The following is a 115,343-nucleotide window of genomic DNA, read 5'->3' on the forward strand; positions in this document are numbered from 1 at the left end:
CATTACGACCAATTTCCGTATCACAGAAGGTCTTGCGCTTCAGCAAATCTACAGCGGATTTAAAGGAGACGACACAGAAACTCTTTCTATTAAGGGATCAGACCTTTATTTAGGGCCAAATCGCACGTATTACTTTGAGCCAGATCCGACCAATTTAGCTAACGTACAAAATGAATTACGCACGCATTTAAAGCTGCCTGCTGAATCTTCAACTGAAACAGATTCACAAACCAATCCGTCCTCTGGTGAAACGGGGACAAGTGATACACCTAACTCTTCGACCAGCACACCTGGACAATAATAAAAACAGCCCAGTTCCTAGGAACGGGCTGTTTTTTATTGTCTTTTGACCATTCGTTTATAAAATTTCGTAAATGGTTTAAACTCTTCATTCACCAAGCCTGTGACTTCCGCAATCACTTGCATGAACATGACCAGTAAAAAGATAATAATCAGTGATAACCATATGGTGGCACTTGTCAGCAAAATGGCACTTAAGCTAAAGACTAAGCCAATCATATAAATCACGATGACAGCCATGCGATGGGACAAGCCAAAGGCCATCAGTCTATGATGAATATGAGATTTGTCAGGTGCTGAAATCGGCTGTTTGTTTAATATTCGTCTAATGATGGCAAAAGTGGTATCGAAAATAGGGACACCTAAGATGATCACTGGGACAACAACACTAAACAAAGTGACACTTTTGTACAGACCTAATAGTGACAGTACCGAAATCATATAGCCTAAAAAAAGCGAACCGGTGTCACCCATAAAAATCTTCGCTGGATGAAAGTTGTAAAAGAGAAAGCCAATGGTACTGCCAATGACAACAAGTGATAATGAAAGAATCAAAATTTTATCAGCTGAAAATGCCATCACGGCAATGGTTGATAAACCGATGACAGAAATACCGGCAGCCAGTCCATCAAGGCCGTCAATTAAATTAATAGCATTTGTGATTCCGACAATCCATAACACGGTTAGGGGATATGCCATCCAGCCTAACTCAATTCGATCTGTTAAGAAAGGAACAGAGAAAAAGTCCATTTTTAAGCCTGTGCTTACAATCAGACAAGCAACAAGAACTTGTACGAGAAATTTAAATCTTGCACTTAAATTATATTTATCATCAAATATACCTAGAATGACGATAAGTACGGCACCAACTGAAATTGCTGTAATTTTATTATGTAGAAACAGCCCGCCTGCTAATGCTCCAGCCGCTACCCCAATAAAAATTGCCAAACCGCCCATTCGAGGCATTACTTTATCATGAACTTTTCGTTTATTCGGCTGGTCCACTGCACCAATCTTAATTGCAAACTTTTTGACGATTGGTGTCACAATTAAAACTGTAGCCAGAGAGACAAAAAACGCTAATAAGGCGCGTTCGTAATCCATAGGTCAGTCTCCTTCTAAATTGAAATCTGTATTTTGTATATTGGCCGCTCTTTCCATTATACAATTGAATAGAGGATGATCACAAGCTCCCCCTGTGAAGAAGAAACAAATAAAAACGCACAATCCCTGATGAATTATGCGTTTTCTTTAATATTCGTTAGTTCCACCATGTTTGTGAACAGCGCGTGCCAATCTTTTTTCTTCGCACGGCTTTGTCTTAGATGTCTATAGGTCATGTCGTCTTTTTTGCTGATCACTTTTTGGCAGGCTTCTACGAAGAGCGCAGGATCCTCGCCTTCTAAATATTCATACACATCATTCTCTTTTAGCCTTTCCGTTGACGGAAGATTTAAACCAACAACCGGTATTCCTGCGGCTAAAAATTCATATAGCTTGAGCGGAAACACAGCTTGATTGTAAGGAGATTGTTTGTATGGCATCATGCCTACATCAATCAGCTTCATATACGCAGGCACTTCTTCTGGTGCAACAGCACCTGTCCAAATCACATTCGGCAGTTTAAGTGCATGCTGAAAAGATGGGTCACCATTTGTTCCATCCGGACCGACAAATAAAAATGTCCAATCAGGCTGCATGCGGGCAGCTTCTGCTATCATGTCAAAATCCAGCTTCGGCTTGATGCCTCCAATAAAACCAAGAACAGTTCCTTCTCTACCTTGCAGCACATCCTCCTTACATGGAAGATTGCTTTTTGCAAACACATCGTACTCGACGCCATTTTCAACTGTAAAGACATCTTTCGGTTCACCCATGAGACGCCTTTTGATTTGATCGTGTAAGTATTGAGAAGAACATGTAATGCTGTGTGCGTATTTGATGATTCGATTTTCTGCTTTCACAATGACACGCTGCCTCATATAAGAAAGCAAATTATTTTTGCCGCTTATCGGCTCTCCCCACAGGTCACTGCAATCATAGACAATATGTTTCCATTCAAATAAAGAAGATAAGAGCGGAAAACCCGGAAACGTATACCATAAGCAAACAGCGATTCCCTTCTTTTCCTCCTGCCGCAAATGCTCAAGAAGAGGGGACAATTTATGAATATAGAACATGTCTTGATATCGGCCAAAGCGGAAAAATTTGCTCTTGAGCACATCAGGAATGGTCAATTGCTTCATTCGATCGGTTATGGGCTGAAAGGGAGCTGTGTGACGGGATGCAGATGGACATACCCAGATGACCTCTTTCGTTTCTGGATCAGATGCTAGAAATTCCGCCAGTCGATGCCGTCTGTACCTCAGGCCGTCCTGTCCCCATTCTCCCGTCGCTACGATAACATGTATGATCGAGTCTGCTTTCACCTTTATCACCTTTTTTCCCTTCTGTTTATAAGCGCTTCTTCACAGCATTTGTCGCATAGTGCATAAAACACCAAGATGCTTTGACAAAATGAAGCTGCTCAATTTCTCTGTAGACGAACCACGTTTTTTTCGCTGCTTTCCACTTGTTACTAGAGATCGAGTTTCCAACGATGCGGTATTCACTGAGCGGTTCACTCATGCCATAGGCTGTAAATCCTCTTTTTAATATGGACAGCCATGTAGCTAAATCCTGTCTTGTGCGGATGTTCGGCATTTCTACATGTCCTATCTTCTGTACATCAAGCATCACCGTTAAACAGCCGATAATGGTATTTTTCAAAGCTTCATCATAAGTTAATCTTGCTGGTGCAGTGACAGTTTTTTCTAACGGTTCTCCATTTTCTGCAATGATGTCATATGCCGTGAATGTAAAGGCATAATCGTTTGTCAGCATGAAGTCTACCTGCTTTTCGAGTTTCGTCTCTTTCCACTTATCATCACTGTCTAAAAAAGCGATAAAGCGGCCTTTTGCCTGTTTGATGGCTGCGTTTCTGGCGATGGCAGCTCCCCCATTTTGCTCTAAATAAATGACGTTGATTCTGTCGTCTGCTTCACTTAAGTCCCCAAGCAGCTTCCTTGTTCCATCTGTTGAACAATCATCTGCGATGATCAGTTCCCAATTAGAATAGGTTTGGGCAAGGACGGAATGAACTGTATCCGTTAAATAACGTTCCGCATTATAGGCCGGTGTAATGATTGATACTAACGGTTGATTGTTCACCTAAGACTCATCTCCAGTTCATCATTAAGATTCTTTGAACACTTCGGGTAAGACCACAAACATGAGCGAGATGCTAAAGCCAATGACAAGTCCAAGCAGTGCCCGCTTTTTCGCTGACATGCCTTTATTGCCTTCATCAAGAACTTGGGCAGGATCAACAATCTTCGCCTGCTTCATTCCAAGCTTTGTAGACTCCAATTCATATAAAAATCGTTCTTTATCTACTTTGGAATCGTTGCTGACAGATTCGTCTTCTAGAGCAGATAATCTACTTTCAATCACCTGCTGCCTTTTTGTAAATAATGCTTTGTCTTGCTTCAGAAATGTATCCGACACCTGCTTCACGACAGCTAAAGCATGATCCTTATCAGCATCTGTGAAAGACAGCTGTAATTGTGTATCTGATTGATTGGTGAGGATGAGGCGGCTTTTCACATCCTGCCTTTCTTCTTCTTTAACATCACTGAGTGCTTCATTCAAAAATGCATCGCTTTTTAATAGAGATGTCACTTCTGCGATATTGTTATACACTCCGTCATCATATTTACCAAGTGTGAGGGTAACGGCAGCTGTGTAACTAGACTGCTGCGCTGTTCCTTTAGCAAAAAAGAATCCAAAAGCGCCTAATACGACAGGCAGCAGCACGAGCCATACGATATACTTTTTGATTCGCTTCCCTATTCTAGATATGAAACCAGACATGTTCATTCTCCCAACATTGACGTATTTGCTTTTTCATTAGTGTAGCCATACCAGCGCAGCATCACACACGGTTTACCAAGAGCTGTTTGTTTTTCAACATATTCACCGCTACGATTACGAGCCCTAAAAAGACCCAGTGGAAATATAAATTCGAGACCGAACTAGGACTGATACTTGAAACGAGAAAGCTCAGCATGGCAGCAAACAAACCTTCAATGATCATTTTTGCCGATCTTGTGTCAGCCCATTGGTATAGTTTATACAGCGTAAACATGAGATAAGCGTAGACGGAGATATAGCCCAGCATGACCGCAAATCCAAAGTTCGTCATCACTTCCAGCAGCCAATTGTGCACTTCAACGACTTGATCTGTATCAAAGATCGAAAAGTGGGCTAAGTAGTAAGACACATTACCCGCTCCGACACCAAACCCGTATGAATCCGTAAAGAAATGCCATGCATTTTTGATCAAATTCGCTCTCGCAATGTTGGATGGGAGTGGTTCACTAAAAGAATGCGCGACCTGAGAAGCGAGAAACAAGTCATAAAAGACTGAATAAATCTTGGCTGAAAAAACAGCGATACAGATGACACCAAGTCCGCCTGCTGCGATGAGTGACCACTTTTTGAGAAAGCGCGGCATGAGCAGCCACACATAGATGGCCGCTCCTGCAAATATGCCAAGCAGGCTCGCGCGGGATTCTGTTAACAAAATGAGATACAGTGCTGCGATGGCGCCAAATAATCCAAATGCTTTGATATAACCATTTTTCATTTGCCGCATACACGCTAAATACAAGAAAAAGCTAATCGATAAAAACGTCGCAAAGTCATTTTGATTAAAAAAGACAGCTGTAGGATAGTGCTGTTTATACGCCGGCCCAAGATACAGTGAAGTATTCGGTAAATGGTTCAAAGTAAAGTGATTATAAAACCCTATCCCCATGACAAATACAGTCATGACGAGCCAAATGCTGTAAAAGGTGACCACTTGATCCATTCGCTGAATGTACATGACCACAAGAAAGACAAAACCCATCCCCATAGCAAGCAGGGACATATATTTGAGACCGTCTGTCACCGAATGAGCCCACAGCAGTGAGATGAGCCCGTAAAGAAACCATGCAGCGAAAAAACCAAGAATGCCTTTTACACGAATCTGCTGCCACTGCGATATGTACGTTCCCTTATCTCTCATCCGCCATATAAATAAAGCAAAGGCGGCAATGAGCATGATACGGTAGAGAAAAAGACTAAAGAACCCGGCACTAATTGAAAAGAAAGCGTTGTTGAGAAAGGTCAATGCAATTAAAAGATATATGGCTGACATGAACACTTGCTCACCGTTCATGTATAGCTTCATTAACACGAGAAAAGCTGTCAGAACCAAAAGCAGGACCGGAATGGCGACGATCTTTTTTAACCCGGCGGGCTGCGCAGACGCCATTTGTACAAGTCCTAGCCCTGCTGCAAATAATATACAACCGATCATGATTTGCCATGCTGTTTGTTTCACACTCATACCCATTTTCCTCCTAAGCAACCCATCCGATTTGAGGGATTAAGCCTTGACTTCCTGTTTATAGTAGGAAATGGTACGAGCCAAACCTTCCTGTAAACTCACAACAGGCTCCCATGCTAAGACTTGTTTCGTTTCCTCATTTGCCAATGTACTATGCACGATATCTCCTGCACGCTGCGGCTTGTAAATCGGTTCAAGCTGTGATCTCGTTACCCGTTTCATCGTTTGAAACAGTTCATTTACAGTGATGGAATCACCACACGAGATATTTAAACAAACGTTTGATTGGGCTGTTAAAGCCGCAACATTCGCTGCCGCTAGATCACCCACATAGATGAAGTCTCTTGTTTGTTCCCCATCTCCAAAGATAAAAGGGGCTTCATCCTTTGCAAACTTATCAGAGAAAATAGAGACAACACCGCCTTCTCCAAGTGCGTCTTGGCGCGGACCATATACATTGCTGTATCTGAGAATACAATAGTCCACATCATAGAGTGATTTTGCCATTTCTAAATAGCGCTCTACTGTCAGTTTTGCTAAGCCATATGGTGAACCAGGCTTCAGCCGGTGAGCGGTGTCCACTGGCAGATACACCGGGTCTCCATAGACAGCTGCTGATGAGGCAAAGATCACTTTCTCCACTCCTGCTTCAGCCGCGGCTTTCATGACGTGCAGAGATCCTTTTATATTAACTTCTTCGTCATATACGAAATCCTGAACGGAAACGGCTACACTTACTTGTGCTGCAAGGTGAATGATATAATCCGGTGCGATTTGTTTGATCAAATCAATCGTCGCTGGCTTTGTAACATCTGCCTCCATGCATTGCACGGAAAGATGGGCAATATTTTCTCGAGATCCAGTTGAAAAGTTATCAAGAACGATGGGCTCATAGCCTTTTTCTAGTAAAGCCTCGACCGTATGTGATCCAATAAATCCGCTTCCCCCAGTAACCAATACTTTCTTCATCCAAGCTCCCCCTGTTATTGTGCCTTCGATACCAATTCTGCTTCCCATACACTCGGGCGGCCGATAGACTGGTAAATAAATCCTCTCTCTTTCATTTCTGCTGGATCAAACAAATTCCTTCCATCAATTACAATCGGTGAACGAAGCAGCTGCTTGATCTGGTCTTTATCCATCTTCTGTACGTCATCCCATTCTGTTAGGATGAGACAGGCATCCGTATCTTTTACTGTTTCATACAGATCATTGCTGAAGATCGCCTGCGGGCCAAGCTCACGTTCAGCTTCTACATAAGCAATCGGATCATAGGCTTTCACAAAAGCCCCCAGCTCTCTCAGCATTGGGATAATATCTAGTGCAGGCGCTGAACGCATATCATTCGTATTCGGTTTAAAGGCGAGGCCTAAGACAGAAATGGTTTTTCCTTTAATATCACCGAACACACTCATCAATTTGCTGACAAGGTGGGCTCTTTGGTTGTTGTTCGTTTCAATGACAGATTCGATCAGTTTGAACCGGTACCCGGATGTTTCGGCAATTTTGAGAAGAGCCATCGTGTCTTTCGGGAAACAAGAACCTCCAAATCCAATGCCTGCTTTTAAAAATTTATGCCCGATTCGGCTGTCTAATCCAACTCCTTCACTGACTTTTTCAACGTCAGCGCCTACCCTTTCGCAAATATTTGCAATGTCATTAATAAATGAGATTTTTGTGGCAAGCATGGCATTTGCAGCATACTTAATCATTTCAGCACTTTCTAAGTTGGTCTCTACAACCTCTGTTTGAAACGGATCATGCAGTCTTTTGATGATGGTAGAGGCATGAGTGCTGGTCGAACCAATGACCGCCCGCTCCATATTCATCGTGTCTTGAATCGCTGAGCCTTCTCGGAGAAACTCTGGATTGGATACGACGTCAAAAGGATATTTGCTGCGCGATGCCTTTTCCACAATGGCTTGAACGAGACGGCCTGTTCCAACGGGAACTGTGCTTTTATTGACGATGATTTTATATCCATTCATGTGTTCACCGATCGTTTGAGCGACAGCCTTCACATACGTTAAATCTGCTTCCCCCTGTGGTGTCATCGGTGTCCCTACGGCAATATAGATAATCTCTGATTCCCTAATAGCTGCAGGAATATTCGTTGTAAAAAACAGTCTTCCTTCTTCTGTATTCTTTTCAATCAATTCCTTTAAACCTGGTTCATAAATGGGAACGACACCACTTTTTAAGCTGTTGATTTTTGATTCATCAATGTCACAGCAGATGACACGATTTCCGATATCAGCAAAACAAGTACCCGATACTAACCCGACATAACCTGTTCCAATCACAGCAATTTTCTTCAACATTTTTCATCCTCTCAGTAAAAGCATATTGTCCGTTCCAAGCTGTTTATCTATCTATCATTCTTTGCACATTTCATCTTGTTTAAACGATGGATGTTGATTGATTGAGCACCTTCTCATATTGCTGGATGAGATGCTTCGCATTATGTTCTGATGAATATTCTGTATGAACTATTTCATGAAGAACGTTCTTCACTTCTTCATTCCAGCTGTTTTCATAAAGGCAGGCGTGAATCGCCTCTTTCAGCTGACGCGTCGAACGCGGTTCAACGAGCAGGTGTTGATAGGTTGAAAATAAGGATGGGAGACCACCAACCCTTGTTGCAATGACAGGTACCTTTAAAGCGAGCGCTTCTAGAACGACGGTTGGCATTCCTTCACTGTAGGAAGGGAGTGCAAACAGATCAGCTGCCATTAAGTAGTCTCTCACCTGCTCATTCGGCACCTGGCCTGGGAGTATAATAGATGCTCCCGCCCGTTCTGTGAGCTCCATTGCAAGGGGGCCTTTTCCAACAAAGACTGCTTTCACCCCATCCATGCTGCTGACAGCATCAGCTAATTCAAGCAAGCCCTTCTCTTTCACTAAACGCCCGACGAAAACAACGAGCTTATCTTGAAGCGGTAAACCTAAGTGCTTTCTGATGCCTTCTTGACCTTCTTCCGTTCTGGAAAATGATCGGAGCGGAATACCAAGCGGAAGACATTTTGCTTCTACCTTCGTCATCTCATTTGTCTTTTTAGCCAGCTCCTCACTCACTGTCAGAACAGCAGATGCCTGCCTCACCGCCGTTTCAAAGGCTGCCTGTGCCCCTTTGCTATAGTTCGGATATACGTTCACATCACTGCCGTGCAAGGTCAGAAGATAAGGGATTTTCGTTTCTTTCTGAATAACAGCCGCCGCTCCGCCAGACGGCATTGCAAAGTGCGCATGGATAAAATCTGGTGACAGCTGATGACGCTGCATTGCTCTGAGAACGGAAGCCGCTATTCGTTTACTCGGCTGCGCCCATTTCAGCTGTCCTGGGAGCGCTGGATAAGGCGGTCTGTAAACTGTCACTCCGCTTCTCACTTCCTGTTCAGGCAGATCCCTTTTCTGCCGATAGGATGCCTTCAGCATCCGTAAAACCGGTGGATTCACTGGATTTGGGCAAATGACAGTCACTTCTATTCCTTGTTTGAGCAGCTCCTGCACTTGCGTTTCATGAAACACGCCCTCACTCGGATGTTTTTCACTAGGATATACACTTGTCAGCCATAACACCTTCATGACGAACGACCTCTTCTCAATAATTTGCCTGCAGCCTGCGGATACATTTTGATGAGCAGCAAGCCATACAATGCAGCACTGACACAAACAGTCAGTAGTAATTGAAGTGAAATATCTGCTGTCGTCAGCTTCATCCCTTGATGTAAAGCTACCGCACAGACAGCCATGAGCAGCGTCATGACAGCAGGTTTTCCAAGTGATTTTAAATACACCTTCATATCAAGCTGAATGACATATGCCATGAGCCATCTGCCGACAATAAAGTTGAGCAGGCTGACACCTGAGTAGATCCAAGCTACTGTGAGCAGACTGCCTGTAGTCACACCTGCATATAATGCGCAGCCATACACGATGAGCATCCCCGTATCCCAATAAAAGGCTAAGTCCGCTCTCCCTTTTGCAAGAAGTATTGAACCGTTTGGATTCATCAGCACACGCAGCAGGCCGACAATACACAATATATTTAAAACCGGGACCGCTACTAGCCATTTCTCTCCAAACACGACTTCTATAAAACTGTCTGATACGGCAGCAAGGCCGATTAATAATGGAAAACTAACCAATGCGAGCATATTCGTCATACTTAGGAAGCCCTCTCGCAGCATGGAGTGATCCTGCTGACTTTTTGCGAAAACTGGGAAAGCCACTCTCGTCACAATCGGATTTATCTTCAGCACGGGTATTGTCACAATTTGATACGCCAAGCTGTAAATACCTAACGCTTCCGCTCCAAGAAACCGGCCGATTAAAATCATGTCGATGTTTGATCCTGCTCGGTTGACCAGTCTGGATGCGAGCTGGAATGCACCGAATGAGAAAAATCCCTTTACTTCTCCTAATGCAAAAACAGGTGATGGACGCCACTTCTTCCAATAAGCTGCTGCATACATGAGACCTTTTCCTGATTGCAGCAGCACTTGAGAGATGACATAGGCGACAATCGGATTCATGAAGAAGGCGAAAACGAGTAAAACGAGCAGCGATATGATGGTCGCAATCGCTTCAATGATGCTTAATGTTTTAAAGGCTAAGTCTTTTTGCATCATATACTGGTACTGCTGGCCAATCGGTGCAATTAGAAACATGATCGATAATAGCTTGAGCAGACCCTCTAGCTCTGGCCGGTTATAAAAAGCGGCTATCATTGGGCTTAGCAGAATGAGCAGACAAAACAAGATAATCCCTGTGAGCAAGTTGATCCAATATAATGTAGATAATTGACGTTCTGTCGTTTGTTCCTTTTGAATGATCGCTGCCCCAATTCCTAGATCAAGCAAAATCTGCGTAAATATTGTGACAGTTGTGATCATGCCAACAAGTCCAAACTCCTTGAGTGACATCACGTTCCCTAAAAAGGCGAACTGTGCGATTTGGATAATGGTGATGATCAATGCGGACAAGCTTGTCCATTTTGCCCCGCCTAGCATGCGTTTTTTCATACTTGCCATTTCTCTTCCCTACTTTACTTATCTGGCTCCGTCACCAGTCATGATGACTTTTAACGTTTTTACCATAATCTTCGTGTCGAGAGAAAATGTCAAGTTTTGAATATACTGTAAGTCGTGTGTTAATTTTTCACTTGGACTCATTTCATATCCGCCATTTACTTGAGCAAGACCTGTCAGCCCCGGCTTTACTGCCAATCTTTTTGTGAAGCCTGGAATCGTCCGATTAAATTCTGCGGTAAACATCGGTCTTTCTGGACGAGGGCCTACGATACTCATTTCTCCTTTTAACACGTTGATAAATTGCGGAAGTTCATCAATTCTTGTTTTACGGATGAATGCCCCCACTTTGGTGATACGCGGGTCATTTTTTTGCGCCCATTTCGCTCCTCCGCTTTCTGCGTCAATTCTCATCGATCTGAGCTTCCATAATTTAAAGTAAACACCGTCTTTCCCGACCCTTTCCTGCATATAAAAGGCTGGTCCTGGTGTTTCCAGCTTAATCAAAAGAGCAAACAGCAAAATGATTGGCGTACTCAACATCAATCCGATGAACGAGAACATTAAATCTATGAAACGTTTTGCAAATAAATAACGAACCATATGTTCTGTTAAGGCAAAAGAGTGATTTCGTCTCACTTCATATTCTCTGTAAAGATTCATCGCTTTCTCTGCACTCACTGACCTGCACCTCACCATTCAAAGTAGTTGTTGTGTAAAGAGATGTTCTATGAAAGTCAGTTTAGCAGAGCAACATTAAGCAAATGTAAATGCGCTGTTAAGTCTTGTAAAACTGTGTTAAGAATATGCACTTATATCAAGTTATGCCCTTTTGAACGTAAAAAAGACCCGCAATTCTGCGGGTCTCCGGGTCTTTTCTTTATTTTGCTTTTACAGATTCGATCGTTTTTAATCGAAGTGTTCCGTTTGCATCTTTTGTATAGGTTACTTTCACTTTTGATTCTTCTTTTAAGCTGTTCACTTGTTTAGAAAATGTATTTCCGAATTGAATAGCTACTTCTTTGCCGTCAATGTTGACAGCAATTGTATGTCCATCAGCCAAACCGACATATGTGCCTTCTTTGGTGATTTCATTTTTCTTACTAGTCGTTGATTCTTTCTTTGTTTTAGAGTCACCTTTTGAGTCAGCTTTTGAGTCAGCTTTTGATTGGTCTTTAGCAGGTTCTTCTTTTGTAATTTCTTTGCTTGAGCTGTCTTTTGCCTCTTCATCAGATTGACTTGCCGGCTCTTCTTTTTGAGCAGCTGTTTCTTTACTTTGATCATCTGCTTTTTCATTTGATGATTGATCTTCTGATTTTTCGTCCGCAGCCTTATCTTTGTTTTGATCGGCTGCTTCAGTTGTTTCTTTTTTGCTGTCATCCTTTTTGTTATCGCTTGATTGATTTGTTGTGCCGCACGCTGTGAGCAATACTCCTAGAAGCAATACTAGAAACGGCATTGTGATTAATTTTTTCAAGATCGTCACCTCTTCATGATTTGTCGGTTTGCTGTCGTTTGAAGATTTATGTGTAAACCATTCACCTTCTATGTTTCAATTATAACAAACATAACCAAAAATGAAATGTATTTTTAACTTGACACATCATTCATGATTCATTTTACGTCAAAGTAGTTGGACACACCCGTTGCAATTCCAGAAGCCAGCCGATCCTTTGCAGCGGTAGATTTTAAAATACTCGCATCGATTGGACTTGTTACAAAGCCGGTTTCTAGCAAAATACTCGGCATTCTAGAATATTTGATGACGTAGAACCCTGCTGTTTTCACTCCGCGATCTTTTGTTCCAAGGGCACTGACCATCCGGGGCTGCACCTGTTGTGCCAGCTTGACACTATGAGCAGCCGCATATGTTGTATCATAATACGTCTCTGTTCCATTCGCACCGCTGTTATCATTTGCGTTGGCGTGGATACTGATGAATATATCAGCACTTGCCTGGGCTCCTTTACTGACACGTGTCTGCAAGGAGTCAAATGTATCAGAAGTTCTTGACATGACAGTAAGGGCACCCGCTTGGTGAAGTCTCGACCGCAGCTTTAATGCTACTTCTAAATTGATGTTCTTTTCAAGCAGCCCATTCCCTATCGCTCCAGCATCCTGCGCACCATGACCTGGATCAATAAAAATTGTTTCGCCTAACACCGCATTTTTCAACTGTGTGATGACATTTGATTGAATGGTTGATGTTCCGCCTACCACAGAAAATGCTGACATCTGTTTGGCCCCAATGACTTTTCTGATAGCATCCGGCACCGTTTGAGCATCTGTGAGAAGAAGGGTTTGTCCCTGTTTCGCTGCTATACTTGCCGCAGCGGCTGCATCTGCATAGGCATACCCATGACTCATAAATGTGTGGCTTGTCTTCATTGGATACGTTTTAGCAATTTGGGCAGCCACCTCATACCGATTGGCTCCGCTTATTCTGACTGGTGAGGGAAGCTTTTGAAAAGCAGTTTTATTGATACTTGCTTCTCCGCCGATCACAATGGTCCGCTTGACTGCTTTGTTTTTTAATAGATTGGCTGTTTCCTCGCGCAGTCCTTTCGCATCTGTTAATAAAATGGGATAGCCTTGTTTGGCAGCGTACGGAGCAATCGCGACAGCATCAGCATAAGCAGAACCATTCACGACGACAGCCGCACTAGCACTCTTCATGTGCTTAGCCACATTTGCCGCCAATTCATAGCGGTTCTTTCCTTGAATACGGAAAACGGATAGATTCATCGCTTTTAGCTGCTTCACGACTTTTTCAGAAATACTCGCAGTCCCGCCAAGAATCGTTACACGCTTCGTTTTCAGCTGCTGCAACCCTGTCTTTACTGCACCTGAAAGACTGCCAGCATTCGTTAACAGGACTGGGGCCCCTTGCTGATAGGCATAAGGCACAGCACTCAGGGCATCTGCATAAGCATCACCGCCCACAAGAACAACGGCAGGCGCTTCCTGCCAGCCCCTTTTCGCGGTATTTACAGCCACCTCATATCGATTGCTTCCTTCTATCCTCGTTACAGCGTGCTGGGCAAAAACGGATGGTGTATATAAACATAGTGAAACAGCAATCAGTAACATACATTTGATATCAAAACGCATGAAGTCAACCTCCTTGGTTTGAACCCTTCTTCACCCAGGAGCTTCATGAACTTTTGAAAAAAGGCTGCCGAGTACGTTCTCGAGCAGCCTATCTGAGGCACCCCTCAGTTTTGTGTTTTCTTATCTAAAATAACCTGACACACCGCTTGAAATACCTGACGCTAATCGATCTTTATACGTAGCAGATTTCAAGATGTTTGAATCAACTGGACTGGAAACAAAACCAGTTTCTAAAAGAACGCTCGGCATCTTAGAATATTTAATGACGTAGAAGCCAGCTGTTTTCACACCACGGTCTCTTGTACCTAGTGCGCTGACCATTTTAGGCTGGATGTTTTGCGCCAGCTTCAGGCTGTTTGCAGCCGCATAGGTTTTGTCATAATACGTTTCTGTTCCATTTGCACTGCTGTTATCATTTGAGTTCGCATGGACACTGATAAAGATATCTGCATTTGCTGACGCACCTTTGCTCACTCGTGTTTGAAGACTATCAAATGTGTCTGATGTTCTTGACATAGTAGTGAGTGCACCTGCATTTTTCAGTTTAGTGTTGAGTCTCTTCGCTACATCTAAGTTTAAATTTTTCTCATAAAGACCATATCCTACAGCACCAGAATCATGAGCACCGTGTCCTGGATCAATGAATATGTTTTTTCCTACAACCGGGTTCTTTAATTGAGATGCTACAGTATTGGTGACCGTTGTAGAATTTCCTACCACTGTAAACTTCGAAATGTTTTTGCTGCCAATAATGGATCTAGTATGAACTGGTAAGGTTTTCTCATTTGTTAATAAAAGAGCTTTCTTTTCTTTAGCTGCGATTCCAGCAGCTGCAGGGGCAGAGGCATAACCAAAGCCTCTAGCAACATACGTATTGCTCGTACTCAGTTTATACTTATTCACGATTTTTGCAGCAATATCATAGCGGTTGGCACCCTTAATTCTCGTTGGTGACTTTAGCTTGCTGTATGCGGCTTTGGTGACATATGATTCGCCGCCAATCACAATTGTTTGCTTAATATTACTAGATCTTACGAAAGATGAAATTTCAGAACGAAGTCCCTTTTTATCTGTATATAGAATTGGGAAACCTTTCTGTGCCGCATACGGCGCAATCGCAATCCCATGCGCATATGAATGACCTTCTACAACCACTACACCAGCAGGACTTTTCATTTGCTTTGCAATATTCGTAGAAATTTCATATCTGTTTTTTCCGGTAATTCGTTTTGTTGAAATACCTAGTTTTTTCACTTGATTGATTACATTATTTGAAACACTTGCTGTCGTACCAATTGCAATCACATTTTTCGCTTTTAAAGACGTTAATCCTTTCTTCGTTTCTGACGAAAGGTTTTTACTATTTGTAAAAAGAACCGGGGCATTATGTTGATATGCTAATGGGACAGCTGCTGTTGCATCAGCATACGCTTTCTTTCCTATTAACACAACTGTATTAGCTGTTCCCCAACCTTTTTTCGCCACATTGACAGATAAAGAATATCGATTGCCCCCATCTATTCGTGATACAGAATTGTCCGCTGAAGCTGTTGGAACAATAATGAATATGGCGATGAGGCTGAGGATGGCTGTTTTCATCATTGAGCGCATCTTCTATGTCCTCCTTTTACCTTTTAATAGTTTGTTAGTTTTGTACCTGGATAGTAGAACGAGAGTATGGAAGAATACGAGTTTCCAGATTCAGCTCTCGCTTTGGCTCCGTATTGGCTCATACCAATGCCGTGGCCATATCCTTTTCCTGAAATCGTGAAGTCATTTGTGTTGTTTTTGACTGACGCAAACGTGCTTTTCACCTTTGTTGCGCCCATGACTGATCGAAACTCGGTCATCTTCATACTTGCCGTTGTGCTTTTGTTTACCGAATATGTGCCTGTTTTGTTTTTCAGATGGTATGTCAGTTTGATCGATACCGTCTTTGCACGCTGGCCTTTTGTTTTCCCTGAGAACGTCAGGCTTGAAATCGATGCGATTTTCATATCAGATGCAGCGGTTTCTTTGTTTTTGAGCAGCCATGATTTCAGGCCTGCAAGGTCAGCTGCATTTGTCTCTTTTGCTTTAGACCACTCAGATGCTGCTGTGCTGGCAGTCAATGTCGTGCCTAGTTGTTTCTTAGAAAGTTTCAGTGTCCATGGATTGACTGGATCTTTTGGATCCTTTTTGGCCACTAAGTATGGCAGTGCATTTCCCCATACTTCTTCACTTGCCTCTGTATAACCGCCATTGCTAGAGTAATAGGTTGCTGAAATGAGCTGATTGTTGTATTTCAGAACCTTTCCTTTTGTAGCATCGACAGCTTTTGTTGAATTTGTGTACCAGTTATATCCTCCATATACTTGGAAGGCTGTTGTATCAGGGACGACTTTTCCAATACTTTTCACCGAATACGTTCTAGCGGCAACTGCCTGTGCTTTTAACGCTTCAACATTCCAGCTTGCAGGCATTTCATTTGGCACTACACCTTTTAAATAGTCTTCAAATGGAATATTTTCGAGAGTCGGCCTGATATACCCTGATTCAATTGCAAAGTTTACGCTGCCTAAATACGGCTTTCCTGCAATTTGAAGGACATTTTTTGTTGAATATTTCTCAGGAACAACTCTTACTGTGTTATACGTCTTTATGCCTTTTAATGAAATTTTTCCGTTAGAAATATTCAATTGGTAGTTTTGATTTTTTTTCAGATAAACTTGTTTGGCTAATGAATTTTTTAGTGTATCTGAAAGCACACTTGAGCTGCCTGCAATATGATATGTATGTGTGCCGTTATCTTTCAAAAGCTTCTTTAAAGAAGAAGAGATAGAGTCTTTTTTCACATAAATCATAGTACGATTGTTTTTCGCAGCTAAAAGTGACATAGGAATTGCATATTTAAAGCTTGAACCTTTAGCAATGTAAACTTTATCAACATTTAAATTCAATTTTTTAATGATATTTACTGAAAGTTCATAACGATTTTCACCACTGATTCTTGTCACCTGTGATGTCTTTTTTAATTGTTTCTCAACTTTTTCACTAATACTTTTTGTACTTCCTACAACAATGACCTTACTAGGAATCTTATAAGACGGAAGTGAGCTTTTTTTTGTTAATAAGATTGGATATCCTTTTCTAGCTGCATAAGAGATCATGGATGTTCCATTCATAAAAGAAGCCCCACCAGCAACAATTGCCTGCTTATAGCTCCCCATCTCTTTAGCTATTTTTTGGGAAATTTCAAATTTATCTTTCCCACTAATTCTTTTAATCTTTCCGTACTTTTTTAAAGCTTTTTCAGTTGTAGATGAGATACTCTGTGTATTTCCAATGATTAGAATGTTATCGGGTTTCATTTTCTTAATTTGGGTCTCAGTTGCTTTTGTTAGCTTAGCAGCACCAGAGTAAAGAATAGGTGCATTTAGCTTGTAAGCCAATGGAGAAACGGTCATTGCATGGTCAAAAGCATCTTTATTTACAACGACGATAGTTGATGGATTTTTCCACCCTGCAGTTGCAATACTGTTGGCTACTTCGTATCTATTTTTGCCGTCATATCTTTTTGTCACAGCAACATTTGATCCTGATAGCTTGTATTCCCCAGTTGTTGAGATATCCATACTTGTTTTGTTTCCGATATAATTAGACAATTTCACTGAAATTGCCGAGCTTGCCATGGCAGACTGAAAGGGTGCAACTAGTAGAGTCAGTATCATGAGAACGATTAGTGTAACGCCTGTTTTCTTCAATTTTGTTCATCCCGCCCATCTTTTTTACTTCTGTTTTTCAATCTTCTGGATTTCCTTTTGACCACTGTCATTAATAAAGTAAGAGATTTCTACTGTGTCTCCTGGTTTAAATTCATTTAACACATCTTTAAAATTATCCGTAAATTCATAGCTTAGGGTCGTATTCACTTTTTTCACTTCGACTGTATGTGCATCAGCCATTCCAATAAATTCAGCTTTCTCTTCCAGTACCTGAGGAGTTGAACTGCTTGTCTTGTTTTCTCCTGAGGACTGCTCGGCCGTTCCACATGCTGTGAGCACGATACCTAGTAGCAGTATTAAGAACGGTAAAACGACGATTTTCTTCATTTTTTTCACCTCATGTCTTTGTATCGTCTTATAAGTTATTATTTTAAGGTAAATTTAAGGTTTTTTGAAACCTTTTTTTTGTTACAACGTCTATATCTAGGTTCAGAGTAAAAAAATAACTTGTTTATCAAGATTCGTAAACCTATAATCATGGAAGAATCATAGAAAAGGTGAGGGACATTATGAGAGCTGAAAGAAAAAGAAAGAAGAAAAAGGTTCTTTGGATTGTTTTATCGATTATTGGCTTATTCGTATTAGCAACTGGCGGATACGCATATCATCTTTGGAACACAGCAGCATCGACCGTCGCAGGCATTCAGGAGAATTTAAAGAAGTCAGATAAGCGTGACAAAGATGTCGATTTAAGTAAGAAAGACCCGATTTCTATTTTAGTCATGGGTGTCGATGAACGAAAAAATGATCGAGGCCGTGCAGATACATTAATATACATGACAGTAAATCCAAAAACGAAAACGACCGAGATGGTGAGCATCCCGCGTGATACGTATACGAAGATTGTCGGAAAAGGCACAATGGATAAAATCAACCACTCCTATGCATTCGGCGGTACACAAATGGCAGCAGATACTGTAGAGGAACTGCTTGATGTACCTGTTGATTACTTTGTCAAAGTCAACATGGAAAGCTTCAAAGATATTGTTGATACACTTGGCGGCATTACAGTAAATAGCACGTTTGCATTTAGTTATGACGGCCATTCATTTGGTACAGGAGAAATTAACCTGAATGGGGATCAAGCCCTTGCGTATACGAGAATGAGAAAGCAAGATCCAAAAGGTGACTTCGGACGTCAGCAAAGACAGCGTCAGGTCATTGAAGGCATCATTGCAAAAGGTGCCAACATTTCATCTATTACGAAATTCGGCGATATGTTCAAAGTCGTAGAAAATAATATGAAGACAAACATGTCATTTGATGATATGTGGACGATGATGAATGATTATCGTGATGCAAGACAGCATGTGAAGCAGCACGAGTTGAAAGGATCAGGCACACGTATCAATAACATTTATTACTACCAGCTTGATGACAGCAGCCTTGCGAATGTGAAGAAGGAATTGAAGGAAAGTTTGGAAGCCTCTTAATAAAAAAACACCTTTCTCCATGAAAGGTGTTTTTTACTGAATTTCTTTTTTATCATCTTCACTTTGCTCTAATAAGATGGCATCTACTACTCTTTTACTCGAAAGACCATCCAAATCATCAAAGAAATACTGTACAAACGCATCTAATTTTTCAAATTCGTATTGATTATTTTTAACAATTGACACCAGCTCATTACATGTTTTAGCAAGTGGTCCCGGAATAAAGGAGAAATACTCATAATAAAAATCACGAGTCCGAATATACTCGTCCACATCATAGCTAAAGAAAATCATTGGTTTTTGCAAAAGTGCAAATTCGAAACAAACAGATGAATAGTCAGTTACAAGAACGTCCGCAATTAAAAGCAGCTCATTAATCTCTCTAAAATCAGAAAAATCATAGAAAAATTCACTATATTGATAAGGAATATTTATTTGATTCTTAACAAATGGATGTATCTTGAACAAAAAGATATATTCATCACTCAGCTCTTGATAAAGCTGATCATAATTTAATACTTCAAACGGGTAATGAGCGGACTGCTGACCATTTCCCCTAAATGTCGGGGCAAATAAAATCACTTTTTTCCCTCTTAAAAAAGGAAATTCTTCATACAACCTTGATCTGACTTCTTCTTTTTTTGATTCATCGAAAAAGAAGTCTGTTCTAGGTATTCCTGTGGAAATGACATTTTCAATATCTACTCCAAAGCCTTCAGCATAATGCTTCCGGATATGATCAGAACTGACAATGACCTTCGTATAATTCTTATGATTTTTGGATGTTGGTGACGGTCCACCTGGCAGACCAATACGGCTATAACCAAACGTCTTAAATGCGCCCACTGCATGCCACAGCTGGACAAGATCCGCATTTTTACGAATTTTCAATGGATAGATGATCGGATAGAAATCATCAATTAAAATATGCCTACTTGTAGCAAAATGATAGGCCATTCGTACATATTCTGCTATACTTTTTTTCGTATTAATGCTTTCTTTTAAGAAAAATTGAAAATCAAACGTTTCTTCTCTATTTAAAAGCTCTTGATAGACAAATTCAAAATTCCCTGATAAGTCAGTGCGACTATCTGATGCGAAAGTAATTTTTTTCTGTTTTACTGGCAGGAAACAAAATAGTTGATATAAGATTTGAAACATAACACGCTTCATTTTACGTATGATTCGATTTTCATTTTTCATAGTAGTCTCTATTGCACCCTGGTCAATTTCTTGGAGTTTGTGTGATGATACATGTGCAGTTTTTTCCTCTTCATCGTATGTGACAATGAAATTATATTTCACTCTTTTCTTAGCTGAAAAATGTTCCATTTTCGTTGCGTAGATATCCTGCTTCAGGAAATTGTTTATATTGCCCAGCGTATGAGTCTCATGGTACTTGAGATTATTCCCATCTAATACTTCTAATTCTAAATATAAATGAAAGTTTCCTTGTGGTAATGGCTTGCCACCATTTACCTTTGAGAAGTTTATTTCCTGATAAAAACCAGCCCATTCATATTGTTCAGAAAGCCCTAGTTGTTGTCTATTTGTTTCGTTTAACCTTTGATTCTTTAGAGGAATAGATTTTATAATAGCCCCTTTTTGAACGATCAATAACTTTCTTCTTACCGTATCTTCTCTTTGCAAGGGGATACCATCAATGTACATATACCCCTCGATCGTTAAAAATGATTCGTTCCATTGAAATTGTGTTATTTCTCTTTGGGGAATATTTTTATTCACGATGACATCTTCTGCTTTATCGAAAAGTGAGAATAATTTTTCTTCACTTACTTCATCTACATGGTCAAGATTTTTTTGAACACTCCGTTTCCTAAATAGTGTCCCTAGTTTAAATTTCAAAAACTCTCTCTCCTTCATTCATTGTTTCATTTATTAAGCTTAGTATTAGTGAAACAACTCGCTCTGTAGAATTTCCATCACAACGATTCATAAACCGATTTGAAAATGAATGGTAATTGATTTGTTTTTTATTCAACCTTATATTCTTCAAATCCTCAATGAGAGGCTCTATTTTCGTTCTTATAGGTCCTGGCGCAAACTCTGGAAATGAATAATAAAAATCTCTCTCCTGCATATAGTTCTCTAAGTCTGGACAATAGAAAAACATTGGTTTATTCAAAAGACTATATTCAAAAATGACTGAAGAATAATCTGTAATCAATACATCAGAAATAATCATTAGTTCATACAAAGAAAACTTTTTAGATAAATCTATATCTCCAAAAACACTTTTTCGCATATAAGGGTGCACATTAATGAGCAACTCATAATGCTCCCGGCTCAAATGTTTGAAAAGTGTTTCTTGATTCAATAGAAATTGCTCGCCATATTGCTTATTTACTCCTCCTCTATAAGTTGGAGCGTACAATATTTTCACTTTATTCTTCAATTCGGGATATTCCTTGTCAAACCTCTTTTTCACTTCATATATTTGATCTTCAGAATAGAAAAAATCAGTTCTTGGAACACCTGTTGCTAATATTTTTTCCTTGGGCATATCGAACGCTTCAGAAAATGGACCAATTGCTTCTTCAGAGCTCACAATTGCATAATCATAATTTGAATGAACAGGCACTACTTTTAAATATTCTGATGAAGGTCCTCCCTGTTTGTCTTTAATACTGTGCCCAAATTTTTTAAATGCACCACAGGCATGCCAAATTTGAACTACCTTTGTTTCCGGCCGCTTTTTAATTAAATAAAGAGGATAATAGTAATCATCTAATAAGAGCACCTTACAAGTAGAAATGTGATAAAGAGATTTTAATAAATAAATGATATAGAAAAGTTTTCCTAGAAAGCCACTTTCCGATTTTCTAAATAAGAGAATAATCTTCAAATTGGATTGACTTCTTAATTCTTTATAAACATTTTTGAAATTATCGTTTATTTCATTGTCTCTATAAGAAGCGATCACGATTTTTTGCTGGCTCACTTGAAACAATTTAGAAAAAATCTTATAGACTATTCGGAAAAAAATTTTCACCATTTTTGTCATGTGCATCGTTGTTAGATTTCCCATTTCATTATTGTTTTTCCCCAAGAAGAAGTCAGATCTTCTTCAAATGCCTTTCCAATGTCCTCTATACTTCTCACAATATGGACTGTGCCAATCAATGTCTCCAAATAATCTGTAATCTCAGGAAATTCATTTAATAGATTTACTGTATTGGCAAAGTCTTTGCTGCCGCTTCTACTGCTTCCTATGAGAATAATTCCTTTCTCTAGAACCATCCTTGTGGAAACCTTCACGGGATATTCTGAAACACCTAATAATGCCACAGAAGCCTCTGGTTGAGTGAAATCAATGATTTGTTCAATCGCACTTTCACTGCCACGTCCACCGACGCATTCAAATGCATGATCAACACGAACTTCTTTTGGAATGTCATTAATTTGGTAAACTTCATCAACAAAAGAGAAATGCTCTAGTTTATATTGGTTCTTTCCAAAAACGTACACCTTACAAGATGGATAACGTTTTTTTAGTATTAAAGAGGTGATAAATCCTAGATTACCATCACCCCAAACCCCAAAAACATCTCGCTTTTGGTGAGCCACTCTTTCGAATCGACTCATTGCATGAACTGCAATGGTGATCAATTCAATAAAAGCCGCAACATGAAGATTCATTTGCTCTGGTAAAGCTACAAGACGATCCGGATTCATGAACATATAATCCTGCATGAATCCATCAAAACCACTTGATCTAAAATAGCTAGAGCGCAAGTAGTTCTCTGCAATAAATTCGTTTTCTTCATTTGGGATATTTGGAACCATCACTACATGTGTTCCGACTTTGAACGTTCCAGTAGGGTCATACATTACTTTTCCTACACCCTCATGAATCAGCGCCATTGGAAGCTTTTTGTCCATTGCTTCCTTACCTCTTGTTCCTGTAAAATAGCGTTGATCCGCAGCACATATTGACAGATGGGTTGGTCTAATAACGACTTGTCCAGATGTAAACTCCTTATCCTTATAAGTCACTTCAAATTGTCTAGCAGAAACCAATCGATATGTTTGATTAATCATTTTTTATGTTCTCCTGTAAAATAGCATTCGCAACTTTTAAATCGTATGGTGTCGTTACTTTTATATTAAATACCTCGCCTCGGACTAAATTCACTTTCTGCCCTGCTAAAATACAAATTTTACAAGCATCTGAAAGTACCTTTTTCTGTTCTTCTGTCAACTCGCTATAAAGCCTTTTTAAGAGCGATATCTTAAAGCTTTGAGGTGTTTGACCTTGATACATAACATCACGTACTGGAATATCAGTGATATTTGTTCCATCTTCTGAAGTCACAATGGTATCTATAGCAGGTATAACAGTATCAACAGCATCATGTTCTAGAACGGCATTGATATTTTCCTCAATAATTCTATGGGTTAAAAATGGGCGCACTGAATCATGTGTCACAATAACATCGTCGTCATTTAGTCCATACTCTTTTTCAATAAAACGAACCCCACTCATAATCGATTCGTTTCGATCAATTCCGCCCTCTATTACTACTAGTCTATCATCAGCATGTATGTATTTTTCTAGTATATTCTTCGTATGGTTGATCCATTCTTTGGGAGTTACAATGATAATTTTTTCAAAACGATCATTTAATAGGAATTTTTCAACAGTGTGAATTATGATAGGGCGATTATTTAATGGCAAGAACTGTTTTGGCATATTTACATTACCCATTCTAGAGCCTTTCCCACCAGCTAATATTTCTGCATAAATCATACTTAATACCCCTTTCAATCATGTCAAATAAAAAAATGGCAATATTTTAATATGAATGGATTGTAAATTATATTACAAAAAAACCACTCATATCTTAATATATGCCATTATAATACCACATTTTGATTTAGAAAATGTAACACCTGTCGAAAATTGTCCTCTAGCTGGTAGAACGATCAGTTTTTAGAAATGAGAGTGGCTTGACATCCGTTAAGCCATATTGGTAAAGAAGCATCTCAGCAATTCGTTTCGAAGCTCGTCCATCACCATAAGGGTTAGATGCCTTCGACATATTGTCGTACTCTTTTTGATCGACTAGCAACTGTTTTGCCATCTTGTAAATGGTCTCTTCATCAGTACCTGCGAGCTTAAGCGTGCCAGCTTCCACGCCTTCAGGGCGCTCTGTTGTATCGCGAAGCACTAATACTGGCTTCCCTAAAGAAGGCGCCTCCTCTTGTACACCGCCGGAGTCCGTTAATATAAAGTATGAGGCAGCAGCGAAGTTATGGAAATCAACGACTTCGAGCGGCTCAATTAAGTGCACACGGTCAAGATCACTGAATTCTGTCTGAGCCGCATCACGAACAGCAGGGTTTAAATGTACAGGATATACAACCTGAACATCTTCAAACTCTTCTACAATACGCCTAATCGCTCTAAACATGTTCTTCATCGGCTGGCCGAGATTCTCCCTGCGATGGGCCGTTAACAAGATCATTTTATCTGTGCCTATTTTCTCTAAAATAGGGTGTTGATACTGATCTGTAACCGTTGTTTGCAATGCATCAATTGCTGTATTACCTGTTACAAAAATAGATTCTGCTTTTTTATTTTCAACTAAAAGATTCTGCTTAGCCTCATGTGTAGGCGCAAAATGAATATCTGCAATGCTTCCTGTCATTTGACGGTTTAATTCTTCTGGAAACGGTGAGTACTTATTATGTGTTCTTAAACCCGCTTCAACATGACCGACTGAAATTTGGTGATAGAATGCGGCCAAGCTTCCTGCAAAGGTTGTAGTGGTGTCTCCATGAACAAGGACAATATCAGGTTTCTCCTCTTGGAATAATTGATCTAGTTTCAATAGTGCATTTGATGTGATTTCAGATAATGTCTGACGTTCTTTCATAATATTTAAATCATGATCCGGTTGAATGTTAAAGGCTTTCAACACTTGATCAAGCATTTGCCGATGCTGTGCAGTCACAGTGACTGAGGATTTGATTTGCGGATGTTTTTTCAGCTCAAGGACAAGGGGTGCCATTTTAATCGCTTCAGGCCTCGTCCCGAATACAGTCATTACATGTAATGTTTTCAATAGTCGATGCCTCTTTCCTTCTCATTTATAAGTGTATTATACAAAAGAATAGAAACGAATCCTAATCATTCTGTTTTCAATTTTTACATCGCCTTTACTCTTTTCAACATAAAAATTTACACAGACTCATTACAATAGAATTGAATCAGCTCATACATTTATCGTAAATCATTTGTCATTTCTATCATTTGTAAGTTACACTTTATGAAAGATGAAAAATGAAGTCAAATCATTTTTTCTATATGTAAGGAAGGTGCAAAGTTCATTGAAAAAAGTACGTAAAGCCATTATACCAGCTGCAGGTCTCGGAACACGTTTCCTCCCTGCAACAAAAGCAATGCCTAAAGAAATGCTTCCAATCGTTGATAAACCAACCATTCAATATATTATTGAAGAAGCTGTTGAATCAGGAATCGAAGACATTATTATCGTCACTGGAAAAGGGAAAAGAGCCATTGAGGATCATTTTGATTTTGCACCAGAGTTAGAGCGCAATCTTGAGGAAAAGGGAAAGAGCGAGCTTTTAGAAAAAGTGAGAAAGTCCTCTAACATTGCTGACATTCATTACATACGTCAAAAAGAGCCGAAAGGACTTGGACACGCCGTTTGGTGCGCACGCAACTTTATCGGTGATGAGCCTTTTGCTGTTTTATTAGGTGATGACATTGTTCAAGCCGAAACGCCTGGCCTTCGCCAGCTGATGGACGAATACGAAAAAACTCTTTCCTCTGTCATCGGTGTTCAGCAAGTAGCTGACAGCGATACACATCGCTATGGGATCATCGACCCTCTTACACAAGAAGGACGCCGCTACCAAGTCAAAAACTTTGTTGAAAAGCCGCCGCAAGGAACAGCACCATCAAACCTAGCCATCTTAGGGCGCTACATTTTCACACCAGAGATTTTTATGTACCTAGATCAACAAGAGATTGGTGCAGGCGGAGAAATTCAGCTGACAGATGCCATTCAAAAGCTAAATGACATCCAGCGCGTATTCGCCTATGATTTCGAAGGGAAACGATACGATGTCGGCGAGAAGCAAGGCTTCATCGAAACGACGCTTGAGTTTGCTCTTCAGGATGAAGAATTGAAAAAGAAACTCATTCCATTTATGAAACAGCTTCTCGAAAAAGAAGAAGTGAATTAAAAAAAGCTGCCATCATCGGCAGCTTTCAGATTATTGACAAAGGGCTAAAATGATCTTTATTTTAGCCCTTTGTTTTCTTTTCAGCGTGATAGAAAACCTTTGCAGTCTAGGAAGGGTGAGTACCGGAGCGGAGCGAATTGAAACATTCGTGAGCACCGGAGCGCAGACCTGACACCGAATGCGAGGGTTTGTCTACACGCTGAAAGCTGCCGGCATCGGCAGCTTTTTTATTTAATGACTGAAATAGTCAGTGTATGCTGTTCATTATCAATGACAAACAGGTTGTTTTCGCCCTTCACTGCGAACTTTGTTCGTTTCTCATTCATCCAGACATTTTGTTCTGTCAGCCCAAGTGTGGAAGGAGAGATTGGCATAATATCGCGAAACACAATCGTGTTTGCCTGACCATTTTGAATGACATAGTCGGTTTTCTCTGTGGTCAATTGCTCAATCGTATCTCCTTGATCATTTTTCACTGAACTCAGCGTTTGCATTCTCTGTTTCAGCACAGATTCTTCTTTTCCAAGGAAAGACAGTAAATACTCATACGAACCTGCCGATGCAGGTGATACATAGGAATTAAACTGTCCTGGTCCAATGGATAATGACTTTAAATCCTCTGCATTTTGAAGCGCAGCAGGTTTAACAAAATACGTTTCTGACGCAGTTTTAATTTGAACGGTTTGTTTATTTTCAGCCACAGCCTGTACTTCTTGTCCAAATACCAAAGTGATATCGGCCTTTTTTTTCATGGCTTGGTCTTTGTAAACCGTAAGTGGATCTGCCGTGACTATCAGCTGTTGATCCACCTTTTTCATATCGGGCGCTCCCTTGGTCTGCGGATGCTTCGACTGAGGCGCTTCTGTCTTATCTGATGGGATTGCACCAAATGTCGCCAGTGTACGAAGCGGGCGATCTGAAAACATTGATAAGGCTAGCAATATCGTTAAGACCGCTAAAACTGTCACTTGAAATACGGGTCCGAACAATGAGCGGCGTTTTCCGTTCTCTTGATAACGAGACACCTTTTCCGTCTTTTGTACACCTTTTCTACCTTCTTTATGTTCCATTTGGTATTTTTGTTTCTCTTTCTTGGAAAGCTTGTTAAACCAATCAACAAACTCCTTATATTCCTTCACGACCTTTTTCGTATCATCAAACATACGAAGCTCACCATAATGCATCCAAGCCACCCGATCACAGATTTTTTGAATTTGGCTAATGGAGTGACTGACAAAAAAGATCGTCTTTCCTTGTTCCTTGAATTCTGTAATGCGGTCCACACATTTTTGATAGAAGGTTTGGTCTCCAACAGACAGTGCTTCATCAATAATGAGGATATCTGGATCGATATGCGCTGAAATAGCAAAGCCAAGACGTGATTTCATTCCACTTGAATAGCTCTTAACCGGCTGGTCAATAAAGTCGCCAATATCCGCAAACTCTACGATTTTTTCATAAAGCTCATCTATCTCTTTATTCGTCAGCCCCATCATTAAGCACTTTAGGCGAATGTTATCTTTCCCGCTTAATTGGTTGTTCAGCCCTGCAGCAATGGCAATTAACGAAGGCTGGCCGTCCATATCAATTTCACCACTTGTCGGTGGAATGATTTTCGCTAGAAGGTTCGACATTGTCGATTTTCCAGACCCGTTAATTCCTACAAAACCAATCGTCTCGCCTTCATATACATCAAAGGACACATCACGAACAGCAAAAAAACCTTTTTCATTTTTATTAGGTAAAAACAGCCCTTTAATCTTATCCGACTGTTTTTTATATAGGACGTACTGCTTGGATACGTTTCGAAACGAAACCTTTAGTTTCATCGTATAATCTCCTTACTTTTTAAAGAAAATCGACAAATTTATCCCTAAATTTCATATGAAGCAATGAACCGACTGTTAAAAGAAGAAGCGTGATCAGCCAAAAATAAAGTGTGTATTTCACATCATGGAAGAACCATTCTCCCTTTAACAAACTATTTCTGAAACCATCAATAATGTAGAAAAGGGGATTCAGTCTTAAAATATCTCCAATCCACGCCTTATCTCCAGTAAGTTTTTCCGAAATATTCCAAAATATCGGTAGCAAAAAGAAAAGTAATCGTGTCACGGATTGTAAAAGAAATTGATAGTCTCTCACGAGTACGCTAATCGTGGAATTAAACAAACTAAACGAGAACATAAACGCGATCATACAAATAAAATAGTATATATATTGCAGCCAATGCGCGTCAGGGTAGATGCCATAGGAAATCAGCACAATCAGATAGACACCCATCATGACAAAGTAGCTGAACAAGTTGGACATAATCACCACAGACGGCAGCGCACTAATCGGAAAATTCATTTTCGATACCATATTAATGCGTTTAAACACACTGTTTGACCCATCAAGAATTGTCGGACTAATAAAAAACCACGGGATTAACCCGGCAAGCATCCAGATGATAAATGGGATTTCAACGCCGCCAATGACAATTGGCTGCCCACCGCGAATGCCCATACCAAAAACAAACCAGTAAGCCAGCATTTGAATCAATGGATTTAAAAACTGCCATAAAACACCTAAATAATTCATCTGATATTTTGATTTTGTTTCATAAACAGCAAGTCGCATAATCAGCGGAAATGAACTGATTTGCTCCTTTAGTATCGTCAACATTGCGTTCATTCTAATCTTCCTTAGATATAAGTTTTTGGAATTACTATTTTTAAAAAGCACCGCTCATAATTGTAACAGATGTTGAGGAATATTTCACTTTATATCATGATAAAAGGCTTACAAGCCGTTAGCTGTAAGCCTTTATCCTATTATTTTATTTATTCAAATACCACTTCAACCACCCGTTTCGACGACTCCCCGCTCTCTAAGTAACAGAATTTCTCATAAAACGGTGCAAATGATTCTGGTAGTGTAAAGTCTGGCTGTTCTGTTTCTCTCACCCAGTCAATGACACTTGCTGTCTCTTTCACAAGTGGTCCAGGTGCTTCTTGTTCAAAGTCGAAGTAGAAGCCTCTGAGCTTGTCACGATATGTTTCGATGTCTGGCACATAGAACAGCATCGGACGTTTGAGGTTTGCATAATCAAAGAACACAGATGAGTAATCTGTGATGAGCAGATCTGAAATCATATAAAGGTCTCTAATGTCTTCGTAATGAGAGAAGTCATAGGCAAAGCCTTCATACGGCCCTAAATCAAAGTTTTCAGCAACTAGATAGTGCATACGCAGAATGATGATATATTCATCTCCGATTGCAGCTCTCAACTCATGCAGATCAAGGTCTAAATCAAATTTGTACTGCCCTTTTTTATAAAATTGATCGTCTCTCCATGTCGGTGCATATAAGATCAATTTTTTATCGAGCGGCAGGTTCATTTTTTGTTTCAGTGCTCTCATCGTTTCTTCATTGTTTTGATTGTGAAGGAAGTCATTTCTCGGATATCCTGACTCAATCATGGTCTTTTGGAATTGGAACGCACGTGTAAAGATTTCAGTCGAGTAGGCATTTGGAGAAATGAGATAATCCCAATTCGATGCTTCTTTTGTGAAATTTTTTTTGTATTTCTTCGTGTTTGTTCCAGGCATATGCACCTCGTCCATGTCCATTGCCAGCCGTTTTAACGGCGTACCGTGCCAAGTCTGCAAGTATGTTGTGTGATCTGGCTTTGGAACCCATAGCGGCAAACGGCTGTTTACAACCCAATACTCAGCTCTTGCCATCGCAAAGATCCATTTCAATGACAGACGATTGATATAGTAGATGCCTTTTTCCTTAAACGGTGCTTCATGACCCTTTTTAACGCTCCAGATCAGCGTATATTCAGGATGATGTTCCTTCATATACTCATAAATCCCACGCGGGTTACAACTGAATTGTTTTCCGTTAAAACTTTCAAAAACAACCGTTTTTTGATTATGAGGCAGCTTACTGACAAGCCTGAATAAGAACTTAAAAATACTTATATACATAATCGTTAGAATTTTTTTCAATTTAATTTCACATGCTTTCAAAATTCTTCAACCTATCTTCCATGAATAATATCCGTTTTTCGTTTGATATGACCATCCATCGATGGACGATGGTTTATTTGTAAGCAATTCTCCTTCTACTTCTACCCTTTGCAAAACCTCTTGAAGTTCTTCTGTATTAAAACGAATGTAAAAATCCACAAATTTCGTTTGGTTGATTTCAATGTTTTTCTTTGTTTGAAAATGGCCGATTGGGAAGCTGACTTGATGGTTCTCATCGATTGTTTGAGAGATGATTTCAGCTCCATTCACTCGATCATATCCTGCGAAATCAATTTGCACATGATCCGCATGACTCATTTCATCTTTTAACTCAAGTTGAAGGTGAAGAACATGATGCTCAGAGCTTAGATCACGCAAGGCCCATTTCATGCTGTCTACGATCCCTCTCAGTTCATCTTTATGCTCACGATTTTCGAGCATATGATGAATCGCCGTATTCCAAACAGTCTCAACAAGATAAAAATAGGCTTGTTCTCCCAATAATTTTTCGACATCTTCTTTATGTTTAGTATCCCCAAAAAAGACAGCATCCACTTGCTGCTTTCTTATTTGTTTAAATAATTCTCCATATTGAGAATTGACTTGATGCAGATCTTCTTCATAATGTGCGTGATGCACAAATGCAGCGTAATAGGTTGTTTCAGGCTGATCGATTTTAAACAGGTGGCGGTCTTGATCACGGTCCTCTGTGATCATCAGTTTCAAACGGTCATTTTGTGATTGAATGCTGGATAGCCATAATTGTTTAATATCCGTCTTCTTTGTAAATGTTTGAATTCCTGTTTTTTTATACCAATTAATATGCCGAACTGGATTCTTTTTTGCATCACCAGGATAAATGATCTCCATATAGATGCTGCCGTCGTCATTGATTAATTCCTCTAAGTATAGAGCACCTGAATGTGGAACAAAGCTTTGTACTCTGCACAAAATGCCCTGCCAATTGTATTCTTCCCTCTTCACTAATTGCTGCTCTTCATTATATTGATTAATATAACAAATGGGAGAAGAAGGCAATTCATATCTCGTCACTTGAATCGTGGATGCACCTTCTGGAAAAGTAGCTTCATTGATCTGATGTGATGATTCACCGGCAATAAATTCTGAGTAACGTCTTTTACTTCCGCTTTCCGGTAAGATATAGTGTTCAAATACATTCAAGATGTCCACTTGGTTAGGAAATGTCTCCTCCAAGCTATGAATACATTCTTTCACATTTGCATCGTAATTTAAAGTTAAAATTGCAGTACGTTTATGCTGATCAGCCAATGGCTTTATTCTTGCCTTTAAAGATTTCGTTAAGCTCTCATCCTGTTTTGGCACATCACCCATAATAAAGTAATAGTCCATATCAGGCACGTCCATTGATGCCATTGTTTCATGTTGTTCAGATTGATCCAATGTGTCTTCAACTTTTTTCTTCATCCAATTTTGAAACAAAGGAAGCTCTCCTTCATAATATTGATGGCTTACTCATTGTATTTTACATGAAAAAGTACTTCTCACCAAAAGATAAGAAGTACTTTTTTTCGATCTATTAAAGTCCTGCAATTTCTTCCTTAATTTGTGTTGTCGAGATGCCTTCTGTTCTTTTCAAGTATACGACTTCGCAATGTTCTTTTAAGAAATCGAATTTACCTTCCCAGTCATCTCCCATGACAAACACATCAATATCGTGCTCTTGCACGTCACGGACTTTTTGATCCCAGCTGTTTTCTGGAATGACTTCGTCTACATAACGAATGGTTTCAAGAATCAGCTTTCTATGCTCGTAGCTGTGATAAGCTTTTTTTGATTTTTGTAAATTAAACTCGTCTGTAGAGATGGCCACCACTAAGTAATCTCCAAGCTGCTTTGCACGTTCTAGCAGCTTAATGTGCCCCCAGTGTAATAAATCAAATGTACCGTAAGTTATAACTTTCTTCATTGCAAACAAACTCCTTTCTTCAATCCTTATTCGACTGCATTCGTGCAGTAATTTATCCGTAATTCTGTGATATTCGATTCGCTCTTCGGAACCTCATTATATCACAGCGCCCACCAAACGTTAAGCGGATGTAAAGACAAACTATTTCCAATTTACTGGGCGCAGGAGGAAAAGTCCGAAGAATCAATGTTTCACAAAGGATCGTCGAGATGAAATGATGAAAATGTCATGAAATTTAAAGGTTTGTAAAGTTATTGTTAATATTTCATGGAGCATCTGTGATAAAATGATGAGTAGGCGAAGAATGAATTTACAATGAACGTTCATAGATAACAAGTTAAAAAGGAGGTCTAAACAATGCAAACAGAAGTGGTCTCTAACCTTTCTTATGTAAACGGCGACTTAGATGAATTTATCAGCTATATGAACCAGCATCATATTTCTCAGAGAAGAGGCGCCATGATTGCGACTGTCAATCCAGAGATAGGCTATGCCGTCATGAAGGATAATGCGTACCATCAAGTCGTCTCATCTGCGGATTATGTACTGCCGGATGGCGTAGGCGTCGTATTGATGTCCCGCATGACCCAAAGTCCGCTTAAGTCAAGAATTGCCGGCTTTGATGTCTTCATGTCTATGCTTGACCTAGCAAACAAGCAGTCTAAAAGAATCTTTTTATATGGTGCGAAAAAAGAAGTGCTTGAGGCTGTGAAACAGCGAATTGATACGGAATATCCAAATGTGGTCCTCGCCGGAAGCTGTGACGGCTATCAAGCCGATAAACGTTTCGTAGCGAAGCAAATCGCGCGCTCGAAACCTGATATGGTGTTCGTTGCATTAGGTTATCCAAACCAAGAGAACTTTATTTACGAATACCGCCATTTATTCCCGCAGGCTGTTTGCATCGGTTTAGGCGGAAGCTTTGATGTATTTAGCGGAACGGTGAAGCGTGCACCACGCTGGATGATTAAGACAAATACAGAATGGCTGTACAGATTGATTGTGAATCCATGGAGATGGAAACGAATGCTCAATATTCCTAAGTACGCTTTTGCCGTATTGAAAGAAAGCAAAGGAAAAAAACGTTACTATCCTGAGCAAGTAAAGGATCAGACGAAGCAGCTGTGAGAGACTGATAAATGATGAATATACGCTCAATGATGATTTCATGTTACGCAGCTTTTATTTCTTTCATTGGATGGCTGATGAGCGGCGTGAAACCTCGTGAAAACCAGGTGACGCTGCTTGTTTCATTCCAAGAGAATGCGGCTGCTCTCATTCATACTTATCAACAACAGGCGAACATGACAATGAAGCTCACTATCCTCTATACGAAGCATGCTTCTGCGATAGAAAAGGACGGGCCTCATCTGTCATTTCGCTATTTTCATGAAAAAAATCCTCTCCATCTCATTCAATGTATATATACGATGTTTAAAAGCAAGGTTGTCGTGACGGATAATTACTTTCTCATGACGAGTGTGCTCAGAAAACGGCCTTCTACCACCTGTATTCAAGTATGGCATGCCAATGGGGCTTTGAAAAAGTTCGGGCTTGAAGATGCTTCAAATTCTGAACGAAGTCCCCGTGACATCGAACGCTTCAAACGTGTCTATGCGTCTTTCGATTACATTGTGACAGGCTCAGATCACATGCGTGAGATTTTCAAGACCTCGTTTGGGGTCAATGATGAACGCTTTTTACCAACTGGTGTACCACTGACGGATGTGTACTATGAACAGCATCAGCCTTCCTTGAAGCTGAATGATGTTCCAAAAGGGAAAAAGATCCTGCTCTATACACCGACCTATCGAGACTTTGCAATGGACGGTCTTGTGCTGCCTTTTTCAAAAGAGCAGCTGCAAACTGAGCTGAATGGCGATTACATTCTGCTCGTCAAGCTTCATCCTGCGGTCAAACATTTAGCGAAAGCAGAAACAGACGGTGAATGGATATTTGATGTGTCCGATCAGCCGCTCTATCCATTGCTTTGTGCTTGTGATGTCCTGGTGACAGATTATTCGTCCATTGTGTTTGAGTATGCACTGCTCGAAAAGCCTGTCTTGTTCTTCACTTATGACTTAGACACTTATCGGGAGAAACGCGGCTTAGTCGACCGTTATGAAGACATCATTCCTGGTAAGGCTTGCGTCACTCAAGACATGCTCTTGCAGGAGCTTTTGCACCTAAACGCATTAAACAATAAAGAACGAATCAAAACCTTTGCTGAGGAATGGAACCAATATTCAAAGGGACAATCAAGTCAGCAGCTCCTCTCATTTATTGAACAGCAGCTGCTCCTACACAAAAAACGTCCGGCTTCTCATTAGGAAGCACGGACGTTTTTTTATTTGTTATACACCGGGATATCGTAATACAGCGTATAGTCATCAAGCAGGTTATACAAACTATACATGCGAGTGACTTGCTTAGAAGCCCAGCCAATATCTGTTGCATATTGATGAGTCGCTGCAGCCGACCAGCGCATTTTATAAATTGTATCTTGCTTGTATGTGGCATTATTGATATAGCTGTTTCCAATGAATTTTGCTCCGCCAATAATGGCAGTCTCTGGCGTGAACCATTGTTGTTCATACGCATACTTTGCACCAAGATAATTCGGATTGCTGTCATATGCGCCAATGCCATACATGTTATATACTTTCTTTCCATTAAACATTGTACCATTCGCTAAAATGGAACTTCCGTTACCCGTTTCAAGCAACGCATGAGAAATAAGATAAATTTCGTTGATATGATACGTTTTTGCTGCTGTAATAAAGGCCTGTCCTTTACCCGCAAGAATCCCTTTTCCTGCTAAAATCTTTGAATTGACCTCTGCTGGATTGAGATTCGCAGCTTCAGAGAGTTTCAGAAATTGAAAATAAGATTGCGTGCCTTCTGCAATATTAGCTGGATCTACATATTTTTGCACCTCTGCTGCACTTGCATTTCTCCAGCCGAGGTTGATCCTGATCCAGTTCCCTTCTTTCCCAAGCTGTTTTACTTTTGCTCCTTTATTGAGCTGTGCCACAATGTTGCTTGCAGAGCTCGAATCAGGTGTAGAACGGACATTTAAGCCATCCGTATTCACTGTCGATGTTGCTTGGTCTACATATGCTGCATAGACATAGGCCGCACCATCTGTCTGTGGCGACACCTTCATTTGTTTGTTGACCATCTCATTGACAGTAAGGTTGTAGTTCGTTTGCATAACCATTGGGCCATTTTTAATTTTTACGGCTGTGGCGGTCCAGCCATATTGGCTTTTCACAAAAGCAATGGCTTCATTTACAGTTGTTAATCCTGTAAATTGCTGCGTAATGTTGATTTTGTAAGTTGGTTTCGTTGCTGTTGTATACGCTGCGGTTTCATTCCGTTTTTTGAAAAATGCCATGCCTTGATCACGCAGTGCAGCGGTTGAGATGGCACCTGTTTTGATCTGATATTGAGCATAATCGGCTGCGCCTGTTTTTTGAGCAGCGGCCTTCATTTTTTGTTTCGTCAAATAGCTGAGTGCTTGATTCAGTTTTGTCTGATTCACTGTCGGCTCTGTCGTGATACGGTATTGCTTGACCGCTTCTGTCAGCGTTTTTGTACTGCTGGCAACGCCATTTTTCTTGATGATCTCTTGAGCCTGTTTCACTTTACTTTGTTCAAATACAGGTGTTGTTTTGAGACTATACGTTTTGCTGACAGCCTGTCCCTTACTTGTGGTTATGCTGCTTGTCAGCTTCTGCGTTTTTAAGTAGGCGGCCCCTTTATTCACTTTCGCTTGGTCCACTGCTTGATTGACCACGAGTCGATACGTGCTGTCTGATACCTTGCCAGTTTTTTTCGTTGTCGCAGATACTTTTTTCTTTTGGAAGAAAGCCGCTGCTTTTTTGACTTGGTCATCTCCTAAAAGGTTTCCCGTCACGACTTGATATGGCTGTGTAGAAGAAATCTTTTTGGACGTGTAGCGCCATTTCTTTTTCTTGAAAAAAGCTACCGTTTTGGCGTAAGCTGTATCGTTTAATTGATTGAGCTTCACGATATAATTTTTTGTTTTTCCCACGCGCTGCACAGTACCTGCAGCACCGGTTTGTTTCTTAATCTGAGCTGCAGCTGAAGCTGCTTGTTTGTTGTCTTTAAAATAGCCTGATTCCAAGCTGTAGACATTTTTTAAAGCACCTGTCTTTTGAATCTTCCCGCTGATCTTTGCTTCCTTTTGCAGTTGAGTAAGAAGCGTCTGTGCTTTCGACTGGTTCGCTTGTGCAGCGGATGTGACGATGTAATACGGCTTACCTGCTGTCACCGTTTGAAGCACTGCTGTTAAGCCGGATGCCTTTTGAAAGCCTTGCAGAATGGTATTCGCCTTACTTTGTCCAACAATACCGCTTGAAATCAGCTGATACACAGTGCCAGCTTTCGTTTCGGTTTGGTATGTACTGGTGACGCCTGCCTGCTTTTGCAGCTCGGTTTGAATATTTTTCACTTTCGTTTCAGAATCAATGGCTCCTGATATGACCTGATAAGAAGGTTTGCTTTGATTGATGACTTCATAGGAGCTATTGAGCCCTGATGTTTTCGTTAGTTCGAGTGAAAGCTTTTTCGCCTGACTTTCATCATTAACTGGATCAGTAACGACCTTTTGTAAAGGAAGGCGGTCACCTACTGGAGACACCGTACCGCTCATGCCTACTTCTTTTTTTAATGCAGCTGCACTTGCATTCGCTGCTGCTTGCGAATCATATCCTGAAGCAGTGAGCTGATAGGTCGACGTATTTCCTGAGGTTTGATAAGTGGCTGTCCACTTTTTGTCTTTCTTCAGTGTTTCCACTGCTTTTTTCACTTCTGCTTCTGTTGTAAATACTTTTGAGGTGTTCATCGTATAAATGGATTGATCGACATAGGAGGCTGCTTGCGCTTCTTTACCCGTGTGTAATGTCATACCAAAGGCAGCTGCGAGTAACATAATCTTGATGGTTTTTTTCACGTTCCCTGTCCCTCTCTTAACTTTGCATAATAGTCTACTAATCTCTTTATCGACAAAAACAAGTACTCTTTCAAGTCATTTATGCAATAGAAAAATAGAGGACCCCCTCGAAGTCCTCTTTTCCTTATATATGCGACACAATCAGTTCACAAGATCCTTCAATTGAGAAGGTTCCTGTTTCAGCCGGCAGAATAAAATGAGCGCCCTTTGGCAGTGGATATGTGTGTCCGTCATGCTCTAAAAACCCTTCTCCATGAATCACACTGCATAGCAAAAACGGATAATCCTGCGAAAGCTCTACTTTTTGATCAATTTCCCATTTATACACAGAGAAATATTCTGCTTCGACAAATGTACGAATGGTCACTCCCCGGCGTGTTTCAACTGATTCATCTGCATACCCGTCTACATGAGGAACCGTTGTGACATCAATCGCTTGCGCAAAATGAAGTTCACGTTCATTGCCATCCTGATCTTTTCGTTCATAATCATATACGCGATAGGTTGTATCTGAGCTTTGCTGCGTTTCAAGGACAAGCGTTCCTTCGCAAAGCGCATGAATGGTACCGCTTGGCACATAATAAAAATCACCAGGCTTAATCTTCACCCGCCGCAAAAGACCTTCCCAATCTCCGCTATTCATCATGGTGACAAGCTCAGTTCTTGTTCTTGCATTGTGCCCATAGATCATTTCTGCTCCTTCTTTGCAGTCAATGATATACCAGCACTCTGTTTTTCCAAGCTCGCCATTTTCATGTCTTTCCGCATAATCATCATCTGGATGTACTTGCACGGACAAGTCTTGGTTTGCATCTAAAATTTTGGTTAACAGCGGGAAGCGGTCGCCTTCTATCCCCCCGAACAATTCTCTATGATTGTCCCAGAGTTCGATCAGCGTTTTCCCTTTATATGGACCGTCTTGCACGACACTTGGCCCGTTTGGATGAGCAGAAATTGCCCAGCATTCTCCCGTTTGATCAGAAGGAATATCATAGCCAAATTGATCCCTTAAGGCTGTACCTCCCCATATTCTCTCCTTCAATTCAGGCAGTAAAAAAATTGGTGACTGCTTCATTCAGGATGACTCCTCCCTTTGCTACCCTTTGATAATCCTTACCTAGCTTGATGAAAACTAGTAAGTCTCAACTTTTATTATGACGCTATCTAAAGAGAAGTCAATCCTTTCAGTACACCGAATGAAAACGATAACACAAAAAATATTTTACCCTTTGACAGAGCCTGCGAGAAGCCCTTTGACAAAGTATTTTCCAAGAAGAATATAGACGAGCAGGGTCGGCAGCGCAGCCAATATCGCCCCTGCCATTTGGACGTTCCATTGCACAATTTGACTGCCTGATAGATTTTGCAAGGCAACCATCACCGGCTGATGCTCCGCAGTGGTCATCGTAACCGCAAATAAGAATTCATTCCACACATTTGTGAACTGCCAAATGGCCACCACAACAAATCCTGTGATCGAAAGCGGCAGAATCATATGTCTGAAAATCCCGATAAACCCTGCGCCATCCATTTTCGCCGATTCAATCATTTCATCTGGGATGCTCACATAGAAATTTCGGAACATGAGTGTTGTGATCGGAAGCCCGTATACGACATGGACAAGCACAAGCCCTGGAATTGAATTATACAATCCGACTTCACGCAAAAATTGAATGAGCGGGATCAGAATACTTTGATATGGAATAAACATCCCAAACAGCATCAGCGTAAAGACGACTTCTGATCCTTTGAAACGCCATTTTGATAATACATAGCCATTCATTGCACCTAATACAGCTGACAATAAAGTAGCAGGAATGACAAGATAAAGAGAATTCATTAAATTGGGCGCCAGCTTTTCAAACGCGATTTGATAGCTTGAAAAATCAATAGTAGATGGCAGCGACCACATTCGCTCAAGGGTGACTTCACCTAATGGCTTCAAGCTTGTGACGAGCATGACATAAACAGGCATCAGAAAAAAGAGACTGCACAAAATCAATAAAGCATAAAGAACTGGACGGACAAACCATCTGGCTGTCATGATGAAGCCCCCTTCCGGCTCGACAGAAGATATGGCACGATAAAGACCGCAACAGAGATCAGCATGACAACCGCAATGGCAGCACCGCCTGCATAATGGTTTCCTCTAAAGGTCATTTCAAACATATACACGCCCGGAACATCCGTGACAAAGTTCGCACCCGGCCCTGTCATCGAGTAAATCAAATCGAAGATCTTTAAAGAAATGTGAGCCATGATGATGACAACACTTGCAGTAATCGGTTTTAAAAGAGGGAAAATGATTTTCCAGTAAATCTGCCACTCCGTTGCACCATCCATTCTAGCAGCCTCTCTTACTTCCTCTGGAATTCCTCGCAGACCCGCCAAATACATCGCCAGAGAGAAGCCTGTCATTTGCCAAACAGCTGCAATCACAACAGCAATCATGGCCGCAGGTACACCAAACTCAATTTTCCCCCAGACAAATCCGGCCAATATATTCGTATCCGTATACCACTTAGGCTGGATACCAAGCGTTTTCAAAAATAAATTTACCCCAGTTGACGGGTTTAAAATCCATTGCCATACGACTCCTGTGACAACGAAGGAAAGGGCCATCGGAAAGAAGAATAAATTCCGAAAAAGAGATTCCCCCTTGATCTTCTGATCTAGTAAAATCGCAAGTGCAAGACCAGAGATAATGACAGCCCCAATAAAAAATAAAGTGAAAAAGACCGTGTTTCGAAGATCTGATTGAAAGCGGAAATCTTGAAACAGCATGACATAATTGCGAAGACCTGCGAAAGAGAAATCAGGAACAAGCGTGGTCCAGTTTGATAATGACACATATCCTGTCCAGCCGATAAAACCGTAAACAAAGATGAATAATAATACCGCTGACGGGGCTAAAAAGAGCAGCGCCAGCAGCTGGTCTCCATTCCATTTTTTCCGCATACGTTTAACTTTGGGCACAGGTGTTTTTGCCATCGGCGATGTGTCTATGCGCATGAAGCTACACTCCTTTTTAAAAAAGAGGCGGTGCCTAGCCGCCGCCTCCTTCGTCTTTATTTCATTGCATCTTTTAAAGATGAAACAAACTGACTGCTGTCTTTTTGTGTCACGAAGATATTGACGGCTTGATTCGCTTTTGTCACAAACCCTTCTTCAGCAGCTGAGCCATGAGCAAGAGACGGCGCCAGTTTTGACTCTTTAAATGCCTTCATCGCCGATTTTCCGTATTCATCATATTTTGATACATCTGCATCCACACGTGCTGGAATCGATCCTTTTAGCGGATTAAACGCATCCTGTCCTTCCACAGATCCTAAAACAGATAAGAATTTCTTCACGTTTTCTGGCTGTTTCACACCCTTTGGCAGTCCAAATGTATCGGTGATCACCATAAAGCTTCCTTCCGTTCCAGGAGTCGCTGTGTATCCAAAGTCTTGATTCACCTTCAAATCAAGATCATTCACAAAGTACCCCTTCGCCCAGTCGCCCATGACATTCATTGCCGCTTCTCCTTTAGCCACGAGCTGCGAGGCATCCTGCCAGTTACGTGAGCTGTGATCATCATTGACGTATTCAAGCATACGTCCAAAGATGTCTGACGCTTCCTTCACTTTTGCGTCATCCATTTTCATATCGCCAGCCCAAAGTTTTTGATAACCATCTGCCCCTAATACACCCAGCAAAACACTTTCAAACAAATGAGTCGCTGCCCAAGGCTCCTTATCTCCAAGTGCAAGTGGTGTGATTCCTTTTTTCTTTAATGCATCTGCTGTTTTGAAAAATTCATCAAATGTCGTTGGCGGCTCTAAGCCTGCATCATCAAATACTTTCTTGTTATACCAAAGCACATTGCCCCTGTGAATGTTCACTGGCACGGAATAGATTTTCCCATCTTTGCTGACAAGATCAATCAGTGATTTTGGAAATTTGTCTTTCCAGCCTTCTTTTTCATATAAATCATCCAGAGGCTCCATTTTGCCTGCCGCGACCCAGCTCTCATTCAGCTCCGCCCCGCCATGCACTTGAAACGTAGCAGGCGGATCATTTCCCTGCATCCGGCTAGTCAGGACAGCCTTTGCATTTGTACCAGCACCACCTGCGACGGCTGCATTTTCAATTGGAATGTCTTTATTCTCCTCTTCAAACAATTGAATGAGTGCCTTCAGCCCGTCTTCCTCACCTGCTCCTGTCCACCAAGAGAAAATTTCGAGCTTCTCCGCTCCGCCTTCTTTTTTTGCCTCTGAGTTCGTCGATGAGCTGCAGGCAGTGACGATAAGCATACAGAGTGCCAGCAGTGTAAAGCCTAATTTGAACTTCATAATTGATCCCCCTATCCCTATTTTGTAAGCGTTATCAAAATAAGTATAATGGCAGATCCTTGCTTATTTTCAGGCAAACTTCTTCACTTTTTTATGAAATTCTTCATTTTTTTACGGCCTGTTTTCGATATTCCTTCGGTGAACAGCCGACCATCTTCTTAAACACACGGCTGACGTAATTAGGATCTGTATATCCTGCCTGATAGGTAATTTCTTTTAAGCTAAGCGTGCTGTCTTTGAGGAGCTTTTTGATTTTATCCAGCCGGCAGGCTGTCACATACTCTTTAAATGTCAGACCCGTCTCGTCTTTAAATCGTTTTGTGAAATAGGTTGGACTTAAATCAACATAAGCGGCCGTTTGCTCAAGTGTGATTTGTTCACAATAATGCGTTTTGATGTAACGTTTTGCCCGCTCGATGTCATTGATGGTCTGTGTTCTCGCTTCATACACGTCAAATAGGTGTTCACAGCACTGGCGGCATTCAGCCGCGGTGCTGATTGTCAATATCGATAGATCTGTTCGGAGGCGTGATTTGAAGAGAATCAGCAGTTCTTTTACCTGCGAAATCGCCGCCCCCTCTAATTCAAAGGCATCAAATAAAGCTAGCGCATCCTCTCTTCTCCCTTCCTCGAGCGCCTGCATCATGCTGTCTGCAAGCTCCGGCAGATGAATCAATGGGCGGGGCTTCACTTCTGTTTGGTAAAAGCCATAACGAACAACGCCGCCACTCTTTTTTCGCTGATAATAGGAAAGCTTCGCCTCTGCTGCACTTTTCTGAAGATGAAGCGGGTTTGAGACTGGATGCCCTATGCCAACGACAGGTGAAGGCTGACCGTTTGTCATGGCAGCTCGAATGGCTTGCAGCACCTCTGCCTTTAGCTGACCTGGTCCCTGCTGACTATAAATGAGACATGTAAACAGTTCTCCCCCCATCTGAATCGGCACCGTATGAAATCGTGCAGATTTCTGTAAATCGATCAACAGCTGATCTCCTTCTGTCCGCTGCACAGCAATGATAAGACCTGCTTCATATTCGGAAAATAGTTGTTGAAACTCCATTTCGGTATAAGATTGACCGTTCATGACATGCGCTTCAAGCCACTTTGACTGCTGATCGGCCGTTGCCTCCTGCCGCAGAGACGCCTCCTGCTGAATCTCTGCTGCTACAAATCGAATGGCTGCGATGGTTTCATCCTTGTCAGCTGGTTTGACGAGGTATTGTTTCACCCCTTCCTGCATCGCTTGCTTGGCGTAATCGAATGTATCGTAGGCTGTCAGCATAATGAATTTTGTATGAGGACTGCTTGCTTTGATCTGTTTGATCGCTGTCAGTCCATCCATGCCAGGCATCTGAATATCCATGAGCACAAGATGAATGGGCTCAGACTGCACGAATTCAACCGCCTTCTTTCCATTTTCCGCTTCTCCTGCTATATGACACTCTGGAAGCCATTCGGTTAAGAACTTCCGCATAGCTAGCCGTTCTATTTTTTCATCATCGACAATCAGCACGTTCAGCATGCCGGTCCCTCCTTTATCGGAATAGCCAATTGTATGGTGGTGCCTTCGTTTGGCTTTGAATCAATTTGAAGGGCATCTTGCACCCCGTAAAACAAGCGCAGTCTTGACATTACATTTCGAAGACCGATTCCTGTCGAGTGGCCTTTACTCAGTATGTTCGGATCTTCCTCTTCTTTTTCTGACAGCAATCTTCTTTTCTCCTGTTCATTGATGCCCATCCCATTGTCCTGAATCTGAATCATCACATAGCCGCCTTCTTGATAGATCGAGAGCTCAACAAGTCCCTCTTCCTCCTTTGGTTCAACGCCATGAATGAAGGCATTTTCGACAAGCGGCTGTAAGGTAAGACTTGGGATATGCACAGATAAACATGATTCATCGATGGACGTTTTGCACGTAATACGATCGGCAAATCTCGTTTCTTGTATATGAAAATATTCTTTCACCACTTTCACTTCTTGTTCCAATGTAACGGATGTACTTAGAGCAGACAGCGAATACCGCATCAGCGTGGAAACGGATTGAATCAACCTCGATGTGGCTTCTGCTGATTCTAAGTAAGCCATCCGTGAAACGATGTTTAATGTGTTAAATAAAAAATGCGGGTTCATTTGGTTTTGCAGCGTTTTTAGCTTCATGTCTTTGATTTTTTGATCTAATGCTGCCTTTTGTTTGATCTCTTCAATCATCATTTTCATCTCTTGCCGCATTCGCTGAAAGGCTTCATTTAAAACAGAGATTTCATCCTTTGTGGTAACATGCAAATTCGCTCCATCAAAATTTCCTTCTGATACTTCTTTTACACTTCGGGACAGATGAACGATGGGTCTTGAGATCCCGCCAGCAATCATATACGCCATCCATAAGGCGACCCCGATTGATAACGTAAACAGGCATAAGGTAAAGAGCGCATAGGTTTGATGTCTTTTTTGAAGAGATTGATAGAGTATCTGATACTCAGACAATTCATCATCAAGCAGGGTCATCGTCTGCTCTTGTATATAGGAGGAGACGGTTCTCACTTCCTTCACACTTGCAGCATATTCTTCGATTTTCCCTTCTTTCACATGTGTCATGGTCGCATCACTTTCATTGATGAGCGTCCGCATCATATATTGATATTTTTCAATAGAAGGAATTGCCGCATGAAGACCGGCATCCTTTCGCAGCGCTTGATCGTATGATTTCATTTTCTGTTTTGACGTAAGATATTCTTTGGCAAACTTCCGATCCTTTTCAATGGCATAGGCATTAACCTTTTCATACATCGTTTTCGCCTCTGTTGATATATCATTGAGCAGGAGAAAAGAACGGAAGCTCCGGCTATATTCTGATGTGATTTTTGAACTGCTCCAGTAGACAAAAAAAGCGGCTACGTTGCCAAGAAGCACAAGGATTAAAAATGCTAATAACAGCTTACTTCGAATCTTTCTCATGGCTGCATCCCCTGCTTTCTGTCTGTTTGCTGAAGAGGCAGATCCCCGCGCCGGATCACACTCGTTCCCGTGTACTGGAGCGGTTCTTCTTTTTCACCTTTCTGCAAACGAACAAGCGATTCAACCGCTTGATAGCCCATTTCATAAGGATGCTGCACGACGACGGCATCAATTGTCCCATCATCAAGCGCCTGAATCGTATCAGGCAATGTGTCAAATGCAAGCACATAAAAATCAGTGGATGATCGATACTGTGCAATTGCTTGGATGATGCCTGCACCATCTAATGCACTTGTGCCATAAAATGAGGTGAGCTTTGCATGATCGTTTAATAGTTTATAAGCGGCACCTGAGGCACCTGACTTCGTAATGGCTGATTCTTCTATTCCAGCAATATGAATGCGTTTTTCAGCAGAGACGGCATCTCGAAAGCCCTTGACGCGCAGCTTTTGATGAATGGCATCCAGCCTGCCTGTGACAATTCCTACATACTGTTCACCTTTTGTATCTGCGATGAGTGCCTGTCCTGCGATAAAACCTGAATAATAATTGTCCGTCCCTACATACACTTGACGCTTGCTCCCCTCTGCATCCGTATCGACGGTGACGACATCAATGCCTTTTTCCCTCGCCTTCTGAAAAAGCGGTTTGTATTTCTTAGCATCAAGTCCCTGCGTCATAATGCCATCAACATGCCCAGCGATCGCCATATCAATAGTTTTCAGATGATCGTCTACATCCGCCTGTTTTGGGCCCAAATATTCTAGATATACGTGATGAACGTCTGCCGCATCCGCAGCTCCCTTTTGTACAAGCTGCCAATATTCGTTATCAAGTTCCTCCGGTACAAGGACAAAATGGTATTGATACGTTGACGCCGTTTCATCGGAAGCGCTTTCAATTTTAAATAAATCTTGACCTAATAACGTTAAGAAGATGACAGATACCACACAAAATGTGAGAAATGCGCTCATTCCGATCCACTTAGATAATTTCACCGTGTCCTCCTCCTTCCCACTATTTCCGCATAAAAAAAAGAGCTGCTTATAAGCATACTCTCTCGACCTCTATAATTCCTTTGTCATAAATAAACTGTTTGGATCTTCTTGATATGTACCAAAAGGCGGACAATACTGAAATCCAGCGCTCTCATATAGTTTTCTTGCTGGTTCAAAGAAAGCCATTGCCCCTGTCTCTAAGCTGACACGTGTATACCCGCGACGTTTTGCCTCTTGGAGAAGATGATTCAGCATATACCTCGCTACACCTTTTCGCATATGGAGGGCTGCGGTTCTCATCGATTTGATTTCCCCATGTTTACTTGACAGCTCCTTTAACGCTCCACAGCCAAGAAGCTCCTCTCCATCTCGCACACTCCACACGGTGACATCCTGTTTTTTTAAATCAGTTAATGGAAGGGCATGAATGCTTTCTGGCGGCGAATGCTCCTTCATCTCTTCTATATGTGCGGTGATCAGCTGGTCAATTCGTCCATCTGTAAGTTCATCTTGTAGAATGTACATTTTCAATCACTCCTTCACGAACATTGTACGTGAAGAGTTGAAATTTCATCTGCTGTTATGTCAGATAAACGAACAAACAACCGGCATCCACGAGCTAATTGTTTGTTCGTTTGACAAGTATTTATGAGGAAAGAACGGCTTGTAATTCCTCTGCTGTACTGCTTTCAAGCTGACTTCCGACACCGACAGCCACCGCGCCTGCTTTGAGCCACTTTGGAACATCAGCTGGATGAATGCCGCCCGTTGGAATAAATTCAATCTCTGGAAATGGACCTTGCAGGTTTTTCATATAGGATAAACCGAAGGAGCCGCTTGGAAATAGCTTGAGCAAGCAGTAGCCATCTGCTTTCGCCTGCATGATTTCACTTGGGGTGAGGACACCTGGTACATAGAGTGTGTCGTAAAATGAGAGATGTTCACCAATCATAGGAAGATATCCTGGACTAACGATAAACTGTGAGCCTGCCTCAATGGCTGATTGTGCCTGCTCCAGCGTCGTAATTGTTCCCGCTCCTACAATGATGTCCTGCTCCTCTTGGAAGGATGCGATGATGCGTTCAGCATTTGGCGTGGTATACGTCACTTCAATGGCACGGACTCCTTTTTTCTTTAAACGATCAATCATTTCAATGCCTTCTGCTTCACTACCCGCTCTCACCACTGCGATCAATTTACAAGACGCTAGCTGCTTTTTAACGCTCAAACTTGCTGACTTTCCCATATCTCTCATCCCCTTTCATATACTCCCGCCTTTGATATCGCTTGGCTTCTTTCATAAAAGCCTGAAGCTCCTCCCGGGTAGGCAGTCCATCCTTATCGCCCGGTGACATCACTGCAAGTGCCCCAACCGCATTGCCTCTTGTCACAGATTTTTCATCTGATAAGCCGTCAAGCAAGCCGCTGATGACCCCCACTGCAAATCCATCACCAGCTCCAACTGTGTCTACGACATCCTGCACATAAAATCCATTCACAATCCCCTGACCGGCTGCACTTTTATAAAAGGCACCTTCTGCCCCTAGCTTAATGACCACTAGCTTGACACCTTTTTGCAAATAAACATCTGCAATCTCTTCTGGCTCGTGACAACCCGTGAGCCTTTGCCCTTCTGCAAGCCCTGGAAAAAACCAATCCACTTGCGAAGCGATATGATTCACCGTATGAATCATATCTTCCTCCTCTTCCCACAGCTGAAGCCGAAGATTTGGATCAAATGAAATGGTTTTGCCCGCTTCTTTCATTTCTTGAAGGACACAAAAAGAAAACGCTCTCATTCCACTCGATAAGGCAGGCGGAATACCAGTCATATGAAGATGGCCTGCCTGTTTGAAATAGGCGGCTGGAAAGTCGCTTGGACTCATTGTGCTCGCAGCAGAGCCTTTCCGATAATACGTGACGTCAGGATCTCCATCCATCACTTTTGATTTAAGTAAGATTCCCGTTTGAGACCCATCATTTGAACGGAGTACTGCACTTGTATCGACCCCTTCTTTTTGAAGCTCTTCTAAAATAAATGTGCCAAGTGAATCTGCTCCGACTTTGCTCATCCATCCCACACGAAAGCCCAGCCTCGCCAAACCGACAGCCACGTTACTCTCTGCACCAGCAAGCGCCTTTTGGAATGTATGCACTTGATGAAGCTCTCCGGCTTCCTTTGCATAAAACATCGCCATTGATTCCCCAAATGTGACCGCATCCAATGCTTTCACTCATTTCTCCCCTTCCTCGGTACCGGTTTCAAATCAGTTGAAAAAGAGAGAGCATGCACGTATGTATACTCTTCTCTGCCTATCGTTTATAAAGATTTCCTCACAATGATTTCTCCATCAAGCTGAATCGTTTGGGGCGCACTTTCATCCCCTTCTAGCCGTGTCTTGATTTTTTGCATGGCTGCTTTCCCCATTTCATGAGATGGCTGGGCAACCGTTGTGATTCCAGGTCCAATCAGCTTATACCATTCTGTATCATCAAACCCTGCAATGCCTATCTCTTTAGGAATTTTCACCCCAAGCTCTACAAGTTCACTAATCAGCTTCAGCATGAGTAATCCATTACCGGCTAAAATCGCTTTTTTCTGTTCGTTTGATTGTAAAAAACGGACAATCTCTTCGCGCATTTGTTCCTTTTGCTTTAAATCAATCTGTGCAATGATCGGCTTCTTCTGTTTACTCAAAGCTGTCTGTTCATATGCTTCCTTTCGTTCTTCACGAGGGCTGATTCCATCGACAGGCTCAGTAAAGAAAGCGATATGATCATAGCCTTTCTCATACATTTGTTGAAGCAGCCGGATGGTGATATCACGGTTATTCGTGGTCACTGTGTCGACTTTCAGTTCAGGCAGCTTCCGGTCCACAAGAACAATCGGCACACCATTTTTCTGAAAATCCTCCAGAATGTCATTGTTCTGTCCTGTCGTATTGATGATGAGCCCTTCAATATAATGTGCATTCAGCTTTAGGAGCATTTCCCGTTCTTTTTCTGGACGATTATCTGTGTTGCACACCATAATGCTGTATCCATATTCATCACAAATCTCTTCGACCCCGCGAAGTGTTGCCACAGAGAATGGATTCGTAATGTCGGCTACAATAAACCCAATGACCTTGCTTTTTCTAACTTTCAATCCTTGAGCAAGCTGACTCGGACGATAATGGAGTTCCTCAATGGCTTTCTTGATTTTTTTTACCTTTTCTGAAGAAATTTCATTTGTTCTGCCATTGATATATCTGGATACAGTTGATTTTGAGACCCCTGCATAAGCTGCAACTTCATTAATGGTGACTTTCGTTTGCTTTTTCTCTTTCATTCAAAAAAACTCCCACAATTGATCTTCTCATTTGGTTCGAAACCGATTTCAAATAAACTTAAAAAAAGCATATCATAATTGAATGCATTTCAGAAGATTTTTTTGCATGATGATGGCAAAAATTTGTCTAACCAGAGAAAAAGAAAGCGATTTCAAATTAACGGTTGACGGCGCTCTCTTTTTCCTCTAGAATTTTCCTTGAAACCGATACCAAATAAATATCAATATTTGTTTCAGATGGAAAGGGAGGCTTATCCAAATGGAAAATCGTTATGCTGTACATCCTGAGCAGGTCAAACGTTTTACAACAGAGGAACTTCGTCGTCATTTTCATATTCCTACACTGTTTGTCAGTGGTGAATTAAAGCTCTATTACTCGCATGAGGACCGCGTGGTGATTGGCGGAGCCATGCCGGCAGCAGAGCCGATCACACTAGATGCCGGAGACTTTTTACGGACGGAGTATTTTCTTGAAAGACGAGAAATCGGGATTGTAAATGTCGGCGGACAAGGAACGGTCACTGTTGATGGTGAGGCCTTTGTGCTGGAGCATAAAGATTTCTTATATATTGGTCTTGGTCACGAAGATGTACAGTTCGCTAGTTCATCAGGCGAGCAGGCCAAGTTCTATTTAGTATCAGCCACGGCTCACAGGGCGTATCCTACGCAAAAAGCAGCCATCGCTGAATTAACACCAAACCACTTAGGGGAAGCAGCTGCTTCCAACGTACGAAATCTGTATCAAGTCATCCATGCAGACGGCATCCAAAGCTGTCAGCTCATGATGGGCATCACTCAGCTTGAAACCAATAACACATGGAACACGATGCCCGCTCACATTCATGATCGCCGGATGGAAGTGTACTTATATCTTGATATCGAAGAGGATGCGCGGGTCTTTCATTTTATGGGAGAGCCATCTGAGACAAGACATCTTGTTGTGGCAAATGAAGAAGCAGTCATTTCACCTGCATGGTCCATTCATTCAGGCTCAGGTACAGCGAATTACTCATTTATTTGGGCAATGGCGGGAGAAAACTATACATTCAAAGATATGGACTTTGTTCCAATGGATCAGCTGAGGTAACGAAAGTGATGACAACTTCATATGCAGCGTCCCTCTTTTCCCTTGAAGGAAAAACAGCCCTTGTGACAGGCCCTGGAACCGGTATTGGGCAAGGCATTGCCGTGGCGCTTGCCAAATCAGGAGCAGATATCATCGGCACATATCACCATACACCGCTTGAAGAAACAAAGGCGCTTGTCGAACAGGCAGGCCGATCATTTCATGCGGTTCAGGTTGACTTTTCTAACCCTCAGTCTGCAAAGCAGGCTGTCGACGCCATATTAAAGAAGCATACGATTGATATTTTAATCAATAATGCTGGAACAATCAAAAGAGAGCAGGCGGCTCACTATTCAGAGGAAGATTGGCATACGGTCATGGATGTGAATATCAACAGTCTCTTTTTCCTCACGCAAAAGGTTGGACAGCAGATGCTGAAAAATGGGCAAGGGAAAATCGTCAATATCGCCTCCCTTCTATCGTTTCAAGGCGGCGTCTTTGTCCCTGCTTATACAGCAAGTAAGCATGCTGTCGCAGGGCTGACGAAAGCTTTTGCCAACGAATGGGCGAGCCAGCATATTCAAGTGAATGCGATTGCGCCTGGGTATATTGCGACCAATAACACACAAGCCATTCGTGACGACGAAAATCGAAATGAAGAGATTCTGAAACGAATTCCAGCCGGGCGCTGGGGAAAGCCTGAGGATCTAGCCGGTGCGGCTGTTTTCCTTAGCTCACCAGCTTCTGATTATATGAACGGCCACATTTTAGCTGTTGATGGCGGCTGGCTTGCAAGATAAATATACGAGAGAATTCCTATTAGGGGATTCTCTTTTTTCTATTTGCATAATTCTCCACCTTCCGAGTCACTCTATAAAAAACATGTGATGAGGGTGAGGTATTATGAAAAGTCGTATTGAACAAGATATAGCGTCCGTCATTAAGCGTGTCAAAAGCTTTGCCGGAAGAAGTGATGATATCGTGTTCCACTCTTTTTCATTTGGTCCTTCCACTATTTCTGCATGTCTCGTGTACGTTGAAGGACTCACAGAATTTGAGATGCTTTCTAAGCAAATCATTTCACCTATGCAAAAGGAACTCGACATCACCGAGGTTGGTTCTGCTACACTTTCCTCCCTTTCAAAAACGTTCTTTGGCATTCAAAGTGATGTGCTGGATGATATGAACCTTGCCATCGAGCAGTTATATAGCGGCAGGGCTATTTTATTTGTAGATGGAGCGGCTCAAGCGCTTGCGCTCCATACGAATCTTTTTCAATTTAGAGAAGTAGAAGAGCCGCAATCTGAAGTTCTTGTAAGAGGACCGCGGATCGGATTTATTGAGAATCTTGAAAAAAACACGGCTTTACTCCGTGAGCGGGCAAACGACCCTCACCTTGTGATTCAAAAGGTGAGTATAGGTACTCGAAATAAAAAATCCGCTGCTCTTGTGTATGTTCGTGATATTGCTGATCCTAAACTAGTAGAAGATGTGCTATCACGCATGACCGAAATCAAAATGGATGATATCCCTGAAACCGGCTATATTGAACAGCTGATTGAGGACAGTCACATCTCCATTTTTCCACAAATACAAAACACAGAACGTCCTGACCGGGTGATTGCATCTGTGCTTGAAGGCAAAGTCTCGATTTTGCTCGATGGGACTCCTTTTGCCCTCATTTTACCTATGACACTTACAGCTTTGATGCAATCTCCGGAGGATTATTATCAGAGGTGGACAAGCGCGACTCTTTTACGTTTACTTCGTTATATTGCCGTGCTGCTCACGATTTTTTTACCCGGCCTTTACATTGCACTTGTCTCTTATCATCCCGGTTTATTACCGACAAGAATGGCACTCACCATCGCAGGCAGCCGGCAGAATGTTCCCTTCCCTCCTGTTGTCGAAGCCATTCTCATGTCTTTTACGATAGAGTTGCTGCGGGAAGCTGGACTACGGCTTCCAAGAGCCATCGGACAGACAATTGGACTCATTGGCGGCGTTATTATTGGTCAGGCGGCTGTCCAAGCCAATATCGTCAGCGCCTTAATGGTGATTATTGTGTCGCTGACCGCACTGGCTGACTTCACAGCACCGTCATATGACTTTAGTTTCCCACTGCGTATTTTGCGGTTTATGGCCATTTTTAGTTCAGCATTGTTTGGGTTATACGGCTTAATCATGTGTTATTTATTTGTACTTTGCCACCTGATGCAGTTAAAGACTTTTGGTTTTGACTATTTCACACCAGTGCTTTCTTCACCGTTTTCAGATTTAAAGGATACGTACGTTCGTTTACCAATCGGGCTATTTAAATCCAGACCAAAAACAGCAAAAATAAAAAATCTCAAAAGACAAGGAGATTAAACGATGTACAGACCTGAAAAGCTATCATTGTTACAAGTCACCATTCTGTGCAGCTCTACAATGATAGGCGCTGGAATTTTAACCATTCCTCGCAGTTCTGCCAATTCAGGAGTCCCTGATGGCTGGATCATTGTATTAATACAGGGAGTCATCTTTGCTTTCGTTGCTTTTTTGTTGGGCTGGATTGCTGAAAAGAATGCACCAGACACCATTTTTGAGTCAAATACAAAAGGAGCAGGGGCATTCTTCGGCACGATCTTTAATTTAATGCTGGTCGCCTATTTACTAGGAATTGTCGGCTTTGAGGCACGTGTTCTCGGCGAAGTGGTCCAGTTTTTCCTGCTGCAATCGACTCCCATGGCAGTGATTGTCATGATTTTTCTACTTGTGGCGATCTATCATTTGAAAAGCGGTATCTTTCCAGTTGTCAAAATGGTGACCTATATTTATCCAATCACCATGGTCATTTACATAGCGCTCATGCTGTTTTGTTTGAAAATATTTGATTTTGATTATTTGCGTCCTGTGATGGCGCATGGTTTTGAAGATTTTAGTAAACTGTTCTCTCAAACCTTTATTCAATTTACAGGCTTTGAAGTGATTTTGTTTGTCGTGCCGCTCATTTATAAAGACAAATGGTCGAAGGCAAAATGGGCAGCTGCCATCGGCGTTGGCATTACGTCTCTCGTGTACTCTCTCACACTCTTTATAGTGATTGGCTCCATGACCGTGGGTGAAACGAAATCTCTCACCTGGCCAACGGTGTCCCTCATTCAAGCGCTTGAACTTGAAGGGGTGTTTATCGAACGATTTGATATTTTCTTACTGACGATCTGGACCTGCCAGCAGTTCATTTGTATGCTGGGCTTTTTCCAATTTGCGATTAAAGGCTGCTTCACCGTTTTTAAAACGACCAATATAACGAGACTGCTCTGGCTGTTATTTTTAATTACATCAGCACTCTCACTTTTTCCAAGAAATATCAATGAAGTCTTTTACTACTCTACTTTACTTGGCTACGCATTGTTCGCGGTTTTAGCCATTCCTTTTATTACAGCTGTCCTGCTGATGATACGCAAAAAATGGGGAGGTCGTTCTGCATGAGAGGAAGACGTGTACTTTTATTCTTTTTGTCCTGCTTTCTTTTCCTTCTATCAGCAGGATGCTGGGACTTAAAGGATATTGAAAAACTATCGTTTGTACGCGGTGTTGGCATTGATGAACAAGATGAGAATGGAGTTAAGCTGACCTATCAAAACCTTGTACCGAAAACAGGCGGAACACAAGAAGCCGATTCTCCCGGCTATGTGAATGTCGTCTCGAAGGGAAAAAATGTGCTGGAGGCTGTCAGTAATGTCGCCTTGAAGGACCCGCCGATCTATAGTGATCACCTGAAAATCTTCTTGTTCGGCAAAACCCAGGCGGAGCATCACGATATTCAAGGAACACTCAATCATTTTATTCGAGATGATGAGGTTCGGCGCAGCAGCTATCTCCTCGTGTCACGAGGTGATGCGTCAAAAGTCCTCAATCAAAAATTGAAATCACAGCAAAAGGTTCCGGTTGAACATATCTTCGAAACATCCAAAAACCGAAGCTTTAACGGGAAGATCGCACTGCCAACACGTATTGGCCGGGCATCTGATTATTTTCAGATGGGCATTAGCTTCCTTGTACAAAGTGTAGATGCGGTAGACGGTGAACTTATTTATGATGGGGCAGGTATCATTCACGGAAAAACAAGAAAGCTGATCGGTTTCATCTCTGCACAGGATGTACAATATTTAAACTGGGTGATGGACCGTATCTCAGGCGGCGTTGTACCTGCCACCTATAAAGGCTTTCCGATTACGTATGAAATTAAGAAAGCCAAAACCAAGATTGAACCCTACCTGAAAGACGGAAAGGTTTCATTTAACGTTAGTGTACAAACAAATGGAAAATTGTCAGAGGATCAATATCCCCCGGAAAACTCATACGATGAACAGTACATTAAACGATTTGAGAAGATTTTTTCTCATAAAATTAAAGAGCGCATACAAAAAACGGTCAGTCATATGCAACATGAAGTAGGTGTTGATCCTATTTTTTTTAGCCGGCAGTTTCGTATTAAGTATCCTGAATATTGGGATCAGCATCGAGATGAATGGGACAAACTATTTCAAGAAGCAGACATAACGTATGACATCAAAGTGAGCATCTTGAACTTTGGTGCAGAAGGTGCAACGAAAAGCTTCAAATGGTAATACAAAAAGGCGGTTATCCCAAAAGAGAGCCGCCTTTTTTACGTACGACAATGAGAAGCTGATACAAAGTCACTTGATCAGACAACGCTTTTGTTTGAAAGCCAAGTGATGCTCCTATTCTTGCCACTTCGTCAAAAAACAATTGGACGTTTTGATCAATCTGCACATTAATCCGCTGCTCGATCACGCGTTCAAATAATTGGTCTGGGAAAAGCGCACGCATGGTGTTTGGTGTGAAAAACCGCATATGGGTTCGGTCTAAGATTCCTACATCTTGATAAGTAAAATCACCTGTCATTAAAGGAAGAAGCACCTCTGCATGCATCATGTTAGGCAGGCAGCAAATGATGACGCCGCCTGACTTTAAAGAGGCGTGCGCTTGCTCAATGATGTGCCAAGGATCTGACACATGCTCTAAAACATCCGAAAAAATGACCGCATCAAAAAAGGCCTCTTTTTCTGACCATGGGTATTCATCTGCATTTGCCTCGAAGACTTCTTCATAATACGCCTTTGAGACCGCTGCTTTTAATGTATCTGCCTCTACCCCGTACATGTCTACCGACTGCCGATTCATCAGTTCAAGCCCGGTAGCCCCTGCGCCGCACCCAACATCCAGCACGCGAGCAGCGTCCTCAGGGAGTAATTCCGCAAAATACGGATGAGGAGTGATCAAATTTAGATCTATGCCCCACTTATCTAAAAATCGAAGTCTATTCTCAGTAAACAGTGTAGAGATGTTCGTTTCTTGATTGGCATTGAAGGTAGCATGACCATGATGATGCACAAAGGAATCATGCACAATTTGCAGCTGATATCCTTTTAGTAATGAACGCAAACATAGATCGTCATCCTCAAATGATCCATATACGAACCGCTCATCAAATAATCCCACATCCTCGATCAGCTTTCTTTTCACGAGCAAGCAAAACCCTACAAGCCGGTGCACATAAGTTCTCTGACCTTTTCTCTTAGACGTATACTCCTTAGCAAAGGCTGGGAGCTCCTTCACATCTGTATACGATGGCTGGACCATCTGAGGGCCGCTTACATAATTAGAGACGGGCCCCACCATCCCAATCTGTTCTGAAGCGAATAGCGCCTCTTTTAATGGAGGGAGCCAATTTTCCGTCACGATCGTGTCATTATTTAAAAAGAGAATGCTGTCTCCTGAAGCTTTTTTTGCCCCTTGATTACATCCCTTTGCAAAACCTTTATTCTCTTCATTATCAATGAAAATCACATCATCCAGCTCTCTTACATATTCCTTCGTGCCATCAGTTGACGCATTATCGACGACGATGAGTTCATATTGGCCGCTGTTCGTATGCTGTTTAATGCTCTCGATACATGTTTTCGTTAAATGCAGTTCGTTGTACGTCAGCATGACAATGCTTGTTTTCCCTTTCATCTCATTTCCACCTTTCACCCGCCTGTTCCATATGTATGTGATAGGCAGCACGTTCAGAAGATGAGGGAATGTCCTTTCTTGATTAAACGTTTGTTTAACATAGAAAAACCAGCTGCACACGGCAGCTGGCCATTGTTCATACCGTTTTCCCTTCGCCACTTGCGACGGCACGATTTCTCTTTTTTAAATCTTCTTCAATTTCTTCAAGACTTTTCCCCTTCGTTTCGGTCACCAAGTATTTCACAAATAAGAAGGCGCCTACGCCAATGCCCGCATAAATGAGGAAGAGATTACTGATGCCAATCGCGCTTAATAAAGCTGGGAATGTCAGCGAGATGATTAAATTTCCTGTATGAAGAAGGAAGGTCGAGACACCTGTACCGATTCCCCTGACATGTACTGGGAACAGCTCTGGAAGCATCACCCAAACGACAGGACCCCAGCTGACAGCAAAGATGACGATAAAGAGACCCAAACAAATAACGGTTGTCCATCCTGCTGCTGGTGATCCTTCAAAAAATCGGTTGACCACTGACAGGACAATTAAACTAAGGACCATTCCTGCATTCCCAAATAGGAGCAGCGCTTTACGCCCTACACGGTCAATGATTTTAATGGCAACAAACGTCATGATGACATTCACTGCACCAATTCCGACAGTTCCTAAAATCGCTGCTGAATTCCCAAAGCCAACACTTGTGAATGTTTTTGGTGCATAGTAAATGATCGTATTTGTACCGATAAACTGCTGCAGAAAGGCAAGGCCGACACCAGCAATCAATGCTGGGCGTACCCATGGCTCAAATAATTCCTTAAAACCGCCTTTCTCTTCACTTTCCGCCTTTTGAATATCTGAAATTTCTTCTTCCACTTCTTGCTTACTTTTTCTGAGTTTAGATAATATCTCCTTCGCACGGTCAGCCTGTCCGTAGACAAACAGCCAGCGGGGACTTTCCGGCATAAACAAAATCCCGAATAATAAAAGAACAGAAGGAACAACCGCAATTCCAAGCATCAAGCGCCATGCCTCTGCATCCGCTAAAGCGTAGTTCACAATATAGGCAAGAAGAATACCAAATGTGATCATGAGCTGGTTTAAAGAGGACAGTGCCCCTCGTGATTCTTTTGGCGCAAGTTCAGATAAATATAATGGAACAATCGTTGTCGAGCACCCGACAGCGAGCCCTAGTACAATTCGGAATAAGATCATCACTTCCGTATTCGGGGCAAGAGCTGTACCAAATCCACCGATAATAAACAAAATAGCTGCGGCGATGATGGCTTTTTTCCGCCCAAATTGGTCTGTCAGCTTTCCAGAAAGAGAGGAACCAAGCATCGCCCCGATTAAAATCGAGCTGACGACAAGCCCCTCTGTAAACGCATTTAAACCTAAATCTTCTTTCATAAATAAGATGGCGCCAGAGATGACACCTGTATCATAGCCATATAAGGCACCGCCAAGGGCGCCGAAGAAATAAAGCCATCCATTCCGATTTTTCATATACATAACCCCACTTTTGTCTCTGTACTCTATGAAAAGTCATTTTCCTCACTTCCTGTCATTTCAAACATTTCGATGTTTTATGACAAATATATTTCATTTGTGTATCTTTGAAACTTTTTACGAGAAGGAAACGTCAATTAAGCGTTAGTGAAAAAAATGTCGCACTATATCCCGTTTTAAGGTATATTTGTTTTAGTTTGTAAGCAGAAAGAAGGACATCTTTACTATAAAATCATAGCGAGGGTTTAAAATATATGGATCAATCACGAAGTAAACGCAAAGGAAAAAAGCGTTTAAAACCATGGGTGAAAGTCACTCTTTTTATCATTAGTATTCTTTTACTGACAACGGCTTCAGTCACAGGCTATGCCTACTATAAAATAACCAATGCTGCTAAAAAGGCTCAAGTATCTCTTGATCGCGGCGCACAATCTGTGAAACGAATTGAAGCATTCGATCCAGGAAAAGACAGTTTTTCTGTCTTGCTGCTTGGAATTGACAGCAGACCGGGCGAAACAGTGAAACAAGCACGAAGTGACGCAATGGTTTTGGCAACCATTAACCGCACAAATAAAACCGTTAAATTATTAAGCATTCCTAGGGACTCATACGTTAATATTCCAGGCCACGGTTTTGATAAAATTACTCACGCACACGCATTTGGCGGTGCAGATTTAACAGTGAGCACAGTTGAAGATTTACTAGATATTCCGGTCGATTTTGTCATCCAAAGTAATTTCGTAGCGTTTAAAGAAATCGTCAACGAATTAAACGGTGTTCCTATTAACATCAAGGATGAGTATCTTGTGAAACAGATTAAAAAGGATACAAAAGGCAAGGTTGTGCTTCAAACTGGAACTCATACGCTAGATGGTGATCAAGCGCTCGCATATGTGAGAACAAGAAAAGCAGATAGTGATTTAATGCGTGGACAGCGTCAAATGGAAGTGTTAAAAGCCATTTTTGATAAATCAAAATCATTAACATCTATTCCGTCATACGACAATATCATTGATACACTCGGCGATAATGTGTCAACCACCCTTTCAATGAAGGAGTTAGTCGGTCTTTTCCCGCTTCTGACTTCATTGAAATCGGTTGATACCATTCAGCTTAAAGGATCTGATTACCAGCCAAACGGTGTTTATTATTTCCAATTGGATCAAAACCAGCTGAACGAAGTGAAAACTGAATTGAAGAAACAGCTTGAATTATCATAAATAGAAGCGTCCCTATGGGGCGCTTTTTCTTATTTCCTTGATCATTCACTCATTTTTGTTTAGCCTTGATAGAGAGGAATCAACCTTCCTTTTTTATGAGAATGAAGGAAATCGTACATACTTTGAAGAGGCTATTGCATGAATGAAGGAGGATTTGACAGCGATGAAAAAAATGATTGCAATTGATTTAGACGGTACACTCTTAAATACAAAAAGTGAAATATCCGCACAAAACCGAGAGGCTTTGATTCGTGCGAAGGATGCTGGCTATATTGTGACCATCTGTACAGGGCGGGCAACTTTTGATGTAAAAGAGCTGCTTGGCGATTTGGACATCCCCATTATTGCGGCAAACGGCGGGACTGTCCATACAGAAGGATACGAGCTCTTCAGCCGTATCACATTGGACCAAGAAGCGGGCAAGCGGGCTGCAAAGGCATTAGTGGAACGAAACATTTACTTTGAAGTCTATACAGATGATGCTCTCCTCTCTCCTTTTGATGGAAAAGAGAAACTGAAAGCAGAATTTGATCTGATCAAAAGCGCAAACCCAAATGAGGATCTCGCTGATCTATGGGAAGGAGCCATGACGCAATTTAAACAATTTGGCATCAAACCAGTGGATGATATCCGTGAGATTTTTGAGTCGAACGAACCGACCTATAAATTACTCTGCTTCTCGTTTGATATGAACAAACTGAATGAAGCACGAAATCTTCTGGCAGACATGCCCGAGCTTTCATTGACCTCGTCTGGTAAACATATTATTGAGGTGCTGCCAAAAGAGTCTGGAAAAGGACATGCCCTGAAAAAGCTCGCAGCCCATTATGGTGTAGACAGCTCACATATTTATGCAATTGGTGACAGCCCAAACGATCTTTCTATGTTTGAAGAAGCAGGCCACCGCATTGCAATGGGAAATGCGGTAGATGTCATTAAAGAAAAGAGCACCTTCATCACAAAAGGAAATCATGAAGATGGTGTCGCTTATTTTATTGATCTTCTTTTACAAAATCAATTCCATGAAAAAAAGACGCTTGTCTGATCAGCGCCTAGAGAGAAGTGCAGAAGTCCGATAGTATTGATCGGGCTTTTTCTTTATTTTTTGATTCTAACAGCCGTTTCATATTTGTCCTTCCAGTACGTACTTGTTTTCATATTGGTTAAGACAACACCGTTTGAGACAGTCACATGAATGACTTGATTGGATCCTGCATATATCGCCGGCATCAATGATGTTCCGCTGAAGAAGACAAGATCTCCCGGCTGAAGCTCAGAACGTTTCACAGGTGTACCTGCTTTAACTTGACCTGATGCATAGCGGGGCAGCTCAATGCCAAGCACTTCTTGATACACGTACTGCGTGAACCCTGCTGTATCAAATCCTTCCTTTGGGTTCGTACCGCCTTTGACATAAGGGACTTCACCAATATACGTAGCGGCTTTTGATACGATAGGGTCCTCTTTCGCAAGCTCCAGATCTGTTAATCGTTTCGCACCTGTCCATTTCTCGCGCCAATACGATTCAGACAAATAAGAAATTGTCACACTTTCAGAACGGCTCGCATGAATAAAGCGGTCGCCTCCAATATACATGCCTACATGAGAAATTCCGGGCTTATATGTGTTACTAAAAAAAACAAAATCCCCAGGGCGGATATCGCCTAATGCCACTTTTTCTCCAACGATCCACTGCTGTTCAGCACTTCGAGGTAAATAGATTCCAAGTGATTTTTCAAATAAATACTGTAAAAATCCTGAGCAGTCGAATCCAGTCTTTGGATCTGCTCCTCCAAACACATAAGGAATTCCCAAGTAGGTCATCGCATCTTTCACAAGAGGGTCATCAGAAATTTCTTGTGTGCCAGGCAGTCGTTTGACCGCATAAAATCGATCAGTCCAATATTTGCTTTTGCTGACATCTGTTTTCACCACACCTTGACTAAGCGTGATGTGGATAACCTGATTGTTCCCAGCGTACAACGCCACATGTGTTGGGATATCCTTCGTTTCTTCAAGGCTTCGGAAATACACAAGGTCACCGGGCTGCGCTTTATTCCATGATACCTTTTTTCCAATCTGATATTGGTCGATGACCTTCCGCGGCAAATCAAATGTTTCGGATGTCTTGTACACATATTGAATAAACCCAGATGCATCAAAGCCCGTTTTTAGATCGGTTCCTCCTTTATGATAAGGTGTTCCAATCAGCTTTTCCGCTTGCTCCAAAAGAGATGGTGTTTGAGCAGAAACCGCTGTTTGAGACATGAACATCAGCCCTACAAGCGCACACCCTCCAATTAACATTCCTTTCCATTTCATGATCCTTTCCCTCCTTTCTTCTATAGTTTCGACATGACACCTTTCATTTTACACCGTATTTCGACAAAAAAAGAGCACGCGATGTGCGTGCCCTTTATCCTTTTTAGGTTATTTACCTGCTTCCGCTTTTGACTGCTTTTGCTGTTCAATTTTCTGCATTTCAACCGAAATCTTTTGTTTTTCGTGATCTGTCAGACTGTCACTAAATTTAAAAGCAGACATAAAGACAAAGACTAAAATTAACGCAACAAACGGCCAGCTTGCTTTTAGGAATTTCATTTCTTCTCTTTCCCTCCGTTTTCTTTTAAGTTTTTAACTTTATCAGCGTGATCTACTTCAAAGAAAATGTGTCCGTCTTTTTCTTTCCAATCCGCATTCGTTCCATTGGTCAGCATACGGATAATGGCTTTTGATTCTAGAGATCCTGCTTTTACTGGTGCAGGTGTTGCTTCTTTGATGTACATTGGGACAACTTCAAATGTCGCTTTTCCATTTTCATTCAGATGATACTGAACAAGTGCAGAATCACGTGTTCTTGACCAGCCTTGATCAAAAATAAAGTTGCCTAGGCTATAGAAAATCGCTGTTCCGTTATAGACTTCCATTGGTTCAAGGACGTGCGGGTGAGCACCGATAATGATATCAGCTCCGGCCTTAGACATCGCTCTTGCCAATTCTCTTTGTCTGTCGTTTACTTCATTGTTGTACTCCTGTCCCCAGTGAGCATGAACAACGACGAGATCTGCCTTTTCAGCAGCCTGCGAAATCATCGGAATAAAGATAGATGGATCGGCTGGCAGAATACCCGCCTGGCGATTTGTCGCTTTGAAATCTTTCCCATATACATCTGTAAAACCAAGTGTAGCAATTTTGACACCATTTACTTCTTTGTACGAAATGTTCTGCTTTGCATCTTGGAGGTTACGGCCTGCACCTGTATAATCCATGCCATCTTGTTCAAAGGCATTGATCGTGTTGTTCAGCCCTTTTTCACCATAGTCTGCCGCATGGTTATTCGCAAAGTTTAAGACAGAGAAATTTAAATCCTTCAACGCTTGGACAGAATCTTCATCTGTTTTTAAATGAATATTCTTTTGGGCTGCCTGCTCCTTATCTGAAGCGACTGGATGCTCAAAGTTGCCTGTCACATAATCTGACACATCAAAATATGGCTTGGCATAACGAAAGAGATGCTCTTTTCCATAACGGTCTGTTACTTTCTCTACGTTTCTTCCAAACATAATGTCACCGACAAACGAAGCGGTCAGGATGTTTTCTGGATTCTTTTGTACAGTTGGCACTTGTGCTTGCCCGATAAACGTAAATAGAAATGTACAAGCAATAACGATCGGTAAAGCAATCAGTACATGTTTATTCGTCTTTTTCTTTTGATTCTTTGTGATTTTCAGCAGCTTTTCCTGAAAGCTCAATTTTTTATTCATCATTGGACACACCTTATCTTAAAATAGATAGTAAACATACATGATGGCAAATGTTGCACCACTTAGAAGTAACGTGCTTCCAAGGGTAATTGTAAGACCTTGCTTTTGAATCGTATTCGCAATCAATCCAGGAACGATGATTCCAATTCCGCGGAATTCTGCTATTTCAAATGGGACCACTGGATAGAAGAAATCAAATATCAGCTTTAAGGCAATCCCTGTAATCAGCATCGCAGCAAACTTTCTGCGTCCGTATAAAATCATAAATTTTGATAGACCAAAGCGAACGATGACATACGTAAGCAAGCTGACAGATAAGACGACTAAAATGAAGACTGGCTGGTTAAATACAAGCGCCAGATAACCTGGTACAACAAGTCCAGCTGGTACGATTCCTGTTTTTTCTGCAAAGATTAAACTAAGTAGAACACCTAAAATTAACGAGATATAAAGATCTGATCCGAACATTTTCTATATTTCCTCCTAGCTGACAAGCTGCTTAATTTTGTATTCTTGAATTTTTTCGATTAACGGTTCAGCGGCACCATGGATATTGCCGACTCCATAAACCACTCGATTATGAAGCTTTTTCTCAAGCATATTCATAATTTCTTCAGTAGATTGATATTCAAGGTTGTGTAAGTGGTCAGCCGGAATTTTCCCTTCCTCATATGCCTTCACAATTGGATCTGTTGTTTCACCAATTAAGACAAGATCACTTGCTTCAATATATGGAAGTACATCCTCCGCAAACTGGATCGTTCTATCTACCCGATCCGCACGGCAGTTCATAATAATAATCGGTTCATCTGTTGGATATCCAATTTCTTTCACACGCTTCCAAATGTTCAATGTAGATGCTGCGTCATTTGCCGCAAATCCATTTACAAAGTGTCCAGGCGTTTTCGCGTCCATTAATGGAAGAATTCTCATCGCTCCTGGATCAGGCGGCGCATTTAACATTCCTCTGAATGCCGTATCTTCATCAATCCCTAATGCTTGGGCAACACCAAGTGCCAGTGAAGCATTATCTGGGAAAACCATGTACTCAAATTTCCTTAAAAACTCATCGGAAATCTTGGAATTATCTGCAACAATGACTTCTGTGTTGCGTTTTTTCGCAATCTCTTTAAAGAAATCCGTATATTCACTATCCGTAATAACCAAGTGTCCATTGTAAGGAATTGTCGCTGTAAAGGCTTCTGCTATTTCATCAAGTGTCGGCCCCATGACGTCCATATGGTCTTCAAGAACGTTTACGATCACGCCAATGTTTGCTTGAAGCAGCTCTTCCTGAAAGATAATTTGGTAATCTGGATTTACCGCCATACATTCACTGACGATGGCATTTGCTCCTCTTTCAACTGTTTCTCTCATTACTTCTTTCTGCTCTCCGATATTCGGTCCTTGCGGTTTCCTTTTAATCGGTTTCTCCTCTGGCGTATCCCAATAAATCATTCTTGCATCCGTTCCCGTTGTTTTGCCGACAGTTTTATAACCTGCCTCCATTAAGATACCGGTTGTCAATCTTGTGACGGTAGACTTTCCGCGAATACCATTAATATTGACGCGCACCGGCAGGGCATCGATATTTTTCTGATGACGCTTCTTTTCAATAAAGCCAATCCCTAACATGATGACACAGGCTATAACGATTAACCACATCGCTTATCTACATCTCCTTTTTTTATGAGTGTGATATGTAAATTCAATCAACAGTATATCTGTTCAGCATAAAATCACAATCGGTATTATGTAACATAATCTTTCACTTCCTCGTATGCCAAATTCCTCTAATCAGAAGGCTTTTTTGCCTACCCATCCTTTAAATGAAAAGGCCAAAAGGCGGACAAAAATCAGTCTGAATTTCCGCTGAATTCATGAGAAAGCGTTACCATCAATGATCCGAAAATCTTTTGTCCTTTTCTCCCTAAATTTTTTGACAATTATTAAGATGTATTTTGAATCAATGTTTTAAAGCCCGCTCTTCTCTATAACAACAGTCATATCAGCGCTTTAAATGAATAGTGCGTGTTTTGGAATGTTTTATATTTTTGAATGAACAGGTTAGAAAGTCATTCTCATTGGTCAGATCGCTGTGTGTTGACCTATGACAAAGGTCACCTCTAAAAAAATCAAGTCATCTGCTTATTTTTAGGTCACGAAAAATTGGGATAAGATGTAAATATTTGATCATTTCGGTGTACCTTCTCTTTACGAGATTCGCATCTTATGACCTAAACAATGAAACATTATTCATTTGTTTTTATCAAGATTCATCATTTCTTAACATTTTTAATGTGAATTTAGTTGAAAGTTGTCAGCTTATGTCATGCTTTCCCCAAAGGAGACGAATAAAATTCGCTTCTCCGCTTACACTATGGGTAAAAAATCGGTGAGAGGAGGCTAAAGATGCCAAACACCAATGAGCAAACACGCCTGCATTTTTTATCAGGCAGCTTCGAGGAAAAAATCCGTATCCTAAAAAAAACATTTCAGCAAAGCGGCGACTTTGAGTACCGAGAGTTGATGGTGAATGAAACGAAATCTGCACTGTTTTTTATTAAAACAAGAATAGATGAAGGAAAACTAAATGATTTCATTATCGGTAACTTGTTAGGCTCTCCTGGAAAGCAGAATTATATAAAATCTCTTAGCACACTTGAAACAGGCGACTTGACACTGATCACAGACAGTATTATTGCGGGAAGTATTGCCTTTCTTGATGAAAACTCCTCGCAAATCAAGCTATTTGCTGTCGGACAGCCTCCGCTGCGTTCTATTTCTGAACCTTCTTCTGAAAGTATTATCGCAGGCGCACATGATGGATTTGTTGAAAGTCTTGATACCAATATCTACTTACTGCGTTCGCATTTAAATGATCGGAAGCTCGCCATTCAATATCATAAGGTCGGTACAAAATCGGAAACAAAGCTTGCAACGGTTTATATATCTGATATTGCCAATCAAGAAAAGGTAGAAGAAGTCAACAGACGGATTTCTTCTATTAAAGTAGACACACTGATAAGTCCTGGCTCTATCGTTGAGGCAATTGAGGAAGATTCATATTCTATTTTCCCGCAGCTGATTGATACAGAACGTCCGGACAAGGTAAGATCTGCGATTCTTGAAGGCAGAATAGTCGTACTCATGGATGGCAGTCCAATGGCCATCATTCTGCCTATCACGTTCTTTAGTTTTTTTCAGTCGCCAGATGATTATAACAGCCGCTGGATTCCTGCTACGTTTATTCGTATTCTTCGTTATCTTGCCTGCATCATCGCAGTCATATTGCCATCTTTTTATATTGCTGTTATTGCGTTTCATTATGAGGTTGTCCCAGATGAACTAGCCATTACGATGAAGAACTCTATTATTGGCATTCCCTTTCCTCCATTGATAGAGGCCATACTGATGGAGATCACAATTGAACTTATACGTGAAGCTGGGGTGCGCCTGCCTAAACCAATCGGGCAGACCATTGGCATCGTAGGAGGTTTGGTTATTGGGGATGCGGTTGTACAAGCAGGACTTATTTCGAATGTCCAAGTCATTGTAGTCGCTGTGACGGCTGTCGCTTCATTTGTACTTCCGTCGTTTGAAATGACGTCCACCATCAGGATGCTCCGTTTCCCGCTCATGTTTATGGCATCGATGTTTGGATTTATTGGCATTTCATTTGGGCTCGCCATTATTCTCATGAATTTATGCCGCCTAGAATCACTAGGGGTGCCATATTTATCACCTGTTGCTCCATTTAACTGGCAGGACTTAAAAGATACGGTAGTTCGACTCCCAATGTGGATGTACAAAAACCGCCCTGTTTATTTAAACCCGCAAAAAGACAAACAAATTGAACAACTGAGAGGGTGGACAAAGAAAAATGAAAAATAAAATATCTCCACCTCAAGCTGTTTTTTTTATCATCCAGTCTCAAATTGGTGTTGGAATTTTAGCGCTCCCCCATTTGCTGATGAAAGACATGGGACACGATGGCTGGATGGCGATAATTGTCGCGTGTTTTTTTATCCAGATTATCAATACCATTTTTCTTTATATCATCTACAAGTATCCAGAAACGTCATTTTTCCAAGCGCTGATTGATGTCTTTGGAAAATGGATTGGACGCGCCTTGGTCGTACTCTATACATTATACTTTGCCTCGGTTTGCATCGTAGTCCTTTCTATATTCACAAGGATTCTTGGCATATGGGTGCTCCCGCTCACACCAAACTGGGTGATTAACCTATTACTGATGATATGCATTATCTATATCGCAAAGGAGCAAATTACAGCCATTGTCAGGTTAAACTTTATTTTAACTCCCTTTTTGCTCATGCTCTCTCTATTGATGTTCTATGCATTGAAAGGAACCAATATTGATTACCTCCTGCCTTTTTTCCAAACAGATATCTCTCAATTTCAGCTTGGATTGAAGGACGTGGTGCTGTCAATGAATGGATTTGAGATGATTTTGATCATCTCTCCACTGATGAAGGGCACCATTAAGGAACGATATAAAGTGATGACCATTTCAAATATATGCACGACGCTTTACTACCTATTTATTACATTGATTTGTTTTATGTTTTTCAGCCCAGCTGAGCTTGATGTGATCCCGAATCCTGTTTTGTATCTATTAAAAACCATTACATTCGGTGTCATTGAGCGCACGGATTTAATTTTTCTGAGCTTTTGGGTCTTTGTCATTTTAGCCACACTGAGTAATTATCTGTACTTTTGTGCAAATGGTGTGTCCAGTATGCTGAAGAAAAAAAATCACAAAAAATATGTCTACTATTTTGCCATTTTGATTTATGCTGCAAGCTGTTTTCTTTCAACTGATAACTTTAGAATTCAGCGCTTTAATGACTTTACCACCGTTGCACAATATTCATTTATTTACACACTTCCGATCATGATGGCCATTATCATCTTTATCAAACACCGCAAAAAGAAGGTGAAATCACATGCATCATAGGTACATGTTGACACTGCTTATGTGTGTTTCCCTCATTTTCATGCCTGGCTGCTGGGATCAAAACCTATTAAAAGACATCTCTCTCGTATTAACTTCAGCTGTTGATCAAGGAGAGGATGACAATGCGAGATATTCGATTACCTATCGAAAGGTGCAGCAGTCTCAAAGTATGCAGCAAGGGAATTCTGGCAGCTATTTAACCACTGTTCTCACAACCGATGCGCCTACTTTAAGAAAAGCAAGAAGCAACTTTAGCCGGAGTGTAGACCAAAAAATTGATATGTCGAAAATGAGGGTGCTGCTGATCGGTGATGAATTTGCCCAAAACCGGCTGCTTCCTTACTTAGATATGTTTTATCGCGATCCCAAAAGCCCTTTGCTCGCAAATTTGGCAGTGGTGCAAGGGGGGAGCTGTGTGGACTTAATCAATTCTCTGCTCAAGGAAAAACTCATTGTGAGCGACTATTTAAACAACCTGATCACTTCCGCATCACGCTCCTCTCAAGTTGCACCTAAGAACATTCAAAATATCCGGTCCAAAATGCTGCAAACCGGCGAGGATTTCACACTGCCGTTACTCTACTACGATAAGTCAAAAAAGTTAACGAGTGTGAGAGGGGTTGCCTTATTTGATAATGAGAAAAAGAAAGGTGAACTGTATGCACAGGATGCCATTCTGCTCACCATTATGGATGGAAAAATGGGCAGTTATGCAAACTTCACGAAAAAAGTAAGAAGTGATATGAAATCAAAGGAAAACAATTACATCACCATTCAAGTAACGGATTCAAAGAGAGACATAAAAATCGTCAATCCTGATCATCGAAACGTAACCTTCTCTCTTGACTATGAATTCACCACCTCTGTTCTTGAATATCCGAAAGACAATTTAGATACAGACAAGAAAATCGAAATGTTAAATAAAAGGCTGTCAGCTATTTTTACAAAAGATGCCGAAAAAGTCATTGCAGCCCTGCAAGAGGCGAATTCTGACGTCCTCAGCCTTGGCAGAAAATATCGGGTCAGACACTATGATGAATATATGAAAATGAACTGGGTCACCGATTATCCGAAGGTGAAAATCATTCCAAAAGTGAAAGTGAACATTACACAAACAGGTATCATTAGTTAAGAAAAGGAAGAAGCCATCTTTCTTTTCTTTTTTTATTTTTTTAGATTGTCATTTCGATGCTTTCGTGATAATCTATGTGTGTAAACGGTTACACATTCATGAAGGGAGGCTCTCCATTGGCTACAATTAAAGATGTTGCAAAAGCTGCACAAGTGTCTGTTGCCACTGTTTCACGCGTGCTCAATGATACTGGATATGTTCATTCAGATACGAAAATCCGCGTGACACAAGCGATGCAGGAGTTGAACTACTTTCCCAATGAAGTGGCTAGATCCCTTTTTAAAAGAGAATCACGCTTAATCGGCTTAATCTTGCCTGATATCACAAATCCCTTCTTTCCTCAGCTTGCTAGAGGCGTTGAGGATGAGATTCATGCGCACGGTTTTCGGTTATTATTCGGGAACAGTGATGAAGATCGAGAGAAGGAAATGGCTTACTTACAAACCTTTAAACAAAATCAAGTAGTCGGTGTCATCGCGGTCACAAATGAACCTGAATCAGATATATACAATGATGATGATCTACCTGTTGTGTTTTTAGATCGAACGGTCCCACATGCGCCTTCTGTTTTTGCAGATGCTGCAGCTGGCGGGAAAATGGCGGCAATGGAATTAATCAGACGCGGCAGCCGGCAGATCACACTGTTAAAAGGACCTGCCCATCTGCAAACAGCGCGGCAGCGATTCAAAGGCGCACTCGATGTTCTCACGGAAACAGGCGTCGACTTTCATGTGATGTCTAATGCTTCATTTTCCTTTCAAGAAGCCCGAAAAAGCGCCAAGGCCCTTTTCCAGCTGTACCCTGAAACAGATGGAATCATTGCCAGCAATGACATCGTCGCAACAGCGGTCATCCATGAAGCGCTTCGGATCGGAAAAGCCCTTCCAGGAGACGTTCAAATCATTGGATTTGATGATATCCCGCAAAGTGAGCTGCTCTTCCCTTCCTTATCGACCATAAGGCAGCCCGCCTATGAGATGGGAAAAGAAGCGGCACAGCTGTTAATCAAAGCGATTCAGAAACAACCGATAGATGAACCAGTTATTCAAATGCCCGTCTCTTTTATTGAACGAGAGACCACAAGAAAGGTGGATTCACAATGAGTCATATTGTTGTAGTAGGAAGCTGTTCAATGGATTTAGTCGTCACATCAGATAAACGGCCAAATGCCGGTGAAACGGTTTTAGGCAAATCGTTTAAAACGGTCCCAGGCGGGAAAGGTGCCAATCAGGCAGTCGCAAGCGCCAGACTCGGTGCAGATGTATACATGGTCGGCCGAGTTGGTGATGACGCTTATGGTCAGGATATTCTCAGCAATTTAGAAACACAAGGTGTCCGCACCTCATATATGAAACCGGTTACTGAAATGGAGAGCGGCACAGCTCATATCATTTTAGCAGAAGGTGATAACAGCATTGTTGTGGTCAAAGGGGCAAATAATGAGGTCACTCCTGACTATGTAAGAGAGGCCTTTTCTACAATTGATAATATCGGGATGGTTCTCATCCAGCAGGAAATACCTGAAGAAACGGTCGAAGCGGTCTGCGCCATTTGCAGTGAAAAAGAAATCCCTGTCATTTTAAACCCTGCACCAGCCCGCAAAGTATCGCAGCAGGTTTTAGAGCAGGCTGCTTACATTACACCGAATGAACATGAAGCTGTTCTGATGTTTGATGGTCTGCCAACCAGTGATGCCTTGCGTCAATACCCTAACAAATTATTGATCACAGAAGGAAAAAATGGGGTTCGATATTTTGATGGAACGAAAGACGTGTTGGTTCCAGGCGTTCCTGTCGAAGCAGTCGATACAACAGGAGCTGGCGATACCTTTAACGGAGCCTTGGCTGTCGCTCTAACAGAAGGCAAATCCCTTTATGACGCACTTGCCTTTGCCAATCTTGCAGCATCAATGTCCGTCACAAAGTTTGGCGCACAAGGCGGCATGCCAACAAGAGAAGAATTGGAGAAAAAGAAATGAAAAAAAACGGCATCCTAAACAGCCATATCGCCAAGGTGCTTGCTGACCTTGGCCACACAGATACAATCGTCATAGCAGACTGTGGTCTCCCTATCCCAGAAGGTCCAGTCAAAATCGACTTGGCGTTATCAATCGGCACACCATCCTTTCAGGAGGTCACCTCCCTCCTTCTTCAGGAAATGGCCGTTGAAAACATCACTGTAGCTAGTGAAATCAAAGAAGCCAATGAACGAGATCATTTATTTCTTAAGAAAGCGCTCTCAAAATCGTTACATGAAGTAGACCACGAGACGTTCAAAGACATGACCAAACAGGCAAAAGCAGTCATTCGAACGGGTGAAGCCACCCCATACGCAAACTGCATTCTTCATGCCGGTGTCATCTTTTAAAAGGAGGAGCCAGATATGAACATAGAGATGCATAACATCCATAAGGCTTTTGGAAAAAACACCGTTCTCTCCGGGGTCTCCTTTGACCTCGTCACAGGTGAAGTCCACGCACTCATGGGTGAAAATGGTGCGGGAAAATCAACTTTAATGAATCTGCTTACAGGTCTTTATTCTTTAGATCAAGGAACGATACAAATCGACGGAAAAGAAACCGCTTTCAAAAATCCGAAGGAAGCGGAACAGCACGGCATCGCCTTCATTCATCAGGAGCTCAACATATGGCCGGATATGACCGTCTTGGAGAATCTATTCATCGGGAAAGAAATCTATACGAAACTCGGACTGCTAGATACTAAGAAAATGAAGACCCTCGCCCAAACGCAGCTGGACCGTTTGTCTGTGAATCTCTCACTTGAACAAGAGGCAGGCAGCTGTTCTGTTGGACAAAAACAGATGATTGAGATTGCAAAAGCATTAATGACCGATGCAAAGGTCATCATCATGGATGAGCCGACAGCAGCTCTTACGGAACGGGAAATCGAGAAGCTCTTCCAGGTCATTGAATCTCTCAAAAAAGAAGGCGTTTCCATTGTCTATATTTCTCACCGTATGGAGGAAATCTTTGCAATCTGTGACCGGATTACGATCATGCGTGATGGGAAAACGGTCGATACGAAAGCCATACCTGAAACGAATTTCCATGAAGTCGTCAAGAAAATGGTCGGCCGTGAATTGACAGATCGATATCCCGAGCGAACGCCTTCTACAGGAGACATTGTCCTTGAGGTGAAACAAGCAACGAGAAAAGGACAATTTCAAGATATCAGCTTCTCAGTTAAAGCTGGAGAAATCGTTGGTGTTGCAGGCTTAATGGGTGCTGGCCGGACCGAAATGATGCGGTCGCTGTTTGGCCTTGATCCTCTTGATCAAGGAGAAATATGGGTTCATGGAAAAAAGGCTGTTATTAAAAAACCAAGTGATGCCATCAAGCTCGGCATCGGCTTTATCACAGAGGATCGCAAGGATGAAGGATTGATGCTTGATGCATCCATCCGAGAAAACATCGGTCTGCCAAACTTAAAAAGCTTCTCTCCAAAGGGATTGATTGATAAGAAAACTGAACAGGATTTTGTCGACCTGCTCATTAAAAGACTGACGATTAAAACGGCTTCCTCTGACATCTCTGCCCGAAGCCTGTCTGGTGGAAATCAGCAAAAAGTCGTCATCGCCAAATGGATCGGCATACAGCCAAAGGTGTTGATTTTAGATGAACCGACACGAGGTGTCGACGTCGGAGCGAAACGAGAAATCTATCAGTTAATGAATGAATTGACCGATCGAGGCGTTGCCATTTTAATGGTCTCCTCTGAACTCCCAGAGATACTCGGGATGAGCGATCGAGTGCTCGTCATTCATGAAGGAACCATCAGCGGAGAATTAGACAAAGCAGAAGCAACGCAGGAACGAATTATGACACTAGCTACAGGAGGGAAGTAACATGAAACCACTTACTTCAAATGGACGATTTGATCACATCATGCAAAAGCTTGGGCCATTCTTAGGACTTATCATCCTTGTCGCCATTGTTTCTATTTTAAACCCGGCCTTTTTAGAGCCATTAAACATCTTAAACTTACTGAGACAAATCTCCATTAATGCCCTCATTGCCTTTGGGATGACGTTTGTTATTTTAACTGGAGGCATTGATTTATCTGTCGGTGCCATTCTTGCACTGTCCAGTGCCCTGACTGCCGGCTTTATCGTTTCTGGCATGGACCCGATTTTAGCCATTATTGTCGGCTGTATCATCGGTGCCGTTCTTGGGATGATCAACGGTCTTTTAATTACAAAAGGAAAAATGGCTCCTTTTATCGCAACACTTGCCACGATGACGATTTTCAGAGGGTTGACACTCGTTTATACAGACGGAAACCCGATTACTGGGCTTGGCTCTAACTATGCCTTTCAGTTATTCGGCCGCGGATATTTCTTAGGCATTCCTGTTCCAGCGATCACGATGCTTCTCACCTTTATCGTACTTTGGGTACTGCTTCATAAAACACCTTTCGGCAGAAGAACATATGCCATCGGCGGGAATGAAAAAGCGGCTCTCATCTCAGGAATCAAAGTACCGCGCGTGAAAATTATGATCTATTCATTAGCAGGCTTCATGTCTGCCTTAGCAGGTGCGATCTTAACGTCTCGCCTAAATTCAGCGCAGCCAACAGCTGGTACGTCCTATGAGCTTGATGCCATTGCTGCCGTCGTACTTGGCGGGACAAGCCTGTCCGGCGGAAGAGGACGAATTGTCGGCACACTCATCGGGGTGCTCATTATCGGTGTCCTGAACAATGGTATGAACTTACTTGGTGTTTCATCATTCTATCAATCTGTTGTGAAAGGGATTGTCATCTTGATTGCAGTCCTGCTAGACAGAAAGAAATCTGCTTAAGGAGGCAGCTGCTATGAAAAAATATCTTATTCTCATCCTGACTCTCTCTTTGTTTCTGCTTTCTGCCTGCTCGCTTGAACCGCCGGAGTGGGCCAAGTCATCTAAGGATGGCAAGAAAAAGGACATCAAAATCGGTCTGTCGATCTCGACATTAAATAACCCATTCTTCGTTTCTCTGAAAAACGGTGTGACAAAAGAAGCAAAAAAGCTTGGCATTGAAGTCGTGATTGCAGATGCACAAAATGATTCTGCTAAACAAACAAGTGATGTAGAAGATTTAATTCAGCAAGGTGTCGACGCATTGCTCATCAACCCAGCGGATTCATCTGCCATATCAACCGCTGTCGAATCAGCAAACGCTTCAGATATACCTGTCATCACATTAGACCGCTCAGCCGAAAGTGGAAAGGTAGAAGCACTTGTCGCCTCAGATAACGTCAAAGGCGGTGAAATGGCAGCTAAATTTATCATTGACAAGGTTGGCAAAGGAGCAAAAGTCGCTGAATTAGAAGGCGTACCAGGCGCTTCCGCTACACGTGAGCGTGGAAAAGGATTCCATCAAATAGCAGATAAAGATCTAAAAGTGACAGCAAAACAAGCTGCTGACTTCGACCGGACAAAAGGACTGAATGTCATGGAAAACCTTCTTCAAGGAAACCCTGACATCAAAGCCGTTTTTGCCCACAATGATGAAATGGCTCTCGGCGCACTAGAAGCGATTCAAAGCTCTGGGAAAGACATTCTTGTCGTTGGCTTTGACGGCAACGAAGATGCACTCAGCTCGATCAAAGCAGGAAAGCTCTCTGCAACGGTTGCGCAGCAGCCAGAGCTGATCGGTCAACTGGCAGTCGGTGCTGCAAACGACGTATTAAAAGGGAAAAAAGTACAAAAGAACATCGCAGCTCCACTCAAACTAGAACAGAAGAAATAAACAGAAAACCCCCGATATCCCTCGGGGGTATTTTTCTATTACTGTGGTCTTTTCAGCACAAATGACGTGCCTAAATGGGCATAATCATTACCTGCTAGGCGAGCGACTGGTTTCAGTTCATTAGTAGAAACATAGCCTTTTTCTGCATCATAAACAGCCTCATCTAAATGTGCACATACAACCCGGCCAATGATATGATCAACTGTGATCTCCCCTTCATCATTTTGAAAGGTCAGATGTTTTTCCAGCTGACATTCAAAACGAATGCGTGCTTCCTTGATCCCCGGCACCGAAATGACATGACTCTCTACTTGATGAAGTCCGGTACGATCCAGCTCACTCTCTTCCCTAGGCAGAGTAGCAGCTGTTTCATTAATATCTTCTATCATGTCTTCATCACTCACATGAACCACAAACTCTTTCTTATCGATGATATGCTGCGCAGTATCTTTCATCTGACCATCACGTCGTCCGATAGAAACCGCAATGAGCGGCGGGTGTCCGCTGATGACATTAAAGAAACTAAATGGTGCGGCATTGACGACATTTTCTTTAGATAGACTTGTAATAAACGCAATCGGCCTTGGAACGATAGATCCAGATAATAATTTATATGCCTCTTTTCGTGACAGCTGATCCAGTAGCAATGTAATCAATTCAGGTACGCCTCCTTTTAATGTAACGACATCATACCATAACCCTTTCTCTCTACCTCTTATTCCAGCTCGGTGCGATGCAGGATATGGTGGACCAGATGAAATAAAGCAGGATTATGATTTTCACGTCTATAGGAAATCGTCCATTCCGCCAGAAGCTGTTCATCCTCAATGGCCCGATATACAACATCCAGATTAAATAAACGCCGGGCTGATTGTGGAATCACTGCAATACCGATCCCTGCTGTAACAAGGCCAATGATCATTTGATATTCCGCTGCTTCCTGCACGATATTTGGAGAAAATCCGTACTTTTCACATAGCAGGACAAAGTGCTGATAAAGAGACGGCCATGATTCCTGTGATAAAGAAATAATCGGTTCATGACGGATATCTTCAATCGCGACCGTCTCTTTTTTAGCCAATCGATGATTTTTTGGAATCGCAAAAATACATTCACTCTGCTTCATCAAACGACTGACTAATTCTTCATGCGGCGATGTAGGGTGTAAAAAACCGATATCAATCTCACCATTTAAAAGTGCCTCTAGCTGCTGCGGAACGGAAAGCTGCTGCAGCTCAATACTGACAGAGGGATACAGCTCTCTGAATTCACGTACAACGGGCGGCAGAATATCATATGTCGCCGTTCCAACAAAGCCTATGATGATTTTCCCCAGCTCTCCTCTTGCTGTATGACGTGCATGATCAACGGCTTTATCAAGCTGCTGCAGCACTCCCCGAACCTCATGTAAAAAGACCTTTCCAGCTGCTGTTAGCTCCACCACCCGCTTCGACCGGTGAAATAAAGGAAAACCTAATTCTTCCTCAAACTGCTTAATTTGCTGACTAAGTGGAGGCTGTGTCATATTCAACCGCGCGGCTGCTCTGCCAAAATGCAGCTCCTCCGCTACTGTGACAAAATACTGCAAATGTCTCAGTTCCATCCTTTCACTCCTCACACACTTATTCGTGAAACATATCAAAACCACGTTAAACATATATTGGAAAATTTATTTTATGAAATGTATAGTAAATCATATCATGAAAATATATTTTCATAAAAAATTTTACTTGCCGAAAGGAGTGCGGGGTAAATGAAATCTCAAGCACAACCCCTAACAAGACGAGGAGCAGAGTTGATTGTTGATACGCTGATTGCTCAAGGTGTGACCCATGTTTTTGCGATTCCAGGTGCAAAAATTGACGCTGTATTTGATGTATTAAAAGACAGAGGTCCAGAGCTTGTCCTATGCAGACACGAACAAAATGCAGCATTTATGGCAGCTGCTGTCGGACGTTTAACTGGCAAACCAGGTGTTTGTCTCGTCACATCAGGTCCTGGTGCATCTAATTTAGCAACAGGTCTATTAACAGCCAATACAGAAGGTGATCCTGTTGTCGCAATCGCTGGAAACGTCATTCGTGCAGATCGTCTGAAACGAACACATCAATCACTCGACAATGCGGCATTATTCAAACCAGTCACAAAATATAGCGTTGAAGTACAAGACGTAAACAATATACCAGAAGCATTAACAAATGCTTTTCGCGCGGCACAAAAAGGGCAGGCTGGAGCAGCATTTATCAGCTTTCCACAAGATGTCGTGACAGAACACACCACACAAACACCAGTGTCTGCTCACCCTTCTCCAGAATTAGGTCCTGCACCAGATGCTCTCATCAGTTCGGCTATCGCCAAAATTCAAAATGCACACTTACCTATTGCGATTGTGGGAATGAAAGCTAGTCGTCCAGCTGCTGCAAATGCCACAAGAGCATTATTAAAAACACTTGGTATCCCATTTGTTGAAACGTACCAAGGAGCCGGCGTTCTCTCAAGAGAGCTCGAGTCTCAATATGTAGGCAGAATCGGCTTATTCCGTAATCAGCCGGGTGATCTTCTCATTGAACATGCAGATGTCCTTTTGACCATTGGCTTTGATCCAATTGAATATGATCCGAAGCATTGGAATCTTCAGCCGCAGCAGCGTCAGATCATCCATGTTGATGATATGCAGGCAGATATTGACCATTTTTATGAGCCAGCGCTTGAGCTTATAGGCAATATTTCTGAAACCGTCAAACATCTCGCGCATGACAGTGTTCCCCTTTCTTTAAGCAAAGAGAACATAGAATTAGTCACTGAATTACAGGAGCTATTAAGCGACATCGAAAAGACACCAGAAAGAGAAAGTCATCGATCTCACCCACTGGATGTCATTCATACATTGAGACGTCTGATTCCTGATGACACGAAGGTCACGTGTGATATCGGATCTCACGCGATTTGGATGTCCCGTCACTTCCGCGTCTATGAACCGAACTCATTCCTGGTGAGTAACGGCATGCAAACATTAGGCGTCGCATTACCATGGGCAATTGCGGCTTCTATCATGAATCCAGATGAAAAGATTATCTCGGTCTCAGGTGATGGCGGTTTTCTCTTCTCCGCAATGGAGTTAGAAACAGCAGTCCGGAAGAAAACAAACCTCGTTCACCTTGTTTGGAACGACAGCACATACGACATGGTCGCGTTCCAGCAGGAAATGAAATATGACCGCACATCCTGCGTTGAATTCGGGCAGATCGATTTAGTGAAATATGCAGAAAGCTTTGGAGCGACTGGACTAAGGGTCAACTCACCTGAGGAGCTTTCAACCGTCCTTCAAAAGGGTATAAACATAGAAGGACCCGTGATTATTGATATTCCGATTGACTATCAAGACAACCCTGACCTCGCCAGTCAAAAATGGCCAGAAGTCTTTCGCAAAAAACATGCAATGAACGTCAGATAAGACTTCGATACATTACATTAAAGGAGTGAACGGTTATGGGTATGATGCACCCAATGAATCAACAGAATGACACAAGACAGCATGACAAACAGCAAGAGGTCTATCAAGTATCGACAATGACCTCCCTGCTGGAAGCCGTATATGATGGAGATTTCTCCCTCGCACATATTCCTGAACACGGTGATTTTGGCATCGGTACATTCAATCAATTAGATGGAGAACTGATCGGCTTTGACGGCGCATTCTACCGGCTGCGCTCGGATGGAACAGCGACACCGGTCACCAATCAAGATTATTCACCATTCTGCTCTCTAGCATTCTTTGAAACAGATATCGTTCATCGAATTGATGCACCTATGACGTCCAAAGAACTTGAAGAAGAAATCGACCGCATTTTACCAAGTAAGAATATCTTTTATGCGGTCCGCATTGATGGATCATTCAAAGAGGTTCAAACACGTACGGTTGAAAAACAGGAAAAGCCTTACGTTCCGATGGTAGAAGCAGTCAAGTCTCAGCCTATTTTCGACTTTGAGGATATTCAAGGTACGATCGCAGGCTTCCGTACACCGCAGTACGCACACGGCATTGCGGTGAGTGGATATCATCTTCATTTTATTGATGAAGATCGAAGTGTTGGCGGACACGTATTTGATTACACCGTTGATCAAGTCACCATCCGCATTTCTCAAAAACGCCATATGAATTTACACCTGCCAAATACGCAGGAATTCTTCCAAGCAGACATTGATCGAGCTGATCTTGCACAGCAAATTGCCAGTGCAGAAAGCAGCCCAGATCAATAAATGAAGACACCCCGTTGATTCCGGGGTGTTTTTTTATGCACAAAGATGATTTCTTGCACGTGATGTTTTCGTTTCGATAGCAAAATAGAAATTATCCAGTCTATTCGTAATAAAATATGATAGAATATCAACAGAAGAAAGGTGGTTATACGGTGTCAAAAGACTATAGCATTCCAAACCTAACATTAGACGAAAGAGATAAACAAATTCTATCCCTATTACACGAGGACGGGCGCATGTCTTATACAGATCTCGGCAAACAGGTCGGTCTGTCACGTGTAGCCGTACAAGCCCGCATTCAGCAGCTCATTGAAGCAGGGGTCATTGAACGATTCACCGCTGTAATTAACCCCGCGAAGGTTGGCATTCATGTCTCTGTCTTCTTTAATGTAGAGGTAGAGCCAAAATTTTTAGAAGCGGTTGCCCTTCAGCTTGAAAAAGAAACGGCTGTCACAAGTCTTTATCACATGACAGGACCAAGCAAGCTGCATATGCATGGCATTTTTCAACATGAACAGGAAATGGAGACTTTCCTGACAAAAAAGCTATACCCCTTAGAAGGCGTCGTCAGTGTGGACTGCCAAATGCTCATTAAACGATACAAAAGCCGCATGGGCATGAAATTGTAGACAGGAGTTGAACCACTTGCAATCATATATCGAACTCATTATCGCTATGGTGCGAACCGGGATTCTCGGTTTTGGCGGAGGCCCTTCCGTCATACCGCTTATTCGCCATGAAGCGGTGGTGAAATATCAATGGATCAACGATGACGAATTCGGAGAAACACTCGCCATCGCCAATGCCTTACCAGGCCCGATCGCAACAAAAATGTCAGCATACCTCGGCTATCGATTAAAGGGTGTATCTGGCGCAATTGTTGCCACAGCTGCTCATATTTTACCTACTTGTCTCGCCATGGTAGCCCTTGTCACACTTGTCAGCGTCTTAAGCTCCTCACAAATCATTCAAAATATGATTGGCGCTGTGACCCCTGTCATAGCGGTTCTGTTAGGCCTCATGGCATATGAATTTGGACAAAAAACGCTGAAAGGATTCGGCATGATCTTCGGGATCGCTCTATTCCTTCTTGCCTTTATTGGACTGCAAGTGCTGTCCATTCATCCAGGAATCATCGTGATGATCTTTTTATTTTATGGCGCTTTTCATTTTAAACTGAAAAATCATTGGAATCGGCCAAATAAAGAGAAAGGAGTGTCTTCATGATCCTGATTCTCTTTTTATTCTGGGCATTCTTTTTATCCAATCTATTAGGATATGGCGGTGGTCCTGCATCAATCCCGCTCAATTATGAAGAAATCGTCAATCATTTTCATTGGATGACGAACGAAGGATTCTCCAATATGCTGGCTTTAGCCAATGCACTGCCGGGGCCAATCGCTACGAAGATTGCAGCATATGTCGGTTATGACGTCATGGGCTGGCCAGGCTTTATCGTGGCACTGCTTGCCACTGTACTGCCGTCTGCTGTTGGGCTGATTTTATTGCTCAAGCTGATTGACCGCTTTCGTCAATCTCCCGTCGTTAAAGGCATGACCTTATCCGTTCAGCCTGTCATTGCGATGATGATGCTTTTATTAACATGGGAAATTGGCGGAGATGCAGTGAAAGCCATCGGCTGGACGCAATCGCTCGCCATTGCCGCGATCTCCTTTTTCTTGATGACCAAATTCAAGCTGCACCCTGCCTTTCTTATTGTGGCTGCATTTTTATATGGCGGATTCATTCTGCCGCATTCATAAAAACCGATAACATTCACTGTTATCGGTTTTCTTTTACATATAAATTGGCGAAACTGATCTGCGCCCAATCGAATGATACTCGATCCCTGCTTGTTCTGCCGCTTCAAGTGTATGACAGTTTCGACCATCGAAAATAAGCGGACACTTCATCCATTTCTTATAGGACGCGAGTGGAAACGACTGAATATCCGCCCACTCTGTTAATAGACAGACCGCATCGGCATCCTTGATCGCTTCTTCAATCGTTTGAGCGAATAAGACTTGATCCGGCAGCTCGCGAGCTGCACGCCGGGCAGCAACAGGATCATACGCCACAAGCTCCGCACCTAATTGATGGAGCTCATGAGCGATCGGAATAGACGGCGCCTCCCTCATATCGTCTGTATTCGGTTTAAAGGACAGACCAAGAAGCGCAATTCGCTTCCCTTCAAGAGCTGCCCCCAGCCGCTCCTGAATATTTCGGATAAAACCTGCCCGCTGCTCATTATTTACTTTGATCACAGCCTTTAATAGTTCAAAATCATGGGACACATGCCCTGCAATTTGGACAAGTGCATTTGTATCCTTTGGAAAACAAGAACCTCCATAGCCAATGCCCGCTCTAAGAAAGGAAGAACCGATCCGCTGATCAAGCCCCATTCCCTGTGCCACCCATTCAACATCAGCTCCTGTTTTTTCACAAATGGAGGCAATCTCATTCATAAAGCTGATTTTTGTCGCAAGAAATGCATTTGATGCATACTTGATCATTTCAGCACTTTTACGGTCTGTTTTGACCATTGGAAGGTGGAAATCAGCATACATCTCCTCCAGCTGATCTAATACGACTTTTGTTTCAGCTCCAATCACAAGCCGGTCCGCCCTCAATGTATCTGAAATGGCAGAGCCTTCCCGTAAAAATTCTGGGTTAGATGCAATCGCTAGCGGCTCCTTCCGTCCTAATTCTTGATGGATCAACTGATCGATTTGATCACCAGTTCCAACAGGCACCGTACTTTTCACCACAAGGATCGCCCCTGACTTTGCTTTTATCCCCATCTCTTTTGCAGCCTGAAACACATACTGTAAATCAGCTTGGCCATCTGCCTGCTGCGGGGTGCCGACTGCAATCATTAACACATCTGCCCGCGGGTAGACTTCCGCTCCATTTATGTGAAAATGAATTCGTCCCTGCTCAAGATTGCGTTTCAATAGCTCTTTTAACCCTGGCTCATACATTGGGGGATTTCCCTGTTTCAGCTGCATGACCTTTCGGCGGTCAATATCAATACACGTGACATCATGTCCTGCCTCCGCTAAACACACACCTGTCACAAGCCCCACATACCCACAGCCTGCAATCGCAATATTCATGACACCATCAGCTCCCCATACTCCTTATGCTTGTAATGACATCGTATGCCGGGAGCTTTCATTCCATTCTTAAAAGCATACAAAAACCCCCTGCCATCACTAGCAGGGGGTCACTTTTATGAAACAAGACCATTTCGAATATGAGCAATCAGATTTTCAAGCATTTCTTTTGTTGTGACATCATTTGAATTTTCACCAATATCATGAGCGTACATCAAAATCTTTAAAAATTCTTCTTGATTTAAACCCTTATTATCCATGTCTGTATCCTTTCAATTCCACTAATTTCATTATTATATGCTGTAAGGTTGGTTTATGCAATACTCTATTACATCATTCGACAGCTTTTGAAATTTATGACCATTTTCATGAAAAACTTTTTTATGAATCCCCATTGAGCTATAATAAAAGAATTGGAATCTTTTACTTGGTTAGGAGCGGATCAAATGCTTCAGCACAACTTCAACGAAGAAGAAATCAAACAAACTGCCGAACAGATCAAAGAACTTCTTCCTGCAACAGATGAGAACAAACAACTCATCAAAAAAGCATTGATTACTTATAGACAGGACAGCGTATATCGGCTCAAGCAAGAGTCTGATACTGAATGGTCAGCTTATGTACATGACGTCGTGGCAGCAAAGGTTAATCTGCAACTATTGTTACCAATCATCAGTAGATGCACTTGTCCAGCAGATGGACTTTGCAAACACATTCTTGCTGTCTTCTTTTCGCTATACGCTCAAGTAGAGAGTGTGACCGGATTTACAGAAAATTGGTCAGAAAAGGATGAATTACAGCGCAGCAAAGAACTGATTCGCCAGCACTTCCAAGTGAAGCGCCCAGACGAACAATCACTCCAAAGCTGGCTGAATTTTTTCCAAGAGGAATTTAACCTCTGGCTGAAACGGACACCGAAGCACCAGCAAACACCGCAGCATTTGTATTACGGCTATTTATCGATCCTAAAAAAACACGCACCTGCTTCACCTGAATTCAAGAGCTTGTATGCGATTCATACGTCTATCGATGTATGGCTTAGGCTCCATGAACTCATCGACCTCGGCCGCCTTGATGCCGAAAAGGACTTTTATTCCATGAATCCATATGTAGAACAGCTCATGAACACCATTTTCGATTCAGTGGATCATTTGAAGACATACGCCCTTTCCTTTTCCCTCGATCCGTTTCTTGAAAACACACCAACTGCCGTTCGCACACTTCTTCAAATCAATGGACCTTTCCAGCATGAACGAGTAGCGGTCTTTATGGAGATTTGGGGCACCATATTAAATAGAGGGAAATGGGTCAAAAAAGAAACAGAATTACTAAAGAACGCCCAGAAGAAAGAACAAACGGTTGAACGTACCATCGGGCTGATGCACATGGACTATTTACTGAAAGAAGACGAAAGCCTCTTTCAGCAATTACAGCTGCTCAATGCTGATATGCTGCCAAATGTGCTTAATTGGCTGAAGGATCTCACAAACCGAAAGGACTGGAAGCGGCTCAAGCTCTGGTATCATGAAATCACCTATATATTAGAGGAATATTGCCAGCTCGACCTTTCCTACAGAGAACTGCGGGGAGCCGTCAGTGATTTCTTCTTTTATTTAGATGCATACTTTAAGCAGACGAAGGATCATCATTTATATGAACGCTACCTTCAAATCTGTATGCCCTATGCGTTTACAGAATACAGTCAGCTCTTGTATGCACAGCAGCGTTATGCGGAATGGATCGAGATTCACAGCCTCGTTGGTTTCTCCATTAGTGAACTGGAGAAGGATCTCATCAAACAGATTGCAAAAGAGGAGCCTGAAGCCCTCATTCCATCGTACCACCGTGAAATCTCACTGCTTCTCGATCAAAAGAATCGAAGTGCTTATCGAGAGTCTGTGAAAATGCTGAAGAAACTGCGCACGCTTTATCATAAAACGAAAAAAACCGCGATCTGGGAAAGGTATGTAAAGCAGCTGCAAGATTCAACAAAACGGCTGCGTGCGTTCCAAGAGGAAATGAAGAAAGGAAAATTGATTGATGACACGCCATAAACAAATTGTCATTCATGCAGAACAAACAGAAGATTTCTCTTTCACCATTTCAGCGCAAGCAGAGGACGGACACCCTGTTCCGCTTAATGAAACGAAGAGGCAGCTTTTCCAATGGCACGAATCTTCTTTCTACGGAACATTCTTAGAAGATGTCAGCTTTATTGGCACTCCTGCCTTCCTGTTAAGCCCTTGGATGACCGTTGAATTGCTAGGAAAAAATTCATTTAATACGTTTAGTCATGTGACATTAACGGATGAAACGGAACCACTGATGAAGACAGCCTCTACCATTTACGAATTTATCGAGGACGAAGATTTCGTTCCCGATTATGAGGCATGGACAAAAGGCGAACTTCGGTTTAAAGATAAAGAAGGCCTATTAGATGGCTATACGGCTGATTGGTTCTCCCTTGCTGTACAGGATTACATTCAATATGATGATGCCTTGCAGCACAAATGGAACCGCATGACCGCACAATCGCCTGCGCTCTCATCCTTCCAAGGACATTTTCTAGATGAGCAGGATTTCCTGGAGACGATTGGCTGGATTGATGACGAGACGCCGTTCACTGTCGGCTTGCGCTTAAACGAGCCGGATTTTGACGGAGATGATTGGAAAATCGAATTGTTTTTGCGGGATAAGAAAAACAGCGACCTTCACTTTTTTGAAGGCATCCGTTCATTGAAAAAGTCTTGGCATCCATATCAAGATAAAATTTCAAGAGAGATGGAACGATTCAGTCAAATCGTCCCTTGGCTTTCTTTCACATCTGGCACCACACTCATGTCAGAAGAAGAAGCGTGGCTCTTCCTATCTGAAGCAAGTGAAACACTTGTCAATATGGGCATTGAGATTCTGCTCCCATCATGGTGGCAAATTGTCAAAGACAGCACGATGATGTTAAAAGCAAGGATTTCTTCTACCCCTCGAGGCGAATCACATGTCGGAATGGACGCATTAATGGACTTTAATTGGCGCTTTGCTACAAACGGCATTGAACTGACAGAAGATGAGTTCAACGAGCTTGTTCAAAGTAAACGCCGCCTTGTCAACATTCGAGGACAATGGATCAAAATAGACCCGACCTTCATACAGCAAATGAAAAAGTGGATGGAGCGTGCAGAAAATGAAGGACTTCACATGTCTGATATTTTGTCACGCGAACTGGCAGATCAAGAAGCATCCTCTGAATCGATTCCAGAGCTACTAGACAGTTCAGCATTTGCCCATATTCAATTTGAACTTTCATCGCAATTAAGAGGGCTTGTCCACCAATTAAATGATACACACGAGCTGCCTTCCTACGAAATGAGTGAGTCCTTTAAAGGCACACTGCGTCCGTATCAGCAGCATGGCGTGAACTGGCTTTTATTTTTAAGATCTCATGGATTTGGGGCTTGTTTAGCAGATGATATGGGTCTTGGAAAAACGATTCAAATGATCGCTTATTTCACGTATTTGAAGGAGCAGGAGCAAAATGCCGCTCCGTCTCTCATCATTGCACCGACCTCTGTTTTAGGAAACTGGCAGCGAGAGCTCGAAACATTCGCACCACATTTGAAGGTTGCCCTGCATTATGGCCCATCGCGTCCACAGGGAGAGGACTTCACAAAAGCATACGAGTCAACAGATATTGTTCTGACGTCTTATGGACTCTCACATTCTGATCGTGATGAATTAACGGCAGCAAAGTGGAATACCATTTGCTTAGACGAAGCCCAAAATATCAAGAACGCCCATACGAAACAATCGAGAGCGATTAGACAGCTCAAAGGACAGCATCACATAGCCCTCAGCGGGACACCAATGGAAAACCGTTTGACAGAGCTTTGGTCCATATTCGACTTCGTAAACAAAGGATATCTCGGCAGCCTGACCAGCTTCCATAAAAAGTTCGTCCTTCCGATTGAAAAAGACCGTGAAGAAAAAAGAATTGAACAGCTGCAGCAGCTGATCAAACCATTTTTATTAAGACGAACAAAACAAGATGAAGAGGTTGCCCTAAACTTGCCTGAGAAACTCGAAGAAAAAGAATTCATTCCGCTCTCCGCTGAGCAGGCGTCTTTATATGAACAGCTCGTGAAGGATACATTTGAACACATGGCATCATTAACAGGGATGCAGCGAAAAGCCATTATTTTAAGTATGCTTGGCAGACTCAAACAGATTTGTGATCACCCTGCGCTCTATTTAAAAGAGCGGGGAACAGATGTGAAACTGCTGAAACGTTCGTTAAAAATGGATAAACTCGCAGAGCTGTTAAAAACAATACATGAGCAAGGAGAAAGCTGCCTCATCTTTACGCAGTATATTGAAATGGGCAACATGATCAAGCAGCTGGCAGAAAAGATGTTTGGAGAACCAGTCCAATTTTTAAATGGCAGTCTCTCAAAACAGGAGCGGGACAAAATGGTGGACCGCTTTCAGAAGAAAGAATTCAATATCTTAATTCTCTCTTTAAAGGCAGGAGGAACAGGACTCAACCTAACCGCCGCAAACCATGTCATTCACTACGATAGATGGTGGAATCCTGCTGTGGAAAACCAAGCGACAGACCGAGCTTATCGGATTGGACAAAAACGATTTGTTCACGTCCATAAGATGATCACAACGGGCACAATCGAGGAAAAAATCGATCAAATGCTCGAAACAAAACAAACATTAAATGATCAAATTATCCAAAGCGAGAGCTGGATTACAGAGCTATCGACAAACGAACTAGAAGACTTATTTACCTTAAGTGCCGCCGCTCAATCATCTTAATCACAGCAAAAAAGAGGACTTTTCTCAAGCCTAATGAAAAGTCCTCTTTTTTATTTCATATAAACGTATGCTAAATGTTCAGTTTTTTCAATGCAGATTTCACATTCATATACGTATTTAATTCACGGAAGTCCTCTCTCATTTCTCCCATCTTCATTGCAAGATTCGGTTTAATTCCTGTCACAATGAGTTCAGTACCTGTCATTAAAATCAAATCGTTCAGCTTAAAGATCGCATCTGCCACAAATGAATCCACTTCTAATAATCCGGACAGATCGACAATAAAATAATCATCCTTGGATTGAGAGATATAGGTGGAGACCGTTGAAATGATCTTATCAAATCTAGGCGCTGTTAACGTACCAATGATCGGTAACACAGAGATACCATCTTTCACCGGAACGATTGGGACAGAAATATTCAGCACTTCATCAATTGATTGCTCAAGAAGCTCCTGCTGTTCCTTCTCTTTCGTGACATCCTTTTGCAAACCAACGAAATAAAGACGTTTTCCTTCCTTTTCGTCAATCCAAAGAGGAGCGACACTTAACTCGTTCCAAAACATTTGTCCAGATTTTTTATAATTTTTCAGCTGAACCGTGACAGCCTCTTTGTTCTCAATGGCTGTTCTAATTTGCTTGAGAGCGATTTGTTCAGTTTCATCTCCCTGAAGGAAACGACAATTCCTCCCCAATACTTCGGTTTCTTGATAGCCTGTCATATCTAAAAAGCCCTTGTTCACATATATTAAAGGATTATCAGGTAAAGACGGGTCCGTCACCGTCAGGCCAACCTGAGTATAGTCCAAGGCTTCCTTGATTAAATGCAGATTTTCGGACTTATAAGATTCCAGCGCCATTCGTTTACTCTCCTTATTTTCCTTACAAGCGGGTTATATTCATAATTAAATTATATGATGTTCCACATCATGTGTAAATAGAAGTGGTTCTGAATTCCTCTTTTGTAGAATGCGCTTCATCCTATGTGATTTATACCACGACATCTGATTCATCTATTTCAAAAGGTGCCGGATCATATGCGCGACTCCGTGTTCATCATTTGATAACGTCACGTGATCAGCGATTTCTTTTATATCCTGTCTCGCATTCCCCATTGCAACCCCAACACCAGCAGCTCGAAGCATTGATTCATCATTTAAACTGTCTCCTACAGCCGCTGCCCTACTTAAAGGAATACCTAGTCTTTCTGCCAGCCTTGTTAATGCCTGCCCTTTAGACGCGTCCTTTGAACCAATTTCAAAGTTATGATCAGCCGAACTGACCAATGTTAAATCTGAATCATTACCAAACATATCCCATCCGGCTTTCAATCTGTCTTGAAAAAAAGAAAAACCTAAGATATTGTAAAATGAAAGCTTTCGATCCTCACGAAACAATTCTTTATATGTATCAATATAAGAAAAACCCGACTGGCTGTATTGAACTTCTGCCGCTTGTTTTAAGACATTTTGATCCGTTTCTGGATTTGCACTTTTTAAACGGTCCATTTCAATCGCAAGAAGCTCTCTGCCGCGATTTGGTGTGAAAATGGCTTCGTTTGTAAAGACTTCATAATAATAATCACGTTCTTCAAGCCATGACAATATGTGTTTAGCCTTTTCTTCTTGTAAAGCAGCTGAATGGTACACTTGTCCAGTTGGATCATGAATCACAGCTCCATTGGCACTAATCACCCATGTATTCATACCAAGCTGGTCAAAAATAGACCTCACATCAAAATACGCTCTCCCTGTTGACACGACAACCTCAATTCCATTCGCAGCTGCTTCCTTTAATGCCTGCTCGTTTTCCTGACTCACTTTGTGTTCACTGTTCAATAAAGTTCCATCTAAATCCGTTGCGATTAATTGAATGTTTGTCATCGTTCTCTCCTTTTTATCTTTATTTTCAACCGACATACCGTTAACAAAATCCATCATCATTATGAAATGAGTATCCACTATTTGCAAGAGCTGATCGGTTAAACAGTGAATAAAAGGGTATCCGGCCACGCAAATATGACCGGATACACACATAGGGGATTCACAAGGGGACACATGACCTATACAAAGAAGCATTGGTTCTATATTACGCAGTGTTCATATGAACAAGGCAGCATCTATCAGCTTTAGCTAGAGGGGGGCTGTCAGATGATAGACGTTACCTTTTAATTCGGGACTTGCCTCCTTTCCTTTCAGCTACCCCTAGTCTACGGAGAAAGGCCGTATGTGACAAAACAGGAAAATAGCAAAATAGGCCTTCAAATTCTCTATATCCTCATTAATTTCTGTTTTTTACCGCTTGCGTATAAAACATCATCTTGTTTTGTTTGATGAAATACTTATTTTTCATAAATTGATAAAAAATATCTGAATGAATCCAATTACTAGAAGGCATGTGAATATAATCAGATCCGTCCCACGCAAACCAATAAAAACAAAGCCGGCCATCATGAACCGACAGCTGAAACTCAAAACAGTCCATTTGATCCTCGGTGACATATTGAAACGTGAGTGACTCTCCTTCTTCCATATACACATCACAAAATGAAAGAATATCTCCCCACGAATAAACACGTATATCACTCTTTGCCTTGTCGTCGCCAATATGAATGTTTCTCAATTGATAGGACTCCATAAAACATCTCCTTTCACTCATGTGCAGCTAGTTCTAAGCAGGCAGCGGTTTCATTTATACAGATGTTGTATGCTATAATAATACTTACGAATAATGAACGCTTGTGAGGTGATAAATATGAAAACCTTTAGGCTGATTGATTTAAAAATTGAACTTGATCCACAGCAAGATAAAATGTCCAGCATTCCCCTTCGTGACGGTTTAATCATTAATAAAGAAGACGGTGAAAATCACTGGATGATCGAGGCACTCATTCCAAAGAAACATAGACAGGTGTTTGAGGTACTCTTTCAGCAGCACACAGAAGTGAAGATTCTTGTAACGATCACTAAAGAAAACAACCGCCCTGTTCATCTATCTGTCCAAGTCAAAAACATCGTTGCTTTAGAAGAAAACATTTCTGTTTTACTCGATGGTAAAATGATTACAAATCGTTACAGAACAGAAACTGAAGAAGTATTAAAAGACCTCGTCAAAGAGGGGCTGTCAGGAGAAAAACTACTGGATGCTTTTAAACAAAACACATAAAAAAGAGCGGGATCAGCCGCTCTTTTTCTATTGCACATCTTTAGACTGGCTTTGATTTTTCAATAGATCTCTAATTTCAGTTAGCAAAACTTCCGTTTGATCCGGCGTTTCCACAACCTCTTCTTCCTCAACCTTTTTCCGTTTTAACTTATTCAAATAACGAATAAAGATAAAAATGGAAAACGAGATAATTAAGAAATCAACCACTGTTTGAATAAAGTTCCCATATAAAATTTGAGCGGCTCCGATTTTAATGGATAAACCGCTAAAATCATGCCCTCCAATAATAATACCGACAAGCGGCATGATTAAATCATTCACAAGAGAAGTGACAATTTTGCCAAATGCTCCCCCAATGATGACACCTACTGCCAAGTCAATGACATTGCCCTTGACTGCAAACTCTCTAAATTCTTTCAGCATCCTTTATCACCTTCATCTTTTTTTGTCTAATATGACGTTTTTTTGTCAAAATTGCAAGTCCTTATCCGTTCTAACTGAACGTTTCTAAATAAAAAAGCGATTCATGCTTGATGAACCGCCAGAAAAATCATGATACTTTAGGACCAATAGAAAATGTCAGTTCTGCTTCACATGCAACCTCGCCATCTACCGTCGCTACTGCTTTTCCTTTTGCAACCGGCCCGCGGAGGCGCGTCACTTCAACCTCTAAACGAAGCTGGTCTCCAGGCTTGACCTGTCTTTTAAAGCGGCATCCGTCAATTCCTGCAAACAAACCGATTTTTCCTTTGTTTTCTTCCTTGCCTAACATAATCACACCAAAAACCTGTGCGAGTGCTTCTACTATAAGCACACCAGGCATGACTGGGTAACCAGGGAAATGGCCATTAAAAAATTCTTCATTCACTGTGACATTTTTAATTCCAACCGCTCTTTTTTCTCCCTCAACCTCTAAAATACGGTCGACCAATAAGAATGGATAACGGTGTGGAATAATGTCTTGAATTTGCTGAGCATCAAGCATATCTTGATCTCTCCTTCTTTTCTATATCGCTGATCTTCATTTGATTCCTATAGAAGTATATTATGAATGCTGGCATTTTTCAATATTCGCCTTATGCATATGGTAAAAAATAGAATCTACCATTACCAATTGTCATCAAATATAATCCACACTACACTCAATGTTTTTTCACAAATATGGTAATATATATTACATCATTGATTGAATAAGAGGGTAAAAATGAATTTTATGAGCGATAAATCCGTAAAAAAACTTCTCCATTCCTGGTATACAATGCTAAAGCATCGACATTTTTCGAAGGCTGAAGAAATTAAAAAAACACTGCTAAAATATAAACGGAAATTATCAAAAAAACAAGAACTCTATTTCCATTATCAGTTGATGCTTTTCCGTCACCAGCTCTGGATGAATCAGACAGAGGACTTAGAAAAACTCAAACATGAACTGCTGCCCCACAAAGATGAAATGAACGAAGAACTGCAATATTATTTTTATTTCTTTCTCGGATTATATGAATCTTTAAAAAGTGATCAAAATGATGCGATTCATTATCTCGAAAAGGCTGAGGAACGACTGCCATTACTTAACGATGAGCTGGAGGAAGCAGAGTTCCATTTCCGTACAAGCGGTGTTTATTATAACAACCGTTACTCGTTGTTATCGATTCGTCATGTTCAAAAAGCCATGGATATTTTTGCAAAGCACGGTGATATCCATAGCATCTATCGGTGTAAAATTGTGCTCGCTCTTAACTATAGCGACCAAAAAAAATATAAGGAAGCGGAAGATATTTTCATTGAAATTATTGATTACGTGAAAAAGATTGATGATCAAGAGCTGCTCGGTATCGTTTATTATGATGCTGGCTTTATTCAGTCAAGACAAAACCGTCATAAGGAAGCGCTGGAATACTTCAAAAAAGCGCTTCGTCTTCCAGCGTACCGAAAGTCAGCACACTCCTATGTATCATGCCTATACGAAACTGTGCGTTCCTGTTTTAAAGAAAATTTAACCGATGAAGGGATGAAGTATATTCAAAAAGGTCTGAAAGAATCTGTTGCTTCCCAGTTTGATATATTAAGAATGAAGTTTCAAATCTTATCTCTTCTCTACAGCCAAACGCCAAAGGCAGATGAGCAGATCGCCACGCTCGTCACATGTCTTGAACGAAAAGAAGCCTGGATTGATCTTGAGGATCTTCTTGCTGATGTCTCAGATTTTTATAAAAAAAAGGGCGACTTTGAGCGAGCCGCCTTTTTTATCATGAGAGGCTGATACCAGCCTGCTGATTATCGAATTGTATTAATTAATCCCAGCATTTGATCGCCCATCGTAATTGTTCTTGAATTCATCTGATAGGAACGCTGTGTTGTCATGAGGTCTGTTAATTCTTTCGACATGTCCACATTTGATGTTTCCAGTGCACCTTGCTGAAGCTGAATCGCCTCTCGGTTTGCTCCATTTAGTGCTGTTAATGCACCTTGATAGGTTCCATCGACTGAGAACAAATTATCTCCTTCAGAGACAAGTGCTGACGAATTATTGACTTGTACAACGCCCAGATTCACTTGCTGATTGGGTTGATTGTCTCTTGAAACCGCCGTAAGCCGCCCATTTTTATCGATTGAAATATCACGGAAATTTGCATTTAAGACGATCGCATTTCCGTTTTCATCAAGAATCGGATAGCCTTCGCTCGTGACAAGCTGCACTTGATTACGATTATTGCCCGGCTGCAAGTAAAGTGAACCATCTCTTGTATAACGGATATTACCGCCGGCGTTGACCCGCAAATACTGCGACGGCGCTCCGAAGGCAACATCAAGATCACGTCCTGTTTCTTTAATAGAGCCTTGCAGCGAGTTAATGGACGCATTGACCATTGTCCCCGTGCCAAGCCTTAACCCAGCAGGTGTCAGACGACTGTTTGCCACCTGCTCATTTTTTTCATCTACCTGATTAAACTGCTGTCTGATCAGCTCTGAGAAACGGGTGTTTTTCGCGCGGTACCCTGTTGTTTCACTGTTCGCGATGTTGTTGCTGATGATGTCAAGCTGCTTTTGCACTTCATTCATCGATACAGCTGCGTTTATCATCGTTCTAAGCATGAGAATCCTCCTTTCTTTTTCATTTCTTGATTAGTACACTCTGCCAATTTCATTCACTGCTTTTTCTAAGCTTTTATCATACGCCTGAACCACTTTTTGATTTGTTTCAAATGCTCGGTAGGCCGTTGTCATATCTGTATATGATTTCGTCACATCCACGTTCGAGAGCTCCGATACGCCTTGGCTTAACGTATAGGACATTTGACCGTTATTGACTGCACTTGGCAGGGGCTGGTTATCAGCTGTACGGTATAAATCATTTCCTTCACGCGCTAGGTTTCTTGTATCCATCGCAACACGTACATCGATTTGACCAAGATTTTGCCCATTTTCAGACACAGTACCATCTGCATTCACTTTGAAATTCTCACTCTGAACCGTAATCGGCTGACCCGTCACGGAAAGAAGAGCGCGGCCATTAATCGTCAATTGATTTTGTGCGTTCAATGTAATGGAGCTGCTTTTCGTATAACGAACGCCTTCTGGTGTGTTGACCGCATAAAATAGCGCTGATTTCTGATTGGTCTCCGGATTGATCGGCACATTATTTTCAACTAGTGCTATGTCTGTTGTTTGATCTGTTGTTTTTAAAGTTCCCTGTGTAAATTGAGGGATTAATTCCTGCATATATGTCCCAGTATTGATTCCACCAATCGGCGATTGCAGTGGAACACTAAAACCTTTGCCTGAGGATGTTTGGAAACGTCCTGATTCCATTCGGCTCAGCAGCATTTCTGGAAATGCACGCATTGCCCCTTCATCCGCTTTATAGCCTGGGGTATTCGCATTTGCGATATTATTTGAAAGCATTTCTGTCCGCCGCTCTTGAGCGATCATGGCAGATGTTGCGGTGTATAGTCCTTTTAACACGTGCTCACCTCATTCAAATTCTTTCACATGACCTAAACACAATCTTCTATGAAATATATCGGCTGATTAGCAGGGTTCTTTAATAAAAATCCCCCATTCTTTCTAAAAAGAATGAGGGAAATCATTAGCTGAGTTTACGCTTTGGCAGCTTGTCCATATTATCAAGCATCACGCCAGTACCAACTGCTACACAGTCCATTGGATTTTCAGCAATGAAAACTGGTACTTTCAGCTCTTCTGCAAGCAATTGATCAAGCCCGTTTAGAAGAGCTCCGCCACCTGTAATGATGACGCCGCGATCGATAATATCAGCTGATAATTCAGGCGGTGTTCTTTCAAGAACTTGTTTCGCAGCCTGAACAATCGCAGATACAGATTCACGCAATGCTTCTTCTACTTCTTTGCTTGTGACGGTAATCGTTCTTGGTAATCCTGTCACCATGTCTCGTCCACGAATCGAAATCTCTTCGTGACGTGCGTCTGGGAATACCGTTGCAACTTGGATCTTAATATCCTCAGCCGTGCGCTCACCGATCAACAGCTTGTACTCTTTTTTAATGTAGTTTAGAATTTCCAGATCAAATTTGTCTCCAGCCATTTTAATAGAAGAGGCGGTTACAATGTCACCCATTGAGATGACAGCGATATCTGTCGTTCCGCCTCCAATATCTACGACCATGTTTCCACTTGGCTGAAAAATATCCATACCAGCACCAATCGCTGCTACTTTTGGCTCTTCTTCAAGAAATACATGCTTACCACCGCTTTTTTCAGCAGCTTCTTTGATCGCCTTCTGCTCAACAGATGTAATATTTGTCGGGCAGCAGATGAGCATACGCGGCTTAGAGAACAGCCCTTTCACATTTAATTTGTTAATAAAATGCTTGAGCATCGCTTCAGTTACTTCAAAATCAGCGATTACGCCGTCTTTTAATGGACGAATCGCAACAATATTCCCAGGCGTACGTCCAACCATACGTCTAGCCTCTTCTCCAACAGCCAAAACTTTTCCGCTGTTTTTGTCAAGAGCTACCACAGATGGTTCATTTAACACAATTCCTTTTCCTTTGACATGAATCAGTACATTGGCAGTACCAAGATCAATTCCAATATCCCTAGCAAACATCTATATATATCCTCCTTGAAAATCTGTTTCCATAGCAAATACCACATTCTGCCCTAATTATATATTCTATCATAATTTGCAGAAAAAAAGATATTTCTTTACAAAAGTCTTTACAAAATTTGTGGTTAGAAACTACCGATATGAGGAAGATATATATATCATGTTTATGAACAAAGAACTAAGCTTACTGTTTCACAGGTTCGCCTTCTAAAATTTCTTCTTTTTTATACTTTAACTTGGTGGCTTCTCCTCCTCGCAAGTGGCGGATTGATTTATGATAATCCAGTATCTCCTTTACTTCATTAGCCAGATCTGGATTAATTTCTGGCAGTCTTTCTGTTAGATCCTTGTGTACAGTACTTTTAGAGACTCCAAATTCTTTCGCAATAACACGAACGGTTTTCTTTGTCTCCACGATATACTTTCCTATCTTGATTGTTCGCTCTTTGATGTAATCGTGCACACCACTCGACCTCCCTAAAATGGATGTGAGAAGTGTGAAATGAGATCCGTATGAAGATTATCCATTTTCAGCGGCGCTTGTTCGTCGTAATTTCTCATCCATTAGGTAGTAAATGCCAAACACGATCCCTCACCTCAAACACTCTCTTTGTCAGGTTTGTAACAGTGTATTAGCATTGAATAGGGAATATGCTAAAAATGAAGATGGGACAAGGGATTTATCAGAAAAGGCAAAACAAAAAATCATTTCGGGGCGCGAAAATTTTCACTTTACAAGAAAGAGTTCAGCACGTAAAATAGAAAAGGTGAATTTATTTACCTAGCTAAATATTTAAAAAAGGTGAGCATATGGATACGTTAAATAGAGAGTGTTTACATCAAATACATCAAGGCGCACGGCTGCTGTCTAAAAAGGCGAACGAAGCGCTTGCTGCTTATGACTTGTACATGTCCCAGTGGACTGTGCTTTTTTGTTTGGATACATTCGGCCCAAAAACCCAAAAAGACATCTGGACATATTTGAACGTCGAAGCACCGACCATCACCAGAACCGTCACCCGTTTAGAAGCAAACGGCTGGGTGAAACGTGTACAAGGCAAAGACAAACGTGAGAATCTGATCGTGATGACAGATGATGCAAAAGCCCGATTTGAAGAAATCAAACGCACGATGGAACAATTTGAAGAAGAATGTCTTTCAGATTTTACCTACGAAGAAAAACAACTCCTCCATACACTTTTACACAAATTATCAACTGAATAGGAAGTGACATACATCATGAACGAACGCATATGGACAAAAGACTTTATCATGATTGTCCTGGTGAATTTATTTACGTTCACCTCTTTTTATGCCCTTTTGACATTACTGCCCATTTATACAATGGATGAACTAAATGGAACAGAATCACAGGGCGGTCTCCTTGTGACGGTCTTCTTATTGTCTGCTATTGTGACAAGACCGTTTTCTGGAGCCATTATTGAGAAATTCGGCAAAAAACGGATGGCGATTTTCTCTTCTACGGCCTTTGCCTTACTCACTTATTTATACATCCTGATTGATCAATTCCAAACACTTCTTATGCTGCGTTTCGTACAAGGGATCTTTTTTAGTATTTTGACGACAGTTGCCAGTGCCATTGCGGCTGATATGATCCCGAAACATAAACGCGGGGAAGGACTCGGATACTTTGTGATGTCTATGAACCTCGCTGTTGTCATCGGTCCGTTTATCGCACTGAATCAAGTAGGTAAAATAGGATTTCATTCATTATTTCTTCTCTTTTCCATTATCGTGACCATCGGAGCCGCTTTTACGATGCTGATTAGACAGCCAGAGCCTGAAAACGGTGGAAGCATTGTCTTCCGATTCACGTTTTCTCACCTGTTTGAAAAAGGCGCATTAAAAACAGCGGCCGTCGGCATTATTATTTCCTTCTGTTATTCGCCGATTATTTCATTTATTTCAGTTTATGCCAATTCACTTCATTTGATGGGTGCAAGCAGTTATTTCTTTATTGTATTTGCGGCTGCAATGCTTGGATCACGTCCATTTACAGGCAGACTTTTTGACCGGGTTGGAGCTCACGTTGTGATCTATCCTTCGATTGCCCTTTTTGCCATTGGTTTATGGATGCTGACAGCGACACATTCAGCTACAATGCTTCTTCTATCAGGCGCTGTGATTGGACTTGGCTACGGTTCGCTCGTGCCATGTTTACAAACACTTGCGATTCAGCACTCACCAGCTCATCGTACGGGATATGCGACGGCTACTTTCTTCACCCTGTATGATACAGGTATTGCTGCCGGCTCATTTGTCTTTGGACTCCTTGTCAGTTTCACAGACTTTTCAAATGTGTACCTCATTGCGGGTATTGTGGTCTTACTGAGTATGGGCGTTTTTTATTGGAGCGAACGAAAACCTCAGGAAGCAAAAGCACAAAAGGTCTCCCTTTCAGAGTAAAAGGGTACTATTTTAAACTTCGTCGGAAACATGCTAAAATATAGGATATTCCAAATAGAGCATACAGGCTTTGTTGAAAAATAGTTAGCATTAAGCGAAAGTATAGGTGATGTTTTGAATTACGAATTGTTTAAAGTCATACACGGGATGGCTCACCATTCTGAGTTTTTAGATCAGGCCATGATCTTTATTACGAAAAAGGCCATTCTTGTGTACGCCCTTGTCTTATTGATTTGCTGGTTTTTAGGGAATCACAAATTTAAGAAGCATGTCTTCTTTTCCGGTGTAACAGGCATTGCAGCACTTATCGTCAACTTTGCCATTACATTGTTTCATTATGAAGAGCGGCCGTTTGTGGCGCATAAAGTCGACACACTCATCCCGCACTCAGCAGATGCTTCCTTCCCAAGTGACCATACAACAGGTGCATTGGCTCTTTCACTTGCCATTCGATCCCGTAATAAAAAGCTCGGCAACATCTTGCTCGTCTTTGGATTACTTACAGGATTCTCCCGCATCTGGGTCGGTCATCATTATCCATTTGATGTTTTAGGCAGCTTGGTCGTATCGATTGTGGTTGTCTTTATCATGAATAAATTATGGAAGTTCTTTGACTCTCCTATTGATCGTATCGTGACATTTTACGAGACAATTGTAGGGAAAATTTTCAGAAGGAAGACAAAGGATCAGGGCTCAGACCTGTCCAACTCTTAAGCGGACTTGCGATAACGTGATGAAGATTCTCCTTCCACTTATCGCGCCGCTTTTTTTATTGGCTTTCCCCCTCTAACCATACTCGAAAAATAAAGACTGACACCAATGCCAATAAGAGAAATGATGATCAATGTCCAGCCTAATTGCGCAAAGTGAGCACCAGCAATTTCATCCCCAAACAGCATACCAAGCACAGCAGACGACAGAATAGAACCAAGGTAGCGGCATGTTTGAAAAAGTCCAGAGGACGTGCCAATCATGTGCTGAGGACTTGCCTTGAGCATCGCAGCTTGGAGCGCAACATTCCCAATCCCATAACTGAGCCCAAGCAGAGCTAGAACCAATCCTTTCCCCCATAATGGCGCAGGAATAAAAAAGAAAGTCATGGCAGACGCTCCAGCCAGCATCAATACAGCACTCGCTAAAACTGGATGGCGTTCATCCCCGCGATCCACCCACTTTCCAGTCAGCGGTGACACAATAATACTCACCCCTGACATACACAGCATAAAAAGACCCGTCATCTCCACACGCCAGCCTAACTCATCCTGAAAATAACTCGGCAAACCAAAAAAGAGACAATAGAAAAAGATATTTAAAATGATAAATTGCACATACACAAGTGACAGCCGCTGCTCCTCCCTGAACATCCGTATTTGAATAAACGGTTCATCCACCTGATACTCCCACCAGATAAAAGCGCCTGCACTCAGGAGACAAAGAATACCTTGAACATATTGAATGCCATCACCCAGTGATAATAAAAATGAAAGCAGGAGAACAATGCAGACGGTAAAAAGAAGCATCCCTGGCAAATCGAGTGTTCGCACAGTTTCGCCTATGCGGAGCTTTTTCTTCTTCTGCTCCTTCGGAAACAAAAATAGGCCAAGAAAGAAACTGATCAAAATAAAAGGCAGATTCACTAAAAAGATAGCCGGCCAGCCGCCAATGGTCATTAGAAATCCGCCAAGCGTCGGTCCAAGCGCCGTCATCGCTGAAGCAAAAATGGATAATACCGCTAAAGCCGAAGCCTGTCTTTCTTGAATATGATCCCGAATGAGTCCGACCCCAGAAGGATAAATGGCACTGCTTCCCATCGCCTGTAACAAACGGATCACAATCAGCACCGCAAACGTTGGGGCAAACGGCGCGCAAATGGCTGAGACTGCGACAAGAACCAGACCGAATAAAAATAAGGTTCTCCGGCTCATGACATGATCCCCAATCCGGCCGCTCACCGGCTGCGTCACTGCACTGGCTAAATAAAAAGAAGAAATAAGCCAAGATACGGTCGTAAACGACAAACCGAATTCATGCTGAATTTGATGCAAGGCCAAAGAAATCATTGATGAATTCAGTGGATTCAACATCGTTCCAAAGGCAATAGCGGTTAAAAAAACTTTTCGGTTGTCTCTCCACTTGTTCATACACTGACCTCCTTTTTGCAATCCTTTCGTTATTATGAGATTCATTTCCCTTTTTTACCCTAATCAATTCAAGTTCTCTCTTAGAAAAGCAAGACATACATTCTAAAAAGGACGATTGTTGGAATAACACATATAAAATTGAGAATATGAGGAACAAATGGTAAGATGCTACACATATTTAAAAGCCTACTTTCTCCTGATATGGAGAACGGCTGAAAAGGAGGAGAAGCTTATTATTAAAAAAAGACGGTTTTGGGTCCCAGCCCTTTTCTCGGTTGCAGTATTACTTCTGTCTTCGTGTGGTTCAAATGAAACAAATGGGAACGGAGATAAACGTAATTCTACAGCGAAAGGGTCGCCAATTTTGGAGGATGGAAAATTTATTTTTGCAGCATCAGGTGAATTTCATCCGTTTAGTTACATGGATGGAAATCAGATGTCCGGCTTTGATATCGACGTAGGCAATGCGATTAGTGACAAACTAGGTCTCGAACCTATACAGAAAAAATATAAATTCGCAGGCATCGTCGAAGGCGTGAAAGCAGGTAAATTTGATGCGGCAGTTGCAAGTCATACCATCAATGAGGAACGAAAAAAACACGTCCTTTTTTCTAAACCCTATTACTATTCTGGTCCGCAAATTTTCACAAGACCCGGATCAGACATTCAACATGCGGATGACTTAAAAGACAAAGAAATTGCTGTATCCAAAGGGTCGTCCTACGCTGATATTGCCAAGGAACATAGCGGGCAAGAACCAAAATATTATGATAGTGATGTCGTCGCCTTAGAAGCACTGGCCAATGGAAAACACGATGCAGTCGTGACAGATTTCGCCACAGGTGCAGAAGCGATGAAGAAAAAATTAAAAATCACAGCGCAGGAAAGACTCGGACAAAGTGAGCAGGCAATTGCTGTTTCAAAAGAAAATGAACAGCTCATAAAAGAGATCAACGATGCGATTGACGCACTAAAAAAAGACGGAACATTAAAACAAATTAGCAAAAAGTACTTTGATGAAGACATCACGGTCAAACAAGATTAAAACCACGATTGTGCGCCCAATTTTATAGGCGCACTTTCTTCAAATGGAGATGATTGTTTTGCCTACCCTATCACACTTTTTTCAGACACTCATTGATTCAAGAGGTATTTTCTTAGAAGGAATGCTGATCACCTTACAGCTGACGGTGATCAGCATCTTCATCGGTATGTTCATCGGGCTTTTCTTTGCTTTATTGAAAATATCCCGCATAGCCGTTTTTGGTTATATCGCCAATGCTTATATCTTTCTTGTACGCGGAACACCACTTATTGTTCAGATTTTCATCCTATATTTCGGCCTCACAGAATTGAATATACCCGACTTCTGGGCTGCTTCCATTGCGCTCGCCTTTCATAATGGCGCCTATATAGCCGAAATATTCAGAGGCGCCATCCAATCCATCGATCAGGGGCAAAAAGAGGCAGGACGATCTCTTGGTATGGGTCGTTTTTTAACAATGAGGCGTATCATTCTCCCTCAAGCGATGCGGCGTGCTCTTCCCCCTCTTGGCAACCAGTTCATTATCGGCTTAAAAGACTCATCACTCGCCGCCTTTATCAGTGTCAATGAACTATTTAACGTCGCCACCACGCAAGGCTCCAACAGCTTTGACAATATGACGTATTTACTTGTTGTAGCCGTCTATTACTTAGTTCTTGTCCTGCTGTTAACATTCGCTGTCCAAACCTTTGAGAAGAAACTATCAGCTAGTGACCAATAGGAGGAGAAGCATGACAGAATCAAAGGAAATCATTCGTGTTGAAAAACTCAATAAATACTTTGGAGAGCTTCATGTTTTAAAAGATATCGATCTCACTGTTTATGAAAATGATGTGGTCGTCTTAATTGGTGCAAGCGGTTCTGGAAAAAGCACCTTGCTCCGCTGTATGAACTTTTTAGAAATAAAAAATGATGGAGATATTATCATTGATGGCAGCCCTGTTCATCCAAAGCGAGATCAATTAAACGAAATGAGACAAAAAATAGGAATGGTGTTTCAGCATTTTAATCTTTTCCCGCACAAAACTGTGCTTGAAAATATCATCGAAGCGCCTGTTATGGTGAAAAAAACAAAGAAAGCGCAAGCCATCGCTGAAGCCAGCACCTTGCTAGAAAAAGTCGGACTTGCGGATAAAGCCAACGTATATCCTTCTAAACTATCAGGCGGCCAAAAACAGCGTGTAGCCATAGCCAGATCTCTCGCCATGAAGCCTGATGTCATGTTATTTGACGAACCTACGTCTGCCCTTGACCCAGAGCTTGTAGGCGAGGTGCTGCAAACGATGAAAAGCCTCGCAAAAGAAGGCATGACCATGGTCATTGTCACACATGAAATGGGCTTTGCGAAAGAAGTTGCCGATCGTGTCGTCTACATGCACGAAGGCCGCATCGTCGAAGAAGGCGTCCCTTCGGATTTGTTTGATTCTCCTAGGGAGGAACGTACAAAACTGTTTCTCAGCTCCATTTTATAGGTCAAACGCCCTTCATTTTTAGTGCTTAACTTACGTTTTTGCTCATTCTTTACGAACTTTTCATCCATTTATATTGAACTTAACCAAAAACCATGTTAGATAAACTTACACGTATATGTTATATATGACTTTTCTCTCTATAATGAAGAATTAAGAAAACAATAATTCTGAATGATTCGGGGGAATGCAGCATGCAAATGGGTGATACAGTATTTATGTTCTTCTGCGCACTACTCGTGTGGTTAATGACACCGGGTTTAGCTTTATTCTACGGAGGACTCGTGAGAAGTAAAAACGTGTTAAGCACAACCATGCACAGCTTAACGTCACTAGCGATCGTTTCAATCGTATGGATCGTATTCGGTTATTCCTTAGCTTTTGCACCAGGCAATGCATGGATCGGAGGATTAGACTGGGTGGGCCTGAAAGGCGTAGGCTTTGAGCCTGGTTCCTATAGTGAGACCATTCCACATTCATTGTTCATGATGTTTCAAATGACCTTTGCCGTCTTAACAACAGCCATCATCTCAGGGGCCTTTGCTGAACGGATCCGCTACTCAGCAGTCGTTGTATTTACACTCCTTTGGGTCACATTTGTATACGCTCCAGTCGCACACTGGGTATGGGGCGGCGGTTGGATTGGCGAGATGGGTGCGCTTGACTTCGCAGGCGGAAACGTGGTTCACATCTCATCCGGTGTTGCAGGTCTTGTCGTGGCAATTGTGCTCGGGAAGCGTAAAGAAGCAGCAAGCTCTTCTCCGCATAACTTGATCTACACCCTTCTTGGCGGAGCTGTCATCTGGTTTGGATGGTTTGGTTTTAACGTGGGTAGTGCTCTTACATTAGACAGCGTGGCCATGTATGCCTTTATTAACACCAATACAGCTGCTGCTGCAGGAATCATCGGCTGGCTGTTAGTAGAGTGTATGATCAACAAAAAACCGACCATGCTCGGCGCGATCTCTGGAGCCATCGCAGGTCTTGTCGCCATTACACCTGCCGCAGGCTTTGTTACACCGTTTGCTTCTATTATAATAGGAATCATTGGCGGGATCGTCTGTTTCTGGGGGGTCTTTTCACTCAAAGCCAAATTTGGCTATGATGACGCACTGGACGCATTCGGCCTTCACGGAATTGGCGGTACTTGGGGAGGAATTGCAACAGGACTTTTCGCCACAACTTCTGTCAATGACGGCGGAGCCAATGGCTTATTTTACGGAGATCCCAGCTTACTTTGGAAGCAAGTGGTCGCGATTGTTGCCACGTACGCTTTTGTTGCCGTTGTGACATACGTGATCATCAAAGTGGTCAATGTCTTCTTCAAAATTCGTGCAACCGAAGAAGAAGAATCAGTGGGTCTTGATTTAACCATGCACGGTGAAAAAGCTTATCAAGATTAAAGAAAAAGGGGTGTCTCTATGAGCAAAATGTATAAAGTGGAGATTGTCACACGTCCAGCTAATTTTGAAACATTAAAGGTGGAGCTTGGAAAGATTGGTGTCACCTCGATTACCTTTTCAAATGTACACGGCTGCGGCTTACAAAAGGGACATACAGAGCTATACCGCGGCGTCAAAAAAGAAAGCAACGTGTACGAACGATTAAAGATCGAAATCGTCCTAAGCAAAGTACCTGTCGAACAGGTCGTTGAAACAGCTCAAAAGGTACTTCGGACAGGCGAACCAGGGGATGGGAAAATTTTTATATATGAAATAGCGAATACAATCAACATTCGGACAGGTGAAGAAGGACCTGCCGCCCTATAGCGTATCCTCCGCCGAGTGGCGGAGGATCTTTTTAAGCAGAAAAAACCTCTGCATATTTATATACACAGAGGACCTTGTAAAACATTAAGATTGTTTTGTTTCTTCTGACTGACTGGTGTCTTTAGAGGAATCAGAAGACTTTTCTTGATCAGAGGATTTCCCCTTCTCATCAGACTTTTCTTCAGATTTTTCTCCAGCTGGCTCTTTGGCTTTATCTTCAGCAGCAGGTTCCTTCGTTTTTTCCTCAGTCTTTGGCTGAGCAGGTTCTTTTGCTTGTTCCGTCACTTCTTGCGCTGCTTTTTCAATTGTAGAAACAGGCTTGTCAATGAAGCTAAGCGGATTAAGCGCTAAACCTTCCATACGAATTTCAAAATGTACATGGTTGCCGCTTTCAGCACCATATAGATTTTTACCAGAAGCACCAATGACATCATTCTGCTTGACTTCATCGCCTTCTTTGACACTCACTTGTGACAACGATTGATAAACAGTCGATAATCCATCTTCATGTTCAATTTCAACAACGTGACCGAGGACTGGATCTTTTTTCGCTTGAACCACTGTTCCACTAAGAGCAGCTGTGACATCAAACACTTTGCCATCTTTATCTGCAAGATCAATACCTTTACTCAAGGTATAGGTGTTATTATAGTTTACAAGTGCTGCTTCTTTTTCTTTTTGGTCAGCATCTGCTTCATAGAACTTTTTCACGACAGAAACATTATCAGAATTCTGGACCGGCATTGCGACATTTTCAATTGGCTTTCCAACTTCAACGGCATCATCGCGCTGTTCTTGCCCTGTTTGATTTCCATCAGTTAGTTGGTCTTTTACATCTTTTGATACAGCTTGATACCAAAGAACGGCTGTTAACACGACCGCTGCGCTGACCAAGTAAATAGCAGGGAATACCCAGCGCTTACGGAAAAATTGCTGAACTTTTGTGATTTTGGAAGTACGTTTCTTTTCTTCCTCTCTCATTTTTCATCACCTCAGCAACATTCTGAACACTTTTCAAAAAATATATACACACGAAATCATTTTTCTTTTTATTTTGCGCAATCGCATCAATAATATGTATGATAAATGAAAAAAAGATGGGGGACTTAATTGTGAAAACTTTCAACCGTATAGCAACAGAAGATGACCTCAAAGCGATCGTTGATATCTACAATTCAACCATTGCTTCAAGAGAAGTGACCGCTGATACAGAACCAGTTTCTGTCGAGGACCGCCGGCAATGGTTTTTGAATCATTCCGAGAAAAGACCTCTCTATGTGAAAACAGATGAGGATGGAAATATCTACGGCTGGCTGAGCTTTGAAACGTTTTACGGAAGGCCTGCATACAACGGGACCGTTGAAATGAGTATCTATTTAAACCAAGACTATCGAGGAAAAGGCTTAGGATCACTTTTCTTGCAAGAAGCCATTGATTTAGCACCCTCATTAGGCATTCGAACGTTACTTGCCTTTATTTTCGGGCACAACGAAGCCAGCATTCGACTATTTAAAAAGCACGGCTTTGAGACATGGGGCCACCTGCCACGCATCGCAGAAATGGACGGCAGCAGATACGATTTAGATATCCTAGGAAAAGAATTATAAAACGAGCGTCTCCCTGAAAAAGAGACGCTTTTTTATGACGCATGTAACAGCTGTAAAAAAAGTGAAGTGAAGAGAGAAACAATTGAATCAATCAACATTCACTCTTCCTAAAGCACTACTTACTCAAGTATGATAAAGAGTGAATACATAAAGGAGTGAACACCATTGCAACAAACTGAGAAAATCATTCAATCTCTTCATTCAATCGTAAAGTGGGGAAAGGTTGGTAGTATCTTTCTCTATATTTCAGGCGGTCTGGCTATTCTTATTGGTTTTTGGCTTGTTCTTCCTGCAGCCCTTGGCGTCTTCCTCATTATGATGGGAATTCATGTACAAAAATCTGTAAAAGCAGCTGAACACTTGATTCAGGCTCCAGATACTTCTTACGAAGAATTATTAGAACAGTACGCTAAGATGATGAAAATGCAAACACTGTTTGCCATTTCAAGTATTGCCGCAGTTATTCTTTCATTCATTGCTATCGTTTTGATACTTATACTAGGCGGGTTAGCCTTCCTCCAAGAAATTCCTTATGATGTCCAGCAGTATGAAGGTGATTACGAACAAGAACTCGGTGACTTTTATTAATGGAGAGGGGTATCAATAGTCATTCGATACCCCTTTTGTTTTTATCATTTGACTTGGATCATTCTCCTATGCTTGACATTCAGTCTTGATCATTTTAAAATACAAATCGTAACTATTACGAATTAAAGGAGGATCCTATTACTTATGCGCGTGAATATTACGTTGGCCTGTACTGAAACAGGTGACAGAAACTACATCACAACAAAAAATAAAAGAACGAATCCTGACCGATTGGAGTTAAAAAAATATTCTCCTCGATTAAAGAAATATACCCTTCATAGAGAAACAAAATAAATTTTTTAGATTATAAATCGTAATGATTACTTTTTAAGTGAGGCGGAAAACAAAATGATCGTTTTCAAAAGGACAAAAACAAATGAATAAGCGTATACCTGTTACAGTATTAAGCGGCTTTTTAGGAGCAGGAAAAACAACGATATTAAATCATGTTCTTCAAAATCGCAAAGGATTAAAAGTGGCTGTGATCGTCAATGACATGAGCGAAATTAATATTGATGCAGAACTAGTCAAACAAGGCGGCGAGCTTTCTCGATCAGATGAGAAACTCGTTGAATTATCTAACGGCTGTATTTGCTGCACTTTGAGAGAAGACTTGTTAATTGAAGTAGAACGCCTTTGTAAAGCGGGTAATATTGATTATATTGTCATTGAATCAACCGGAATTAGTGAACCAATTCCCGTCGCTCAAACGTTTTCTTATATTGATGAAGAAATGGGTATAGATTTGACCCGCTTTTGCCGTCTAGATACGATGGTCACAGTAGTAGATGCAAATCGTTTCTGGACTGATTTCCAGTCAGGAGAGAGTTTATTAGATCGTAAAGAAGCGGTTTCCGATGACGACGAGCGAGAAATTTCCGATTTACTCATTGATCAAATTGAATTTTGTGACGTGCTTATTATCAATAAATGTGATCTAGTATCTCCCTCTGAATTAGATCGACTTGAGCATGTGCTGAACAAACTACAACCAGAAGCATCTATCATCAAAACCTCAAAAGGTATAGTACAGCCAGATGACATTTTGAATACTGGTTTATTCGACTTTGAAAAATCAAGTGCCTCTGCTGGGTGGATCAAAGAAATCAACGCAGGACATGGTCAGCATACACCGGAAACAGAGGAATACAAAATTTCATCTTTTGTTTACGAAAGAAGACTCCCTTTTCATACCGGCAGACTGAATGCTTGGTTAGATCAAATGCCTGAGCAGATCGTTCGTGCGAAAGGTTTTACTTGGCTTGCCACACATCATGATTTAACCATTTTAATTTCACAAGCTGGGAAATCTGTTGCGATTGAACCAATTGCATACTGGATTGCTGCTTTGCCTGAACAAGAAAAAGCACGGATATTAAATCAGGAACCAGAGCTTCTAGATGAGTGGGACGCAGAGTTTGGTGATCGCCATACAAAACTTGTGTTTATCGGTGTAGATTTGCCTAAAGCAGAAATCATTCGTACTCTTGATCAATGCTTGCTCACACCTGAGGAATTTAATCAAGATTGGACTACATTTGAGGACCCCTTTCAATGGAAAATACAAAATTAAGCCAGGAGGGTTTTAATTGGCAAAGAAATCTAAGATTGCTAAAGAAAAAAAACGACAGCAGCTTGTATTGAAATATGCAGAATTAAGGAAAGAGTTAAAAGAAAAAGGTGACTATGAAGCTTTACGAAAATTACCTAGAGACTCTTCCCCTACCCGCTTAAAAAACCGCTGTGAATTAACGGGCCGTCCCAGAGGTTATTTACGAAAATTCAAAATGTCTAGGATTGCTTTTCGTGAGCTTGCCTATAAGGGTCATATCCCTGGAGTGAAAAAATCGAGCTGGTAAAGAATGATTTGATCTTATCACAGCACTCGTAAAAGTAAAGCCGCACACAATGAGAGAAAATCTATTTTCCAATCTTATCTCAATCTTTTTGAAGTGCAAAATAGCAATTTAAAAACCAGCAGAGAATCTGCTGGTTTTTTATAGTGACTGAGTTCATAAGATAAAAAGACCTGTTTTCAAGAAAGGATTTTCAACAACGATTATGACATTTTTTCTTCTTTTCAAAAATACAAGATCATGATACTTTATTGTCATTACCCACCGATGTATGACATCTCAACCTTTTTCTGATCTTTTTTCTGCTCTCTCTCGGCCGAATATTGGTCATGTCTGTTCGACCATAATTCCTTTAACCTGTTCGTTAATTCTTCATTATTTTTTGTCGTACGAATCATCTGTTTCAGATCAAAACCCGATGAAGCAAACAGACATGTAAACAATTCCCCCCGTGCAGACAGCCTTGCTCTGTTACATGTGCCACAAAAAGCATCTGAAACGGAAGAAATAATACCTATCTCTCCTGAACCATCTTTGTAAAAAAATCGTTTGGCTACTTCACCTGTATATTGAGGAGGTTCTGGTTTGATAGGATATGTTGAATCAATTAATTCAATTATTTCTTTCTTTGTCATGACATGTTCTAGATTCCATTTATTCGTATTACCGACATCCATAAATTCAATAAATCTGAGAACGTGTCCTTCTTTTTTGAAGTAAGCTGCCATTGGTAAGACATCCTGATCATTCACACCTTTTTGAACAACCATATTAATCTTGATAGCAAGTCCAGCCTTTTTTGCAGCCTCAATACCATCAAACACTTTTTGGATAGAAATATGCCTTCCGTTCATTTGCTTAAAACGGTCGGGATTTAATGAATCTAAACTAATGGTGACTCTATTGAGACCAGCTCTCTTCAACTGATCAGCATATAAAGGTAAAAGTGTTCCGTTGGTTGTAATCGCAATGTCTTCAATCCCTGGAATGTTTGTGAGCTTTTCTATTAAGACAGGCAGATCCTTCCGCATTAACGGTTCTCCGCCCGTGATGCGTATTTTTACCACACCTAGGTTCTTTACAAAAAGGGTAGCAAGTCGTTCAATTTCTTCGAAACTAAGCAGTTCTTCTTTTTTCAAGAAAGGATAATCCGGCCCAAAAATTTCAGCAGGCATACAGTACGTACATCTAAAGTTACAGCGATCAGTTACTGATATTCTTAAATCGCGCAATGGTCGATGTCTTTTATCTAAAATACTGACCATACTTTGCCTCCTATTCTGTAATACGATGAGGATGCGTGTAAATGTTAAAGGATTTTCCTCTGACGAATCCAACTGTCGTAATATTTAATTCTTCTGCCATTTTAAGCGCCAGCTCAGTAGGTGCTGATTTTGAAATGACGATAGACACTCCTAGTTTTGCTGCCTTCAATAGAACTTCTGACGATATCCGGCCGCTAAAAACAAGGATTTTATCTCTAAGTGGAATTCGCTGAAGTAAACAGTATCCATAAATTTTATCTAAAGCATTATGTCTTCCTATATCAGTTCTAGTGATGAATAGCTTCTCTGTGTCACACAGTCCAGCATTATGCACTCCGCCAGTATGTTGAAATAATTGGCTTTCTTCTTGCAAACACTTCATGAGATGCATACAGGTTTCAGCAGAAATACTGATTCGATCAATGGCTGTTTTTGCCGTCTTCACATCTTGAAGGAAATAAAAGTGTCTCCCTTTCCCGCAGCATGAACCAATCACTCGTTTTGTAAAATCTGATGAATCAAATCCACTTGAGTGAACTAAATCAACATAGGCAAAACCCATACTTTCATCTATTGTAAACCTTTTAATCTCTTTTTCAAATCGAATGACCCCTTCTGAAGCCAAAAAGCCGATAACCAATTCTTTCAAGTGCTCTGGTGAACAAACAAGGGTCACAAATTCTTCTCCATTTACCATCACAGTTAAAGGATATTCTTCTACAATTTCATCAGTTTTGCAGGTAAACTGGCCTTCATTGTATTGGTGTATGACTCGTTTCTTTTTAACAGAAGGATTCATTGTATGATCTTCCTTTCAATGCAAATTTAGTTATATGATCCAATCAAATTGTGATATTATTTTAAAAAGTCATAAAAATGTAACATATTTCTATCTTATCAAACTTCTTGACTGCTTTATATGGGGGGAACAAAATGAACAAATCGAAAAATCGCTGGCTCATCGCAGCAAGTGCTGTAGGAATTCATTTATCTATTGGGTCTGTTTATGCTTGGAGTGTTTTTACGAATCCTTTACATGAAGCCTTTCAGTGGTCATTAACAGAAATAAGTCTCACCTTCAGTATTGCTATTTTATTTTTAGGTTTATCTGCTGCTTTTATGGGACATTTCGTTGAAAGGTATGGTCCAAGGGCATCGGGGCTCTTCTCAGCTATTTTCTTCGGCATCGGAATGACTGGGTCAGGATTCGCTGTCCACATGTCATCACTGCCTCTCCTCTATTTATTTTATGGTGTACTCGCTGGAATAGGGTTAGGGGTAGGCTATATTGCACCTGTATCAACTCTAGTCAAATGGTTTCCGGATCGAAGAGGTCTTGCAACCGGCTTAGCCATTATGGGGTTTGGGTTTGCTTCTCTTATTTGCAGCCCAATTATTCAATATCTCATTGAAAAAGTGAATATCGCAAATACTTTTTATATTCTTGGAATCTCCTATTTTATCATCATGGTGATCTCATCTCTTTATTTATCACCACCAACACCTGATGACGTCAAACAATTTGATGTATTCAAAACAAAGAAAAGAAAAATCCCTCAAGATTTATCACAGCTTACAGCAAATGAAGCGATCAAAACAAGACGTTTTTATTATTTGTGGCTTATGCTTTTTATTAATATCACATGCGGAATCGCTATTATTTCAGTAGCGTCACCTCTTGCTCAAGAAAGTGTTGGGTTCACTGCAGGTGCTGCAGCTACTCTTGTGGGCATTTTAGGTGCTTTTAATGGTTTAGGACGCATTGGCTGGGCATCGTTTTCAGATTATATAGGAAGACCGAATACGTATACGATTTTTTTCAGTATCCAGCTCATTGCTTTTCCTTTACTCCCCTATTTAAAAGAACCGTTCATCTTTTCAATCGTCATGGCGATCATTTATACGTGCTATGGAGGAGGATTTGCTTCAATTCCAGCCTATATTGGGGATTTGTTTGGTACAAAGCAGCTTGGTGCCATACATGGTTATATTTTGACTGCTTGGGCCGCTGCGGGATTAGCAGGACCACTATTTTCATCCTTCATCCGAGATATAACAGGTAATTACACACAAAGCCTTATGGTGTTCTCTGGCTTATTTTTCATTGCTTTTATCATATCACTTCTGATTCGAAAGGATATTCAGCAGCTAAAAGAAAAAAACCTATCTGCTGCTTCCTCTGTCTCAGCCCGATCTTAATTTGAATTTGACAGAATCACAATCTAAAGGTAATTTTTAGATATGAAAACGCTTTACAAAGTATTAGGAGGGTGATGATCTCATGGGGAAAACAAAACATAAGGGGCCTGTTAAACTCAATAAAAAACCCTCACCAAAGCTATGGGCGTCTTTTGTACCAATGGGGCTTGGCAAAGTGAAACCGAAACACATTCGAGATACGATGAAAGTGGCTTGGGAGAACAAAGATAACCTTCCCTACGCGTACCGTATTTTAACGCAGGGTGTTTGTGACGGCTGTGCCCTTGGCGTCTCAGGACTGTATGATCAAACGCTCGCAGGACCTCATATATGCACCACAAGACTAAATGTGCTTCGTCTTAACACAATGCCAGCTATTGATCCAAAATGGTTTGAAGATATTCATCAGCTAAAGCAAATGGACAGCACCTCTCTTCGCAAGCTTGGGCGGATTCCTTATCCATTGATTCGAAAAAAAGGTGACAATGCCTTTACACGTATTTCTTGGGATGATGCACTAGATCAAATCGCAGCTAAAATCCAATCAATTGATAAACGGCAGCTTGCTTTCTATTTAACCGCCAGAGGAATTACAAATGAAGTTTATTATACGGCTGCAAAGGCTGCTCGATTTATAGGGACGAATCATATTGATAATGCTTCTCGCATTTGCCATTCACCAAGTAAAACCGCTCTTAAACGGTCCCTTGGCATCGGTGCTTCCAGCTGTAATTACAGTGATTGGATTGGAACGGATGTATTAATTTTTTGGGGATCTGTCGCAGCAAACAATCAGCCTGTTTCCACTAAATATATGTATGCTGCTAAAAAGAAGGGAACAAAAATTATCGTCATCAATCCGTATAAAGAGCCTGCTATGGAAAAGTATTGGGTTCCTTCTATTCCAGAGAGTGCTTTATTCGGTACAAAAATTGCAGATGATTTTTACCAAGTCAATATAGGCGGAGATATTGCGTTTATGAACGGCGTCATCAAGCATTGGTTTGACATGGAGCAGCATGCTCCCCATTCGGCTCTTGATCACGAATTTATTCAAAAACATACAACAGGCATACAGGATTTAAAGCAGCATGTCGCACAATTGAAGTGGGAAGACCTAGAAGCATCATCAGGTTTATCAAAAGAAAGAATAAAGGAATTTGCGACACTGCTTGCCAATGCTAATTCAGGCGTTTTTATTTGGAGTATGGGCCTTACTCAGCACCGCTTTGCAACTGATAATATATCACAGGTTGCCAACCTTGCCATGCTGCGCGGATTTATCGGCAGAAAACATTGTGGTGTCATGCCAATTCGGGGGCATAGCGGCGTCCAAGGTTCTGGTGAAATGGGCGCTGATCCATTCGTTTTGCCGGGTAGTGATTTTGATGAAGATAATATTGAAAGAATCGAACGTATATGGGGGTTTGACATTCCTAAATGGCATGGTGACACCATTGGGCAATCCTTTGAAAAGATGGCTCTCCCAAAAGACCATCCACAAAAACTCAAAATGCTGTTTACGAGTGGCGGAAACTTTTTAGAAACGATGCCAAATCCGGAAGCGATCGAAAAAGCATTATCTGAACTTGAACTCCGTGTTCACCAAGATATCATTTTGAATACCTCTACGCTGGTAGACGCTGAAGAGGCGGTGATTGTGCTGCCTGCTATGACAAGGTATGAACAACCAGGCGGCGGCACATCAACCAGTACGGAACGCATGGTATATTTCAGTCCAGAAATTGAAGGACCTCGTATTGAGGAAGCCAGAGCGGAATGGGACATTTATGTTGATCTTGCGAAAAGAGTCCGGCCAGAAGATGCCGAGCTGATACATTTTGAAACAGCTGAAGACATTCGTCGTGAGATTGCGGTCGCCAACCGAAACTATGATGGCATCCAGCATTTACGTCACAAGGGAGACGTTTTTCAATGGGGAGGCGCATGGCTTTGTGAAGATGGCGTATGTCCAACACCAGACGGCAAGGGACATCTTCTTCCTGCCCAGCTGCCTCAATATCGAAAAACCGAAGGACATTTCAATATCACGACAAGAAGAGGAAAGCAATTCAACTCCATGATCTACAGTGAAAAGGATGCCTTTAATGGTGGAAAACGTCATTCTATCCTAATGAATGAAGAAGATGCAAAAGAGCTTTATGTTCAAGAAGGTGATCCAGTTGTTCTCTTTAATCAATATGGATCCTATCAAGGAGTGGCTCAATTCGGAGAGTTGAGACGCGGCAATATCGCAGTTTATTGGCCGGAAGGGAACGTTTTAATTCCTAAAGGTGTGTATGAGAGCTACTCACAGATTCCCGAGTATAATACGGCTGCCATATTAGAAAAAGCCGAAACCTTCCATGCAAGAAAGGATCAGCATTATGTGGAGAAACGAATTGATGAATTAGAAACGACTTTGAATTAATCGTCAACTTAAAAACAGCTGGGGTTGTTTTCCCCAGCTGCCATTCATTCTCTACCGACCAAAAGCGCTCGCTTCCTGTTGAAGAATATGGTTCAATTCTTCGGCATTTGCAGCCGGTTGATATTGTCCTCCACCCGCTTTTGCAACAGATTTAAGACTTTTTGCTTCCTTTTCATTCACATCGAAGCCAATGATATTGACGATTGTATCTATTCCGTCTTCATGTAATTCCTTTGCTGCTTGTGAAGGGCTTCCACCACAAGTTTCTTCACCATCACTGACAACATAGACAATATTTTTCCCTTCAGCTTGGTGATCTTCAAAATCTTGTTTCGTATCCGTTAATGCTTTTGCAAGTGGTGTCCAGCCAGTTGGCTTATACACATTCAGTGCTTGCTGAAAGGTTGATGGCTCATATGATCCAAATCCGTAAACAGCTTCAGAACTTGAACAAGAAACAGCTTTCCCTGCATTTTTATTGGTTCCTTCATGACCAAACACACGAAGCAGAACTTGTGTATCTTCTGATAAAATGCTTGCAAAGCTTTGAATAGACCGTTTGGCGATTTCAATTTTCTTTTCACCTTCAACTGATTGTGCCATGCTTCCGCTTAAATCGAGTAATATCACCACATGCGCAGGCGGCTCCTGTTTTGTTACAGCATGAGCTGGTGAAGAAAGAAGCAGGACAAGACTAGCCAAAATGGTTAATACGATGTTTTTTTTCATCAATAAAAACCTCCCTTTTTTACTTTTGTACAGAAAAAGAGAAACGAAAGCATGAATCAATCGTTTCCCTTTTGTTCAGCAAGTTATTCGTGTAGTTTTAATGATTCTGCTGAAAAGATAGAACCCATTTCTTTACCAGTGCTTGCTTGGTAGTAATGGCCTTTACCAGCTTTGGCTACTTGCTTCAATTGACCTTCATAGCCATCGTTAAAGTCTAATCCGATCACATTTACAACAGTTGATCCTTTTGAGTTATGCAATTCTTTTGCTACTTTTACTGGATCTCCGCCACAAGTTTCCTCACCATCAGTGATTAAGTACACAATATGCTTTGTTCCTGCAGTAAGCTGCTCATCCGCTTGCTTTGCATTTTCAAGTGCACGTGCAATCGGTGTCCAGCCAGTTGGCCCAAGTCCGTTTAAAGAGTTTTCGAAGCTGTCCTTTTCATAAGGCTGTACGCCGTAAACGCCTCTAATGACTTCACATGATTGAGCTTTACCTGAATTTTTGTTGTTTCCTTCAGAACCAAACAAGCTCATACGAATTTTAGCGTCTTTTGGAAGTGACTGAGCAAATTTAAATACCTCTTGTTTAGCGAGATCAAATTTGCGCTCTCCCTCTACTTTTCTTGCCATGCTTCCGCTTGCATCAAGTAAGATTGTCACTCTTACATCTTTGTTATGTTTTTTGACTGTAGATGCTTCTGCAAATACTGGTGAAGAGATTGACATAGATAATGTCAATACAGTTAAGGTTACGAGTGTGATTACTTTTTTCAACATACTTTTTCTTCCTCCTTATGTATTTGATTGAAACATCTTAATCGTAAATTATTCTGTCTTGGAATGGTATAGGACTCGGTCCCTTTTTCTCTTTCATCAAAATCACTAAAATTCTGTCAGATGTCTAGATATTTTCACCTAACACACCCATTATTCTCTCGTTTTCTCTGTCTTTCGAGGGACTTTGTATCGGCCATCAGTTCTTGTCAGGACATAAATGTTTAAGATTTCCTGATCTGCGTCTTAAGTCGCGATTTGACACATTCTGTT

General features: G+C 41.6%; 107 protein-coding genes and 1 pseudogene (1 of these 108 running past the window's edge). 45 read left to right on the forward strand and 63 right to left on the reverse strand.

Translation table 11 applies throughout. The annotated features are described in order from the left end of the window. A protein-coding gene (locus AAYR28_RS16315; RefSeq protein WP_034281103.1) for an LCP family protein crosses the window boundary here: on the forward strand, nt 1-301 show its 3' end. 791 nt of this gene lie to the left of the window's left edge; the window shows 301 of its 1,092 coding nt (coding positions 792-1,092); its start codon lies off the left edge, out of view; its stop codon occupies nt 299-301. Nucleotides 302-336: 35 nt separating this feature from the next. Here AAYR28_RS16315 and AAYR28_RS16320 read toward each other — a convergent pair whose 3' ends face one another. The 15 genes from AAYR28_RS16320 to AAYR28_RS16390 all read right to left on the reverse strand — a co-directional run bounded on the left by AAYR28_RS16320 (nt 337) and on the right by AAYR28_RS16390 (nt 17,966). Then, nucleotides 337-1,404: a glycosyltransferase family 4 protein gene (locus tag AAYR28_RS16320; RefSeq protein WP_024423627.1), complete on the reverse strand. Its 1,068-nt coding sequence runs from the start codon at nt 1,402-1,404 to the stop codon at nt 337-339. A gap of 134 nt (nt 1,405-1,538) precedes the next feature. After that, nucleotides 1,539-2,735, reverse strand: a complete 1,197-nt coding sequence (tuaH, locus tag AAYR28_RS16325) for a teichuronic acid biosynthesis protein TuaH (RefSeq protein WP_034281445.1) — start codon at nt 2,733-2,735, stop codon at nt 1,539-1,541. A gap of 19 nt (nt 2,736-2,754) precedes the next feature. Beyond that, nucleotides 2,755-3,510 carry a teichuronic acid biosynthesis protein TuaG gene (gene tuaG / locus AAYR28_RS16330; RefSeq protein ID WP_034281105.1) on the reverse strand — a complete coding sequence of 252 codons (756 nt, stop codon included), beginning with the start codon at nt 3,508-3,510 and terminating at the stop codon, nt 2,755-2,757. 24 nt (nt 3,511-3,534) lie between these two features. After that, a complete protein-coding gene (gene tuaF / locus AAYR28_RS16335; protein ID WP_048237565.1) occupies nt 3,535-4,212 on the reverse strand; it encodes a teichuronic acid biosynthesis protein TuaF in 678 nt (225 codons plus the stop codon). Between the two features lie 61 nt (nt 4,213-4,273). Then, a complete protein-coding gene (gene tuaE / locus AAYR28_RS16340) occupies nt 4,274-5,734 on the reverse strand; it encodes a teichuronic acid biosynthesis protein TuaE (protein ID WP_345808887.1) in 1,461 nt (486 codons plus the stop codon). Between the two features lie 39 nt (nt 5,735-5,773). Then, a complete protein-coding gene (locus AAYR28_RS16345; RefSeq protein ID WP_024423632.1) occupies nt 5,774-6,703 on the reverse strand; it encodes an NAD-dependent epimerase/dehydratase family protein in 930 nt (309 codons plus the stop codon). 14 nt (nt 6,704-6,717) lie between these two features. Further along, nucleotides 6,718-8,055, reverse strand: coding sequence for a UDP-glucose 6-dehydrogenase TuaD (gene tuaD, locus AAYR28_RS16350; protein WP_034281112.1), 1,338 nt, complete (start codon nt 8,053-8,055; stop codon nt 6,718-6,720). A 79-nt stretch (nt 8,056-8,134) separates the two neighbouring features. Continuing rightward, a complete protein-coding gene (gene tuaC / locus AAYR28_RS16355) occupies nt 8,135-9,319 on the reverse strand; it encodes a teichuronic acid biosynthesis protein TuaC (protein WP_120207801.1) in 1,185 nt (394 codons plus the stop codon). Continuing rightward, on the reverse strand, nt 9,316-10,767 hold the full coding sequence (gene tuaB, locus AAYR28_RS16360; protein ID WP_065214833.1) for a teichuronic acid biosynthesis protein TuaB: 1,452 nt from the start codon (nt 10,765-10,767) through the stop codon (nt 9,316-9,318). The genes tuaC and tuaB overlap by 4 nt, the downstream gene beginning before the upstream one ends. Nucleotides 10,768-10,785: 18 nt before the next feature. After that, nucleotides 10,786-11,445, reverse strand: coding sequence for a sugar transferase (locus AAYR28_RS16365; RefSeq protein WP_024423636.1), 660 nt, complete (start codon nt 11,443-11,445; stop codon nt 10,786-10,788). A gap of 199 nt (nt 11,446-11,644) precedes the next feature. Beyond that, a complete protein-coding gene (locus tag AAYR28_RS16370; RefSeq protein ID WP_120207803.1) occupies nt 11,645-12,241 on the reverse strand; it encodes a hypothetical protein in 597 nt (198 codons plus the stop codon). Between the two features lie 137 nt (nt 12,242-12,378). Beyond that, nucleotides 12,379-13,875, reverse strand: a complete 1,497-nt coding sequence (locus tag AAYR28_RS16375; protein ID WP_120207805.1) for a cell wall-binding repeat-containing protein — start codon at nt 13,873-13,875, stop codon at nt 12,379-12,381. A 120-nt stretch (nt 13,876-13,995) separates the two neighbouring features. Further along, nucleotides 13,996-15,486: an N-acetylmuramoyl-L-alanine amidase gene (locus AAYR28_RS16380; protein ID WP_120207807.1), complete on the reverse strand. Its 1,491-nt coding sequence runs from the start codon at nt 15,484-15,486 to the stop codon at nt 13,996-13,998. 23 nt (nt 15,487-15,509) lie between these two features. Further along, on the reverse strand, nt 15,510-17,618 hold the full coding sequence (locus tag AAYR28_RS16385; protein WP_120207809.1) for a SpoIID/LytB domain-containing protein: 2,109 nt from the start codon (nt 17,616-17,618) through the stop codon (nt 15,510-15,512). Between the two features lie 24 nt (nt 17,619-17,642). Further along, nucleotides 17,643-17,966, reverse strand: coding sequence for a hypothetical protein (locus tag AAYR28_RS16390; protein WP_024423640.1), 324 nt, complete (start codon nt 17,964-17,966; stop codon nt 17,643-17,645). Nucleotides 17,967-18,148: 182 nt separating this feature from the next. Between AAYR28_RS16390 and AAYR28_RS16395 the strand changes: the two genes are divergently transcribed. Next, a complete protein-coding gene (locus tag AAYR28_RS16395; protein WP_120207811.1) occupies nt 18,149-19,072 on the forward strand; it encodes a LytR family transcriptional regulator in 924 nt (307 codons plus the stop codon). Between the two features lie 33 nt (nt 19,073-19,105). Here AAYR28_RS16395 and AAYR28_RS16400 read toward each other — a convergent pair whose 3' ends face one another. The 5 genes from AAYR28_RS16400 to wecB all read right to left on the reverse strand — a co-directional run bounded on the left by AAYR28_RS16400 (nt 19,106) and on the right by wecB (nt 25,161). Beyond that, a complete protein-coding gene (locus AAYR28_RS16400) occupies nt 19,106-20,938 on the reverse strand; it encodes a CDP-glycerol glycerophosphotransferase family protein (RefSeq protein WP_259455912.1) in 1,833 nt (610 codons plus the stop codon). Then, nucleotides 20,928-22,142: a CDP-glycerol glycerophosphotransferase family protein gene (locus AAYR28_RS16405; RefSeq protein WP_267527859.1), complete on the reverse strand. Its 1,215-nt coding sequence runs from the start codon at nt 22,140-22,142 to the stop codon at nt 20,928-20,930. Before AAYR28_RS16405 ends, AAYR28_RS16400 begins: the two co-directional genes overlap by 11 nt. After that, a complete protein-coding gene (locus AAYR28_RS16410; protein WP_025093949.1) occupies nt 22,109-23,134 on the reverse strand; it encodes a ribitol-5-phosphate dehydrogenase in 1,026 nt (341 codons plus the stop codon). Before AAYR28_RS16410 ends, AAYR28_RS16405 begins: the two co-directional genes overlap by 34 nt. After that, on the reverse strand, nt 23,127-23,843 hold the full coding sequence (locus AAYR28_RS16415; protein WP_025093948.1) for an IspD/TarI family cytidylyltransferase: 717 nt from the start codon (nt 23,841-23,843) through the stop codon (nt 23,127-23,129). Before AAYR28_RS16415 ends, AAYR28_RS16410 begins: the two co-directional genes overlap by 8 nt. A 160-nt stretch (nt 23,844-24,003) precedes the next feature. Continuing rightward, nucleotides 24,004-25,161, reverse strand: coding sequence for a non-hydrolyzing UDP-N-acetylglucosamine 2-epimerase (gene wecB / locus AAYR28_RS16420; RefSeq protein WP_025093947.1), 1,158 nt, complete (start codon nt 25,159-25,161; stop codon nt 24,004-24,006). Nucleotides 25,162-25,426: 265 nt separating this feature from the next. Here wecB and galU point away from each other — a divergent pair, with 265 nt between their 5' ends. Then, on the forward strand, nt 25,427-26,308 hold the full coding sequence (gene galU / locus AAYR28_RS16425; protein ID WP_008343198.1) for a UTP--glucose-1-phosphate uridylyltransferase GalU: 882 nt from the start codon (nt 25,427-25,429) through the stop codon (nt 26,306-26,308). Nucleotides 26,309-26,535: 227 nt separating this feature from the next. Here the strand turns inward: galU and tagH are convergent, their stop codons facing one another. The 5 genes and pseudogenes from tagH to tagD form a co-directional block, all read right to left on the reverse strand. After that, nucleotides 26,536-28,137: a teichoic acids export ABC transporter ATP-binding subunit TagH gene (gene tagH, locus AAYR28_RS16430; protein WP_120207815.1), complete on the reverse strand. Its 1,602-nt coding sequence runs from the start codon at nt 28,135-28,137 to the stop codon at nt 26,536-26,538. Nucleotides 28,138-28,156: 19 nt separating this feature from the next. Beyond that, nucleotides 28,157-28,984 (reverse strand): ABC transporter permease, encoded by an 828-nt coding sequence (locus tag AAYR28_RS16435; protein WP_024426273.1) that lies wholly within the window; start codon nt 28,982-28,984, stop codon nt 28,157-28,159. A gap of 149 nt (nt 28,985-29,133) precedes the next feature. Next, nucleotides 29,134-30,258, reverse strand: a pseudogene (locus AAYR28_RS16440) (CDP-glycerol glycerophosphotransferase family protein); the annotation flags it as partial. Between the two features lie 75 nt (nt 30,259-30,333). Then, nucleotides 30,334-31,788 (reverse strand): alpha-glucosyltransferase N-terminal domain-containing protein, encoded by a 1,455-nt coding sequence (locus AAYR28_RS16445; protein ID WP_120207817.1) that lies wholly within the window; start codon nt 31,786-31,788, stop codon nt 30,334-30,336. A gap of 97 nt (nt 31,789-31,885) precedes the next feature. Next, nucleotides 31,886-32,275: a glycerol-3-phosphate cytidylyltransferase gene (gene tagD, locus AAYR28_RS16450; protein ID WP_008343212.1), complete on the reverse strand. Its 390-nt coding sequence runs from the start codon at nt 32,273-32,275 to the stop codon at nt 31,886-31,888. Between the two features lie 357 nt (nt 32,276-32,632). Here tagD and AAYR28_RS16455 point away from each other — a divergent pair, with 357 nt between their 5' ends. Both AAYR28_RS16455 and AAYR28_RS16460 read left to right on the forward strand, forming a co-directional pair. Continuing rightward, nucleotides 32,633-33,403 (forward strand): WecB/TagA/CpsF family glycosyltransferase, encoded by a 771-nt coding sequence (locus AAYR28_RS16455; protein WP_120207819.1) that lies wholly within the window; start codon nt 32,633-32,635, stop codon nt 33,401-33,403. Between the two features lie 11 nt (nt 33,404-33,414). Then, on the forward strand, nt 33,415-34,605 hold the full coding sequence (locus AAYR28_RS16460) for a CDP-glycerol glycerophosphotransferase family protein (protein WP_120207821.1): 1,191 nt from the start codon (nt 33,415-33,417) through the stop codon (nt 34,603-34,605). A gap of 17 nt (nt 34,606-34,622) precedes the next feature. Here AAYR28_RS16460 and AAYR28_RS16465 read toward each other — a convergent pair whose 3' ends face one another. The 12 genes from AAYR28_RS16465 to AAYR28_RS16520 form a co-directional block, all read right to left on the reverse strand. Next, nucleotides 34,623-37,253, reverse strand: a complete 2,631-nt coding sequence (locus AAYR28_RS16465; RefSeq protein WP_120207823.1) for an N-acetylglucosaminidase — start codon at nt 37,251-37,253, stop codon at nt 34,623-34,625. Between the two features lie 124 nt (nt 37,254-37,377). Next, complete coding sequence (gene manA / locus AAYR28_RS16470) at nt 37,378-38,328, reverse strand: mannose-6-phosphate isomerase, class I (RefSeq protein ID WP_120207825.1); 951 nt, start codon at nt 38,326-38,328, stop codon at nt 37,378-37,380. A gap of 147 nt (nt 38,329-38,475) precedes the next feature. After that, nucleotides 38,476-39,297 (reverse strand): carbohydrate ABC transporter permease, encoded by an 822-nt coding sequence (locus tag AAYR28_RS16475; RefSeq protein WP_024426281.1) that lies wholly within the window; start codon nt 39,295-39,297, stop codon nt 38,476-38,478. Beyond that, entirely contained in the window at nt 39,294-40,265 is a 972-nt protein-coding gene (locus AAYR28_RS16480; protein WP_120207827.1) for a carbohydrate ABC transporter permease, read from the reverse strand. Before AAYR28_RS16480 ends, AAYR28_RS16475 begins: the two co-directional genes overlap by 4 nt. A 56-nt stretch (nt 40,266-40,321) precedes the next feature. Then, the gene (locus AAYR28_RS16485; RefSeq protein ID WP_120207829.1) at nt 40,322-41,587 is read right to left on the reverse strand and encodes an ABC transporter substrate-binding protein; all 1,266 of its coding nucleotides are present in this window, start codon (nt 41,585-41,587) and stop codon (nt 40,322-40,324) included. 103 nt (nt 41,588-41,690) lie between these two features. After that, nucleotides 41,691-43,109: a response regulator gene (locus AAYR28_RS16490; RefSeq protein WP_120207831.1), complete on the reverse strand. Its 1,419-nt coding sequence runs from the start codon at nt 43,107-43,109 to the stop codon at nt 41,691-41,693. Then, entirely contained in the window at nt 43,103-44,545 is a 1,443-nt protein-coding gene (locus AAYR28_RS16495; RefSeq protein WP_120207833.1) for a sensor histidine kinase, read from the reverse strand. The genes AAYR28_RS16490 and AAYR28_RS16495 overlap by 7 nt, the downstream gene beginning before the upstream one ends. After that, nucleotides 44,542-45,543 carry a sugar-binding protein gene (locus AAYR28_RS16500; protein WP_034281148.1) on the reverse strand — a complete coding sequence of 334 codons (1,002 nt, stop codon included), beginning with the start codon at nt 45,541-45,543 and terminating at the stop codon, nt 44,542-44,544. The genes AAYR28_RS16495 and AAYR28_RS16500 overlap by 4 nt, the downstream gene beginning before the upstream one ends. A 69-nt stretch (nt 45,544-45,612) precedes the next feature. Continuing rightward, a complete protein-coding gene (locus AAYR28_RS16505; RefSeq protein WP_120207835.1) occupies nt 45,613-46,068 on the reverse strand; it encodes a GNAT family N-acetyltransferase in 456 nt (151 codons plus the stop codon). Nucleotides 46,069-46,189: 121 nt separating this feature from the next. Next, nucleotides 46,190-46,789, reverse strand: a complete 600-nt coding sequence (locus AAYR28_RS16510) for a bifunctional 4-hydroxy-2-oxoglutarate aldolase/2-dehydro-3-deoxy-phosphogluconate aldolase (protein WP_065214849.1) — start codon at nt 46,787-46,789, stop codon at nt 46,190-46,192. Further along, nucleotides 46,761-47,777, reverse strand: coding sequence for a sugar kinase (locus tag AAYR28_RS16515; RefSeq protein ID WP_120207837.1), 1,017 nt, complete (start codon nt 47,775-47,777; stop codon nt 46,761-46,763). Before AAYR28_RS16515 ends, AAYR28_RS16510 begins: the two co-directional genes overlap by 29 nt. Before the next feature lie 86 nt (nt 47,778-47,863). Continuing rightward, complete coding sequence (locus tag AAYR28_RS16520; protein WP_120207839.1) at nt 47,864-48,874, reverse strand: LacI family DNA-binding transcriptional regulator; 1,011 nt, start codon at nt 48,872-48,874, stop codon at nt 47,864-47,866. A gap of 259 nt (nt 48,875-49,133) precedes the next feature. Between AAYR28_RS16520 and kduI the strand changes: the two genes are divergently transcribed. From kduI to AAYR28_RS16545, 5 genes are all read left to right on the forward strand, one after another. Continuing rightward, complete coding sequence (gene kduI / locus AAYR28_RS16525) at nt 49,134-49,961, forward strand: 5-dehydro-4-deoxy-D-glucuronate isomerase (RefSeq protein WP_041115552.1); 828 nt, start codon at nt 49,134-49,136, stop codon at nt 49,959-49,961. 8 nt (nt 49,962-49,969) lie between these two features. Further along, entirely contained in the window at nt 49,970-50,740 is a 771-nt protein-coding gene (gene kduD / locus AAYR28_RS16530) for a 2-dehydro-3-deoxy-D-gluconate 5-dehydrogenase KduD (RefSeq protein WP_029707470.1), read from the forward strand. A gap of 103 nt (nt 50,741-50,843) precedes the next feature. Further along, entirely contained in the window at nt 50,844-52,310 is a 1,467-nt protein-coding gene (locus AAYR28_RS16535) for a spore germination protein (protein ID WP_034281156.1), read from the forward strand. Nucleotides 52,311-52,313: 3 nt separating this feature from the next. Further along, entirely contained in the window at nt 52,314-53,414 is a 1,101-nt protein-coding gene (locus AAYR28_RS16540; protein ID WP_061110162.1) for a GerAB/ArcD/ProY family transporter, read from the forward strand. Further along, complete coding sequence (locus tag AAYR28_RS16545) at nt 53,411-54,556, forward strand: Ger(x)C family spore germination protein (protein WP_120207841.1); 1,146 nt, start codon at nt 53,411-53,413, stop codon at nt 54,554-54,556. The genes AAYR28_RS16540 and AAYR28_RS16545 overlap by 4 nt, the downstream gene beginning before the upstream one ends. Before the next feature lie 13 nt (nt 54,557-54,569). On the opposite strand, the gene AAYR28_RS16550 is transcribed toward AAYR28_RS16545, so the two are convergent. Beyond that, nucleotides 54,570-55,967 (reverse strand): bifunctional glycosyltransferase family 2 protein/class I SAM-dependent methyltransferase, encoded by a 1,398-nt coding sequence (locus AAYR28_RS16550; RefSeq protein WP_120207843.1) that lies wholly within the window; start codon nt 55,965-55,967, stop codon nt 54,570-54,572. A gap of 136 nt (nt 55,968-56,103) precedes the next feature. Continuing rightward, a complete protein-coding gene (locus tag AAYR28_RS16555) occupies nt 56,104-57,468 on the reverse strand; it encodes a sugar porter family MFS transporter (RefSeq protein WP_120207844.1) in 1,365 nt (454 codons plus the stop codon). Between the two features lie 257 nt (nt 57,469-57,725). On the opposite strand from AAYR28_RS16555, the gene AAYR28_RS16560 reads away from it, so the two are divergent. Together AAYR28_RS16560 and AAYR28_RS16565 are read left to right on the forward strand one after the other, a co-directional pair. Next, complete coding sequence (locus tag AAYR28_RS16560; RefSeq protein WP_025093927.1) at nt 57,726-58,691, forward strand: LCP family protein; 966 nt, start codon at nt 57,726-57,728, stop codon at nt 58,689-58,691. Between the two features lie 163 nt (nt 58,692-58,854). Then, nucleotides 58,855-59,736: a Cof-type HAD-IIB family hydrolase gene (locus AAYR28_RS16565; protein ID WP_183002024.1), complete on the forward strand. Its 882-nt coding sequence runs from the start codon at nt 58,855-58,857 to the stop codon at nt 59,734-59,736. 53 nt (nt 59,737-59,789) lie between these two features. On the opposite strand, the gene AAYR28_RS16570 is transcribed toward AAYR28_RS16565, so the two are convergent. From AAYR28_RS16570 to pgsB, 5 genes are all read right to left on the reverse strand, one after another. Then, nucleotides 59,790-61,013, reverse strand: a complete 1,224-nt coding sequence (locus AAYR28_RS16570) for a C40 family peptidase (protein WP_120207848.1) — start codon at nt 61,011-61,013, stop codon at nt 59,790-59,792. Nucleotides 61,014-61,121: 108 nt separating this feature from the next. Then, complete coding sequence (locus AAYR28_RS16575) at nt 61,122-61,292, reverse strand: hypothetical protein (protein ID WP_087976066.1); 171 nt, start codon at nt 61,290-61,292, stop codon at nt 61,122-61,124. Further along, nucleotides 61,289-62,455 carry a CapA family protein gene (locus tag AAYR28_RS16580; protein WP_034281166.1) on the reverse strand — a complete coding sequence of 389 codons (1,167 nt, stop codon included), beginning with the start codon at nt 62,453-62,455 and terminating at the stop codon, nt 61,289-61,291. Before AAYR28_RS16580 ends, AAYR28_RS16575 begins: the two co-directional genes overlap by 4 nt. Nucleotides 62,456-62,473: 18 nt before the next feature. Further along, on the reverse strand, nt 62,474-62,923 hold the full coding sequence (gene pgsC, locus AAYR28_RS16585) for a poly-gamma-glutamate biosynthesis protein PgsC (protein WP_007497520.1): 450 nt from the start codon (nt 62,921-62,923) through the stop codon (nt 62,474-62,476). 15 nt (nt 62,924-62,938) lie between these two features. Next, nucleotides 62,939-64,120: a poly-gamma-glutamate synthase PgsB gene (gene pgsB / locus AAYR28_RS16590; RefSeq protein ID WP_024423670.1), complete on the reverse strand. Its 1,182-nt coding sequence runs from the start codon at nt 64,118-64,120 to the stop codon at nt 62,939-62,941. A gap of 747 nt (nt 64,121-64,867) precedes the next feature. Between pgsB and AAYR28_RS16595 the strand changes: the two genes are divergently transcribed. From AAYR28_RS16595 to rbsB, 9 genes are all read left to right on the forward strand, one after another. Continuing rightward, nucleotides 64,868-66,349, forward strand: coding sequence for a spore germination protein (locus AAYR28_RS16595; RefSeq protein WP_034281169.1), 1,482 nt, complete (start codon nt 64,868-64,870; stop codon nt 66,347-66,349). Next, nucleotides 66,339-67,436, forward strand: a complete 1,098-nt coding sequence (locus tag AAYR28_RS16600) for a GerAB/ArcD/ProY family transporter (RefSeq protein ID WP_034281171.1) — start codon at nt 66,339-66,341, stop codon at nt 67,434-67,436. The genes AAYR28_RS16595 and AAYR28_RS16600 overlap by 11 nt, the downstream gene beginning before the upstream one ends. Continuing rightward, entirely contained in the window at nt 67,426-68,568 is a 1,143-nt protein-coding gene (locus AAYR28_RS16605) for a Ger(x)C family spore germination protein (RefSeq protein WP_034281174.1), read from the forward strand. The genes AAYR28_RS16600 and AAYR28_RS16605 overlap by 11 nt, the downstream gene beginning before the upstream one ends. Before the next feature lie 116 nt (nt 68,569-68,684). Beyond that, complete coding sequence (locus AAYR28_RS16610) at nt 68,685-69,671, forward strand: LacI family DNA-binding transcriptional regulator (protein WP_120207850.1); 987 nt, start codon at nt 68,685-68,687, stop codon at nt 69,669-69,671. Further along, nucleotides 69,668-70,546, forward strand: coding sequence for a ribokinase (gene rbsK / locus AAYR28_RS16615; protein ID WP_120207852.1), 879 nt, complete (start codon nt 69,668-69,670; stop codon nt 70,544-70,546). Before AAYR28_RS16610 ends, rbsK begins: the two co-directional genes overlap by 4 nt. Next, nucleotides 70,543-70,935 (forward strand): D-ribose pyranase, encoded by a 393-nt coding sequence (gene rbsD, locus AAYR28_RS16620; RefSeq protein WP_034281179.1) that lies wholly within the window; start codon nt 70,543-70,545, stop codon nt 70,933-70,935. The genes rbsK and rbsD overlap by 4 nt, the downstream gene beginning before the upstream one ends. A 15-nt stretch (nt 70,936-70,950) precedes the next feature. Further along, the gene (locus AAYR28_RS16625; protein WP_267527861.1) at nt 70,951-72,432 is read left to right on the forward strand and encodes a sugar ABC transporter ATP-binding protein; all 1,482 of its coding nucleotides are present in this window, start codon (nt 70,951-70,953) and stop codon (nt 72,430-72,432) included. 1 nt (nt 72,433) lies between these two features. After that, nucleotides 72,434-73,387 (forward strand): ribose ABC transporter permease RbsC, encoded by a 954-nt coding sequence (gene rbsC / locus AAYR28_RS16630; RefSeq protein ID WP_024423678.1) that lies wholly within the window; start codon nt 72,434-72,436, stop codon nt 73,385-73,387. Nucleotides 73,388-73,400: 13 nt separating this feature from the next. Next, entirely contained in the window at nt 73,401-74,318 is a 918-nt protein-coding gene (rbsB, locus tag AAYR28_RS16635; protein ID WP_034281181.1) for a ribose ABC transporter substrate-binding protein RbsB, read from the forward strand. A gap of 38 nt (nt 74,319-74,356) precedes the next feature. On the opposite strand, the gene AAYR28_RS16640 is transcribed toward rbsB, so the two are convergent. Together AAYR28_RS16640 and alsR are read right to left on the reverse strand one after the other, a co-directional pair. Next, the gene (locus AAYR28_RS16640) at nt 74,357-74,974 is read right to left on the reverse strand and encodes a flavin reductase family protein (RefSeq protein WP_034281182.1); all 618 of its coding nucleotides are present in this window, start codon (nt 74,972-74,974) and stop codon (nt 74,357-74,359) included. A 59-nt stretch (nt 74,975-75,033) separates the two neighbouring features. After that, nucleotides 75,034-75,921: an acetoin biosynthesis transcriptional regulator AlsR gene (gene alsR / locus AAYR28_RS16645; protein ID WP_267527862.1), complete on the reverse strand. Its 888-nt coding sequence runs from the start codon at nt 75,919-75,921 to the stop codon at nt 75,034-75,036. A 150-nt stretch (nt 75,922-76,071) separates the two neighbouring features. Between alsR and alsS the strand changes: the two genes are divergently transcribed. The 5 genes from alsS (at nt 76,072) to AAYR28_RS16670 (ending at nt 80,341) form a co-directional block, all read left to right on the forward strand. After that, complete coding sequence (gene alsS, locus AAYR28_RS16650; protein ID WP_081124939.1) at nt 76,072-77,772, forward strand: acetolactate synthase AlsS; 1,701 nt, start codon at nt 76,072-76,074, stop codon at nt 77,770-77,772. A 35-nt stretch (nt 77,773-77,807) separates the two neighbouring features. Next, complete coding sequence (budA, locus tag AAYR28_RS16655; protein ID WP_267527863.1) at nt 77,808-78,578, forward strand: acetolactate decarboxylase; 771 nt, start codon at nt 77,808-77,810, stop codon at nt 78,576-78,578. A gap of 152 nt (nt 78,579-78,730) precedes the next feature. After that, nucleotides 78,731-79,207 (forward strand): Lrp/AsnC family transcriptional regulator, encoded by a 477-nt coding sequence (locus tag AAYR28_RS16660; RefSeq protein WP_024426311.1) that lies wholly within the window; start codon nt 78,731-78,733, stop codon nt 79,205-79,207. A 16-nt stretch (nt 79,208-79,223) separates the two neighbouring features. Further along, nucleotides 79,224-79,805 (forward strand): chromate transporter, encoded by a 582-nt coding sequence (locus AAYR28_RS16665; protein WP_034281186.1) that lies wholly within the window; start codon nt 79,224-79,226, stop codon nt 79,803-79,805. Beyond that, a complete protein-coding gene (locus tag AAYR28_RS16670; protein WP_213018503.1) occupies nt 79,802-80,341 on the forward strand; it encodes a chromate transporter in 540 nt (179 codons plus the stop codon). Before AAYR28_RS16665 ends, AAYR28_RS16670 begins: the two co-directional genes overlap by 4 nt. 33 nt (nt 80,342-80,374) lie before the next feature. Here the strand turns inward: AAYR28_RS16670 and AAYR28_RS16675 are convergent, their stop codons facing one another. Both AAYR28_RS16675 and AAYR28_RS16680 read right to left on the reverse strand, forming a co-directional pair. Next, nucleotides 80,375-81,694, reverse strand: coding sequence for a UDP-glucose dehydrogenase family protein (locus AAYR28_RS16675; protein ID WP_267527864.1), 1,320 nt, complete (start codon nt 81,692-81,694; stop codon nt 80,375-80,377). A gap of 116 nt (nt 81,695-81,810) precedes the next feature. Continuing rightward, nucleotides 81,811-81,954 (reverse strand): hypothetical protein, encoded by a 144-nt coding sequence (locus AAYR28_RS16680; protein ID WP_003214884.1) that lies wholly within the window; start codon nt 81,952-81,954, stop codon nt 81,811-81,813. A gap of 186 nt (nt 81,955-82,140) precedes the next feature. Here AAYR28_RS16680 and AAYR28_RS16685 point away from each other — a divergent pair, with 186 nt between their 5' ends. Both AAYR28_RS16685 and AAYR28_RS16690 read left to right on the forward strand, forming a co-directional pair. Then, the gene (locus AAYR28_RS16685) at nt 82,141-83,748 is read left to right on the forward strand and encodes an SWIM zinc finger family protein (RefSeq protein WP_267527865.1); all 1,608 of its coding nucleotides are present in this window, start codon (nt 82,141-82,143) and stop codon (nt 83,746-83,748) included. Further along, nucleotides 83,735-86,512, forward strand: coding sequence for a DEAD/DEAH box helicase (locus AAYR28_RS16690; RefSeq protein ID WP_254001465.1), 2,778 nt, complete (start codon nt 83,735-83,737; stop codon nt 86,510-86,512). Before AAYR28_RS16685 ends, AAYR28_RS16690 begins: the two co-directional genes overlap by 14 nt. 70 nt (nt 86,513-86,582) lie before the next feature. Here the strand turns inward: AAYR28_RS16690 and AAYR28_RS16695 are convergent, their stop codons facing one another. From AAYR28_RS16695 to AAYR28_RS16705, 3 genes are all read right to left on the reverse strand, one after another. After that, nucleotides 86,583-87,371 carry a PAS domain-containing protein gene (locus AAYR28_RS16695; protein ID WP_029706346.1) on the reverse strand — a complete coding sequence of 263 codons (789 nt, stop codon included), beginning with the start codon at nt 87,369-87,371 and terminating at the stop codon, nt 86,583-86,585. A 153-nt stretch (nt 87,372-87,524) separates the two neighbouring features. After that, the gene (locus AAYR28_RS16700) at nt 87,525-88,385 is read right to left on the reverse strand and encodes a Cof-type HAD-IIB family hydrolase (RefSeq protein ID WP_209304718.1); all 861 of its coding nucleotides are present in this window, start codon (nt 88,383-88,385) and stop codon (nt 87,525-87,527) included. Between the two features lie 406 nt (nt 88,386-88,791). Next, nucleotides 88,792-89,148, reverse strand: a complete 357-nt coding sequence (locus AAYR28_RS16705) for a hypothetical protein (RefSeq protein ID WP_034281192.1) — start codon at nt 89,146-89,148, stop codon at nt 88,792-88,794. Nucleotides 89,149-89,265: 117 nt separating this feature from the next. On the opposite strand from AAYR28_RS16705, the gene AAYR28_RS16710 reads away from it, so the two are divergent. Next, a complete protein-coding gene (locus AAYR28_RS16710) occupies nt 89,266-89,676 on the forward strand; it encodes a YwpF-like family protein (protein ID WP_024423692.1) in 411 nt (136 codons plus the stop codon). A 27-nt stretch (nt 89,677-89,703) separates the two neighbouring features. Here AAYR28_RS16710 and mscL read toward each other — a convergent pair whose 3' ends face one another. Together mscL and fabZ are read right to left on the reverse strand one after the other, a co-directional pair. Next, entirely contained in the window at nt 89,704-90,099 is a 396-nt protein-coding gene (mscL, locus tag AAYR28_RS16715; protein ID WP_024423693.1) for a large conductance mechanosensitive channel protein MscL, read from the reverse strand. 127 nt (nt 90,100-90,226) lie between these two features. Continuing rightward, complete coding sequence (gene fabZ, locus AAYR28_RS16720; protein WP_012011512.1) at nt 90,227-90,661, reverse strand: 3-hydroxyacyl-ACP dehydratase FabZ; 435 nt, start codon at nt 90,659-90,661, stop codon at nt 90,227-90,229. Nucleotides 90,662-90,880: 219 nt separating this feature from the next. Here fabZ and AAYR28_RS16725 point away from each other — a divergent pair, with 219 nt between their 5' ends. Further along, complete coding sequence (locus AAYR28_RS16725) at nt 90,881-91,936, forward strand: tetratricopeptide repeat protein (RefSeq protein WP_065214867.1); 1,056 nt, start codon at nt 90,881-90,883, stop codon at nt 91,934-91,936. 14 nt (nt 91,937-91,950) lie between these two features. Here AAYR28_RS16725 and AAYR28_RS16730 read toward each other — a convergent pair whose 3' ends face one another. The 4 genes from AAYR28_RS16730 to spoIIID all read right to left on the reverse strand — a co-directional run bounded on the left by AAYR28_RS16730 (nt 91,951) and on the right by spoIIID (nt 95,228). Beyond that, complete coding sequence (locus tag AAYR28_RS16730; protein WP_098677175.1) at nt 91,951-92,769, reverse strand: flagellar hook-basal body protein; 819 nt, start codon at nt 92,767-92,769, stop codon at nt 91,951-91,953. A 30-nt stretch (nt 92,770-92,799) separates the two neighbouring features. After that, entirely contained in the window at nt 92,800-93,639 is an 840-nt protein-coding gene (locus AAYR28_RS16735; protein WP_034281198.1) for a flagellar hook-basal body protein, read from the reverse strand. A gap of 124 nt (nt 93,640-93,763) precedes the next feature. Further along, the gene (mbl, locus tag AAYR28_RS16740; RefSeq protein WP_120207858.1) at nt 93,764-94,765 is read right to left on the reverse strand and encodes a cell shape-determining protein Mbl; all 1,002 of its coding nucleotides are present in this window, start codon (nt 94,763-94,765) and stop codon (nt 93,764-93,766) included. A 184-nt stretch (nt 94,766-94,949) separates the two neighbouring features. Next, nucleotides 94,950-95,228 (reverse strand): sporulation transcriptional regulator SpoIIID, encoded by a 279-nt coding sequence (gene spoIIID / locus AAYR28_RS16745; RefSeq protein WP_008343327.1) that lies wholly within the window; start codon nt 95,226-95,228, stop codon nt 94,950-94,952. 347 nt (nt 95,229-95,575) lie between these two features. Here spoIIID and AAYR28_RS16750 point away from each other — a divergent pair, with 347 nt between their 5' ends. The 3 genes from AAYR28_RS16750 (at nt 95,576) to AAYR28_RS16760 (ending at nt 97,906) form a co-directional block, all read left to right on the forward strand. Further along, the gene (locus AAYR28_RS16750; RefSeq protein WP_024423697.1) at nt 95,576-95,989 is read left to right on the forward strand and encodes a MarR family winged helix-turn-helix transcriptional regulator; all 414 of its coding nucleotides are present in this window, start codon (nt 95,576-95,578) and stop codon (nt 95,987-95,989) included. A gap of 15 nt (nt 95,990-96,004) precedes the next feature. After that, nucleotides 96,005-97,192 (forward strand): MFS transporter, encoded by a 1,188-nt coding sequence (locus tag AAYR28_RS16755; RefSeq protein WP_101676544.1) that lies wholly within the window; start codon nt 96,005-96,007, stop codon nt 97,190-97,192. A gap of 114 nt (nt 97,193-97,306) precedes the next feature. Beyond that, nucleotides 97,307-97,906, forward strand: a complete 600-nt coding sequence (locus tag AAYR28_RS16760) for an undecaprenyl-diphosphatase (RefSeq protein ID WP_024423699.1) — start codon at nt 97,307-97,309, stop codon at nt 97,904-97,906. 38 nt (nt 97,907-97,944) lie between these two features. Here AAYR28_RS16760 and AAYR28_RS16765 read toward each other — a convergent pair whose 3' ends face one another. Continuing rightward, a complete protein-coding gene (locus AAYR28_RS16765) occupies nt 97,945-99,333 on the reverse strand; it encodes an MFS transporter (protein WP_101676545.1) in 1,389 nt (462 codons plus the stop codon). Between the two features lie 157 nt (nt 99,334-99,490). Here AAYR28_RS16765 and AAYR28_RS16770 point away from each other — a divergent pair, with 157 nt between their 5' ends. The 5 genes from AAYR28_RS16770 to AAYR28_RS16790 all read left to right on the forward strand — a co-directional run bounded on the left by AAYR28_RS16770 (nt 99,491) and on the right by AAYR28_RS16790 (nt 103,616). Further along, nucleotides 99,491-100,378, forward strand: a complete 888-nt coding sequence (locus tag AAYR28_RS16770) for a transporter substrate-binding domain-containing protein (RefSeq protein ID WP_046312998.1) — start codon at nt 99,491-99,493, stop codon at nt 100,376-100,378. 43 nt (nt 100,379-100,421) lie between these two features. Next, nucleotides 100,422-101,099 (forward strand): amino acid ABC transporter permease, encoded by a 678-nt coding sequence (locus AAYR28_RS16775; protein ID WP_080652918.1) that lies wholly within the window; start codon nt 100,422-100,424, stop codon nt 101,097-101,099. 10 nt (nt 101,100-101,109) lie between these two features. Next, on the forward strand, nt 101,110-101,850 hold the full coding sequence (locus AAYR28_RS16780) for an amino acid ABC transporter ATP-binding protein (RefSeq protein WP_046312994.1): 741 nt from the start codon (nt 101,110-101,112) through the stop codon (nt 101,848-101,850). Nucleotides 101,851-102,041: 191 nt separating this feature from the next. Next, nucleotides 102,042-103,250, forward strand: a complete 1,209-nt coding sequence (locus tag AAYR28_RS16785) for an ammonium transporter (protein WP_120207860.1) — start codon at nt 102,042-102,044, stop codon at nt 103,248-103,250. Between the two features lie 18 nt (nt 103,251-103,268). Beyond that, complete coding sequence (locus tag AAYR28_RS16790; RefSeq protein WP_034281209.1) at nt 103,269-103,616, forward strand: P-II family nitrogen regulator; 348 nt, start codon at nt 103,269-103,271, stop codon at nt 103,614-103,616. Nucleotides 103,617-103,700: 84 nt separating this feature from the next. Here AAYR28_RS16790 and AAYR28_RS16795 read toward each other — a convergent pair whose 3' ends face one another. Further along, entirely contained in the window at nt 103,701-104,597 is an 897-nt protein-coding gene (locus AAYR28_RS16795) for a peptidoglycan DD-metalloendopeptidase family protein (protein WP_120207862.1), read from the reverse strand. 116 nt (nt 104,598-104,713) lie between these two features. Here AAYR28_RS16795 and AAYR28_RS16800 point away from each other — a divergent pair, with 116 nt between their 5' ends. The 5 genes from AAYR28_RS16800 (at nt 104,714) to rpsN (ending at nt 107,670) form a co-directional block, all read left to right on the forward strand. Then, nucleotides 104,714-105,223, forward strand: coding sequence for a GNAT family N-acetyltransferase (locus AAYR28_RS16800; protein ID WP_029706351.1), 510 nt, complete (start codon nt 104,714-104,716; stop codon nt 105,221-105,223). Nucleotides 105,224-105,388: 165 nt separating this feature from the next. After that, nucleotides 105,389-105,811, forward strand: coding sequence for a DUF5362 family protein (locus tag AAYR28_RS16805; RefSeq protein WP_024426331.1), 423 nt, complete (start codon nt 105,389-105,391; stop codon nt 105,809-105,811). A gap of 144 nt (nt 105,812-105,955) precedes the next feature. Further along, nucleotides 105,956-106,105, forward strand: coding sequence for a 50S ribosomal protein L33 (gene rpmG / locus AAYR28_RS16810; RefSeq protein WP_024423713.1), 150 nt, complete (start codon nt 105,956-105,958; stop codon nt 106,103-106,105). Nucleotides 106,106-106,187: 82 nt separating this feature from the next. Then, the gene (locus tag AAYR28_RS16815) at nt 106,188-107,384 is read left to right on the forward strand and encodes a GTP-binding protein (protein WP_061110181.1); all 1,197 of its coding nucleotides are present in this window, start codon (nt 106,188-106,190) and stop codon (nt 107,382-107,384) included. Between the two features lie 16 nt (nt 107,385-107,400). Continuing rightward, nucleotides 107,401-107,670 carry a 30S ribosomal protein S14 gene (gene rpsN / locus AAYR28_RS16820; RefSeq protein ID WP_025093900.1) on the forward strand — a complete coding sequence of 90 codons (270 nt, stop codon included), beginning with the start codon at nt 107,401-107,403 and terminating at the stop codon, nt 107,668-107,670. 254 nt (nt 107,671-107,924) lie between these two features. On the opposite strand, the gene moaA is transcribed toward rpsN, so the two are convergent. Both moaA and fdhD read right to left on the reverse strand, forming a co-directional pair. Then, complete coding sequence (moaA, locus tag AAYR28_RS16825) at nt 107,925-108,932, reverse strand: GTP 3',8-cyclase MoaA (RefSeq protein ID WP_061110182.1); 1,008 nt, start codon at nt 108,930-108,932, stop codon at nt 107,925-107,927. Nucleotides 108,933-108,942: 10 nt separating this feature from the next. Continuing rightward, nucleotides 108,943-109,731 (reverse strand): formate dehydrogenase accessory sulfurtransferase FdhD, encoded by a 789-nt coding sequence (gene fdhD / locus AAYR28_RS16830; protein ID WP_034281213.1) that lies wholly within the window; start codon nt 109,729-109,731, stop codon nt 108,943-108,945. Between the two features lie 134 nt (nt 109,732-109,865). Between fdhD and AAYR28_RS16835 the strand changes: the two genes are divergently transcribed. Continuing rightward, nucleotides 109,866-111,131: an L-lactate MFS transporter gene (locus AAYR28_RS16835; RefSeq protein ID WP_061110183.1), complete on the forward strand. Its 1,266-nt coding sequence runs from the start codon at nt 109,866-109,868 to the stop codon at nt 111,129-111,131. A gap of 82 nt (nt 111,132-111,213) precedes the next feature. Next, nucleotides 111,214-113,562, forward strand: coding sequence for an FdhF/YdeP family oxidoreductase (locus tag AAYR28_RS16840; RefSeq protein WP_120207864.1), 2,349 nt, complete (start codon nt 111,214-111,216; stop codon nt 113,560-113,562). Nucleotides 113,563-113,613: 51 nt separating this feature from the next. On the opposite strand, the gene AAYR28_RS16845 is transcribed toward AAYR28_RS16840, so the two are convergent. Beyond that, nucleotides 113,614-114,291 carry a VWA domain-containing protein gene (locus tag AAYR28_RS16845; protein WP_034281216.1) on the reverse strand — a complete coding sequence of 226 codons (678 nt, stop codon included), beginning with the start codon at nt 114,289-114,291 and terminating at the stop codon, nt 113,614-113,616. An 83-nt stretch (nt 114,292-114,374) separates the two neighbouring features. Then, nucleotides 114,375-115,073 carry a VWA domain-containing protein gene (locus AAYR28_RS16850; RefSeq protein ID WP_080769523.1) on the reverse strand — a complete coding sequence of 233 codons (699 nt, stop codon included), beginning with the start codon at nt 115,071-115,073 and terminating at the stop codon, nt 114,375-114,377. Between the last annotated feature and the right edge of the window lie 270 nt (nt 115,074-115,343).

The sequence above is a fragment of the Bacillus safensis genome, from assembly GCF_039619585.1.
Lineage (GTDB): Bacteria > Bacillota > Bacilli > Bacillales > Bacillaceae > Bacillus > Bacillus safensis.

Bases quoted from the DNA above. Each gene is read 5' to 3' on its own strand.
- AAYR28_RS16455 (WP_120207819.1), top strand. From the start codon at position 32,633: ATGCAAACAGAAGTGGTCTCTAACCTTTCTTATGTAAACGGCGACTTA.
- mscL (WP_024423693.1), bottom strand. From the start codon at position 90,099: ATGCTGAAAGAATTTAGAGAGTTTGCAGTCAAGGGCAATGTCATTGAC.
- AAYR28_RS16770 (WP_046312998.1), top strand. From the start codon at position 99,491: ATGGTAAGATGCTACACATATTTAAAAGCCTACTTTCTCCTGATATGG.
- fabZ (WP_012011512.1), bottom strand. From the start codon at position 90,661: ATGCTTGATGCTCAGCAAATTCAAGACATTATTCCACACCGTTATCCA.
- kduD (WP_029707470.1), top strand. From the start codon at position 49,970: ATGACAACTTCATATGCAGCGTCCCTCTTTTCCCTTGAAGGAAAAACA.
- AAYR28_RS16785 (WP_120207860.1), top strand. From the start codon at position 102,042: ATGCAAATGGGTGATACAGTATTTATGTTCTTCTGCGCACTACTCGTG.
- AAYR28_RS16625 (WP_267527861.1), top strand. From the start codon at position 70,951: ATGAACATAGAGATGCATAACATCCATAAGGCTTTTGGAAAAAACACC.
- rbsD (WP_034281179.1), top strand. From the start codon at position 70,543: ATGAAAAAAAACGGCATCCTAAACAGCCATATCGCCAAGGTGCTTGCT.
- AAYR28_RS16380 (WP_120207807.1), bottom strand. From the start codon at position 15,486: ATGCGCTCAATGATGAAAACAGCCATCCTCAGCCTCATCGCCATATTC.
- AAYR28_RS16780 (WP_046312994.1), top strand. From the start codon at position 101,110: ATGACAGAATCAAAGGAAATCATTCGTGTTGAAAAACTCAATAAATAC.
- rbsB (WP_034281181.1), top strand. From the start codon at position 73,401: ATGAAAAAATATCTTATTCTCATCCTGACTCTCTCTTTGTTTCTGCTT.
- AAYR28_RS16550 (WP_120207843.1), bottom strand. From the start codon at position 55,967: ATGAAAGGGAAAACAAGCATTGTCATGCTGACGTACAACGAACTGCAT.
- AAYR28_RS16475 (WP_024426281.1), bottom strand. From the start codon at position 39,297: ATGACAGCCAGATGGTTTGTCCGTCCAGTTCTTTATGCTTTATTGATT.
- AAYR28_RS16695 (WP_029706346.1), bottom strand. From the start codon at position 87,371: ATGGCGCTGGAATCTTATAAGTCCGAAAATCTGCATTTAATCAAGGAA.
- AAYR28_RS16775 (WP_080652918.1), top strand. From the start codon at position 100,422: ATGGAGATGATTGTTTTGCCTACCCTATCACACTTTTTTCAGACACTC.
- budA (WP_267527863.1), top strand. From the start codon at position 77,808: ATGGGTATGATGCACCCAATGAATCAACAGAATGACACAAGACAGCAT.
- AAYR28_RS16345 (WP_024423632.1), bottom strand. From the start codon at position 6,703: ATGAAGAAAGTATTGGTTACTGGGGGAAGCGGATTTATTGGATCACAT.
- AAYR28_RS16460 (WP_120207821.1), top strand. From the start codon at position 33,415: ATGATGAATATACGCTCAATGATGATTTCATGTTACGCAGCTTTTATT.
- kduI (WP_041115552.1), top strand. From the start codon at position 49,134: ATGGAAAATCGTTATGCTGTACATCCTGAGCAGGTCAAACGTTTTACA.
- AAYR28_RS16555 (WP_120207844.1), bottom strand. From the start codon at position 57,468: ATGAAAAATCGGAATGGATGGCTTTATTTCTTCGGCGCCCTTGGCGGT.
- AAYR28_RS16320 (WP_024423627.1), bottom strand. From the start codon at position 1,404: ATGGATTACGAACGCGCCTTATTAGCGTTTTTTGTCTCTCTGGCTACA.
- AAYR28_RS16480 (WP_120207827.1), bottom strand. From the start codon at position 40,265: ATGCGCATAGACACATCGCCGATGGCAAAAACACCTGTGCCCAAAGTT.
- AAYR28_RS16390 (WP_024423640.1), bottom strand. From the start codon at position 17,966: ATGAAGAAAATCGTCGTTTTACCGTTCTTAATACTGCTACTAGGTATC.
- AAYR28_RS16395 (WP_120207811.1), top strand. From the start codon at position 18,149: ATGAGAGCTGAAAGAAAAAGAAAGAAGAAAAAGGTTCTTTGGATTGTT.
- AAYR28_RS16510 (WP_065214849.1), bottom strand. From the start codon at position 46,789: ATGGGAAAGTCAGCAAGTTTGAGCGTTAAAAAGCAGCTAGCGTCTTGT.
- tuaE (WP_345808887.1), bottom strand. From the start codon at position 5,734: ATGAGTGTGAAACAAACAGCATGGCAAATCATGATCGGTTGTATATTA.
- AAYR28_RS16520 (WP_120207839.1), bottom strand. From the start codon at position 48,874: ATGAAAGAGAAAAAGCAAACGAAAGTCACCATTAATGAAGTTGCAGCT.
- AAYR28_RS16815 (WP_061110181.1), top strand. From the start codon at position 106,188: ATGAATAAGCGTATACCTGTTACAGTATTAAGCGGCTTTTTAGGAGCA.
- alsS (WP_081124939.1), top strand. From the start codon at position 76,072: ATGAAATCTCAAGCACAACCCCTAACAAGACGAGGAGCAGAGTTGATT.
- AAYR28_RS16795 (WP_120207862.1), bottom strand. From the start codon at position 104,597: ATGAGAGAGGAAGAAAAGAAACGTACTTCCAAAATCACAAAAGTTCAG.
- AAYR28_RS16675 (WP_267527864.1), bottom strand. From the start codon at position 81,694: ATGAATATTGCGATTGCAGGCTGTGGGTATGTGGGGCTTGTGACAGGT.
- tagD (WP_008343212.1), bottom strand. From the start codon at position 32,275: ATGAAGAAAGTTATAACTTACGGTACATTTGATTTATTACACTGGGGG.
- moaA (WP_061110182.1), bottom strand. From the start codon at position 108,932: ATGGTCAGTATTTTAGATAAAAGACATCGACCATTGCGCGATTTAAGA.
- AAYR28_RS16605 (WP_034281174.1), top strand. From the start codon at position 67,426: ATGCATCATAGGTACATGTTGACACTGCTTATGTGTGTTTCCCTCATT.
- AAYR28_RS16750 (WP_024423697.1), top strand. From the start codon at position 95,576: ATGGATACGTTAAATAGAGAGTGTTTACATCAAATACATCAAGGCGCA.
- mbl (WP_120207858.1), bottom strand. From the start codon at position 94,765: ATGTTTGCTAGGGATATTGGAATTGATCTTGGTACTGCCAATGTACTG.
- tuaC (WP_120207801.1), bottom strand. From the start codon at position 9,319: ATGAAGGTGTTATGGCTGACAAGTGTATATCCTAGTGAAAAACATCCG.
- fdhD (WP_034281213.1), bottom strand. From the start codon at position 109,731: ATGAATCCTTCTGTTAAAAAGAAACGAGTCATACACCAATACAATGAA.
- rbsC (WP_024423678.1), top strand. From the start codon at position 72,434: ATGAAACCACTTACTTCAAATGGACGATTTGATCACATCATGCAAAAG.
- AAYR28_RS16710 (WP_024423692.1), top strand. From the start codon at position 89,266: ATGAAAACCTTTAGGCTGATTGATTTAAAAATTGAACTTGATCCACAG.
- AAYR28_RS16565 (WP_183002024.1), top strand. From the start codon at position 58,855: ATGAAAAAAATGATTGCAATTGATTTAGACGGTACACTCTTAAATACA.
- AAYR28_RS16570 (WP_120207848.1), bottom strand. From the start codon at position 61,013: ATGAAATGGAAAGGAATGTTAATTGGAGGGTGTGCGCTTGTAGGGCTG.
- tuaB (WP_065214833.1), bottom strand. From the start codon at position 10,767: ATGGCAAGTATGAAAAAACGCATGCTAGGCGGGGCAAAATGGACAAGC.
- AAYR28_RS16595 (WP_034281169.1), top strand. From the start codon at position 64,868: ATGCCAAACACCAATGAGCAAACACGCCTGCATTTTTTATCAGGCAGC.
- AAYR28_RS16850 (WP_080769523.1), bottom strand. From the start codon at position 115,073: ATGTTGAAAAAAGTAATCACACTCGTAACCTTAACTGTATTGACATTA.
- AAYR28_RS16485 (WP_120207829.1), bottom strand. From the start codon at position 41,587: ATGAAGTTCAAATTAGGCTTTACACTGCTGGCACTCTGTATGCTTATC.
- AAYR28_RS16600 (WP_034281171.1), top strand. From the start codon at position 66,339: ATGAAAAATAAAATATCTCCACCTCAAGCTGTTTTTTTTATCATCCAG.
- tuaD (WP_034281112.1), bottom strand. From the start codon at position 8,055: ATGTTGAAGAAAATTGCTGTGATTGGAACAGGTTATGTCGGGTTAGTA.
- AAYR28_RS16800 (WP_029706351.1), top strand. From the start codon at position 104,714: ATGGGGGACTTAATTGTGAAAACTTTCAACCGTATAGCAACAGAAGAT.
- AAYR28_RS16725 (WP_065214867.1), top strand. From the start codon at position 90,881: ATGAATTTTATGAGCGATAAATCCGTAAAAAAACTTCTCCATTCCTGG.
- AAYR28_RS16845 (WP_034281216.1), bottom strand. From the start codon at position 114,291: ATGAAAAAAAACATCGTATTAACCATTTTGGCTAGTCTTGTCCTGCTT.
- tagH (WP_120207815.1), bottom strand. From the start codon at position 28,137: ATGAAACTAAAGGTTTCGTTTCGAAACGTATCCAAGCAGTACGTCCTA.
- AAYR28_RS16670 (WP_213018503.1), top strand. From the start codon at position 79,802: ATGATCCTGATTCTCTTTTTATTCTGGGCATTCTTTTTATCCAATCTA.
- AAYR28_RS16730 (WP_098677175.1), bottom strand. From the start codon at position 92,769: ATGCTTAGAACGATGATAAACGCAGCTGTATCGATGAATGAAGTGCAA.
- AAYR28_RS16545 (WP_120207841.1), top strand. From the start codon at position 53,411: ATGAGAGGAAGACGTGTACTTTTATTCTTTTTGTCCTGCTTTCTTTTC.
- AAYR28_RS16495 (WP_120207833.1), bottom strand. From the start codon at position 44,545: ATGAGAAAGATTCGAAGTAAGCTGTTATTAGCATTTTTAATCCTTGTG.
- AAYR28_RS16690 (WP_254001465.1), top strand. From the start codon at position 83,735: ATGACACGCCATAAACAAATTGTCATTCATGCAGAACAAACAGAAGAT.
- AAYR28_RS16835 (WP_061110183.1), top strand. From the start codon at position 109,866: ATGAACAAATCGAAAAATCGCTGGCTCATCGCAGCAAGTGCTGTAGGA.
- AAYR28_RS16435 (WP_024426273.1), bottom strand. From the start codon at position 28,984: ATGAACGCAATGTTGACGATACTAAAGGAGCAAATCAGTTCATTTCCG.
- AAYR28_RS16705 (WP_034281192.1), bottom strand. From the start codon at position 89,148: ATGGAGTCCTATCAATTGAGAAACATTCATATTGGCGACGACAAGGCA.
- alsR (WP_267527862.1), bottom strand. From the start codon at position 75,921: ATGGAACTGAGACATTTGCAGTATTTTGTCACAGTAGCGGAGGAGCTG.
- pgsB (WP_024423670.1), bottom strand. From the start codon at position 64,120: ATGTGGTTAATCGTTATAGCCTGTGTCATCATGTTAGGGATTGGCTTT.
- AAYR28_RS16535 (WP_034281156.1), top strand. From the start codon at position 50,844: ATGAAAAGTCGTATTGAACAAGATATAGCGTCCGTCATTAAGCGTGTC.
- AAYR28_RS16765 (WP_101676545.1), bottom strand. From the start codon at position 99,333: ATGAACAAGTGGAGAGACAACCGAAAAGTTTTTTTAACCGCTATTGCC.
- AAYR28_RS16490 (WP_120207831.1), bottom strand. From the start codon at position 43,109: ATGCTGAACGTGCTGATTGTCGATGATGAAAAAATAGAACGGCTAGCT.
- AAYR28_RS16375 (WP_120207805.1), bottom strand. From the start codon at position 13,875: ATGCGTTTTGATATCAAATGTATGTTACTGATTGCTGTTTCACTATGT.
- tuaF (WP_048237565.1), bottom strand. From the start codon at position 4,212: ATGTCTGGTTTCATATCTAGAATAGGGAAGCGAATCAAAAAGTATATC.
- AAYR28_RS16790 (WP_034281209.1), top strand. From the start codon at position 103,269: ATGAGCAAAATGTATAAAGTGGAGATTGTCACACGTCCAGCTAATTTT.
- rpmG (WP_024423713.1), top strand. From the start codon at position 105,956: ATGCGCGTGAATATTACGTTGGCCTGTACTGAAACAGGTGACAGAAAC.
- rbsK (WP_120207852.1), top strand. From the start codon at position 69,668: ATGAGTCATATTGTTGTAGTAGGAAGCTGTTCAATGGATTTAGTCGTC.
- AAYR28_RS16540 (WP_061110162.1), top strand. From the start codon at position 52,314: ATGTACAGACCTGAAAAGCTATCATTGTTACAAGTCACCATTCTGTGC.
- AAYR28_RS16575 (WP_087976066.1), bottom strand. From the start codon at position 61,292: ATGAAATTCCTAAAAGCAAGCTGGCCGTTTGTTGCGTTAATTTTAGTC.
- AAYR28_RS16560 (WP_025093927.1), top strand. From the start codon at position 57,726: ATGGATCAATCACGAAGTAAACGCAAAGGAAAAAAGCGTTTAAAACCA.
- pgsC (WP_007497520.1), bottom strand. From the start codon at position 62,923: ATGTTCGGATCAGATCTTTATATCTCGTTAATTTTAGGTGTTCTACTT.
- AAYR28_RS16685 (WP_267527865.1), top strand. From the start codon at position 82,141: ATGCTTCAGCACAACTTCAACGAAGAAGAAATCAAACAAACTGCCGAA.
- manA (WP_120207825.1), bottom strand. From the start codon at position 38,328: ATGAAGCAGTCACCAATTTTTTTACTGCCTGAATTGAAGGAGAGAATA.
- AAYR28_RS16415 (WP_025093948.1), bottom strand. From the start codon at position 23,843: ATGATTTATGCAGAAATATTAGCTGGTGGGAAAGGCTCTAGAATGGGT.
- AAYR28_RS16680 (WP_003214884.1), bottom strand. From the start codon at position 81,954: ATGGATAATAAGGGTTTAAATCAAGAAGAATTTTTAAAGATTTTGATG.
- AAYR28_RS16505 (WP_120207835.1), bottom strand. From the start codon at position 46,068: ATGTACATTCTACAAGATGAACTTACAGATGGACGAATTGACCAGCTG.
- AAYR28_RS16840 (WP_120207864.1), top strand. From the start codon at position 111,214: ATGGGGAAAACAAAACATAAGGGGCCTGTTAAACTCAATAAAAAACCC.
- AAYR28_RS16580 (WP_034281166.1), bottom strand. From the start codon at position 62,455: ATGAATAAAAAATTGAGCTTTCAGGAAAAGCTGCTGAAAATCACAAAG.
- AAYR28_RS16410 (WP_025093949.1), bottom strand. From the start codon at position 23,134: ATGATTAATCAAACATATCGATTGGTTTCTGCTAGACAATTTGAAGTG.
- AAYR28_RS16755 (WP_101676544.1), top strand. From the start codon at position 96,005: ATGAACGAACGCATATGGACAAAAGACTTTATCATGATTGTCCTGGTG.